This is a genomic window from Paraglaciecola sp. G1-13, from assembly GCF_055809255.1.
This window is the reverse complement of record NZ_CM147903.1, coordinates 1325018-1440360: the sequence shown is the minus strand read 5'-3', so window position 1 is coordinate 1440360 and position 115343 is coordinate 1325018. Positions and strand designations below refer to the sequence as shown.

Here is a 115343-nt window from a genome sequence, read left to right as displayed (position 1 = left end):
CGTGTGCCGACGGCTGACGTTTCTGTGGTAGATTTAACCGTCAACCTAGCTAAACCAGCAACTTATGCGCAAATTTGCGAAGTAATGAAAGCGGCATCTGAAGGTGATCTGAAAGGCATTATGGGTTACACAGAAGACGCTGTTGTGTCTCAAGATTTCATTGGTGATACACGTACGTCAATCTTTGATGCCACCGCAGGTATCGCACTAACCGACACCTTCGTCAAACTAGTATCTTGGTACGACAACGAAATCGGTTACTCGAATAAAGTATTGGACTTGGTTGCTCATATCAGCAAATAAGCTAACTTATCTTTATTGTGAAAAGGCAGTCATCTACACTAGGTGACTGCCTTTTTTTGATCTCAAGGACTCTTCCATGCACCTTTGTAACACCGCCTCTTTGCTTCCCCAAAACGACATCGAAATGCTTATTATTGATAACGAGCATGCTCATGCGACCATTTCATTGTTTGGTGCGCATATTCTCAGTTTCACTCCCAAGCACGATAAAGTGCAACGCCTGTGGTTGAGCAAGAATGCATTGCTCGATGGCAAGCATCCTATACGTGGTGGGATCCCTATTTGTTGGCCTTGGTTTGGCGCTCATGCCACAAACGCAGAGTTAGGCTCTCATGGTTACGTGCGCAATCAGAACTGGCACATCGTTGACTGCCAGGACACTGAACAATGCACCAAGATCAGCCTTAGACCAACTACAACGACTGGCCTAGGCTTTGACGGCCAAGCACGATTAACAATGATCGTTACCGTGGGCGCTGAACTTCGTATTCAGTTGGTCACCGAAAATACCGGCAATAGCGCATTGACTTATACCGGCGCATTGCACACTTATTTTCATGTAGATGATATTAATGACTGTGAATTGACTGGGCTAACAGGTGAATATTTAGACAAACTACAAGACTTTAAACGTTTTGATACCCCTACCCCTTATCGATTTCAGCAGGAAACTGACAGAGTGCATTTAGCCACGCCTAAAACATTATCGATAAGCTCAGGAGCGCACCAGACTGGCATCGCGTCAACCGGTCACGACAGCATAGTAGTGTGGAACCCATGGGCTGAAAAGTCAGCGAGTATGCAAGACATGGAAGATGATGGCTTTCAAAAAATGCTGTGCGTTGAAACTGCTGTGACCCAAGGCCAACAAGTACTACCAGGCCAATCTCACACGTTAGAACAAGTTATTCGCTAACCTCGATATACAGCTTTTTTTGATAATGTTTTACACCAAGCAATAAAAAAGGGAGCCGACGGCTCCCTTCTTAAATCTACACAGCGCAGTAGCTACCTTAGCGATACCTACAACGCCAAATTGCTAAACGATTACTCGTTGCCTTCAGCAGGTGCTGCTGGCTTTTCTAGCAATTCTTTAATACTCAAACGAACACGGTTTTGACGGTCAATTTCCATCACTTTAACGTTGATGATTTGACCTTCGCTAAGATGATCAGCCACTTTATTCACACGCTCATGAGCGATTTGTGAAATGTGTACTAGACCTTCCTTACCCGGCAAGATTTCAACGAACGCACCGAAATCAACGATACGCGTCACTTTACCTTCGTAGGTTTTGCCTGCTTCAACATCAGCCGTTACTTGCTCAATTTTGCTGATAGCGATATCAGCTTTAGCACGCTCGGTAGCGAAGATTTTGATTGTGCCATCATCTTCGATTTCGATGTTAGTGTCAGATGCTTCAGTAATAGAACGGATCATTGCGCCGCCTTTACCGATAACGTCACGGATTTTATCTTGGTCGATTTTCAATGTGTAAATACGCGGAGCGAATTCAGACATTTCATCACGGTGACCAGAAATCGCTTGGTCCATCACACCTAGAATATGCAAACGCGCTTCTTTTGCTTGTTTCAAAGCAACTTGCATGATTTCTTGAGTGATACCTTCGATTTTGATATCCATTTGAAGCGCAGTGATGCCTTCAGTGGTACCGGCTACTTTAAAGTCCATGTCACCAAGGTGATCTTCGTCACCCAAGATGTCTGAAAGAACAACGAAGTTTTCATCGTTTTTCACAAGGCCCATAGCAATACCAGCTACTGATGCCTTAATTGGAACACCCGCATCCATCAATGCCAAAGACGTACCACAAACTGATGCCATTGAAGACGAACCGTTTGATTCAGTGATTTCAGACACCACACGTACTACGTATGGGAATTCTTTTTCAGACGGCATAACCGCTTGAATACCACGTTTTGCTAGACGACCGTGGCCGATTTCGCGACGCTTAGGTGAACCAACAAAACCTGTCTCACCTACACAGTAAGGAGGGAAGTTGTAATGCAACATGAAGCGGCTATCCACTTTACCGTTTAGGCCGTCAATCATCTGTGCGTCACGCTCAGTCCCTAGGGTCGCGGCAACGATGGCTTGTGTTTCACCACGAGTGAACAAAGCTGAACCGTGAGTACGTGGCAAAATGCCTGTTGCTACGTCAAGTGCACGGATCATTGCAGGGTCGCGACCATCGATACGTGGTTGACCAGCAAGAATACGTGAACGTACTACGTCACTTTCAAGCTCATGTAAAAGCTCAGATACTTCTTTAGCGTCTTGCTCTGCATCCGCTTCAACAATCGCCGCAACGGTTTTGTCCGTTAGGGCAACGATAGCGTCTTTACGCGCCATCTTGTCAGAGATTTGATACGCCTCTGTCATTTCAGCTTCAGCGAGTGCTTTAATTTTGTCTTTAAGTGTGACGTTAGCAGGCTCAGCAACCCAATCCCACTTAGGCGTGTTAACTTCAGCAGCAAATTCAGTCACAGCATTAACAACAGTTTGCATTTGCTCGTGGCCGAACATAACGGCACCTAGCATCACGTCTTCAGACAATACTTCAGCTTCTGACTCAACCATCAATACTGCGCCTTTAGTACCGGCAACCACTAAGTCTAGTTGGCTAGTTTCAAGCTCAGAAGTACGTGTATTAAGTACATATTGGCCATCAGTGTAACCAACACGCGCAGCACCAACAGGACCATTAAAAGGCATACCTGAGATAGCAAGTGCGGCAGACGTACCGATTAGCGAGATGATGTCAGTTGGAATTTCAGGGTTAGCTGAAACAACCGTCACTATGATTTGTACTTCGTTCATGAACCCGTCAGGGAATAATGGACGAATTGGACGGTCAATCAAACGAGACGTTAGTGTTTCGTATTCAGAAGGGCGACCTTCACGCTTAAAGAAGCCACCTGGGATTTTACCCGCAGCGTACGTTCTTTCTTGGTAGTTAACCGTCAACGGGAAGAAGTCTTGGCCTGGCTTGGTGTCTTTTTTACCAACAACAGAAACCAACACTGATGTGTCGTCCATGCTTGCCATAACAGCAGCGGTTGCTTGACGAGCGATTACGCCCGTTTCTAGCGTGACAGTATGCTGACCATACTGAAATGATTTAGTAATAGGAGTCATTATTTTCCTTTAAATTTTAACTAATGCTTTCTTTATCGCTTTTAAATGCGGCGCATAGTATAGCGGTAAGGTCGTATTAAAAACAGCAACTGGGCGGAAATAACCCTGAAAAATAGGCATTTAATGTAACGCGATATGCGTTCTGGTCATTAAGTGACATTCTGATGAAAGTTTTATATACACTTTCGAAGCAATAACGTTAAGCCAAGTAGTTACCGCGATATCTTTAAAGCAAAAATAATGCAAACAATAACCAAACGTTTACTTGCCACGGAACCAGAGCCAGAATCGGCCCCCCAATTAAAAACACCATAGATCAACGGATAACCTATGGTGCATAATTCTAAAAGCACTGAAACGCTATGAAGGAATTAATCGCCTTGATAGGCCAAGCTAATAGGGTAAAACCATCTGGCATTCACAAAGTAATTCAGCCAAGTGGTAAATCTAATACCTCGAGCGCTTCGCTCATCGTAAAACGGATGCGGCACCTCGTCGGTGGCAAAATCATCTGTCATAATGGTGTGAATCGAGCCTTGACCAATATAGTACTGGTAGTTGCGGGTCGTATCCGCTAACTGGTCGAAAGAAGCTGTCATCCGTGCATTCCACTCGGCAAAGTACAGGTAATCGCTTGGTTGCAATGCCCAAGAGAAAGGATTGGTATTGCCCTGATCGATTTGATCCATGACTTTGTTGAATAGCACTTGTACCCCATCAAATTCAGTCGTGTACTGAGCGAACCGATTACGCGGATAGCGATATGATAAGCGTTGAAATAAATCCACGTTTAAATCTGCCGCGGTATAGGTGCCCAGACCACTTCTAAAAATGCTAGGTAAGGTATTTTCGAAATTCCAAGGACTGCCCGAATGAAAAACATCGTTAACAAACCCTTCAGAAACGATAGATGCCGAGGCGTCAGCCAACAACGCTATTTTAACCCGCGGGAAAGCAGCCTGAAGATATGGGAAGTTTAGAGTCGCGCCATAGCCCCCAGCGCTAGAGCCCGTAACCAACATCTTGTTTATCGCTTTTCTGTACCTCTTTTTTTCCTTGAAACGGTTTTTCATCCATTCTTGAACGGCTAGAAAATTATCATAGCCTCTGTGTTTGACAGTGATAGGTGCGCCAGGAAAGCCGGTGATAGTTCCGTCAACATCGGTATAAGCCACTTCACTTGAACCGGCATGTAAATCCCCAGTACAGTAAGGAATAAAAACTTTACTCCAGTCTTTAAAAGGGTTTCGTCTATTGTCATCGTCGAATACCCCACCCGCATCGACAGGAGAGTTTTCTTGCAGTACTGATGGATTATAGGTTGGGCGATTATCTGGTACATTGTCCAGTGCCAATGATGCTACGCAGGTCGCATCATTCCAACAAGACCCGCCGCCATTAAAAAAGACCAACACGTTTTTGCTCTTGCCCTCTTTAAAATAAAATCGGAAAGAATTGTCCAGTGGAGTACCGTCAAGTGGATTTGGTACTGTATCGAATGCACAAGAAGGAGTAATCGTTTTTGGCTGCCCATTCTCATCGACAATGTCCATTTCGGATGCCACCGGTATGGTTTGCCACTCGCTTTGTTCTTGTTGATGATGTTTCGCCATCACAGGTAACGTACTGATTAATAATGCAACGCCCATTAAATACTTGCTTTTCATATGTTTCACTCCGTGAGATAAAAAAACTTCGAACTAAAAAATCACCTATACAACTCGCAAGTATTCAAACCTATCTGCCGTGCGAGTACGCTCCTGTTGAATGCGCCTAATGGCAACACACCAACGGATAACTAAGTTCGCAAAGAGAGATGATTTTATTTACCACATACTAGGTAAAAAAATTATAAACAGGTTTATCAGTGGGATATATAGGAAATTGACACTAATTGGATACATTCACATTTTTCGGCTGTAAAAAAACCTTACTACAGCAAGCACAAACAGGGCTGCTGAGCATTAGTAGCATCCTATAGAAAAGAACACTCTAGCGGTTTAAAACGGTATAGGCGCTTCTATTTCCATGTTTTTTCCGCTGTAAGGGTGGGTAAATTTGATATGAGAGGCATGTAACAAAAGTCTGGAGGCCATTTGCACACTGTGGCTATTGCCGTATAAATCACACCCTAAAATGGGATGGCCCATCGCTAAGCTGTGCAGCCGCAATTGATGAGTGCGCCCCGTTTCAGGGGTGAACTCAACGCGAGTGCGCAGCGGGTTGTCAACATACTCAATGACACGATAATGACTTATAGCTTCTTTACCCGTGTCATAGCAGATTTTTTGTCGCGGGAAATTAGGCGGATCTTTCGCGATAGGCACTGATACCCTCCCCTCGGTTTGCTCAACTTTTCCTAGTAGAACAGCCGTGTAACGCTTCTTCACGGTTCGTGCCTGAAACTGCTTAGTTAACTGAGCATTGCTATTTTTATCAAGGGCCAGCAGCAGCACACCTGACGTACCAAAGTCCAGACGATGTGCCATCAAAGCAGTAGGAAATTCCTGCACAATTCGGTAATGCACTGAATCTTTATTCAACGGGTTTTTACCCGACAAACTCAGTAACCCACTAGGTTTATTTACCGCTAACAGGTATTCATCTTGATACAAAACCGTGACCGCCTCATCACATGGCGGCGCGATAAAAGTATCTATGATGGCTGTCATGATAATTTTTCATCATTTTGCCGAGGCGCCTTACTCAGCAAGTTATCTGTGTCTTCGGGGTGATCGTTATCAGGCAGTACAATGTCATCCTCCTGCAATAAACGCGCATCAAGTTTCTTGTTCGATTGCACTCCTAAGGCTTTAAATTGCTCTGCTTGGCGGATTAAGTTGCCTTTACCCGTCGTTAGCTTATTCATTGCGGCGTCATAGTTACGCTGTGTAGATTCCATCGATTTGCCGACTTTTTCCATGTCACTGACGAACCCATGAAACTTGTCATACAATTTGCCTGCGTTAGCCGCAATTTTCTGGGCGTTTTGATTTTGATATTCGTACTGCCAAATGTTGTTGATAGTGCGCAGCGCCACCAGCAAATTCGTTGGACTGACCAACATAATATTATTATCAAAGGCAAGTTTGACCAGCTCAGGAGCATGTTCAGCAGCGAGTAAAAATGCGGGCTCGACAGGAATAAACATCAACACATAATCCAGTGTTCTTAAGCCTTTTAAGTCTTGATAGTCCTTATTACCTAACTCTTTGATATGATTACGCAAAGATGCGACATGTTGATTTAAATACACCTGCCGTGATTCTTCATGTTCTTCGTTAAAATAGCGCTCATAGGCGGCAAGAGACACTTTTGAATCAATCACTACGTCTTTGTCGTTGGGCAAGTGCACCACGACATCAGGCTGATAACTTTTACCACTGTCATTTTTAAGGGCAACTTGGGTATCAAATTCGTGCCCCTCTCGCAGGCCGGATTCTTTTAATACCCGCTCTAATACGACTTCCCCCCAATTCCCTTGCTGCTTATTATCACCCTTAAGGGCTTTTGTGAGCGCAGCGGCATCTTGGGTAATTTGCTGATTCAGCTCTTTTAAGCCCATGATTTCCGTTTTAAGTGAGGCTCTTTCTTGGCCCTCTTTCACGTACTGGTCACTGACTTGCTTTTTAAACCCTTCAATTTGGTCTTTCAGCGGACTCAGCAAGGCATCGAGACCGGCTTTGCTTGACTGCTGGAATGCGTTATTTTTCTGCTCGAAAATTTTATTCGCTAAGTTCTCAAACTGCTGTTGCAAACGTTGTTCTGATGACTCAAGCAAAGCAAGCTTCTCATCGCTGGCAAGCTTCTCTTGTTCAAAACGCGCTGTTTTTTCGGCCAGTTCTTCACGTAAATCTGCCGCGTGTTGCTGAATTTGCTGATAATGCCCTTGCCAACGTTTGCTGTCTTGTTCAAGCACGGGGATACGCTCTACTTGCTGGCTCAGTTGCCCTAACGCATTTTGTTGATTTAACTGCAACTGACGCAAATTTTTATTCTCGCTGTTTGATTCTTGCAGCGCTTCTTTTAAGTCCAGGACTTGTTGCTGAACATAGGTTTGCGACTGTTGATAACGTTGCTCTAGCTGGGATGTTAGCTCAGCTTGCTGGCGACCAGAGAATACCGCGTTTAACCACCAGCCGATAAGGATCCCCAAAACGGCTACTAAGCCAAGTAAGATTAATAGATTGGGATCATCGAAGGAAAAGTGCTGGAAAAAATTCATAGGGTAAGAGAGATCCTAAAACTGAAGATAAATAGTTGGTAATCAAAGTATCGTGATACATGTACCTTGATAAAAAAACCATGATAAGTGTACCTTGATAAAAGTACCGTGATATAGAAATATCGAAGTTTGATGTCGGAAGGTGTAGCACAAAAAAGGCGCCATTAACCCGGCGCCTATTCTAAATCAGCATGCTAAATCAAGCTTCAGCTTTGGCGTTTGCTTCTTGAATCTTCACCTTCCAAATGGCAGGTCCAGTTTCATGGGCATTGGCCCCCGTGCTGTCTACTGCAACAGTAACCGGCATGTCTTTCACTTCGAATTCATAGATGGCTTCCATCCCTAAATCCTCGAATGCCACCACACGTGACTTCTTAATCGCTTTAGACACCAAGTAAGCGGCACCGCCCACGGCCATCAAATAGACCGCTTTGTGCTTGGCAATACTGCTAACCGTAGCTGGGCCACGTTCGGCTTTACCAATCATGCCAATAAGGCCAGTTTGTTCAAGCATCAAATCAGTGAATTTGTCCATACGGGTAGCCGTTGTTGGGCCTGCAGGTCCCACAACTTCGTCACCTACCGCATCAACTGGGCCCACGTAATAAATGAAGCGGTCGGTCAAATCCACACCATCTGGCAAGCCTTCTCCATTATCGAGCATGGTTTGAATACGTTTGTGAGCGGCATCGCGTCCGGTTAACATCTTGCCAGAAAGCAATACCGTTTCGCCTACTTTCCATTCTTGAATATCTTCTTTTTTGACGTCATCTAAATTAACGCGGCGGGTGTCTTTACTCACTTCCCACGTCACTTCAGGCCAATCGTTTAAATCAGGCGGTGTAAATTCTGCTGCACCAGTACCATCAAGATGGAAATGCGCATGGCGGGTTGCTGCACAGTTAGGGATCATCGTCACTGGCAATGAAGCGGCATGGGTTGGCAATGATTTGATTTTAATATCAACCACGGTGGTTAAACCGCCCAAACCTTGTGCACCTATCCCTAAATCATTCACTTTTTTGAAGATTTCAAGACGCAATTTTTCTTCGGTCGTTTGTGCGCCTCTGTCCATTAGCTCCTGGATATCAACCGGATCCATCAAGCTTTCTTTGGCAAGAACGGCTGATTTTTCAGCGGTACCACCTATGCCTATACCCAGCATGCCCGGTGGACACCACCCTGCCCCCATAGTCGGTAAGGTTTTCACCACCCAATCTGCAATGCTGTCATTGGGGTTTAACATCACCATTTTAGATTTATTTTCTGAACCGCCACCTTTGGCCGCGATCATCACTTCAATACCTTCGCCTGGTACGGTATCGATATGCACAACCGCTGGCGTATTGTCTTTGGTATTTTTACGCGCACCCGCTGGATCTGAAACAATAGAAGCACGCAACGGATTTTCTTTATTGTTATAAGCGCGACGCGTTCCCTCATCAACCATTTGCTGCACCGTCAGGTCAGTTTTATCCCACTGCACACCCATACCTATTTTAACGAAACAGGTCACTATGCCCGTATCTTGACATAACGGACGCTTACCTTCGGCTGACATACGTGAATTGATCAGTATTTGTGCCATAGCGTCTTTTGCGGCCTGACTTTCTTCCTTGTTGTAGGCTTTTTCAACGGCCTTGATATAATCTAACGGATGATAATAGGAAATAAACTGCAAAGAATCTTCAATGCTATCGATAAAGTCCTGTTGACGGATAACAGCCATAGTTGCCTCTTGTTTGATGTGTCACAAAGTTTCGACAAAGTCATGTCAAAGAGCTCGACAATTGTCGTTCGTAGGTCGCGCATATGATAACCTGTGATGATAGATTGCTCCATGATAAATCGCCTTATAGAACTCGCAATGACTGTTTTTGGCCAATATCATCACACTTAATACGCTCGACTAGATGGAAATCCAGCTTTGCCAACCCTGAACATCACTGAATTAAACGCACCTAAAAATCACAGTATGAGCCGTTTATTCCAGCACTTCGCAGACCAAGAATGGGCTATATTGTTAGACTCTGCCGACAGTGCCCACATTGATGGTCGGTATGATGTTATGGTTGCAAACCCACTCGCCACGCTCGTCACCAACGGTGAAAGCACACACATTTGCTTCACGGGCGCGCCCCAGAACAATCGTGTCAGTCAAGAAGACCCCATGATGTTAGTGCAAGCTGTGCTCGAAGAGTGCTTGGGCACGGAGTCGGCTCCACTCAGCACCTCTGCACTGCCTTTTAAAGCCGGCGCAATGGGCTACTTTGGTTATGATTTGGGACGACGATTCGAAGACTTACCCCAACAGGCAGAAAATCCATATTCTGCCCCTGATATGGCAGTAGGGATTTATCACTGGGCGGTTGTTAAAGACAACCAGACTGAGCAATTTTACCTGTGCCACTTTCCCACTAACCACAATGACAAAGCGCCTGATGCAGCGCATATAAATGCTCTGTTGAACCATGTTGACGCAGCATGCCCCACTGATGATACTCAGAAATTCATCTTAAGTGGACAATGGCAGTCCAATATGAACAAAAGTCAGTACGTGCATAAAATCGCGCAGGTTAACGCTTACCTAAGAAGTGGCGATTGTTATCAAGTTAACCTTGCTCAACGATTTGACGCCCCCTATTCAGGTGACGAGTATCAGGCGTATTTGCGACTACGGGACGCCAACAAAGCGCCGTTTTCAGCCTTTATTCGTATTCCTAACGCAGTGATCATTAGTATTTCCCCTGAACGTTTTTTGTCGGTCGACAACCATGGCAAAGTGCAAACGAAACCCATTAAAGGCACTCGGCCACGCTCGCCGGATCAAGCGATAGATGAGCAAAATATTCAGGCGCTTCGAGGTTCAAGTAAAGACCGAGCAGAGAACTTAATGATTGTGGATTTACTGCGCAATGACTTAAGCAAGTCTTGCCAACCGCACTCAGTGGACGTGCCTGCGCTATTTGAAATAGAGAGCTTTGCTGCAGTGCATCATTTAGTCAGCACGGTGACTGGTCAACTCGCTGATCAACAGACCGCCCTGTCTTTATTACGTGGCGCGTTTCCCGGTGGCTCTATCACTGGAGCACCTAAAATTCGCGCCATGGAAATCATTGAAGAGTTAGAGCCCCAAAGACGTAATATTTATTGTGGCAGCATTGGATACCTAGGTATTGATGGGGATATGGACACCAGCATATGCATTCGTACAATATTGCTCGAAAATTCACATATTTACTGCTGGGCAGGCGGCGGAATTGTGCTAGATTCTACCGCACTAGACGAATATCAAGAAAGTTTAGACAAAGTGTGTAAAATACTGCCCGTATTATTGCAAGGGAACGCCTAAGCACATGAATAAAAATGAATTTCTCTCTCGTTTTCATCATGCCCGTACTATCCACCCTGAATTGGACTATCCATTGCTTACTGCCGGTAAGCCTGCCGCAGTGTTAATGCCCATGCTTGAAAGACAGGGCCAACTTAGCATGTTGTTCACATTACGCTCTAGGCACTTAAAGCACCACGCTGGTCAAGTAAGCTTCCCCGGCGGCAAGCAAGAACCAAGTGACAACAACCTTTTAAGTACGGCTTTAAGAGAGACCCATGAAGAAATCGGTATTCACCCGCAATGTATAGAAGTGGTGGGCAGCCTGCCGCGTTATCGTACCGTGAGCCGCTATGAAGTCATCCCTTATGTGGGTTTTGTGCGCATGCCATTAGAAATGACACTGGATACCAACGAAGTGGAATCAGTGTTTGAAGTCCCCCTGTCGTTCTTACTTGACAAAAATAATCACTTTATCCATTGGGTGAAGCGTAAAAACGCCGCCCAGCATCCCATTTATTTTATAAAATGGCACGAACAAGTCATATGGGGAGCAACCGCCGCGTTCGTTCGTGTGTTATCAAACCATGTAGCCCAAGACTTTTCAGTCGAGCAGTAAGCTTCAAGTAATATAAGTGGATCAATAAAGCTGAATTAATAGAAGTGCTGCAACAAAAGAGCAGCAATAGGTCTACTTCATATGCACGTTCGCAACTATTCACGGGTCGCAACTATTCACAGGTCGCAACAATATCTTTACATTGCCCAAAGGCAATATATCCCTAGGCTGAGTTGTTCATGCCCACACAAACCTGCACAATTAGTGTCTTTATAATTCAATAGGTTTTGCGTTTTTATGATCAGTGTTTTTGATATGTTCAGTGTTGGTATCGGCCCATCTAGCTCTCACACTGTGGGACCCATGCGAGCGGCAAAAGAGTTTAGCCAGCAATTAAAAACACAAAACTTGTTTGATAAAACGGACGAAGTGCGCGCTGAGCTATTCGGCAGCTTAGGACAAACGGGCAAAGGACATGGTACGGGTAAAGCAGTGATCTTAGGCTTGTTGGGCCACGCACCTGAAACCATCGATGCTACCGCTGTTGATGAGATGCTAGCGGAAGTTGAAAAAAGCAGAAGGTTAACGCTGGATCAATTACATCCAGTGAGCTTTGCTGCCAAAGACGCCATCGTCTTCCATCGACGTAAAACACTCCCCCATCACGCCAATGGCATGACCATTCACGCCTTACATAAAGGCGAAATCATTTCATCGCAATCTTATTATTCCATCGGTGGCGGTTTTATTATTCGTGCCGAGGACTTTTTAGCGCAAAAAACCGCCGCCCTCACGTTGGTAGAAAAACCCGTCCCTTTTGCTTTTTCTAGCGCAGAAGAGTTAGTGCGCTTGTGTAAGGAAAACGGTTTTTCTATTAGCTCGTTAATGTACCGAAACGAGCAAGTATTTCAGCCCAAAAGCGATATTACTGCCAAGCTTTGGCACATATGGCAGGTTATGCACGCATGTATTCAAACCGGTATTAAAACCGAAGGCATTTTACCCGGCGGATTAAAAGTGACCCGCAGAGCTCCAGGGCTACATCGCCGCCTACAAAGTGAAAAAAACGCCGACCCCATGGTCGCTATGGATTGGGTGAATTTGTTTGCTTTGGCGGTCAATGAAGAAAATGCCGCTGGCGGGCGCGTAGTGACCGCCCCTACTAACGGCGCAGCCGGTATTTTGCCTGCGGTACTGTGTTATTTTGATAAATTCGTACGCCCAGTAGATGAAGATATTGTGAGTCGTTATTTACTCACCGCTGCTGCTATCGGCATTTTATATAAGAAAAATGCCTCAATCTCTGGGGCTGAAGTGGGCTGCCAAGGCGAAGTTGGCGTTGCTTGCTCAATGGCTGCAGGGGCATTAACTGAAATTATCGGTGGCTCAGTGGATGCGGTCGAAAACGCAGCAGAAATAGGCATGGAACATAATCTTGGCTTAACTTGTGACCCTGTAGGTGGCTTAGTGCAAGTTCCTTGTATAGAGCGTAATGCGATGGGTGCGATAAAAGCGATTAATGCATCACGCCTTGCTCTGCGTGGTAGCGGCCAGCATAAAGTCTCCCTCGACAAAGTCATTAAAACCATGTGGGACACGGGTAATGACATGAAATCAAAGTATAAGGAAACCGCCCGGGGCGGGTTAGCCGTTAACATCATCGAATGTTGATACGCTATTGAGTATTAAGGTATTTTGCTAGGCGAAGCCTGGCTACAGACACAAAAAAGAGGCAATACATTGCCTCTTTTTTTCGTTTTGAGGTGAACAAGACCCTGTTCATACCTCATTCGCGCAGTACTACACATTTACTTAACGAACTGCACCTTTACTTAACGGGTAAGGTTAAGCCTTTAAACATGCGTTCCACTTCATCGTTATTTTTTTGCATCATGGCTTTTTCAACCACACTTTTAGTTAAATGCGGTGCAAAACGCTCAATGAAGTCATACATGTAACTGCGTAAAAACGATCCTTTACGGAATCCAATTTTTGTCGTGCTGTATTCAAACAGATGGCTGGCATCTATTTTTACCAAATCGCTGTCCAGCTTTTCATCCACCGCCATTGAAGCAATAACACCAATGCCGACACCTAAGCGCACATACGTTTTAATGACATCAGCATCGGTTGCTGTAAATACGATTTTCGGCTCTAGTCCTGCGCGACTGAAGGCTTGATCTAACTCTGAACGACCCGTGAAGCCAAATACGTAGGTCACCAATGAATATTGAGCAATGTCTTCAATAGTAATAGAGGTAGTTTGTGCCAGCGGATGGTCGCGATTCACTATGATGCTGCGGTTCCAGTGGTAACAAGGCAGCATCACCAAATCGTTGTACAAGTGCAAAGCTTCGGTCGCAATGGCAAAATCGGCTTCACCTTTTGCGGCCAAATCACTGATTTGCGAAGGCGTTCCCTGGTGCATATGTAGCGATACCCGAGGGTATTTGTTCATAAACCCTTTAATAACATCAGGCAAAGCGTAGCGTGCTTGTGTATGCGTGGTCGCAATATTCAGCTTACCTTGATCTGGTAAAGTGTGCTCTCTGGAAACCGCTTTGATACTTTCAACTTTGGCCAATATTTCTCGTGAAATGTTAATTACGTCTTGGCCGGCATCAGTTACATGGGTTAAATGCTTTCCGCTACGGCCAAAAATTTGCACCCCTAGCTCGTCCTCTAACATACGTACTTGCTTGCTGATCCCCGGTTGAGAGGTATACAAGCTTTCGGCCGTTGCCGACACATTTAAATTATTGTTGAGCACCTCAACGATGTAACGAAGCTGTTGTAGTTTCATGGCAATGCCTTGATAGTTATATTCAGAGTTCTATATATATTAATTTCTTATATACCTAGCGGGCCATTAATTCCATAAGATTTTAACAAAAATGAAAATTTTTTTGCTTAAGGCCTGTCACTAACGCATTGTAAATTAAAGGATACTCTATTTTTATGCTAGTGTATTCTAGTCATTTATCAGCTCACGGTGAAGTATGAACAACGACAACGGACAAATTGATTTTGCCACAGTATTGGCCTCAGCGGTGCACGACATGAAAAATTCTTTGTCTTTGCTGATCCAATCCATTGAAAACCTTGGGCTGACACTTAAAGGCCAAGATAATGAGGTTGGTGAGCACTTTGCTTCTGCCCATTACGAAGCTTCTCGTTTAAATACTGGGTTAGTGCAATTATTATCGTTATACCGAGCAGGCATGGATAATATGCCGCTGAATATTGACGAGCACTACGTTGAAGATGTTGTCGATGAAATCCTTGCTACTAATGAAAGTTATATAAATCACAAAAAAATCAACCTAAACGTTGAGCAAGAGCCCGACTTAGTGGGATACTTCGACGCTGATTTAATTTGCTTGTTGCTCAATGACATGCTGATCAATTCTATGCGTTACAGTAACCAGCATATATTGCTCAAAGTGTTCAGCGACGATAACCACCTTATATTTGAAGTACAGGACGACGGCCCAGGTTACCCTCAAAGCATGTTAGAAGCCAACACAGTGACCATGCAAAATTATGACATAAGCCAAGGCCGCACAGGGCTTGGCTTATTTTTTGCTAGATTAATTGCAGAGGCGCATAAAGCGCAAGACTGTAGCGGCTCAATTTCGCTCGCCAATGGCGGCAAATTGGGCGGTAGCGTATTTACCTTAAAAATTCCCGTTTAGCATAATTGTTGTATGCATAACCAGGTTAGTGGCGAAAAATAGAGTAATAAATGATTTTCCCTATAATAATTGTTCTCATCGTATCTCTCATTGTCATGGCGATTATTGTCAATGCCGTGCAGCAGCACCGAAACAAAGTGGAGGCTGAGAAACGCGTAGAGGTAGCAAAACAAAAAAATGTCATTGATGAAACAGAAGAGATTTTACTCGCCACTGAGCACATCACCGTTAGTCAGCAACTGAAGTTTATTTTTCAGCAACGTATCGTCAATGCCCTTAAAATTATCGCTCAAGTAAACCCTGGCGTAATGGACATCAGCAGTCGTATTGAAAATGCCAGTAATAAGCTTAAAGAGCTGTCAGCAAATCAAGAGCCTGTTTCGACGGATAGCTTCAACCTGCCCAATAGCGATAAACAAGTGGTCGTTTACATCAAATGCGTTAAAAAAATGCGCGGGTTGCTGCGCTCTGAGTACACCAAAGGCCGCGTAGACAGCAGTGCCTTTATGGTAGAAGACAAATATTTGGAACGCTTACAGCTAAGAGCGAACGTAGAAACGCTGATGCGCCGCGGCGAATCATCTATGCAAGCCCAGCAACTCGGCTCTGCTCGTCAGTGTATTGAGAAGGCGATTACGGCGTTAGACAGCCAATCTCAGCCAGACGATTACATTATTCAGCGTAAGCAAGAGCTCGAACGACAACTTAAGCAGATTCAAGACAGTTTACGCAGTGCAAACACTGAAGATGTGCGTAAACGAAAAGAGTCTGAACGCAACGAGCTTGACGAGCTATTTTCCGAAAAGAAAAAGTGGTAATCGTTTTTATATTGTCCCGCTAACCCTATTGATACCTAAGCGACGTTCACTCTGCTAATGGTTGCTTTATCACCCAGTCCCACAAGGCTTGCGCCGAAACGGACATATTGCCCTGCACCTTTTTAACCATGCCCACTCGCTTACTCAATCTGTCTCCTTCGATCGGTAAGCACCTCAATCCAAGTCGCTGCATTTGCTGCTGGCATAGCCCCGGCACAATAGACACCCCCAAACCATGCTCTACAAATTGCCCCAGTGTCGCTAATTGCGATGCCTCAGCCACCATATTTACCTTGAGCTCTAGCGCTTCGTAGTGGTTGTCGACCCATCTGCGAATGGCCGACCCTCTATTCATGGCAATAAAGGGAGACTGCGCTAACGCATTCCACGTGACGCTGCTTTGCTGACTCAACGGGTGTAACTTTGGCAGCACGGCAATAAACTCGTCGGTGAACATGGGATGAAACAGTAGGCCGTCTAATTGTTCGGTTTCAAAGGTAAAACCCAGCGCCACTCGTTCCTCAGAAACGGCATTGATGACTTGCTCCATTACAATATCCGCCACGGCGACCTTGACGTTAGGAAACTGAGATTGAAACGCTCCTAAAATCGCCGGTAAATGCCTTACAGCAAACGAGGGCATCGCGGCGATAGACAACTTTCCTCTTCCCATTGAAAACACTTGCTGCAAGTCGCCAAATGCATCTTGCCAGTCATTCATCAAGCGTATTGCTACAGGTAAGAAGTCTTGGCCTTCAGGACTGAGTTGCACCTTACGTGTGGTGCGTGAAAACAGCACCCCACCCACTTGCTCTTCCATTTTTTTGATGGCACTGGACAGCGCAGGCTGCGAAAGAAACATCTTTTGCGCAGCTTCAGCAAACGTTGCCGATTGCGCCACTTGTATAAACGCTTGTAGTTGGCGATACGAAACATTCATGAGGGAGTTACTCGAAGCTTATTAATAAATTTTATTTATTAATAAGCATATTAATTCAACTTTACTATCAAAAGATAGTCTTTATATTGATGTTAAATAAACGTAAACAAGGAATTAACATGGCAGGTTTTGATAAAGTTGTAGCCAGCTACGCAGAAGCGATGGCAGGTTTAGAGGACAATATGACCGTCATTGCTGGCGGGTTTGGCTTATGCGGGATCCCTGAAGGCCTAATTGGTCAAATGAAAAAAATGGGTACCAAAGGTCTTACCATAGTGTCGAATAACTGTGGCGTTGATGGCTTTGGCCTAGGCCTTTTGTTAGAAGACAAACAAGTCAAAAAGATGATTTCGTCTTACGTGGGAGAAAACGCCTTATTTGAACGCCAGTTGCTAGACGGCGAGCTTGAAGTCGAGCTCACTCCCCAAGGCACGCTGGCAGAGAAAATGCGCGCTGGCGGTGCCGGCATTCCTGCTTTTTATACGGCAACCGGATACGGTACGCCTGTAGGTGAAGGTAAAGAAGTCAAAGAATTCAACGGCCGTCCTTACATCATGGAAGAGTCTATCGTCGGTGACTTCGCCATTGTTAAAGCCTGGAAAGCAGATCGTTATGGCAACTGCATTTATCGCCACACCGCACAAAATTTCAACCCTATGGCAGCCACCGCGGGCAAAATTACCGTATTAGAAGTGGAAGAATTAGTTGAGCCTGGCGAACTTGAGCCTAGCCAAATTCAAACTCCAGGCATATATATTGATCGCGTTATCGTCGGGAAATTTGCGAAACGCATTGAGCGCAAAGTTTTAGCAAAAACCAATAACGAACTAGGGCAATAGGAGAGCATCATGGCACTATCAAGAGACCAAATCGCCATGCGTGTGGCACAAGAATTTCACGACGGTGATTACATTAATTTAGGGATCGGTATTCCTACCCTTGCCGCTAACTTCGTACCAGATGGTATGCAAGTTATGTTGCAATCAGAAAACGGCTTGCTTGGCATGGGGCCTTACCCCACAGAAGAAGACGTTGATGCGGACATGATCAATGCAGGTAAAGAAACGGTTACCGCTGGCGTAGGCGCATCGATTTTTAGTTCAGCTGAAAGCTTTGCTATGATCCGCGGCGGCCACGTTGATGTCACCGTATTGGGCGCATTTGAAGTTGACGTAAGCGGTAGCATTGCCTCATGGATGATCCCAGGTAAACTGATTAAGGGCATGGGCGGTGCTATGGACTTAGTGGCCGGTGCAAAGAATATTATTGTGACCATGACCCATGCAGATAAACATGGTAATTCGAAACTCCTTGAAGCATGCACCTTGCCCTTAACTGGCGTGAACTGCATAAACCGTATCATCACCGATTTAGCGGTGATTGAAGTGAAAGACGGTGCATTTCATTTACTAGAGCGCGCACCGGGCGTTAGCGTTGAAGAAATTAAAAGTAAAACCGCTGGTCAGTTGATTGCCGGTGATAACGTGCCGGAAATGCGCGTGTAATAACGCGTAAAGTGCGTAAAATAGAAAATAAAGCTCCATAAAATGTGCGGCAATTGTATAATGCGCCCAATCCCTTTTTAGAGTATTTATTTTTTGCAATTTAGCGATCTACCATTAGACCACCGCTTAAGTAAGGCCTTAGAAATAAAAGGCTTTACCGAAGCAACTGAAATTCAAGCGCAAGCCATTCCTTATGCCCTTATGGGTAAAGATTTGATTGCTTCGTCAAAAACAGGCTCAGGTAAGACCTTGGCTTTCCTGTTACCGGCTGTGCAAAGAGTGTTGACCAAACAACCTCTTAGCCGTAAAGATCCTCGTGTACTTATTCTTGCACCGACGCGGGAACTAGCGAAACAGGTCTTTTTTCAGCTTAAATGGTTGATTGCTAAGCATCAGTTAAAAGCGGCGCTCATTCTTGGCGGTGAGAACTTTAACGATCAGGTGAAAGCCCTACGCCATTACCCGCAATTTGTAGTGGGTACTGCCGGCCGTATTGCCGATCACTTAGCGGGTAAGTCTCTGTATCTGAATGGGCTTGAAATGCTCATAATGGATGAAGCCGATCGTATGCTTGATTTAGGCTTTTCTGAGCAATTAAAACAAATCAATGCGGCTGCGGATCACCGTAAACGTCAGTCAATGATGTTCTCTGCCACATTAGACAACGCTGCACTACATTATCTCACGCAATCGATGCTCAAAGCGCCCCACCGTATTAGCATTGGTATTTCTAGCGCTGAGCATAAAGATATACAACAACGCTTTTTCCTAGCCGACAATGTGATCCATAAAGAACGCTTACTGGCGCATATGATCAACGAAAAAGATCATCGTCAAGTGATTGTATTTACTGCAACCCGCGCCGACACCGAACGCTTGTCGAGTCTATTAAAAGAACAAGGTTTGTATAGCATCGCCTTGAGTGGGGATTTAAGCCAAGGCCAGCGCAATAACATCATGAGTGAATTTGGTCGCGGCCAACAACACGTATTGGTGACCACAGACATTGCCTCTCGTGGGTTAGATTTACTTAATGTTTCTTTAGTTGTGAACTTCGATTTACCCAAACTCGCAGATGAATATGTGCATCGAGTAGGCCGTACTGGACGCGCTGGTAACAAAGGTGAAGCGGTATCATTTGTTGGGCCAAAAGATTGGGCGAGTTATCTTTCTATCAAAAGCTTCTTACAACAAGAGGTCAGCTTTAGTGAAATTGAAGGGCTAGAGGCGAAATTCAAAGGATTACGCCCGCCTAAGAAAGCCAAAACGCCTGTTAAAAAAGCGTCAGGTAAGGCTGCGCATAATAGTAAAGCGGGCTCTGGGGCGAATAATCAAGGGCCTGACCGGGTTAAACCCATGCAAGGCACGGAAGTTGGCGACCGTCCAATGAAGCGTAAACCGCGGCAAGTTATTCAAGACGACGATAACGAAGAATAAAGCCGTGATAACGCGGCTCTGGTCGATAGCTCACCGTCCAGAACCGCATTTTTGAGCTGATTATATTTTCGCTTGTGCTCTGACAGCTATTATCGCTTTAGTCCCTCTATTTCCACGCTTCAAAGAAGTCTGCAACATCGCGATTTGGTTTAGATGAGGCATCCGTCATCGGTGTTCCTAAGTATAAAAAGCCGACAATTTCATCTTTTTCAGCGCACCCAAGCGCCTGTTTAACATTTTCATCTTGCGCATAACTGCCTGTACGCCAGATTCCATTGAACCCCTGCGCGACTGCAGCCATTTGCATGGCGTGCACAGCACACGAGGCAGAAGCAACCTGCTCAACCCAAGGCACTTTGGGATGTTCCACATATTTTGCAATCGCTACGATCACCATAGGTGCACGCTTAGGTAATTGAGGTGCTCGCTCTATCTCTTTCTCAGTCATATCAGCATCAATTGCTGCTTGTTCAAAAATATCACCCAGCTTTGCTAGGCCCGATTTTTCACACACAATAAACCGCCATGGCGCTAAACACGCATGATCAGGGGCGCGAAGTGCGGCTTGCATAATATTGGTTAATGCTTCACCTGACGGTGCAGGGGCTTGTAATCTAGGATGAGAGCTACGATTAAGCAGCAGGTTTAAGGCGTCCATAGAATAAAAATACCTCAAGGAAAATAGAATGTAGGCAATCAGTATGGCGATTATCACAACTCGGAGCAATAAAAAAAGGCGCCCAATGCGCCTTGATTTTTATAGTAATTGTGCCCTATTGAGGCATAAATTTTTTACGTAGAAAGTAATCCACACTGGTGAATTTACCACCACCTGTGAAGAACAACGACAACAACATAAAGAAATATGTCATGGCAAACTCAATGCCGTTGTTCAAGATCACAAACTTACCACTTGATGTCAGCCAGTTGTAATTCCCATGCTCTTGCAACAAGCTTTTAGCTGCGGCTAACTTATCAGGTGCGCTCATCACATTTTCATTCAGCATGATCGTACCATCTGATAACCAACTAGAGGCATCAGCTATCGCTGGCCAGCCGTTTGGCCAATGCACAGAAAATGCAGCAACAAGCATAGTAAACATTAAGGGAATAGACGCCCAGCGGGTGGCAAGTCCTACTAAAATGAAGATACCGCCGAGCAATTCAGCTGCTATCGCTAATGAGGCCAACAACGCAGGGGCGGGTAATCCTAGGCCGTAATCTGGACTGGCGAACCAATCAACGGTATTGTCAAAACTACCCAGTTTTGTCCAACCAGCTTGGATCATGATTGGCGCTAAATACAAACGAAGTAGCAAGGGTGCAATGCCCTCAAAGACGGAGGTTTTTTCTAGTGTGCGCTGTGCACCTGTGACTAAATTCAAGACGCTCATAAAGGTTCCAATAAATAATTTGCTACCCATTAGATAGCAGATATTCAAAAAAACTTTCAATCAATGCCAACAATAATTAGTCTTACTTAAGTCGTATCCTTCAAACTGCAGCGTTAATAGCTATGCAGCTCCCACCTTAATGAGTAAGACAATGAGTGCAACTTATTTATTCGATTGGGGAGACACCCTTATGGTAGATTTCCCTGACGCGCTAGGAAAAATGCATCTTTGGCCCACGGTCAAATGCATTGACGGTGCAACTTCAGCCTTAAGTCAATTAGCGAAAAATAGTGCCATTTATATCGCGACTAATGCAGCCGACTCTGATGAACATGAAATCAAGAAAGCATTTGAGCGGGTCGAATTAGCACAGTACATTTCAGGCTATTTTTGTTTCGCCAACACTGGCTTAAACAAAAGCACACCTGCGTTTTATTTAGAAATAATAAAAAATCTAGGTGTCGCCCCCAAAGATGTAACGATGGTGGGAGATACCTTTGACAAAGATATTCGCCCTGCACTGGCAGCCGGTCTTCGTGCTATTTGGTACAATCCATCAAACATCGATGCAACGACAGCGGCAACAGTCGCAAATATCCCTATAAAAGAAAGGCCGTCTTTTTGCGAAGTACACCACTTGGATGAATTGCATGCTTAGGCACGTTCGTTCAGATAACAGTGATTGTCAGCATTATCGCGTAGGTACGCCGCTGTGGAATTTAAAATCAGTATCAGGTTGCACAATGAGATCCGCTTCCACTTCCCCAAAAAATGCAATTCGCTGTGATATATCCTTGCCTGCAATGTCAGTCGCTAATGTCAGATAATCTTGATAATGGCGCGCTTCAGAGCGCAGTAGCGAGATATAAAAATCGCCTAAGGGCTTGTCTAAAAATGGCGCTATTTTGGCAAAACGTTCACAAGAGCGCGCTTCAATGTAAGCACCGCAAATCAGCTTGTCGATGAGGGCATCAGGCTCGTGGGTTTTAACATGGCGTAAAAGCCCTTTTGCGTAACGACTCGATTCAATTTTGTCATACTCAATATCGTAGCGATTCATCATCTCGAGAACTTGATAAAAATGGTGCAACTCTTCGCGAATGAGCATCACCATTTTATCCACTAAATCTTGGCCGTAGCGACTACCTGTTTTAACCAGCATAGATTTATCTAACTTTAACTTTTCAAGCTCTTGCCAATCGCCAATTTGACGATAAGCAAAATCCTCATAAGGCTTTAACCAGGCCAATAAAGCTTTTGCACTGTCGGCATCTACCGCATAACGACGAATTAAAAACATCGCGCTTTGCGCTGCCTTTAACTCACAGATCAGGTGATCCGTCAGCAATACCGCTAGGTTTTCTTTTTTAACGGCTGCGGTGACCCACTCGTCTGGGGTGTCGCATTTCAAAAACGCTTTGATGGGGGCTAATAGGTTTTCCAAGCAGCAAACAACCTTACATAATTTTTGTGAATAAATACCGCAGCATATACAACTGACACGCTCGGGAAATTGGCGCGCAGTACTATACCATAAGCGGTGTGATGATGAGCCGCGCAGCTTACAATTTATCGATGATCCACTCTATCTGTAAGCTGAGGCTATTGATTACTGTTCACTTCTTTTACTTACTGACGCTAATAGAACGCCTGAATAACAGAATGCTCGCAACAAAAAATGCAGATCCCAAACCGAGAATTTTTAGCATTTCAGGTAATACGATCACCATGTTCGCTCCTCTAAATACCACCGCTTGAGCGAATGCCATGTAATGGCGTGAAGGCAGTAACCACGTCACTGGCTGAATCACCTCAGGTTGACTTTCAATGGGCGTTAGCCCGCCGGACAACATCATGATGGGTATGATGACCATCAGCAGTAATAAGGCGAACTGTGCCATGGTACGTGCAATTGTCCCTAGAAAAATCCCTATCGCCGCAGCTGCCAGCAAGTACAACGCCGTGCCACCAAAGAGTAAGAATCGAGAGCCTGCAATGGGCACGTCCAAAATCCATTCCACTACAAAAAAAGTAGACAGGATAAACGACACCAAGATGATAAGACCGTTTGCCCAGACTTTTGACATCACGATTTGAAAAGAGGTCAGTGGCATCACCAGTAAATGTTCAATAGTGCCGTGTTCTCTTTCGCGCAGCAACGCTGCCCCAGTTAAGATAATAGTCAGCATAGATATCTGATTAAGCAGTGCATTAATTGCCCCAAACCACATTCCCGTGCCGTTAGGATTAAACGCTCTGCGTTGCACCAATTCAACAGGATATTCGGTGTCTTCATCAGAGCGAGTGATATAGTGATTTACCTCATCGGTCACAATATTTTGAATATAGGTATTGCCTAAACTGGCTTGAGTGACTGCCGTGGCATCAATATTGATTTGCACACTGGGTCGTTCGCCTTTTCTTACATCGCGTTCAAAATTGGGCGGAATACTAACGACAAACATATAGGTATCGCTGTCCATCGCATCGTCAATTTCGGATGGTGAAATAAGGATTGGCACTTTAAAATAAGGTGGGTACAACGCATTCGCTATGGCGCGAGACAACGCAGAGTGGTCTTCATCGACAATTGCCACAGAGGCATTGTTCACAGATTCGCTTGTGGCTGTTGATTGTGCGTAAATCGCCAAACTAAATGAGTAAATAATGAGTAGAAGCATGACGAAATCACTCAATACACTGCGCAATTCCTTTAGCCCTAACCAGTAAATATTTATCCATGCTCTCATCAACTAGGCCTCCTGCTTTTTAAGAAACAACGCAGTCACCACCACAAAAACGGGTCCAAAAATAGCGAGAACATATATATCATTCATCAACTGCCACACACTTAGTCCCTTAGTAAATGCAGCAACGCTAAGGTGCATGTAATAGGTGGCTGGCCATAACGTACCAATAATATACCCTCCCCCCTCCAGAGTAGAAGTAGGTTGGATCATGCCGGAAAACATTACGGTAGGCATTAGGGTTAAAATGGCCGTAGCAAACACCGCAGCCACTTGCGTGTTGGTGATTGAGGAAACCAATAAACCAAAGCCCGTTGCTGCAAAGACATAAAAGAAGGCGCCGAGCATCAACCCCGTCACACTTCCAGTTAGTGGCACTTTGAGCAGGTAGACCACCAGCAGGGTTAAGGTCACAAAATTAATCATACCGATAACGATATAAGGCAGCTGTTTACCCAATAAAAACTCAAAACGCGTGGTCGGCGTAACAAAGAAATTGGTTATTGTGCCAATCTCCTTTTCCCGCGCCATACTGACAGCCATCAATATGGCAGGAAACAATAACAACAACATGGCAGGGGTTTTAGGCCCCATAGAAAAAATCGTTTCAAAGGTCGGGTTATAACGGTACCTAGGTTGAAGGTCTACATTCGCGTAATCGTCTATGTCATAACCTTGCTCAGCAAAGAGCTGGGTTAAATACGCAACATGCACACCCGACACATAACCTTCAATGGTACCCGCCCGCGTGGTATTCGCGCCGTCAATCCAAGCAGAAACAGAGGGTGTTTCACCTCTAATCAGGGTGCGACCAAAACCAGCAGGAATTTCCAGCGCCAGGGTAATTTCATTCGACTGCATACGTCTTTGCAGATCATCTTCACTTTGAATACTCGGCTTTTTAATAAAATACCTCGAGCCCTCAAAATGGCTCAGGTACTCGCGACTTTGGGGGGTACGGTCATTGTCATAGGCCGCGTAGGTCAAATCCTCTACATCAAGAGATATACCATAGGAAACCACGAGCAACAGCAATGCACTACCGATAAAAGCAAATGTTAAGCGCACTGGGTCGCGCATCACTTCCATGATTTCACGGTAGCTAAAAGCGAGCATACGTTTAAGACTGAAAACACTATCTGTTTCGGTATTTTTCGTATTTGCGGCCTCATCTGATGCCCCCTCTAGCGGCTCCAGTAGCGACGCCGAGGGTTTAGAAGGAATGTTGGTCAAGGGCACGTTCGGTTCTTCGTTCTCAGGTGCTTCTTTTTCCCCAATGGCTTCCTCTAAATAGCCAATGAAGGCTTCTTCTAATGTAGACGCGTGTTTGGCGGCAACAAGGTGCTTAGGCTCGTCATACACTAATACCTTTCCAGCATGCATAAGCGATATGCGATCGCACCTTAGGGCCTCATTCATAAAATGAGTTGATATAAAAATAGTGACTTTATCTCTGCGTGATAATTCCACTAATAAACGCCAAAATACATCCCGAGCAACAGGATCTACCCCCGAGGTCGGCTCGTCTAGAATGAGCATTTCAGGCTCATGAATAACGGCAACAGCAAGTGAAAGACGTTGACGGATCCCAAGGGGCAATGATTGGGCTTTGGTATGCAACTGCGATTGTAAATCAAACCGTGTTACCAGTGTACGAATCCTCTGTGCTGTTTTCTCTTTGGATATATGGAACAAACGAGCATGTAATAATAAGTTTTCATACACTGTCAGCTCGGTGTACAAAGAAAACGCTTGGGACATAAACCCCACCCTCATGCGGGTCAGCATATCACTCGCGTCAACTTCTTTACCAAACAGAAACGCTTTCCCAGAGGATATTGGCAATAAACCCGTAAGCATTTTCATGGTCGTGGTTTTTCCACATCCATTGGAGCCTAAAAAACCGAAAATCTCTCCTGCTTTTATTTCAAAGCTAACATCATCCACGGCCACAAAGTCGTCAAACTTGCGGGTGATACCTTTGGCGATAATCGCGGGTTTTTCGGTTGATACTTCAAGTGGAGGAATAACGAGCTTTTGTGTATTTCCTCGTTTTTCTGGTGGGAGTAACGCCACAAAGGCACTTTCGAGATCATCAGTGCCGGTAGAGGTTTTTAGAGCTTGTGGTTTACCAGAAGCAAGAACTTTGCCCGCATCCATAGCAACAAGCCAATCGAATTCTTCCGCTTCATCCATATACGCGGTGGACACCACAACACTCATTTGATGCCTTTGTGAGCGAATTTGCGCAATAAGTTGCCAAAACTGACGTCGAGATAAGGGGTCGACCCCAGTCGTTGGTTCATCGAGGATCAGCAGGTCTGGATCGTGAATAAGAGAGCAGCACAACCCCAGTTTCTGCTTCATACCACCGGATAATTTCCCTGCTGGACGGTGCAAAAATGATTCAAGTCCGGTGGCTTTAGTGAGCTGCGTGATGCGTAAAGCGCGCTCTTGCGATGTTTGACCAAATAACTTAGCAAAAAAATCCAAGTTTTCTTCTACGCTCAAATCAGCGTATAGGTTTTTTCCAAGACCTTGGGGCAAATACGCGATTTTAGGGCCGGCTTTTTTACGGTGGACTGATGAGCGCATGTCTCCATTTAATACCTGCAATTGGCCGTCTTGTAATTTTCGGGCCCCAGAAATAAGCCCTAATAATGTCGACTTTCCGACGCCGTCGGGCCCGAGAAGGCCCACCATCATGCCGGCAGGAATATCCAACGTGATGTCATTTAGCGCTTGTACATCGCCATACCTATGATTGATTCCCTGCAAGCTTGCAAGCAATGGCGCAGAATCTGACGTTGCCATTAGCGAGCGCTATTATCGTTAGATACGGTTTCTTTAGGTAATTTCTGTAAAAACACTGGCCAGTCAGCCAAAGGCTCATTGTCCAGCGTATTAAGTCGAATGTAAGCCACTCCCCTTACCCCTGTTTTTACCTTTTCGATATGCTTCAGCACAAGCGCTTGTGGGATGCGAACTTTGATCCGAAACATCAGCTTTTCACGTTCAGTCGCCGTTTCCACTTGCTTAGGGGTGAATTGAGACTCTGGCGATACATAGCTCACGGTTGCAGGAATGGCGATATCAAGCACATCCAATTTGACACGCGCCTCGGCCCCCATTTCCACACGATGAGCTTGCGCTGTCGGTAAAAATATCTCCATATATACATCGGAAAGGTTAATCAAAGTTATCACAGTACCAACGCTGCCAAGGACTTCACCAGGCTCAGCTAACCGATAAAGTACCCGGCCAATGGTAGGGGAAACAAGCGTGGCATCATCAATTTGTGTTTGTATTTCTTCCACTACCGCTTTGGCTGCATCCACGCTGCGCAATTGCGATACTTTTAACGCTTCAGCGGCTTCAACGTTGGCAATAGCCACTGCCACGTTACTTTCGCGGGTATCTAGGGTTTCTTTACTGATATTATTTTGCTTAATAAGCTGCTTTGCTCTGGCTAGCTCTTGTTCAGCTAGTCGCTTTTCTGCCTTGGCTTGAGCAATTCCAGCATTGGCTGATGCCACTTGGCTTTGTGCAGCGGCCACGTCGGCCTCATAGCGCAGAAGCTGAGCGTGTAACTGCTTGGTATCGATTTTTGCAATCGTTTGCCCCTGTTGTACTAAGTCGCCTTCCTGAGCATAAATTGCCTCTACTCGCCCGGCAATCTTAGTAGATACATCAACTTGAACGGCTTCAACACGTCCATTCCCTGAAGCAAACCCAACGATTGCATCAGAAGAATTAAAGTAATGCCAAGCGAAATAGCCAGCAGCAATAACGGCCAATAGTAAAATAAGTGAGAGTAACTTTTTCAAGGTGCTATCCAATGTTGATGTTTAAAACATTTCGCAAATCGTACGCTACATATTACGCCAATGAGGTCGCAAGAAAATGACACGAATCAACTTGAAGACAGATTTTTAGAGGCAACTATAAACGCAATGAAAAAGCGCAGGATACAAAACAGATCGTCAGGCTCGTTGAGAAACCACGCCAAGACATATCAAATCTAATAAAACGGCTAATACTAAGGTAGAAAACGAAAACTGTTGACGAATTAACCAACCTACAACAGAATGAACGTTAATTAGTTGTAAATTAATTGTTAATAACAAAAGAGCGAGTAACTATATGATTTTGAATCACCTGTGGGGGTTGTATGCCCATCCTAAAGAAGAATGGCACAGCATTGATGACCGTCACGAAACCTATTTTTACAGCTTAAGTCACATCGCCCTAATATCTCTTATTCCCGCTTTAATGACCTACTACTCTACCGCGTATTTGGGTTGGAGCATTGGTGTTGGCGACACAATCAAACTCACTAAAGAAAGCGCTGCTATTATGAGCGCCGGTACCTACTTGGGCTTAGTGGTCGGCGTTCTAGCCTTATCTGTGCTAATTCACGAGCTGGCGAAAGCGTTCGACTCGACACCCACTTATACCCAGTCACTTGAACTCGCAGCTTACACGGCAACCCCGTTGTTTATGGTAGGTTTTGCGGCATTTTATCCTGTTTTATGGTTTGTCATGATGATCGGTTTAGTGGGCCTCACCTACTCGGTGTATTTACTTTACACCGGCACGCCTATTCTTATGCACATCCCTGAAGAGAAAGGCTTTATTTATGCGAGCTCTGTGGTGACCTGTGGTCTGGTACTATTAACTATTTTGATGGCTGCGTCCGTTATCTTGTGGAGCATGGGCATGGGGCCAGTCTTTACTGGTTAAATTTTTTCTGGTTAGACGTTTATTGGATAAGACTTTATAGAATCAGTATTGACCGCATAAGCGACTGTCCGCCAAAAGATATGCAAACAGCAGATACAAAAAAGCGCTGAATAACAGCGCTTTTTTTATGTTTTAAGAACACAATTTTCGTTTAGTCTTCCTGCATATTGTGCATTTCAAGGTTGCTTAGCTCAGTTTGAATGCCAGCGTTTTTAGCCCCCTCATTACGCAATGTATCAATACGCTCCAAGTAATGTTGATCCACATCACCTGTAATATAGTTTCCATCAAAGACCGACGTTTCAAAGCGATTAATAACTGGATTAAGTTCAGTCACCGCTTCAACTAAATCGCTGATGTCTTGGAATATCAAACCATCGGCTCGGATCAAATCGCTAATTTCCTCAATCTCACGACCATATGCAATCAATTCGTTCACCGAAGGCATGTCAATACCGTACACATTAGGGAAACGAATTTCAGGCGCCGCCGACGCAAAATACACTTTCTTCGCGCCAGACTCACGCGCCATATCGATGATCTGCTCTGAGGTAGTGCCACGCACAATCGAATCATCCACCAGCAATACATTTTTACCGGCAAACTCAGAGGGGATGGCATTCAATTTACGACGTACCGATTTACGACGCATGGTTTGCCCAGGCATGATAAAGGTGCGACCAATGTAACGGTTTTTCACAAAACCTTGGCGGTATGGCAGGTTCAACTCAAGTGAAATCTGTAGGGCGACATCAGTTGATGTTTCTGGGATAGGAATGACAACGTCTATATCCAAATCCGCCCACTCTCGAGCGATTTTCTGACCTAGCTTACGACCCATATTAACGCGTGACGCATAAACCGAAATACCATCGATAAAAGAATCTGGGCGGGCAAAATAAACGAATTCGAAAATACAAGGAGCATTAATTGCCCCATGCGCACATTGTTGGGTGTGCAATTCGCCGCTTTCGGTCACATAAATAGCTTCACCTGGCGCCACATCACGGATAAACGTAAAACCCACGGCATCCAATGCAACACTTTCAGAGGCCACCATGTATTCGTCGCCAAATTCAGTTTTGCGTTTGCCCAGAGCCAGAGGACGAATGCCAAATGGGTCTCTAAAAGCCAGCATGCCGTTACCTATGATTGCAGCAACAACAGCGTATGCACCACGCACTTTTTTGTGCACTGTGGTCACCGCTTTGAATACTTCTTCTGGGGTTAGGCTTAACCCTTCACAGTTGTGGAGTTCATGCGCAATAATATTGAGCAATAATTCGGAGTCAGACGTGGTGTTAATATGGCGTTTAGCAATGCGAAATACGTCATCTTTTAGCTCATGTGCATTGGTTAAATTACCATTGTGGGCAAAGGCAATACCAAAAGGTGAGTTAACGTAGAAAGGTTGCGCCTCTGCAGAGCTAGAACTGCCGGCTGTAGGATAACGTACATGACCAATACCAAACTGACCTGTGAGTCGCTTCATATGACGCGTGTGGAAAACATCGCGCACTAACCCATTGTCTTTACGCAGATGAAACACACCCTCGTCTATGGTGACAATCCCTGCTGCATCTTGCCCCCGATGTTGCAATACAGTCAGCCCGTCATACAAGGACTGGTTTACTGGACTTTTACCTACGATTCCGACAATACCACACATGTGAGTTACCTTTTTAAACGGTTTTGTTAAATGGGTTTGATGAAGCTTGAGTTACCTTGCAAATATTGAAAGAACCACTCTATCACTAAGCTGAATTCTGGAATAAGTAATGATGTTTTCCATCCATCGGCATCAGCTAATGGGGTAAACGTATCGAGAAAAAAGAGCAAAGCGCTGACGATCAAAACGCCACGTAGCACACCAAATACTGCACCAAGTGCACGATCAGTGCCTGACAAGCCTGTGTAGTGTACTAGCTGCGAAATCAAGTAATTGAGTAATCCGCCAAGGATCAAAGTCGCCACAAACAAAATAGCAATCGCCACGCCGTTGCGAATAGTTTGATCATCAATGCTAGTTAGGTAGGTCGCCAAGTCCGCATAAAAACGACTGGCAATAAAGAAGGCGCAAAACCAGACAGCGAGTGAGATTGCTTCTTTAACAAACCCACGTACTAAACTGATAACGGTGGAGAGCAGAATGACGCCGATGATGGCGTAGTCTATCCAGTTCATAAAAATTGATAAATCCGCTGGTGATGCATAACGTGGATCAAAAACCTAATCTTCACGCCATAACACTAAATTCGCGCGCATATTAGCAAAACTCATGACTAAAATCTTGCTAATTTTAGTATTAATAGCAATCCATATTACTGGACAGTGAATGGGGTAATTCGCCCTTTTAATTTTGTTAACTCGGTCAGTTCGCCAAGGGATTTTTCTAAACGAGCCTTTTGCAAATCAGGCCCCACAAACACTTTAGTTAACTTGCCACTACTGGTTTGAACCGGTCGGGTAAAAGCGCGATAGCCAGCTTTTTCTAACTTCTCAAGTAATTCCTGCACATTTTTTTTGTGTCTAAACGTCCCCAACTGAACAACCCAGCCGGCTCCTTCAAGTAAAGCCTTTTCGTAAGCGTGCGTGCTCGATGCTGTGACAGGCTTTGTCTGTGGCTCTGAATTTTGCACGGGTGCTGTATTGGCTAATTGAGCAGCCACATCAGCGTCTTCCTGACCTTTGATATCGCTTTCTTGTACTGCTGCATTGCCAGACGTGTTGTCGTCGATAGCATTGTCTTCAACTATTTCAATGTCTCTTGAGGTGAGACTGGCAAGATCCTCAGTAGAAAAACTGCCTGGACGTTGCACGGTTTTCACCGCTGGACGTTCTGGCAATTCAACAAACAGTTCTTTTTCGCTTTGGGTTTTACCGCCCAATAAATCCGGCAAAAAAATAACAGCGATAGCCACAATAATCACCGTACCAATTAATCGATTTTTTAGCGCAGAGGTCACTCGTTATTTCCTTTATTTGATAGCTTAAGAATGTCTGATACGGTAAAAAAAGAACCGAATACAACAATCAAGTCTCGCTCTTGCGCCAAAGCCTTCGCTTTTTCAAACGCCTGGCAAACCGTGGAAAATTCTAGCACTTTTTGTTGCTCGTCTAACACTGATTTAATATCCGCAGCGGCAGCACCTCTTGGTACATCTAAGCCGCCCAACATCCAGTGCGCATTTAAGTTTGAAAAATCCGCTAGACTCGAGCGAATATCTTTGTCTTTCAACATACCCGCAACTAAGTAAAGCCTGTCGTAATCAAGCTTACGTATTTGCGAAAGTAAATAACCCGTGGCTTGAGGATTATGGGCGACATCCACCATAATGGCAGGAGAATATCCGATATACTGACATCGACCAGGTAGTCTGGTGTCAGTGATCACATTAGCCAAATCCCCTTCACTTAAGTCCAGCTTTAGTAGTTGGATCACCTGCAAGCCAGTAGACACGTTTTGTGCAGGAATATGCGGGATGGGTAATTGCGCGTAACTAAGCTGATGATTGCTCCACACCATATAATCATCTGCTAGTTGATAATCAAAATCCACATGCTGCCAAGATGCCAGTGCGCTGTGCTGAGAAACAGCATCAAGCAAAGCTTGGTATTTCACAGGCTCACCCACCACTACGGGAATATTGTCACGCATGATGCCGGCTTTTTCTGCAGCCACTAGTTCTTTGGTATCACCTAGGAAATCTTGATGGTCCAAATCGATACTGGTGATCACTGCAATGTCAGGCGACACCACGTTCACTGCATCCAAACGCCCGCCTAAGCCCACTTCAAGTAACGCGATATCCACATTGGCATCGTGTACAAGTTTAAGACCTGCTAGGGTACCAAACTCAAAATACGTAAGAGGAATATCCCCCCTAGCGCGCTCGACGGCTTGAAACGCTCGGCAGTGGGCTTGCTCACTCCCATCGATACCGTTAATGCGCACTCGTTCAGTGTACTGAATCAGATGAGGTGAGCTATAAACTCCAACTCTTTTGCCTGCTGCCAAGCAGGCTTGTTCAAGAAATGCGCAGGTGGTGCCTTTACCGTTAGTACCGGCAACAGTGACCACGGTTTGCTTTGAAAAAGAGATATTGAGTTGCTCAAAGACCTTGTTCACTCGCTCAAGGCCCATTTCGATATTCTTAGGATGTAATGCGCTGAGGTGGTCAAGCCACTCATTTAAAGACCAGGCCTCAAAACTAGAGGCCTGTATAGAAGATAAATTTGTCATTTATGTGCTGAAATTTTATGCCTGTTGATGATGCAACTTAGATAACATACTGTGCAAACGATCGCGCATTTCGCGTCTATCAATAATCACGTCAATCGCACCTTTCTCTAATAGGAACTCACTACGCTGAAAGCCTTCAGGTAAGGTCTCACGTACGGTTTGCTCTATCACTCTAGGTCCAGCGAAACCAATTAACGCTTTAGGCTCTGCTACGTTAACATCACCCAACATGGCTAAACTGGCTGATACACCACCCATAGTAGGATCCGTCATAACCGATATGTAAGGCAGGCCTTTCTCGCTCATTTTCGCCAATGCAGCACTGGTTTTTGCCATTTGCATTAGTGAAAGCAACGCTTCCTGCATACGCGCACCACCACTGGTAGAGAAACAGATAAGTGGCATGTTGTGTTCTAAACAGGCCTCAACCGCTTTCACGAAACGCGCCCCAACTACTGACGCCATAGACCCACCCATAAAGGCAAACTCAAACGCAGCAACCACTACCGGCATACCTTTTAATTTACCTTGCATGACCACTAAAGCATCTTTTTCATTTGTGGCTTTTTGCGCAGCAACTAAACGATCTTTGTATTTTTTGGAATCTTTGAATTTCAGTAAATCTTTCGGTTCAAGTTCGCTACCTAACTCGGTACGTTCACCTTGATCTAAAAATTGATTCAACCGAGCACGCGCGGAGACACGCATATGGTGATTACACTTAGGGCATACGCCTAACTGTTTTTCTAGCTCAGTCTTGTATAGAACCGCATCACACTGTCCACACTTAGTCCATATACCTTCAGGTACATTACTTTTAGTGGGTGATTTTGTACGCGGTAATATCTTTTCAATCCAACTCATTAATTTAAACCTTCTTTGGCAATCATATCGTTGTTTTTATTGAGGATATGCAACGACAGATGCAACGATTAATTTTCTAGGCACATTCAAACCGTATTAAAACACAGTTATTCAAAGTTACGAAAATAAAACTGGTCTTAGAAGTCATCCGCAAGGAACAAAGGCCCCATTTTCAGTTTTGGCAGTGCAAACGTTTCTGGATACGTAACGTGCACTAAATACAAACCGTTTGGTAGCGCGGTAATACCGGCTTGCGTTCTGTCTTTGACCTCTAATAATTCGTCTACCCACTCCACTGGCTTTTCTTTATGTCCAATAGCCACCAAAGTCCCCGTAATGTTACGCACCATATGATGTAAAAAAGCATTGGCTTGTACATCAATCACAATATAGTCGCCCATACGCTTAACGCGAATATGGGACATGGTGCGGGTCGCTGTTTTCGCTTGACAGTTCACTGCTCTGAACGAGCTAAAGTCATGTTTACCCACTAATTTTTGTGCGGCTTCGTGCATCAACTCATGATCAAGATCACCGTAGATATGCGTCACGCCATTAGCCAAAATACCGCTGCGCAACGTGTTGTTATAGATGATATAGCGATAGCGCCTGGCAGTAGCAGAAAAACGTGCGTGAAAATCCTCAGGCACGGCTTTTACCCAACGCACAGATATTGTATCTGGCAAGTAGGTGTTGATACCCAGTGTCCATGCTCTATCAGGGCGCTGGCTAGTCGTCTCGAAATGGACCACCTGCCCTGTCGCATGCACACCCGCATCAGTGCGACCTGCACACACAACGCGGATAGGTTCGTTAGCAATACGCGTCAAGGCTTCCTCTAAGTGCTGCTGTACACTTATGACTTCATTTTGCCTTTGCCAGCCATGAAAGCGGGCACCATCGTATTCAACTCCTAACGCTATTCGCATTTAACTACTTACCTCTTTAAAAAATTGCTGTGTATTCTAAAACAGAAAACAGTAATGTGTTGCACTAACTTTGCGCAATCCCCTCTCTTTTTTATAAAAATACAACCACGTTCCCTAAAAACAAAAAAGCGCGAATAACAATATTCGCGCTTACGGGGCAATCCATTACTTACTTATTTATTTAATTAGCCATTAGTCATGCTTAAAGTCAGTAGAGTGCAAATCATGTTTCTTCATCAACTTGTGTAAATCAGTGCGATTACGACCGGCAATTTCAGCGGCCCGAGTAACATTCCCGTCGGTCATTTTAAGCAGTTTTAGCAGATAACTCTGTTCAAAAGCATCTCGCGCTTCGGTGAGCGTTGGCCATTTTTGCTCAGACGTCGACAGTGCTTGTTCCACAAGGTGCACTGCAATCACTGATGTTTGTGTTAATGCAACGCACTGCTCAACCACATTGACTAACTGGCGCACATTGCCTGGCCACAATTCAGTGGTCAACAGTTGCATGGCGTCATCAGAAAAACGGCTGACGCGCACTTCATGGCGCTCGGCGCTTTTCTTAAGTAGGTAACGAGCCAGCAAGGGAATATCTTCTGAGCGTTCACGCAGCGTTGGCAGCGTTAAGTTCACAACGTTTAAGCGATAATACAGATCCTCACGGAAATTCCCTTCACTCATTTCTGTTGCAAGATTTTTGTGAGTTGCCGAAATAATGCGAACATCAACGGGTATTTGTTTGCTGCTACCCACAGGACGAATAACTTGCTCTTGCAATGCGCGAAGTAATTTAACTTGCAACGGCGTTGGCATGTCACCAATTTCATCTAAAAACAACGTCCCACCATCTGCTTCACGAAACAAGCCTTGATGTTCATTCACTGCGCCAGTAAAGGCCCCTTTGGCGTGTCCGAAAAGTTCAGACTCAAGTAGGTTTTCAGGCAAAGCACCACAGTTGATCGCCACAAACGGTTTATTCGCCCTTTTACTGGCTTTGTGAATGGCATTGGCCAATAACTCTTTACCCGTTCCACTTGCCCCGCTGACCAACACACTGACGTCACGTTGCGCCACTCGGTGGGCTTGGTCCAACAACTGCTCCATTTGCATGGAACGCGTGATAATTTGCTCACGCCAAGCACCTGTTTGCGAGCCTTGGCTTTGACTCACCGCTTTGGCTAATAAGTCACGCAACTCGGTATGATCAATCGGCTTGGTAAGGAAACCGAAAACTCCTCTTTGGGTCGCCTCAACCGCATCTTGGATTGTGCCGTGGGCTGTCATCAAAATAACCGGCAGGTCTTTGCCCAAGGACATAATTTCTTCAAATAAACTTAAGCCATCTAATCCTGGCATTCTAAGGTCGCTTAATACCGCATCAAAATTTTGGGTATTCATCAAGCGCAGCGCTTCTTTGCCGCCTTCTGCACTTTGCACACTATAGCCTTCACCTTCTAAGCGAATAGCCATTAACCGTAGTAAACTTTCGTCATCATCTACGAGTAATATTTGTGGCTTTAACGACGCTTCAACTTTACTCACTTAGGATCTCCTTTAGCGTTATCCATAATTGACGCTTCGATTTTTAATAGCTGCTCAATTTGATTTCGCTGTTGTTCAATTTGCAGTCTTTGTTGATCAACCAACTCCTGCTGCTCTTCAATTCGAGTGGACTGGCCACCGTTAATCTTACTTAATGTCACCACCGCTGATTCTGACTCAAGCAACACCTGACTCGGGTGGTAAATCATGACACTGAGCATGTCTTGCATGCCCCCATCAAATTCTTTTATCAGGCTCAGCGCCCATGACTGTGATCGCAACTTGTCTTGGTAAGGAGTATCTTTGCCCTGACAAAGTAATATTTTACGTAGTTGGTCTTGGGGGCTATCGGACAACAGAGCAATCTCTGCTTTACGTTGAGCCCATGTCATCTCATCGCCATCGAGCCAATAATTAAGCCAATAATGAATGTCGCAGTTTTTTTCTACGGACGCATCTGGCGTTTGGTATAGACAATAGTTTCTCTCGTGTAGTACTTCTTGGCGTTCAACATTCACATTATTTTCAGGTACCAATTTACACCCAGCCAAACTCAAAACGAGCAAGCTTATCCCTGCTTTAATTATTATCGCTTTCATTACTTTTTCTCAGTTAAGGGGATTGAAACGCGAAAGCACACATCCGCATAATCCACGTCGACAATTTCAACTTTCCCTCGCATCATACGCGCACAATCGGCAACGATCGACAACCCTAGCCCAGAACCAATAATACGGTCATTGCGTTTTCCCTCACCGCGATTAAATGGCTCGAATAAAATAGCCCTTTGTTCAGGTGATATTTTTTGCCCGCGATTTGAAACGTCTAACACCTGAACATGTTTTTCTTGGTATAGCTTAATATTAATTGGGCGGCCCTTGCTGCCATGGGCAATGGCATTTGACAGCAAATTGTCAAGAATACGCCTAAATAAGTTGGCGTCGGCGTACACTTGCGGCAACTCAATTTTCGTTTCCAACTCATGGTTGTTCTGTTGCAGTGCTAGGCGGTTGTCTGTAATAAAACCTTCCATCAAAGTGGATGTTTTTAACCACTGAAAATCAGGCTTTGCCTGCTGCAGTAGTAAGTTGTAATCAAGCAACTGCATGATTAAGGTGTTAAGGCGGTCTGTACTGCTATTAAGCAAAGACATCACTTCCATTTGCCGATCGTTGAGCTCTCCAACCACTTGCTCAGTTAACAGTGAGCAGCCTTCTTTAATGCTCGCCAGTGGCGTTTTCAACTCATGAGACGCATGACGCAGCAACGCGTGGCGTAAGTGCTCTAGCTGGGTTAGCCTATCTGAAAGGCGATGTAGTTTGCGTTCAACTAGGATCAGTTCCTTAGGCCCCGAGTTAGAAATTTCAGGTAATTCGTCTTCTTGCAGCGAAATGGCCTGAATAACATGCTCCAATTTTCGTACAGGGCGCAGAATCAGCTGACTGCCAAAAATGATCAGTATCAAACTAATACTCACCAGCAAAGCCGTCAACCATGCTTGCGTTTGCTGAACTGAACTTACGTACGCTTGACGTTGTTTGATTCGGTCGTCGAGTAAAGAGTCCACACTCGCTCCCAACTCAGTCAACGCTCGGCGAAATTCAGCTAATTGCGCATCAAGTAGCAATTCATCGCTCAACCTGTCGTAACTTCGAAACCACGTAAGGCGGTCGCTCAGCACGTTACATTCCCGGGAATTATCAAGTTTCACACATAGGCTACCGAGGGACTCAGTAAAGCGCTGAACGTATTTATCTGATAGTTCTTTCAACTCAGGTTTGTCTAACACGTGGTATTGGCGGATGAGTCGCTCAATATCCACTGAGAAACTTTCCAAGTTATTAACCCGCCGAACCATAGCCACTGAAAATTCAGCTTCGTTGGTGGCGATTTCTCCCATTCTGCCTAACGTAATCTGGCTATGCCATAACAGCACCACCAAAGGGACGAGCACAAGCGCAAAACTAACTAACGTAAGCTGGCGTAACGATCCAAGTTGCATTGGCAATCCTAACAATCTATTCCTTCCTAATTCGCCAGCATAATAACAAAAGGTGATGACACAAGGCAGTAAATATCATGGGGGTAACTGCCAATCCACTGTCAACCGGTATGGTTAGTTTATCCCACCACCGTGGGAACGCCTGACATGCACACTCGTGAGCTCATGACGGCTGATAAGGCCATCACCGTTGATATCTATTCGACTAAAAGACTCTAGAATAATTGGATCTGCCACCGCTTCTTTGATGGATATCTCTCCATCGGCGTTTTTATCCAAACGTTGTAAAATGTCATCACCTGACTGATGTGGAATAGCCAAAGCAAAGCTACTCGAAAGAAGAAGAGAAAAGGAAATAGAACGGGAAAACGTAAGGGCGAGTTTCATAACTTTAATATCCGCAGCACCAAGGCAGTCATTGGGTTCGTTGAAAATACAAGTGGCATCCGTGCCCAGCAATTAGCGCAGCTCGTGAGCGTAGCTAAGAATAACAATAGCCATTAGTTGCAAACGCCATCGCAGCCAATAACAGTATCTGTATTGACTATTACTATTCTCACCGTGCCCACTATCCTTGCAAAAATACCCGAGGAACCAGTCGGGAAAAGCACGATTACGCCTTTGGTATAACAATAATTGAGCCACAAATTAATAATCCATATTAATCAATTGGTTAACTGGATTTTTGAAATTATTCTTAGAAGATAAAATGCAATAATGTCGCAAATTTAAGACAGGAACCATGAAAGTTTTCACAGCCCAAATACGATGCTGTAAATTCGAACAGCGCGGATGGTCTATAAGCGCTTAAAGGTGTCTACTATCAGCAACACCCAGCGCTATAAGTTTATAGTTCGCCTGAAGCGGTAAGTTTACTTTTAATAAATTGGCTATGGGGTATATATAGCAAATCAGCTACTCGTCTAATCATGTGCTCTTCTTCAGGGTCAAGCATGTCATCCGAATAGGCTATTTTCCATAAGCCATCGATGATGCCACGTTTCTGCTGCACAGAACTGGTCGCGTTGATCACCCGCGTAAACTGAGAGAAATCAGTTGCCTGTGATGCCTTTTCTTTAGTCAATGCAAGCAGCTCGTTCAACTGACTGTCATCAAGGGAAAAATGAGAACGTAATATGTGCTCGTAAGCGTGTTGCTCCTGAGCACTAAAATCACCGTCAGCCCGCATCAGCTCATATAGTAAAACGGCTGTCGCAACTTCTTGTGAGCTCCCCTGACCTGACGCCTCATTTTGACGAGTCTTCTCTTCAAACCAATTTACTAATTTTGTAATCATAAACACTTCTCATAAGCTAAGCCTTGCCTGTATATCTATTGATTATCAGGCAGAAAACAAGGGGACATACATCAAGTCGCGATAAACAGTAGGCTTTAGGCGTTGAACACCACCAGATGTTTCAGATCTAAGCGAATACCAATATGCTCACCTAGCGCGTGGTCGTGATGACTCGGCGCTAAACACAACACTTTAGCGCTTGGGTCATCATTCAACGCAAGCTCATAAAGTATATGCGCGCCTTTGAATGCGCGTGACAACACCATGGCTACATTAGGACTGCTGTCGTCATGAATTATATCATCAGGCCTAACGAGCACATCTAAAGTATGCGAATCAGAAAATAAGCGCGTTTGTTCATCCGTTAAAGCGAAAACACCTAGCATTGTTGAGACACGGCTGCCGTCAACCACCTTTGCACGCAGTAAGGTGCCTTGCCCAATAAATGCTGCAACAAACTTGTCCACTGGACGATGATAGAGTTGATAGGCTGTCGCCCACTGCAGTAATCGCCCACCCTGCATGACCCCTATGGTATCAGCCATGGCGAACGCTTCATGCTGGTCGTGGGTGACCAACAATGCACTAGTGTCTTCATGCTTAAGGATGCGCCTGATATCTTGCGCTAAGTCTTCGCGCAGTTCAGCGTCGAGGCTGGAAAATGGCTCATCAAGCAGCAATAAATCAGGCTCAACTGCCAGTGCTCGTGCCAAAGCGACTCGCTGCTGCTGGCCGCCAGACAAAGAGTGAGTGTATCGCTCGCTGATATCCGGCAGCCCTACTAGGGCAAGTAACTCATTCACCCGTCGGGCTTTTTCTTGAGGTGTACAGTTGTGCAAGCCAAAGCCAATGTTCTGAGCCACATTCAGATGAGGGAAAAGTGCAAAATCTTGGAACACTACCGCCACTTTTCGTTTATCTGGGGCGATATGAGTGCGCACGCTGGCGACTTCAGCACCTCTTAACTGAATGTTCCCTTGGGTGACAGGCTCAAAGCCTGCGATAGCGCGCAAAATCGATGTTTTCCCACAGCCTGAGGGGCCCAATAAACAGCCGATTTCCCCGGCGGATAACGAAAAAGACACGCCGTTGACCACCGTTTTAGTGTCATAGGCGACATTGATACTATGTAAACTAAGCATGTGAACTCGACTTGTGTTTGGTTGACTCCAGCGCCCGTGTTAACAATATGACGGGAAGTAGCCCAACCATAACAATAGTGATAGCAGGCACCGCTGCATCTTGAAGTCTCTCTTCTGAGGCTAATTCAAATGTGCGAACGGCAAGTGTATTAAAATTAAAGGGCCGCAATATAAGCGTCGCTGGCAATTCTTTTAGTACATCAACAAATACTAACAATAAAGCACTTAGCACACTGGCCCGTAGTAAAGGAACATGCACCTTTTTGAGTACCGAAAAAGAAGACAAGCCCATAGAGCGTGCTGCATCATCCATACTGGGTTTTATTCGCTGCAAGCCCGCTTCAACATTATGCATAGCGACAGCCAAAAAGCGCACAGAATAGGCGAGCAATAGCGCAACCAATGTGCCAGAAAAGATTAACCCTACACTGGTATCAAACCAGGCCTCCGTCAGTGCGTTTATCGCGTCATCTGCTGCGCTTAACATCAGCATAGCGCCGATAGCAATAACGGTGCCTGGTATGGCATACCCTAAACTTGCCAGCTGGACTTGGCTATTGAGTAGCCAGTGACTGCGTAGACGCTTAGCATAAGAAAATAGCAATGCTAAGCTCACAGCGATAAGCGCGGCGCTCACCGCCAAATAAAAACTGTTCCATATTAAAACCACAAACTGAGCGTCAATCTGCGAGGTAGCTCGCTCTGCCGCCCAAATGATGAGCTGAGCACACGGGACAATAAACCCCAATGAAACAGGAATTAAACACGCCACCACAGCCCAAAAACTCTTGATGGGAGACAAATTGATACGTTTCACACTTTGTTGTTTTTGCCCCTGATGAAAATAGCGTAACCGGCGTCTAGAGTGCTTTTCTATCAGAAGTAGCACTAACACAAAACTTGTCAGCACAGCTGCCAATTGCGCAGCGCCTATCGCATTCCCCAAGCCATTAAAGGTGCGAAAGATTCCCGTAGTAAATGTGCTTATGCCAAAGTACTGGACGGTACCGTAATCAGCAAACGCTTCCATCATAGCAAGCGCCGTTCCGGTTAAAATGGCAGGTCGCGCTAAAGGAAAAGCGACTTTACAAAAATAAGCAAAGCCGCTTACGCCCATACTGCGGCTTGCTTCATAAAAACTGGCCGATTGTTCACTAAAAGCGGTGCGCCCAAGCATGTAAACATAGGGGTATAACACCAGTGATAACATCAATATAGCACCGCCCACTGAGCGCACATCAGGGAACCAGTAATCGTGATAGGTCCAATTGAAAAACGCACGCAGCTGCGTTTGTAACGGCCCAGCTACATCTAGCATACCTGTGTAGGTATACGCCAAAATGTAAGCAGGCATTGCCATGGGCAAAAGGATCAACCACTGTAATGCCCCCCGCCCAGAAAACTCATATCTCGCGACCAACCACGCTAAGCTGGTCCCCACAAGTAATGTCAGGGCGCCAACACTGAAAGCAATTATAAGCGAGTGATAAACGTAGTCACTGAGTACAGTGTCGATTAGGTGTTGCCATAAGGCTTTTTGCGGGATGAATATGCTGCTAAAAATTAAAAGAACCGGCACTGCCAAAAGTAAACTAAAGGCAGTAACGGTCCATAACCAAGGCTCGCGCCAAAGACGGGTTTTCAAATCAAGGGATCTAATGCGAAGAAAGCTAGTGGATTATTTCCAGCCTGCTTTATCCATCAGCACAACCGCCTGGCGATTTAACTCCCCTACCTGTGACAAATCGATATCTTCAGCTTTGAAATCGCCAAAGGTCGTTAACACCACACTTTGCTCTACATCGCTGCGAAGAGGATATTCATGATTAGTCTTTGCGTACCACTCTTGGGATTCTTCTTGAAGCATAAAACTCACGAGTTTTTGCGCAGACGCTGGATTTGGCGCGTATTTGGTGATTGCTGCACCAGAAATGTTAACATGAGCACCACGGTCTTGTTGATTTGGCCAAATCACCTTTACTTTACTGGCGGTGTCACGTGTCGCCTCGTCACCATCACTGGCCATGCCGGCCAGATAATAGGTATTGGCAATGGCTACATCACATTGGCCTGCTACCACTGCTTTAATTTGATCTCGATCCCCCCCTTTTGGTGTGCGTGCAAAATTCTTCACAAAAGCGTTTAACCAAGACTGAGTTTGCTCTTCACCAAGCTGTGCAATCATAGCCGCAACCAATGACTGATTATAAATATTACTTGAAGAGCGTACGCAAATTCTGCCTCGCCACTGCTCATCGGCTAAGTCTTCAATACGAGTTAACTGAGCAATATCAACACGCTCTGGAGCCACCATCATCGGGCGAGCCCTTAGGGTAAAGCCTATCCAATTGTTGTCTGGGTCAATGTAATTTGGTGAGATTAAATCTTTGAACTCATCAGTTTGAATGGCTTGGGTTAAACCTTGTTCTTTCGCTCGGTGAAGTCTGCCTACATCTGTCGTAATCAGAATATCAGCAGGGCTGTATTTACCCTCACTTTTTAAGCGCGTAATAAGGGCATCCGCTTTACCCGTCACTAAATTTACTGAGATACCAGAGCTGGCACTGAATTTATCCAAGAGCGGTTTGATTAACGCCTCTTTTCGGGCTGAGTACACATTGAGTTCTTGCGCTTCGGCCAACGCACTCATCGAAATACAACTAACTAAACCAACCAATTTAAGAAATCGTTTCAAACTCATACCCTGCATAAATAATATTTTAAGAATGGCCACCAGCCTAACCTAATTGAGAATAATTATCAATTAGCCGAAAGCTATTTCCCTTCGAACATAAGATAATGACTTTCGCCCATTGCTAATGCTTCATACGTACGCTGGGCCACGCGGTTTTCGCGCTCCACATACAAGCGATAACCGCAAACGTTACCAGCCTTCTCGCCAAAAGATTTCACTTGATTATACAGAGCACTATACAAACCTTTTCGGCGATACTGAGGCACAATGTACACACTTTGTATCCACCAAAACTCACTATTTCGCCAATCACTCCATTCGGTTGTTACCATTAAACTGCCAACTACCTGCCCTTCTATTTCTGCGACCAGATAAAACCCTTTGCTAGCATCATTTATTAAGTTGCTGACCCCTAAAGTTAGAATATCGCTATCAAGCTGTTTATCTTCGGTTTCTTTGGCCATTAATTGATTGAAATTGACGAGTGACTGAATATCACTGACCTGTGCTTTCCTGATGATGGTTTGTAGCTGTGTTTGCATTTTCTGCCTCATACGTTAATTGTCACTTCAACTGCATTGCCAGATTCAAAATATCGTACTGAATCCGACAACTCATTGACTAGCTGGATGCCTCGCCCAAAGCAATTCTCTACATCCACTTGCTTAGAATACTGCTGGTAATCAAAACCAGAACCGGAGTCGCGTACCACGATAATCAAGCGTCTCTGTGCAGGCTCGTACGTTAACGTAATCGTAATCTGCGCCTGGTTCAATTGCGCCAACCTCTGCATACGCAAGTCAAAATATGCTTCAAAACCTTCGGGGGAGTGCTTTAGATTTGAATCTAACTGCAATACTCCGTGGTCCAGTGCGTTATTGTATAATTCACTTACCAGGGTAAATAAGCGAGCATGTAAACCATACATACCTATTTGGCTACAAACCATATTGATTACACTTTTCACTGGATCAGTTTCAATTATCGTTTCAGCATCAAGAGTAAGGTTTAATTTAAAGGGTACATGTGTAACCTGCTGACGCCGTGCGAGCGCAGACAGAGACTGACAGGTATAAGATACGCAGGTGAGATCGTCTAGGGGGTCTGTATCTTGGCTAAAATGTGTAATGTGTTCAAATAATTCAAAAACTGACATATCCGCTTTTTGGGCAATCCAGTCCGTAATAGGCGCTTCACCTAGCATATTTTTCTCGTCGTCCGTGATCTCAATTACACCATCTGAAAACGCCAGTAAACGTTCACCCACTGAGCTTTGATGCCGCTGAACATCCTTACCCATTTCGTGGGGTTCTAATATGCCCAGAGCCATGTGCTGAGACCCAAAGCGCTTAATGACTTGCCCATTCAAATCAAAAAGTAGAAGATCCGGCATCCCACTGTTCCATATCTCTAAGCGCGTACCAGTGCTGCTAACATGCACAATCGCTGCGGCAAAAAACATATCTCCAGGTAATAGTTTGAGTAAGGTTTCGTTTAAGGTTTGAGCCATTTCAAACACTGACAATCCTTTACTCGCCATAGTATGAAAGGCTTGAGAGACGGGCAACGCACCGATCGCCGCGGCCAAGCCATGACCAGTAAAATCCCCGATCAAGTAATACAGCCCGCCATTAGGGCTCGCGCTAAACAACAATAAATCGCCATTAAAATCTGTCGCTGGCATGAGCGTAAAATCTATATACGGCAACAATTTTTTGTCGTTAGTCACTGCATTCGAAAAGATGTGCTCAACAATTTTGTGCTCTCGCTCCACCGCACTGCGGTAAAAAACCAGTTGTTGATTTTGCTCGTAGGACTTTTTGCTTAATTCGCGTGTGCGTGCATGGGCACTGATTTTGGCCGCTAAAATGGTTTTATTAAATGGCTTGGCGACGAAGTCATCACCGCCTACCTCTAAGCAGCGCACTAAGCTTTCTTCATCATCCAGTGCCGTGATGAAGATAATGGGTAAATAGATATCACCGGCTTGCTCTTTGAGTATCGGTGCGACTTCATACCCATTCATGTCGTCCATCATGACATCGAGTAAGACCAATTCTGGATTGATCCGCTTAGCCAATGACACTGCCTCGTGGCCACTTTCAGCCTCGTAACAATTTACATAACCCTTTTGTTCGAGCATATGCAAAAGTAAAAATCGATTAAGGGAGTCATCATCGACGATAAGTATACGCATAAATACGATCCGGTCGGTTAATCGTGTTAGTGGCTAAGTGATCTCGAATTTTTTATCGAAGCGTGCAATTTGTAAAATTTTAAGCACTTGAGGACGGGTATTAATAATCTTGAAGCTCGTCACCTTACCAGATAGCAACTTTTGCATATTAAGCAACATGCCCAGCGCTGAGCTATCCATGTAAGCGGTTTTATGCAAATCGATGATCACCGCTTCAACATCTTCAATATCGGTGGAAAAGGCCACACGAAAGTCTTGCACTTTTCCAAAATCAAACACTTCATCAGCTACGACTGTTAATTGTTTTTTATCAGCTGAAAATCTGCGCTCCAAACTCATACTCACTCCCTAACACTGCACTTCATTACCGGTATATTAAATAGCAGTTTGCTCATTTTGCCTATAAAGATCAGCGCTTTTTTAATAGAATCATGTTTTTAACCTTATCATTCAAGTCAAAGCGATAGTGAAAATGAGCCAAGATAACCTTGTATACAGTACAGATGGGGGCAGAGTTGAGACTAAAAAAATCCAGCCTGCTCGCCCTCAAACTGATGGAATTATTAGGATCCGCCGAGAAACCAAAGGCCGCAAAGGTAAAGGCGTTACCACCCTATCCGGCATGGATATGGACGCAACGCAGATTAAAGCCTTGTGCTCAGAGCTAAAAAAAATGTGCGGAACCGGTGGTGCAGTAAAAGATGCCATTATTGAAATCCAAGGGGATAATAGAGATAAAATTAAGCTTGCGCTGGAAAAGCGCGGCTACACTGTAAAGCTCGCCGGCGGATAATTCGTCACACTAGCGCTATAAAAAGGTTTACCATGCAAAAAATTTTGTTAGCTGACTTAAGCATTATTTTAGTCGAGCCATCCGATACTCAAAGAAAAATCATCAGTACGCTGTTACATAAAGAAAATGTCGAAAATGTTAACGCCGTTGGCACGGTGGCAGAGGCAATAGAAGCCATTCAAAAGCAAGGCGCAGATCTTGTTGTCAGCTCTATGTACTTAGAAGATGGCACTGGCCTAGATATTTTAAAAGCCATAAAAAACTCCCCTGAACTGTGTGCCACTCCCTTTATGCTGGTGTCATCAGAAAACAGACCTGAAAAGCTAGAAGAGTTTAAACAAGCCGGTGTTGCCGCAATGTTACCCAAGCCGTTCAGCACAGAAAATTTATCCCGAGCATTGAAAGCATCTCTTGACCTGATTAACACAGAAGAATTAGATCTCGAGTTATTCGATGTACGTCGAGTGCGGGTTCTGTTGGTGGATGACAGCAAATTAGCCCGCAATCATATTAAACGTGTACTACAAGGGCTGGGGATTGAGCAGATAATTGAAGCCGAAAATGGTGCAACGGCGTTGAGTAAACTTAAAGAACACACCTTTGATTTAGTAGTCACTGATTACAATATGCCTGAAATGGATGGTAGAGAATTATCAGAGTTCATCCGTTTTAACAGTGAAACCTCTCATATCCCTATTATTATGGTTACTTCTGAATCTGTTAATAGCTTGCATATGGCCAACATTCACCAGACAGGGGTGAATGCTCTATGTGATAAGCCCTTCGAAGTCGAACAAGTGAAGATGCTACTTATTTCCCTTTTGGAAGAGTAATTTCGTATTCAAAACTTAGATTTTTAACCTGTTTATAGGGATTTAAGAGCCTAAAGGCTATTTTGGCATAAGGTAATGATTGACATAAGCCGCACGAGTTAATAGATTCGATAGCTTAACTGATAATAGTTCCAGTGCGCCAAGCCTGTGTTAAATCATTTATATACAAAGAACTTATGCCTTACCAAAAAGGCTTTTTAACCCGTTTATGGAAGTGAGTAAAATGTCAGTCGTGGAGCTAGATACACTAAGAGAACAAATTACCTCAATTGATCAGCAGTTACTTAAGCTGCTCGCAGAGCGCCAGCAATGCACCAATCAAGTAGCTGAAACGAAAATTACCCATCATATTCCAGTAAGGGATCATAAGCGCGAAGAACAGCTGCTTGTCAGTTTGATTAAGCGCGGTCAAGGCCACGGTCTCGATGCTCATTATGTGACTCAGTTGTTTCATGTGATCATTGAAGATTCAGTGCTTAATCAGCAAGCGCTGTTGGCTGAAAGAGCGAATCCGGGTAGTAGTCTGCCTCTTAATCGCGTGGCGTTTTTAGGGGACAAAGGCTCTTATAGCTATCTTGCGACACAAAAATATTTTTCGCGTCGCCCGGGTGAACTTTTAGAGATCGGCTGCCAAAGCTTTGGCGAAATCATCAAAAAAGTAGAAACCAACGAGGCTGACTACGCCGTATTGCCGATTGAGAATACCTCCTCTGGTAGTATCAATGAAGTGTACGACCAATTACAGCATACGCATCTGTCAATCATTGGCGAATTAACACACCCGATCAAACACGCATTGTTAGTTTCTAAAAATACCGACGTTCACCGCATTAAAACCTTATATGCGCATCCGCAGGTATTTGCCCAGTGCAGTCACTTTTTAGCTGAGCTCGGTAATGTGGAAGTCATAACCTGTGACGCCACATCAACAGCTATGATGACGGTGAATGAATTACAAAGTGAGTCAGTGGCCGCTATAGGCAGTGAAGCAGGTGGTGCTTTGTATGGTTTGCATGCGATCAAGTCTAACCTTGCTAATCAAAAAGAGAATCACAGCCGTTTCTTCGTGGTTGCGCGTCAACCGGTTAATGTGCCGTTGCAAGTTCCGGCAAAAACAACCCTAGTCATGTCTACAATACAAAAGTCTGGTGCACTGGTAGAAGCTTTAATGGTGCTTAAAAGCAATAACATCAATATGACGAAACTCGAATCAAGGCCTATTACCGGTAATCCATGGGAAGAGATGTTTTACATTGATGTTGAAGGTAATATTCAAGATGGGCCTATGCAAGTCGCCCTCGAGGAGCTCAAAAATACCACTCGTTATTTCAAAATATTGGGCTGCTATCCGAATGATGAAATAAACCCGACCAAAATTGCGGCAGTAAATGCCCTTAAAGAAGAATAGTTAAAGCGACTGTTCACCTAGAGGGTGAGTCGATTTGACATAAAGAAGGCGCTAATTAGCGCCTTCTTTTCATTTTGTTGCGATAAACGCGATAGCTCAGCGCCAGCGCAAAGCATAGTGATGACGGCACTAACAACGCGTTAAAGCCGAAGTAGGTAAATAAACTGGTGCCCATTACTCCACCACTAATAAAGCCGCTGATTAGTAATAAAAACAATATCATTTTGCGTTTATCAAAGGTTTTCTGTCGTAACCGTTCGCCTAGCATGATCCCCAAATCGGTGAAAATCCCTGTCATGTGAGTGGTCCGGATAATGGCTCCGCTGTAGGTGGTTGCTAGCGCATTTTGCAAACCACATGCAGCTGACGCAGTATAGTGACCAGCAGCGTAATTATCTCTAAGTAACCAAATAGATAGCAATAAAAGGCATCCTTCGGTGAAAAGTAAAAAGTCATAGTGGCGAGATAACTTGAGAGTACGATTACGTAAGAAAAAGCCAGAGAAAGCCGCCCCCAGCATAAAGCTGAGCAGAATAGCGAAAAGGTGAAGCGATTCTTGCCACGACACATGGCTTAAACTTGCGCCAATCAGCGTTGCGGTGCCTGATAAATGAGATATAGCTTGATGGGTAAAGCCTAACAATCCTACGGCATTGACACTACCAGCTATCATAGCCAATATAAATGCGCCGTACTCCACCCACCTTGGTAAACGTGAAATCATGATGTTAAAACACTATTAATGGATGAGTCTTACTCGCTTATTGTACGATCGTCGTTCGCTTTAAGAAGTAACTTTTTGCTGTCTACCAACGATTGCTTTGAATAATCGCCAAACCAAGCGCCAATCTTAAAGAATAATTTAATAAACGAGCCTTTATCACCTTTTTTGAGCATATCTAACGCATGATCAAAGGTATCTCTGAAACTAGTGAGTACAGCAACACTGTCCTTATTGTTAAAAATGATATCCGTATATAAAGCAGGATCTTGGGCGAATAAGCGCCCAACCATAGCCAGTTCCAATCGATAGATTGGCGAACTGAGCGAGATAAGTTGATCCAGCGAAGGGTTTTCAGTCAGTAGGTGCGCACCAAACACGTAACTAGAGAAGTGACGCATAACTTGAATAAACACCATTGAATCATCGTGCTCTTGAGCATCAGTTTCCTGTAATGCTGCCCCCCACACACGCATCTGCTGCAATAACCATTGGTATTTGTCTTCTTCACGGCCATGGCACACAACCACGACCTGTTTGACCATACTGGACACATCAGGACCAAACATAGGATGCAAGCCAACCACTGGGCCTCTATGGGCTTTGAGCATGGCAGCCAAAGGCAGCGCTTTGGTGCTAGTAATATCAGCAAGAATGCAATTCGTTGGCAGGTTATCTAGCTTGGCGATAATGTGTTCTGTTAACTTAATGGGTACGGCCACAAGTACCAAACTTGCCGAGGCGAACATATCATCGGCCCTAGGCCAATCTTTTTGTTCAAGAACATCGACCTTGTAACCGCTTCGGGTAAACATATCTACAAAAATACGCCCCAACGCGCCGCCGCCGCCAATAACAACAATATTGTTAACGTTTGGAGCGCAACACATATAGCGCTTATTTTGCGTGTGATAAGACTCACGCATAATTCGGCGCAATAGGTCTTCGACTAATGCAGGAGGAACACCTAATGCTTTGGCCTGTTCACAGCGCTGTTCGATCAACTCGGCTTCACGAGCAGGGACATAAATAGGCAAGCCAACCTTACTTTTATACACACCAACCTGTTCAGTCAGCGCAGCGCGCTTTGCTAACAGCGCCACTAGCTCAGAATCTAGGGTATCAATTTGGTCGCGTAATATTTCTAGTTCGGTTGGCATTCAAGTTCCTTTTAATTTGGGCTGTTAAGTTTATTTAACCGCAAAGGCAATACAGTAATAAGTTTATCACGCATGTGATTAATTAACTCATCTGTTGATTCCCAATTGATACAACCATCGGTGATAGACACACCATACTCTAGCTCACTAGGGGTCTTACCCTTATTGCTTTGATTGCCCGCATTCAAATGGCTTTCTAACATAATGCCAATCACCGATTGGTTACCACCGAGTATTTGATTCACCACATTTTGTGCTACCAATGGCTGGCGGCGGTAGTCTTTACTAGAGTTTGCATGGCTGCAATCCACGACTAAACCAGCACTTAATTTTGCAGCGCGCATTTCTTCTTCACAATCTGCCACGCAAACAGAATCATAATTTGGTTGCTTACCACCACGAAGAATAATGTGGCCATCTGGGTTACCTTGCGTTTGGATCACACTCACCTGCCCTTCGCCATTTATCCCCATGAAACTGTGACCTGAGGCCGCTGACTGCAGTGCATTAATAGCAATACCTAGGCTACCATCAGTGCCGTTTTTAAAGCCCACAGGCATTGATAGGCCGCTCGCCATTTCACGGTGAGTTTGTGACTCAGAAGTACGCGCGCCAATTGCCGACCAGCTGAATAGTTCAGCTAGATACTGAGGGCTAATCGGGTCAAGCGCTTCTGTAGCAACTGGAATTTCAAGCTCAGCCAACCAAATGAGTAACTCCCGCGCTTTACGTAAACCTGTTTCAATATCAAACGTATCATCAATATGTGGATCGTTGATCAGCCCTTTCCAACCGACCGTCGTACGTGGTTTCTCAAAATACACTCGCATCACTATGTATAGCGTGTCTTTGCATGATTCATGTAACTCTTTGAGTTTAAGTGCGTACTCTTTTGCCGCTTCAATGTCATGAATTGAGCACGGTCCACTGATAACCAAAAAACGATGATCTCGACGATGAATAATGTCAGAAATAATTTGACGTGAAGATTGGATCACGGATAAAGCGTGGTCCGTAACAGGAAGCTCACTCTTTAAGGTTTCAGGGGTAACAAGTACCTGTTCAGAGGTAACGTTAATATTATTAATGTTGTCGCGTAACATAATCTTAGACTCACAAAGTAAAGGGTAAAACACGAACTGCATGGCAGTCGAACTGGAAATAACATGTTTAAAGCAAGCGGCCGATTAAATGTAAACATATAACTACAACTGCAAATTAACTTTTTATGTAATTTGATTGACTTTTTAACATTTGATAATTTTTTTCGCAAGATTTAATTGTCTTAATCGTTATTTCACTTGATTTACGCTCAAAAAAAATGCAAAAACTCCCTCTAATAACCAGTGCTTATGACTGCACATCAGTGTTTACACTTTCTGCAGCAGGTATAGAGTAACAAATTTGCGGTTGGGTAGCCGATCGCGATAGTCTTTCGTATTACTCACGTCAACGAGAGTAAGAACAATCACAATAAACAACATCGAACGATAATACAGTCGTCAAATTTTTAGCTCAGGGATCCCTATGAAAAAAGCATTACTCAGCCCAGTTGCATTGGCTGTTATGCTTGCTGCGTGTCAGCCCGACACCGCAAGCCAAACAAATCAGAACGCGGCGCAACAAAAAGCCAGCCAGCAAGACACTTCTCCATTAAATGGTGACATCACAAAAAACAACCCCTTATTGGCCGAGTCAAATGCCCCATTTGGTGTGCCTGAATTTTCAAAAATAAAAATTGAACATTACGAGCCAGCATTTGATTTTGCAATTGCCCAAAATCAACAAGAAATTGGCGACATTGCTCTTTCGAGTGAAGCCCCGACGTTTGAAAATACCATCGAAGCGATGGAAAAATCAGGTCAAGCTCTCAATCATGTGGCGACTGTTTTCTACGCACTAAACGGCACTGATACCAGCACAGAGATGCAGAGCATTGCTAAAAAGATGTCTCCTCGCTTATCTGCACTAAATGACGATATATATCTCAATGCTAAATTGTTCGCTCGCGTAAAATCAGTATATGAACAAAGAGATAACCTAGACTTGCGCGTGGATCAGAAAACCTTACTTGATGATAGCTATCAATCTTTTGTACGTGGCGGCGCTAATTTAAGCGAAGCAGATAAAGCGACACTGCGTGATTTAAACGGTCAACTGTCTAAATTATCTGTTCAATTTGGCGAGAATCTACTCGCTGAAACCAACGCCTTTGAATTGGTTATTGATGCCAAAGATGACTTGGCAGGATTACCCGATGACATTATTGCCGCAGCGGCAGTAACGGCCACTGAGCGGGGCCACGATGGGAAATGGGTATTTACTACTCACCGCCCTAGTAAAAATCCGTTTTTGACTTACGCCGAAAATCGCGATTTGCGCAAAGCCTTATACGAGGGTTACATTCAACGTGGAGACAACGATAATGCTAACGATAATAAAAAGTTAGCCTCAAAAATAGCCTCTTTACGTTACCAAAAAGCCCAATTACTTGACTATAAAACTTATGCGGATTTTGTGCTTGAAAAAGCCATGGCGAAAACCCCGGAAAACGTTTATGGCTTATTGGACCAAGTATGGCCAGCGGCATTAGCACAAGCGAAAAACGAAGTAGCAGATATGCAAGATATGATCAAAGCAGAAGGCGACGACTTTACGCTCGCAGCTTACGATTGGTGGTATTACGCTGAAAAAATTCGCAAAGCCCGTTACGATCTGGATGCCGCGCAAACTAAGCCGTATTTCTCTCTTGATGCAACCCGCGAAGGCGTTTTTTATACCGCTGGAAAGCTTTGGGGAGTAACCTTTAAAGAGCGCCAAGATATTCCCAAATATCACCCAGATGTGCGTACCTTCGAAGTGTTCGACAAAGACGGCTCTAGCATTGGCGTTTATATGACGGATTACTACGTACGCGAAAGCAAACGTGGTGGCGCGTGGATGAACTCCTACCGTAAACAGCAAAAAATGTTTGGCGAGAACGTTAAGCCAATTATTTACAATGTGCTTAACTACCCTCGCCCTGTAGGCGATGCGCCGGTTCTGCTTACGTTTGATCAAGCATCGACCTTATTTCACGAATTTGGTCACGCTATACAAGGTTTGTTATCTGATGGTTACTATCAATCGCAAACGGGCACTTCATTACCACGTGATTACGTAGAGTATCCGTCGCAAGTGATGGAAAACTGGATGATGGAGCCTGACGTTTTGGCGCAGTTTGCCAAGCACTATAAAACCGGTGAAGTGATCCCACAGACTCTGATTGATAAAATTCAAGCTGCGGGTAAATTCAATCAAGGTTTTGCTACCACAGAGTACATGGCGGCAGCATTACTGGATATGAAATGGCACACCCTTGAAACGGCCACTGAACAGGATGCAGATGCGTTTGAAAAGGCTGCTATGGATGAGATTGGCTTGATCCCGCAAATTACTCCTAGATATCGTACAGGCTATTTCTCGCATATATTTTCTGGTGGGTATGCGTCAGGCTATTATGGTTACATTTGGTCAAACATTTATGATGCTGATACATGGCAAGTGTTTAGCCAAAACGGCATTTTCGATCAAGACACTGCAAGCGCCTATCGTGCACATGTTCTTGAAACTGGCGGCACGGAAGACCCGATGATCATGTATCGTCGTTTCAGAGGTCAAGATCCAAAAGTATGGCCGTTGCTTGAGCGTCGTGGTTTGCTTTCTGATGAGCAGTTAAAAACAATGAAAGCGCAGTAAGTCACTATACGACTAAATAAGTATGTAAAGCCCTGTCTAGCAGGGCTTTTTTTGTGTCTGTTGTAAGCCTATCTAATTCCCTGATTTTCAAGTATGTAAGCATATGCTCCCTGTAGCATCTGTGCGCTATGCACGTCACCGCCTTTATCAGGATGGTGCTGATGAATAAGCTTTAGATATTGGCGCTTCACTGCTGTTAATGGCGCATTAATAGGAAGCGCTAACACGGCATAACTTTTCTCAAGCTGTCGTGTATTACCGTTCTTTTTTTGCGCGCAGCGATGCTCTTCTTGCAGATAAGTTAGCCAAAAGCTATCCAGCAACGTTTCCACCTCAGCTTGGGAGGTCTCTGTGAGGTTATCCCAATCCAAGTAATACTCCGCCAAAGGATCGGCTATCGAAAGACTATTATTGTTACCCTGCGCATTGAGCGGTAGCGGTCGGATATTGAGCGGTAGCGGTCGAATATTGAGAGTATAAATATCGATATCACCAATACCCTGCTCTCGCCATGTTTGCCGTAACTGATATAACCCATTGAAGAGCACAAAGTGAGTGCGAAATAGAGCTAAGGGCTCACTCAATGTTAACGATGAAAATAGCGCAGCGTTATCTGAACTTGGTTGCACTGACAAGTGCTCACTAGAAGTGCTATTTGAACGCTCATAAGCGTTTTCGGCGTTCAACTTCTCAAATTTAGCAGCCGAGGCCGCTTCAGACTCACCTGACGAAGTCTGCAAGCATTTCAGCAAGTTGTATTCACTTATTCCTTCGGGATGGGCAAGCAATAATGCTTCGACAGCACTAAGTAAAGACTGAGTAGCCATTTGCCATTTGTCTTTCACTGAAACATGGCTCACGCTAAGCTCGCTACTTAGCACGTTCGTCATCTAATGACGTGTTATCAATTTGGCGAATTGCCACAGCTGGCACCCCTGCCACAACCGTATTTGCACCAACATCTTTATTCACCACTGCCCCTGCAGCAATGACGGCATTGTCACCTATCGTCACCCCATCTAAAATTTTCGCGCCCATGCCTATCCATACACTGTTTCCAATAGTAATAGGTCGTGCCGTTTCTAAGCCTTTGTTACGTCTTTTCGCATCCAATGGATGTGACGCAGTTGAAATAAGCACACCAGGGGCAAGCATCACATCATCGCCAAAAGTAACAGCGGCGGCGTCTAAAATAACCGCATTATGATTAGCATAAAAGTTTCTGCCCATCCGAATGTTGTAACCGTAATCGCAGTAAAAAGTGGGCTCTATCCAAGAATTAGGTGAGTCCGCAAATATACTTTGCAGAGTCTTCATGGCGGATTTTCGTTCAGCCTCAGATGCTAAATTAAACTGCTGACATGCAGCTTTCGCTTTGGCCCTGTCTTGCTGCAGCATTTTATTGCTTGGAAAATATAGCTCGCCTGTGAGCATTTTCTCTTTTTCAGTTAGCTTTTCCATTGTTACTCCTGCATTAATGGTTCTGGTTGCGTTATTGCGCCATAAGATAAGTATCACTGTATAGATAACGCTGTTTTTTAGGATTTTCAGACCTAATATTCGATTGAAGCAAGGTTGAAATACAGTACCCCTTGTACCGTCGTGCGTTGCTCTCGAGCCTTATTTTTCAGTCTCTAAACTTCCACGCCACAAACCGACTTATTTTTTGGCCTTGTCCCATGTCAACTTTCATAAACTGCTTAGCCCCGAAGTAACGAGCACTGGTTTCAATGGCTTTAAGATGCACACTTTTTGACACTAAGCAGGTAAACCAACCAACCTGAGATTGATACTCGACACTTTCTTTTAGCATTCGCTGTATAAAAGCCAACTCACCACCGTCACACCAGAGTTCGTTACTTTGACCAGCAAAGTTAAGTTTATTTGCCGTTGTCGGTTGTGCGTTACTTGTGTTGTTGCTTTTTTGCTTATTACGCCCAAGTCCCTTTACTTTACGCAGACTCCCCGTGGCAGCCTCTTCAGCAGATTTATGGAACGGCGGATTGCACAGACTAAACGTAAAATGGTCGTCGGGCTGAATGATGCCGGCAAAAATATATGCTTTGTCGTGCTGTTTACGCACAGCGAGCAAGGGTTTCAATTTGGGATTATTATTAGCTAATGTCGTCGCTGATTTCAGTGCAACGTCGTCAATATCACTGCCCACAAAGTCCCAACCATAGGTTTGGCTGCCGATAATCGGGTAAATAGCATTAGCGCCTACGCCAATATCTAACCCTATTACTCGATTACCTGTTGGCACAACGCCCTTATTGTCTTTGGCTAACAGGTCAGCAAGACTATGAATGTAGTCTGCTCGGCCTGGCACAGGCGGGCACAAATACCCTTCGGGTATATCCCACATATTCAACCCGTAATAATGAATAAGCAGAGCGGCGTTGAGCGCTTTAACAGACGCAGCTTTCGAGAAATCAATGCTCTGCTGACCACTCTTCGCCTTGATCACATGTGCCTCAAGCGTAGGGTAACTTTGACACAACGCTGACATTGGGTAACCGTTTCGGTGTACATTACGCGGATGCATCGTAGCGCTAGTGTGTGGTGCGTTTTTATTATTCACAGCCAACTTTTTTGCCTTTACTGTTGTGGTTATTGTCATGTTTATCAAGCAACCGATTACTCGCCATTATGTGGTTATAAATTCGGCCTATCGCCTAATAAAAATCTCGCCCCTGCGCCTTTTGTCGCAATGTTATCTTCTTTATTGTACAGACGACATTTGTCTAAAGACAGGCAGCCACAACCGATACACCCTGCTAATGACGATTTAAGTTGGGTAAGTTCAGCAATACGCTGCTCAATACGCTGATTAAAGATCTCACTTAGGGCGGTCCAATCGTCTTTTGTCGGTGTTCGGTTATCAGGCAATGCTTTTAGTAGTTGGCGTATTTCATCCAAGCTGTATCCCATATTTTGTGCAATGAGAATAAAGGACACCCGGCGTATGACTGAACGAGGAAAGACGCGGCTGCCGCCTGGAGTGCGAACAGATGGAATAAGTGCTTGGTTGGCATAGTAGCGGATTAAAGAGACCGCGTTACCAGTGCGCTTTGCGATAAAGCCGATACTGACCAGTGGTTCCTTTGGCATAAAATTAAACTCAACTTTCCCTTGATCTAAAGTTAGCTTTAGATATTAAGCTGTCCCCATACAATAATCCAGTCACAAAAAGGAATACTTATGCGCCCAGCTCTGTTTGAACACGTTAATTTAACCGTCACCGACCCTGACAAAACGGCAGAAATACTCTGTCAGTTATTTAACTGGCATATTCGCTGGTCAGGCCCTGCTAAAGATGATGGTTATACGGTGCATGTGGGGTCAGAAACGGCTTACTTGGCTTTGTACAAGCCAAAGCACTCCATAAACGGCGATATCAATCATCGCAACATAGGTAAAGTGAATCATATTGGGATCTTGGTCAATGAGCTAGATGCCGTAGAAAAGTGCGTCATAGCACTAGGGTTCAAAACGTTTAACCACGGGGATTATGAGCCGGGAAGACGTTTCTACTTTATGCTCAGTGAAAGAATTGAAGCTGAAGTAGTGAGTTACTCGGATTAAATAACAGGCAGTAAAAAGCCCGCAAAATGCGGGCTTTTTTATAAGTTAACGGTAACGCAAAATTAATATTAGTTAAGCTTTTCTTTGATACGTGCAGAACGACCTGAACGGTCACGCAAGTAATAAAGCTTAGCACGACGAACATCGCCACGACGTTTCACAGCAATTGAACTAATTGCAGGGCTGTGGGTTTGGAACGTACGCTCAACACCTTCGCCGCTAGAAATCTTACGAACTGTAAAAGCAGAGTGTAGGCCACGGTTACGTTTAGCGATTACAACGCCTTCGTATGCCTGAAGACGCTCTTTCTCGCCTTCTTTAACGCGTACTTGAACAACAACTGTATCACCAGGGCCAAATGCAGGAACATCAGATTTTAACTGTGCTTCTTCAATGCGCTTGATGATATCTTGATTGACTTTACTCATCATATCCTCTCATCCCAGAATAACTGCCATTTTGCTGCAACAACTCTTGCTGATATTCATCTAACAAACGTTGTTGCTCCTCAGTCAGAGCTAGGTCGTTTAATAATTCAGGGCGTCGTTGCCAGGTTCTACCTAGCGACTGTTTATCACGCCACTGTTTGATTTTTTGATGATCCCCACTCAACAATACAGAAGGAACTGATTGGCCATTCAAGTTTTCTGGTCGGGTATAGTGCGGACAATCTAGCAAACCGTCGCTAAACGAATCTTGCTCGGCAGATTGTGCATGCCCTAATACACCAGGTACCAGTCTTGCGACCGCATCCATTAAGATCATCGCAGGTAGTTCACCACCGCTGAGAATATAGTCACCAACAGACCATTCTTCGTCTATTTCAGCTTCTATTACTCTCTCGTCGATACCTTCGTAGCGACCGGCGACTAGAATCACACTTTCATTTTCAGAAAGCTGCTTCACACCACGCTGTGTTAATGTTTTCCCCTGAGGTGAGAGATAAATCACCTTAGTTTTTTTCTCGGCAGCCTGTTTGGCTGCACGAATTGCGTCTAATAAAGGCTGAACCATCATCAGCATTCCTGGACCACCACCGTATGGTCGGTCGTCAACAGTACGATGTTTGTCGTGAGTAAAATCTCTTGGATTAAAGAAATCTACTTTCAACTTACCGCTTTTTACAGCTCGTCCTGTTACGCCCTGTTCGGTAAAAGTCTGAAACATTTCAGGAAACAGACTCACTACCCCAAACCAACGCTGTGTATCTGAACTCATTAAAAGCTCGGATCCCAATCAACCTGTATGGTCTTCGCCTCACGGTCCACTTTCTTAACGACTTGGTCAATTAAGTAAGGGACCATGCGTTCTTTTTGACCGAAAGCATCTTTCAAATTGGCTTTGATTAACATAACGTCATTCGCACCCGTTTCGAATAATTCTTTCACGACACCTAAGTTGTAGCCCTGTTCGGTTACGACTTGCATGCCGACCAACTCTCTCCAATAAAATTCATCACCATCTAACTGAGGTAGCTGTTGAGCTTTAATTGAAATGTCGAGATTTTTGATACTTTCAGCATCGTCTCTTGTTTCAACCCCAACCAGTTTGGCAACCAATCCTTTATTGTGGGTTCGCCATTGGTCAACGACGATTTCTTTAGTATTCCCTTCTTGGCCCACAAGCCAAGGGGTATAGCTAAAAATACCGTCTAATTCATCGGTATATGAAGTGATTTTGACCCAACCTTTAACACCATAAGGTGCGCCGATTTTGCCCATCACTAATGTGTCAGACGCGTGACTCATTTATACCTCAATCTTTCTTTGCAATTGCAATTAAGCAGCTGCTTTTTGTGCATCTTTAACCAAGCGAGCAACACGGTCAGAAAGGCCTGCGCCATTTCCTACCCAATGCTCTACGCGGTCTAGATCAAGACGCAAACGCTCTTCTTGACCTTGTGCTGTAGGATTAAAGAAACCGATGTTTTCAATAAAACGACCATCGCGTGAACGACGGCTGTCAGCAACCACTACTTGATAAAATGGACGCTTTTTCGCGCCACCACGCTGTAAACGAATAGTAACCATAAATGCCTCAAACTCGTTGTAGCGTTAACGTTAACTTATGTACCTTTTTAGCTACCTAACGATTTACTGCTAGATAAAAGGACGCCGTATTGTACGGATTTTAGGCTTGATTGCAAGTCTAGTTAGTAAAGAATAGGCAATTGATTTAATTCAGTTATCTGCCTTGCGTAGTCCCCATGGCTTATTTGTATAGAACCCCGTGAATGACGCAGAGGATTAGGGCTTGTATATAAAGTACATGCGTTAATACACATTAGAGACGGCTCGTCTTTGCCGGGCATTTTGTATCAGACTGTGAGCGACTTAAACAAAGTGGATACTTGGGCAGCGAGTAACGTTACAACAGTAACATTCAACTCAGTATTAATTGGCGCATAGGCCCAGCCCAGGAAGTCAGCAATGTAACATTCAGATTTGTCCAGTTAGCTCACGGGACTATTTCACCACTGAAAGGCTCACACTTAGACCCGAATTCGTATAGCAGGAGATAAACAGGCTTAATTAAAGCGAAATACGTTTTTCGTTTTCATCGAACAAGAGTGTGTCTGCCAGCGTAAAAGTAAGATAAATCACTTGGCCTACATCCACGGCTTCACTCGATAAAACGACCACCACATGACTTCCTTGTTCTGGCTCGCCATTTGCTTCTGATTCAATGTTATTTACCAAAGGGGTCGAGTCACTCGAGTTTGATGACACAATAACCTGCGACGAGCTAATCGAAGGTGACAGATAGAGATACTGAACATCGCCTAAGTACTCTATTTTAGCGACGTACATTTGAATCCCTTGAGGGATGGGTAGAAGCGAAACCCTAAATGCCCTTGGTCTTATCCCCATTAATAACGTTTGCTTGTGCAGCACTTCAGGCACATCACAAAAAATACGATGCTCAATCTTTCCTGTTAGTTGTAATCCTTGCTTGTCAGCCTTTACTACAAATAAATTGATTTTAGGCTCACCAAAAAAGCGAGCTACGTAAACGTTATTAGGTGAACGGTAGATATTCTCAGGGGTGTCAAACTGTTCAACACCGTTATGACTTAAAAGCAATATACGTTGAGCTAATGCCATAGCTTCATGTTGATCGTGAGTGACAAAGAGAGTGGTGGTGGCTAATTCCAAATGCAGCCGTTTCAACTGCTGACGCATTTCTGTTCGTAGCTCAGGATCGAGGTTGGAAAATGGTTCATCGAATAGAAATAATTGCGGCTTTGACAGCATAGCCCTACCAATAGCCACGCGTTGCCTTTGCCCTCCTGATAGTTGTTTAGGGTATCTCTCGAGTAGGTCACTAATGGCTAAACGCTTAGCTACGAGGGCAACCTCATGGGTAACTTGTGATTGGGCGACTTTTTTGACTTTCAAGGCATAACCTAAGTTGTCCGCCACGTTTAGGTGAGGAAACAAAGCGTAATTTTGAAAGACCATGCCGACATTGCGTTGCTGGGGCGGCAAATGCTCAACAGACTCACCATCAAAAAAGATACTTCCTTGTGTAGGGTGCTCTAAACCGGCAATCAGCCTAAGTAAAGTCGACTTCCCTACTCCGGAGGGACCCACAATAGCGACAAATTCCCCCACTGCAAATTCTGCGGATATTGGCGGGAAACGAAAACTGCTCCTCGTGCTACGTAGCACCGTAGAAATATTTTGTAGGCTAATTTGACTCATGAATAAAAATATCCAATTTGCGTGCAGATTGACGAAGATAATTAACGAAAATATGTGCCATAAAAAAAGGCTGTAACTTACGTTACAGCCTTTTCCAAAATATGGTGCGGATGGGGAGACTCGAACTCCCACGGCCTAAGCCACAGCCCCCTCAAGGCTGCGTGTCTACCAATTCCACCACATCCGCGTGGTAATTCTTTTAACTTTGAGGCACATCACTCGCAGGTGCGTCTGATGTAGTAACGGGTACATCAGATTCTACAGGTGCTGTAGTAGATTGAGCAGGTTCATCTAAAACAGGAACTTCAATATTTTGCCAGTCATCCACTGCTTTTTCTTTATCCGCAGTTTGATTACCTAGAATTAAGCTGATCACGAAAAAGAACGTAGCCAATATCGCAGTAGTACGCGTCAGAAAGTTACCTGACCCCGTTGAACCAAACACAGTGTTTGAACCGCCGCTACCAAACGATGCGCCCATGTCTGCACCTTTGCCTTGTTGAATAAGAACAAAGCCGATCAACATAATCGCTACTATCAAATAAACTACAATCAAAACTTCGTAAAACATCTGTCGCCTCTATCGCTTTGCCGCTAAGCAAATGCTTAAAAAATCTTCTGGATTTAAACTGGCTCCGCCAATCAAACCGCCATCAACATCGGGTTGTGAAAACAATTCAACAGCATTACTGCCTTTGACGCTTCCACCGTATAAAATCACGCATTGGTTAGCAATTTCGCTATCTTGCTTTGCCAAATGTTGACGTATAAATGCATGCACTTCTTGTGCTTGTTCGGGACTCGCAGTTTTGCCAGTTCCAATCGCCCAAATAGGCTCGTAGGCAATAACAATATCGTTAAACGCTGCAATACCCACTTTATTTATTACCGCGTCAATTTGTGCCGCGATAAAATCGAATAATTGTCCGCTTTCACGCACATCTTCTGGTTCGCCAACACAAAATAAAGGGATGAGCTTATGGGTTAAAGCCAGCTCAACTTTGTCGGCAACCAATTCATTTGACTCGTTGTTATCAGCACGTCGCTCTGAATGCCCCAATATGACGTATTGGCACTTCATTTCTTTCAACATACTTACGGCGGTTTCGCCAGTATGCGCACCAGATTCATATTGACTGATATTTTGGCCACCTAAGGCAAAATTACTGTCGTTGAATCCACCTAAATAAGGAAATGGTGGGCACACCACAACATCTACATGAGATACATCAGCCTTGGAAAATGCGTCTTCAACTTGCTTAATTAACGCAAGATTGCCATTCATTTTCCAATTACCTGCGACTATAGGTCGACGGTTATTCATTTGCATCCTAACTCCTGTAGTGCCAGTGAAAAGCGCGCGAGATATTAACCAACCTGCTACCAATATACAAGTAGCAGAATTGAATTTTAACGACTTTCTTCAGTAAATAACTGGCCGCTATTTGATATTGCTGTTTTATTGTCCAGTTGCCTTGCGCACGGCGTCTGCAATATGTTCCGCCCACTTGCGCGAATCGGTTGCATCGTTCGCTTCAACCATAACGCGAATGAGAGGTTCAGTACCACTTTTACGCAATAGTACTCTTCCTCTTTCCCCCAATGCAGATTCAGCCTCTAACACACTATTTTTAACATCTTGCGCATCCAAAGGTGTGTCGCCTTCGTTGAAACGGACATTGATTAAGGTTTGTGGGAATTTGGTCATCCCACGGCTTAACTCGTTGAGCGTCATATTAGCGTTTAGCATCGCCGCCAATACTTGCAAGCCTGCGACAATACCATCTCCAGTTGAAGCTGCATCGAGATTCAATACATGGCCCGAACCTTCGCCGCCAATTGACCAACCTTTTTGACGTAGCAATTCAAGTACGTATCGATCACCTACTTTACTGCGCTCAAATGGCACCCCTAACGTACTCAAAGCTACCTCTAACCCTAAGTTACTCATGACAGTGCCAACCACACCGCCTTTGAGCTTGCCTGACTTGAGGGCATCCCGAGCGATGATATAAACAATCTGATCACCATCAATAACATTACCGTGATGGTCCACCAACATAATACGGTCACCGTCACCGTCTAGGGCGAATCCAAGATCCGCTTTGTGCTTAATCACGCTATCGACAATCGCTTTCATCGAGGTTGCCCCCACTTTGCGATTAATATTTAGGCCATCAGGTTCGGTACCAATTTCGATCACCTCAGCACCTAACTCACTTAATACATTAGGCGCTATGTGGTAGGTTGCTCCATGAGCGCAATCCACAACGATCTTCAATCCTTTCAAAGATAGATTTGATGGGAAGTTGCCTTTACAAAACTCGATATAACGGCCAGCAGCATCGGCAATACGTACGGCTTTACCTAGTTTGTCTGATGCGACACATTGCATTGGTTTGTCCATTTCAGCTTCTATCGCAAGCTCTATGTCATCGTCTAATTTGCTGCCGTCAGCTGAGAAAAATTTGATGCCGTTATCATAATATGGGTTATGTGAAGCGCTGATCACAATACCTGCCTCTGAACGAAAAGTTTTCGTTAAATAAGCGATAGCAGGGGTCGGCATAGGCCCAAGTAAGCCGATGTTGATACCTGCTGCAGAAAGGCCTGACTCCAAAGCCGACTCAAGCATGTATCCAGAAATACGCGTGTCCTTCCCTATAATGACTTTATTCGTACCGCTGCCTGCAAGTACTTTTCCTGCAGCCCAGCCTAGTTTCATTACAAACTCTGGGTTAATCAAATTCTCGCCAACTTTGCCGCGAATACCGTCAGTCCCGAAATACTTTCTGTCACTCATTATTATTTTTCCTTTTGTAACATAGATACAATTTTAATCGCATCAACCGTTTCATTCACATCGTGCACACGAATAATTTGCGCACCTTTAAGCGCAGCAACAGTCGCCAGCGCCACACTGCCTGCTAGTCGTTCTTCTACTGGACGATCAAGAAGCTGGCCTATCATAGATTTTCTAGACATACCTACCAATAAGGGGTAACCCAATTTGTGTAAAGTTTCCAACTGCGCAAGTAACTCATAATTATGGTTCAAACTTTTACCGAACCCAAAACCTGGATCGAATAAAATACGTTCTTTACTCATACCCGCCTCAATACAGACCTTGGCTCGGGCCAATAAAAAATTTTGCACGTCAATGAATACATTATCGTAATGAGGCGCATCCTGCATACTACGAGGCTGACCACGCATATGCATTAGGCAAACCGGTACGTTGGCGGTTGTAGCAACTTCCAAAGCGCTAGGCTCTTGCAATGCTCTTACGTCATTGATGAGCCCCGCACCTGAATCCACAGCGGCTTTCATTACCGCGGCCTTACTGGTATCGATTGAAATGATTGTATCAAAACGCGCCTGAAGGGCTTCAATAACTGGCACTACCCTGTCGAGCTCTTCTTGCTCTGCAACGTCGGCGGCCCCAGGGCGAGTGGATTCACCACCTACGTCAATAAAATCAGCCCCTGACGCAATCATTTCGGCTGCATGTTCAATAGCCTTATTTATTAACGCATATTGACCACCGTCTGAAAAAGAATCAGGCGTGACGTTTAAGATCCCCATCACTTTAGAGGAATCAAGCTTTAATGTTTTATGACGAAAATTCATGAATGCGATTGGTATACCTAAGCTGGACTTAAAAAAAACGCTTTGTTGATCACTCAACAAAGCGTTGTATTAATGACCCACCTAATTAGTGAGTAGCATCACCTGGTTTACCAACCGTAGGATCAGATTTGTTTGTCTCTGCTTTTTCGTCAGCGTCGCCTTTTGGCTCTTCACTGACTGATGCACCACCTGTTGGAGGGGTGTTGTCATTTTTTGAATCTTCGATCCAATCAGCAGGAGGACGAACATCTGTACGGGCCATCAGATCATCAATTTGTTTCGCATCTATGGTCTCATATTTCATCAAACAATCTTTCATGGCATGTAAAATATCAATGTTATCAGTCAATATTTTCTCTGCACGTGAATAATTTCGGTCGATTAAAGACTTCACTTCAGCATCGATAGCACGCGCTGTATCATCTGACATATGCTTAGATTTGGCCATGCTGCGACCAAGGAACACTTCACCTTCTTCTTCTGCGTAAAGCATAGGTCCCATTTTGGTAGACAAGCCCCATTGAGTCACCATCTTGCGGGCAATGTCGGTAGCGCGTTCAATATCGTTTGATGCTCCAGTGGTTACGCGATCTTCACCTAGGGTTAGCGCTTCTGCGATCCGGCCACCAAACAAACTTGAGATCATGCTCTCAAGATGTTGTTTACTATGGCTGTATCTGTCTTGCTCAGGCAAATACATGGTCACGCCCAACGCTCGTCCACGTGGGATAATCGATACTTTGTACACGGGATCATGCTCTGGTACTAAGCGACCAACAATTGCATGCCCTGCTTCATGATAAGCAGTATTCGTTTTCTCTTCCTCTGACATGACCATGTTTTTGCGCTCTGAGCCCATCATGATCTTGTCTTTAGCTTTATCAAACTCTTCCATTGAAACGGTGCGCTTACCACTTCTGGCAGCAAATAATGCAGCTTCGTTCACAAGGTTGGCTAAATCAGCCCCAGAGAAACCGGGTGTACCACGGGCGATGTAAGACGGTTCGACGTTGTCTCCTAAAGGTACTTTGCGCATGTGGACTTTTAGGATCTGCTCGCGACCTCGGATATCCGGTAAACCGACATGTACTTGACGGTCAAAACGACCTGGGCGCAACAATGCAGGGTCAAGTACGTCAGGACGGTTAGTCGCCGCTATAACGATAATACCTTCATTCCCGCCGAAGCCATCCATTTCGACCAACATCTGGTTCAATGTTTGTTCACGTTCATCATGACCACCGCCCATGCCGGCACCACGTTGGCGACCAACAGCATCAATTTCATCAATGAATATGATACAAGGTGCGGCTTTTTTCGCCTGTTCGAACATATCACGTACACGAGATGCACCGACACCCACAAACATTTCAACGAAATCAGAACCTGAAATTGAGAAGAATGGTACTTTCGCTTCACCAGCTATGGCTTTAGCAAGAAGGGTTTTACCCGTCCCAGGAGGCCCCACTAGCAGTACGCCTGTAGGAATACGTCCGCCCAGCTTTTGGAATTTACTTGGATCACGCAAGAAGTCGACAAGTTCAACCACATCTTCTTTCGCTTCGTCACACCCTGCCACATCTGCAAAAGTCGTTTTGATTTGGTCTTCGCCCATCAAACGCGCTTTACTTTTACCGAATGACATAGCGCCACGGCCGCCACCTCCGCCTTGCATTTGACGCATGAAGAATATCCACACACCAATAAGCAACAACATAGGAAACCATGAGATGAAGATAGAGGTAAGTAAAGAAGGCTCTTCAGGCGGCTCGCCAAGAATTTTTACATCTTGTTTTACCAGATCTGAAATAAGCTGATCATCAAAATAAGGGATATAAGTAGAGAAACTTTCCCCAGAACGTTTTGTTCCTTTGATTTCACGTGATTCACTGTCTATGCGTACTTCACGGATTTGTCCTTGATTTGCCTCTTTAAGAAACGTTGTATAATCCGTTTGTACCTTTGATGACTCTCCCGGAGAAAAACTCTGGAAGACTGACATCAAAACGACAGCTATGACCAACCATAAGATTAAATTTTTTGCCATGTCGCTCAAGTTGTTGACCTCTGTTATTTCAATTCTGTTGCGTATCTCACGCCTGAGACTACTATAATTTAAAGCCCGTCGCTACCAGATAAACCTCTCTGGAACGCGCACGAGATGAATCTGGTTTACGTGTTTTGACTACTTTGAAAGCATTTTTGACTTCATTAAAAAATTGGTCAAAACCTTCCCCCATAAATACTTTTACGGTGTAACTGCCGTTTTTCTTTAAAACCTGACGGCACATATCCAGTGACAGTTCGACTAGATACATGGATTTCGCCTGATCTGCGGTGTCATTGCCCGTCATGTTAGGCGCCATGTCGGACATCACTATATCTACGTTTTTTCCACCGATTTTGTTCAATAACGCATCCAGTACAGCTTCTTCACGGAAGTCCCCCATCAAGAAATCAACACCAGGCAATGGGTCCATCGACAAAATATCGCACGCAATAACATGGCCGTTATCGCCAACTTGCTTGACCGCATATTGCGACCAGCCACCAGGAGCAGCACCTAAGTCAACTACCGTCATGCCGGGTTTAATCAGACCGTCTTTCGCTTGAATTTCTTCAAGTTTAAATACCGCTCGAGAGCGCAAACCTTGTTTTTTTGCTTGAATGACATATTTATCGTCAAAGTGCTCTTTTAACCAGCGTTTACTGCTTTCAGATTGCTTATTTTTACCCATTGGCTTCGTTTGTCATTAGGAATACTTGGAAGATGGCGCTAGAATACTGGTTTTCAACTGTTCACATTCAATATAATTGTAAGAAATATTACTCAATGACTCTATCAAACAAGCAAAAACAACACCTTAAAGGCCTCGCTCATTCACTTAAGCCAGTGGTTCAACTTGGCGCAAATGGATTAACTGAAGGCGTATTGGCTGAAATTGAAGGCGCACTTAGCCATCATGAACTCATTAAAGTTAAAGTCCCTACTGACGACAGAGAAGAGAAAGGCTTAATCATGGACGCCATTATCCGTGAAACGAAAGCTGAAAAGCTACAAACCATTGGACATACTTTGGTCTTATTCCGTCAAAGTGACGAGAAGAAAATCGAGTTGCCCCGTAAATAGTACACCAACAGTAGTATCCCATCATGAAGTCCCCGTATCCTAGCAATTAATCACTTGCAAAATACGGGGCTGCTGCTTCGGTTGATAAATTACCTTATGCAAAGAATCTATCAATCGAAGCGTCTATTCATGGTGATGACCACCAACGCCATGAGCATGCCCATGCTGAATTTCTTCAGGTGTCGCTTGGCGCACATCAACTACCTCTAAAGCAAAGTTTAGTGTTTTTCCCGCCATCGGATGATTCAAATCCACGGTCACCATAAATTTACCGACCTTAAGTACCGTCACTTCACGTTGACCTTGCTCGGTGTTCACTACCGCGGTCATACCCGCTTTCCACTTTTTCGTCCCTTTATCGTCTTGCAGATGCTTCATTGGAATACGTTGCTGCGCATCATCACGAATTTCACCATAGGTTTTCGCAGGTTCAAGCTCCACTGAAAAACTATCGCCGACACTTTTTCCTTCTAGAGCGTCTTCAACACCCGGCATCATATTGTCGTGCCCATGAAGGTAAGCTACGGGCTCTGCATCACGGTTATTTTCAAGCTCAGTACCATCTAATTCGGTAATGGTATATTTAAACTGTACAACTGTGTCTTTTTCGATTTGCATCTTCTATCTCTGATTAACGATAATTTTGGCGGCAGTCTATCAAAACAGTGTAAAAGTGACATCTAAATAGCGCATTAATCCTGCCTATTCATCATCTGCGCCATTCACCACATTAGCGATGTTAAGCAAACTACTCACTGCCATATAATTAATCGTGCCCTTAGGGTAACGCCCTTTAGTATTCATCACTCCCACTTCCTTGTTCATTAATAACTCAAGTGCTTGATCGACTGTTTCCACGACGCAGATATGAAATTTTCCCAGCTTCACCGCCGCAACAACCTCTTTATCTAACATAAGGGAAATCTGATTCGACTTAGGAATAATCGCCCCTTGGTTTCCAGTTAATCCCCGGTGTTGGCAAAGTTTGAAAAAGCCTTCAATTTTTTCATTTACACCACCTACCGATTGAACTTGGCCATACTGATTGATTGAGCCTGTAATGGCGAGATCTTGGCGGGTAGGAATGTTGGTCAGGGCTGAGATCAGCGCAACCAATTCTGCCAGCGAGGCGCTATCGCCATCTATATGACCGTACGATTGTTCAATGGCGATATTGGCTGATAAGGTCAGCGGAAATAGCTGGGCATATTTATGGCCTAAATAGCCGGTCAACAACATAACGCCTTTGGAATGGATAGGCTGGCCGAGTTCAACTTCTCGTTCGATATCAACTACACCGTTCGCCCCAGCATACACGGTAGACGTAATCCGCGCTGGGGTACCGAATAAGCTATCCCCTACTTCAAGCACAGTAAGACCATTAACCTTGCCGACATCCACGCCCTCGGTAGCAATTAGAATTTGCCCCTGTTTAATGTCGTCAAGCACCGCTTCGCTTACGCGACCAGTACGGCGCGTTTTTGCACTCAACGCCGCTTCAATATGCGTAACATCTAAATCTAATGCATGACCTTGGCGACAGAAATAAAGACTTTCGTTAAGCAATTCGATGACATCTGAGAAGCGCGCTGACAACCTTTGTTGGTGCTCTGCCATACGTAAACTGTATTCTACAAGGCGATACATCGCCTTAGGTGAAATACTGCTCAATCCCAATTGCGAAACTTGATGTCTTACTCTACCGACAAAGTCATAAAGTGTTTTTTTGTCTAACTGGATTTCGTGATCAAAATCGACCAGTACACGAAACATTTCATAAAATTCATCATCAAAATCTTGCAAGTTGTAATACAACTCCCGCGAACCAAGTAACACCACTTTAACGTTAATGGGGATTTGTTGCGGATTAAGTGTGATTGAGTTGACCATGCCCACATCTGGCTGTGGCAAGTCCATTTTCAAATACCCAGATTTGAGGACTAGCTTTAATGTTTCCCAGGCATAAGGTTGTAAAATCAGCTTATCGACATCTAGCAATAAATAACCGCCATTAGCACGGTGCAATGCTCCTGGGCGGATCATGCGATAGTTAGTAAAAACTGAGCCCGAGACATTGGTATATTCAACACGACCGAACAAGTTCTGATGCGTAGGATTGGCTTCATAAATAACCGGTGCGCCACTATTTAACGCATGGCTGACCAGAATATTAGGCAAATACTGTTCTTCAAGTACGGAACGACGGTCGTATTCATCGTGTTTATCGTCTTTTTTATCATCTGCCAAAATCTCCACTATCGTTTCGACCAAGTGGGGTTTTAATTGCCGTAGAAACTTTAAAATGCCTAAATCAGACGCATACAGATGCTCTAATTCTTTAAGCAAGGGTTTAATGCCCTGCTCTGCTGTGTCCTTTTTAAGATGCCTAAGCTGCTCTGAAGATGCCCGTTTCCACTTAGGCAGCTCAATCAACGCCTCGCCTAAGCGATTTTCCAATTCATCAATTAACTGATAGTAACGCTGACGTTCCTCATCACTTAGCTTGGCAAAATCTGCATCGGTGATGGGCTTCCCATCAACAATAGGTGAAAAACTGATATTGCCATTTTCTTCATACAATGCCACGTTTTGGGCTTGTGCTAGCTGCTCAACAGAATCAATGGCGTGATCATAACGCTGGTCAAACTCTCGGGTTATCGCTACTTTCTTGCGCTGGTAGCCTGGATTATCAAACGCAGCGGGAAATGTATCGAGCAATTCATCCACCAACTTGCCCATTTCCTTTACGAGGCGCTTACTTTCCCCAGGAGGGAGACGCAATGCAAAGGGTTCACGCTCGTCTTCAAAATTATTGATGTAGCACCAGTCATCCGGCGTGAGCACCTTTTGCACATACTTAGCGATATATTCATGCACTAGGGTAAACCGGCCCGTCGCTTGCTCCCCCATCACATACAAGTTGTACCCTTTGGCGTCTAGGCCTAAACCGAAGTCCAATGCTTCGCGCGCTCTCGCCTGCCCAATAAAGGTAGCTTGCAGCGCTTTGTCATCTTTAAGTGCGTGGTTAATCAATCGGCGACTTGGCTTGGCGGTAATTTCTTTTAAACTCAAAGCGTATTTAAGATGCATGGTTAACTGGCGTTGTCCTTATGCGAGCAAGTAAAATACACTTACTCATACTGAAACTCTCACTTTAGCGTACTAAAGTATGTGATAAACCTATTAAGTAGCGCTTCTCTGCATTGCTTAATAAGCTGATATTTGATTCAAATATCATAACAAAAAAGTGGGAATAGCATGCCTCACTTTACGCACATAAAAAAATTTATCTTCACAGGAATTTTCGCCGTTTTTTTCTCCAACGCGTTTTGCCCACGTCACGCATCTTAAAAAAACATGATCTTAGCGCCAAAATTCCGTTGTTTTTACCATCCAAAGGAGCAAATCTGGGACGCGTTAATGAATAAGATTGATAATTACTAGCATAAAAGCCACACATAAAGAGAAGGTGAAGCAACGTTGCCCCTGTAACCCATCGCGAGCGGTTGCTTTTGTGAAAGCGCCAGAGATAACTCAACCCAGCATGTGTATATCCGTTTTATTTGGAGCAACAGTTTGCTGCGCAAGACTTGCAGCTTAAGGCCTTTGCAAGGAATAGAAGTTCACGAAGCGCTGAATTGGCAGCTATTATTGATAAGGTACAAAGCAGCTAATTTACCTCTCTCGCGAGTTTTATTGAACAGCTAAAACCAGATTAACATTACGGATTTGGCGTTAAGTTGTTATTTTTTACGATAATTAGTGCTAAATCCCAGTTCAGCTATTGTGACCCAGCAAACCGTTAGGGTATTCTTACCGGCTATCTTAATAAATACATCTTATCTTCGCGGAAACTCTTTTTAATGGCCGAAAAAATTTACGAACCTCAGAAAATCGAACAAGAGGTACAAGCGCTTTGGGAAACCAATCAAACTTTTAAAGCAACTGAACAAGAAGATAAAGAGAAATTCTACTGCTTGTCCATGTTCCCTTATCCAAGTGGGCGCTTGCACATGGGTCATGTGCGTAATTACACCATAGGTGATGTCGTTAGCCGTTTTCAACGTATGAATGGCAAGAACGTTTTACAACCAATGGGTTGGGATGCATTCGGCTTACCGGCTGAAAACGCCGCATTAAACAACAATACCGCTCCAGCTAAGTGGACATATCAAAACATCGATTACATGAAAAACCAGTTAAAATCGCTTGGTTTTGGTTATGACTGGGATCGTGAAGTTGCTACCTGTAAAAAAGACTATTACCGCTGGGAACAATGGTTCTTCACTCGCCTGTATGAGAAAGGGTTGGTCTACAAGAAGAACTCTACCGTTAACTGGGATCCGGTTGATCACACAGTATTGGCCAACGAGCAAGTTATTGATGGTCGAGGTTGGCGCTCTGGTGCGTTGGTGGAGCAAAAAGAGATCCCTCAGTGGTTCATCAAAATCACCGATTACGCAGAAGAGTTATTGACAGACTTGGAGCAGTTAGAGGACTGGCCTGAGCAAGTACGTGCCATGCAGAAGAACTGGATTGGCCGTTCAGAAGGTGTAGATATCACCTTTAATCTTAGTGAGAACGCAGCTGACATTAGTAGTTTCGACGTGTATACCACGCGACCTGACACACTTTACGGTGTAACTTACGTCGCCGTTGCTGCACAGCATCCTCTTGCCTTGCATGCCGCACAAACTCGACCAGAACTAGCCGAGTTTATTGAATCTTGTAAAAATACCAAAGTGGCCGAAGCTGAGCTTGCCACTATGGAGAAAAAAGGCTGTGACACTGGCTTGTTCGCTATTCACCCGTTAACCGGTGAAAAAGTGGCAGTGTGGGTCGCTAACTTCGTGCTAATGGGCTATGGCTCGGGTGCAGTTATGTCTGTACCTGGTCATGACCAGCGTGATTGGGAGTTTGCCCAGAAATACGGCCTACCTATTAAGCAAGTGGTTGAGCCCAGTGCAGATGAGCCACAAGAATGTGACTTAACCACAGCGGCATACACTGAAAAAGGCGTGCTTGTGAACTCAGCTGAATTTAATGGCTTAGCGTTTCAAGAAGCGTTTGATGCCATTGCAGCTAAACTCGAAGCACTTGGTTCGGGTAGTAAAAAAGTCAATTACCGTTTGCGTGACTGGGGGGTGTCTCGTCAACGTTATTGGGGTTCACCTATCCCGATGCTGAATCTTGAAAACGGAGAGTCTGTTCCTGTTCCAAGCGATCAGCTGCCCGTTGAATTACCTGAAGACGTGCAAATGAACGGTGTTATCTCGCCAATAAAAGCCGATCCTGACTGGGCAAAAACGGAATATAACGGTCAACCTGCGCTACGTGAAACCGATACATTCGATACCTTCATGGAATCTTCTTGGTATTACGCTCGCTACTGCAGTGCCCAAAATCAAGATGCCATGCTCGATCCAACTCAAGCCAACTACTGGTTACCGGTAGATCAATATGTGGGCGGTATTGAGCACGCTATTTTGCATCTATTGTATTCACGCTTCTTCCACAAGCTGCTTCGTGACGAAGGACTCGTGAACTCTGACGAGCCTTATAAGCGTTTATTGTGCCAAGGTATGGTACTCGCTGATTCCTTCTTCAGAGAAGATGAGAGCGGTAAGAAAGAGTGGTTCTCTCCAGCAGATGTTGACACTGTGAAAGACGAAAAAGGCCGTATTACGCAAGCGACTTTAAAAGCGGATGGTAAGCCGGTTGAGCACGGTGGCATGACCAAGATGTCTAAGTCGAAAAACAACGGTATCGACCCCCAGCATGTTATTGATTTATACGGCGCAGATACAATCCGTGTGTTCACTATGTTTGCCGCGCCACCTGAGCAAACATTGGAGTGGGTAGACTCCGGCGTTGAAGGGGCTAATCGCTTTATCAAGCGCGTGTGGAAGCTGACTCAAGACCATATCGACGCCCTTGATGGCGACACTGCACCGGCTATTGACAAGACAGCTCTAACGGGCGATCAAAAAACCTTGCGCCGCGCCGTTCATCGCACCATTGCAAAAGTCACAGATGATGTCGGTCGTCGCCAAACCTTTAATACTGCTGTTGCGGCAATCATGGAATTGCTCAATAGCTTGCAAAGAGCGCCCCAGAGTACAGATCAAGACAAAGCGGTGCTGCGCGAAGCCATTGAATCAGTGGTGTTATTACTTAACCCTATTGCCCCCCATATGTGTCACATTTTATGGCACGACCTAGGCCACAAAAATGATATTGAGACTGCGCCTTGGCCGATGGTGGATGAATCAGCGTTAGTAGAAGATGAAAAACTGATCATCGTGCAAGTCAACGGTAAAGTACGCTCTAAAATTACTGTGGCAGCAGATGCCAGCCAAGAAGAAGTACAGGCCCTTGGTTTAGCTCAAGAAAATGTGCAGCAGTTTGTAGACGGCAAGACCATACGCAAGGTGATTTATATTGCTGGTAAATTGCTCAACATTGTCGCCAACTAACGAGTGAAAAACGCAATGCGAAACCTCATCATCTGCTTATTCTGTAGCCTTATTATCAGTGGTTGCGGTTTTTCATTGCGTGGCAATTATGAGCTACCCGCAAGTGTTTCTCAGTTAAGGGTAGGCTCAAGCGAAGCACACTCGGCGCTAGAGCGCGCCCTTCGCAATGAACTAAAGCCTTACAGTGTTGAGGTGATTGACTCTAGTGTGAAAGGCACCTCTAACACTTCTAGCATATACCTATTAAGTGATGTTCTTGATAGACGTTTATTATCGCTTTTCAGCACAGGTCAAGTCGCTGAGTATGAATTGATTTACACCGTTCGCTATGAGCTACAGTTTGCCAATAGTGATGCTCAATTGCTCGAGTTTGATATTAAGCGAGAGTACCAAGATGATCCCGATGCCGTATTGGCAAAATCTCGTGAGCTTGAACTGGTGTTATCTGAAATGCGCAAACAAGCGGCAATCCGTATCATCCATCAAATATCAATTGCCCAGCGCACCATAGCAAACACTGCACCCATTAGACCTTAATGCAAGTTTACCCCAATCGATTTCACGCAACGTTGAAAAAGGGCCTGCAGCCCTTTTATCTCATTTTTGGTGATGAACCCCAGCAAAAGCTGACGGCGATTAACCAAATACGCGAACTGGCTACTGAGCAAGGATTTGACGAAAGACAAACCCTCGTTGCCGATGCGCAGTTCGATTGGGCAACATTACTCGAAGCAACGCAAACGCTCTCGTTATTTTCTTCTCGTCAGTATATTGAGCTCGAATTGCCCACAGGGAAACCTGGCACCCAAGGTAGTAAAATACTGACCGAGCTGAGTGCACAAAATAACCCTGATATTCTATTGGTTATTCACGGAGCCAAAATTGGCAAGGACGTGCAAAACAGTAAGTGGTTTAAAGCCATTGATAAACACGGTACGTATGTACCTTGTTACCCACTAGAAGGTAACGCTCTGCAGCAGTGGTTAATGGAGCAAATGCGAACCCAAGGTTTGCACGTCACGCCAGATGTAACCCGACTTTTAGCGGAGTATTGTGAAGGTAATCTGCTAGCCGCCAGTCAAGAAATTGAAAAGCTCTGTTTACTCTACCCTAATGGCAACCCAACCATAGAAGAGGTGGAGCAAGCAGTGGTTGATCAATCTAGGTACAACGTCTTTCAATTGATAGACGTGTTGCTTGCAGGGGACAGCCAAAAGTCAGTGAAAATGCTATATCGCCTTGAAAGTGAAGGTGTAGAGCCAAATATTATTATGTGGGCGCTAACCCGCGAATGGCAGACACTACGTGCACTGCAAGCCAGCAAACAGGCAGGACAAGCCATAAACTGGAATCAACATCGCATTTGGAAGAACCGTCAAGGTATGTATCTATCTGCCTTACAGCGATTATCTCCTATTCATATGCAACAACTTCAGCACAAACTCAACATCATGGACAGCGCATTGAAGCAATCCCAAGTGGAACGCCCATATGTTGAACTTTGTCACCTGTGTTTGCTATTTATTCCTATGTCTTTAGAGAACTTTGCTTTAAATTGAATAACTTACGACCAGCATTAGGCATATTTGGGGGGACATTTGATCCTGTTCACTACGGCCACACTGAATCCGTTATCGTGGCAGCACAGCAAGCTGGTGTGCAATCTGTGGCGATGCTACCGTGTCATATTCCTGTGCACAAAAATCATGCCCCCAGTGCCAGTCATCACCGCTTAGCCATGCTGAAATTAGCCATTGAGCAGTACCCGAAGTTATATATTGATGAGCGGGAAATACACAGCGATACGCCTTCATACACCATTCACACGCTGCGAGCATTGCGCAAAGAGTATCCAAAGCATCCTCTATGCTTTTTTATCGGTATGGACTCCCTGCATTCGTTGCTGAGTTGGAATGAATGGCAAGCATTATTCGATTATTGCCATTTTGTTGTGTGTTGTCGTCCAGGTACTAAAACGCCCTTAAGTGAAGAATTGAAAGCTCTACTAGCAGAGCGACAGGTCGCCACTAATAATGCCCTGCACAATGCATTACATGGTAAAATATTTCTTGCCGACACACCGGAACTGGACATATCGTCTAGTGAGATACGCCGGCGTATAATTAACAACTTACCAACAGACGACATGCTCGCTCCGAAGGTACGCCGATACATACAAACACATAAGTTATATCAGCCGAGCACCACTTTCTGATAAACTTATACTTCGCCCGTTCAATATAAGGAATCCCTTTGGATCACCAACAGTTAAAAGCCTTTGTGGTAGAAAAAATTGAAGACCTAAAAGGTCGAGATATCATAGATTTAGACGTATCAGAAAAATCAAGCGTGACAGAAACCATGCTGATATGTTCAGGAAACTCAAAACGACATGTGGTCTCTATTGCCGAAAATGTAGTGGTTGAAGCCAAACAAGCGGGTAATCCGCCTCTGAGCATCGAAGGCCGTGAAGTTGGCGATTGGGTATTAGTCGATTTAGGTGATGTAGTGCTACACGTAATGCAAGACGACGCCAGAGATTTTTATCAGTTAGAGAAACTTTGGGGCTAATTCCCCGTCGAAGCACTAGCTGTAACATTGCAAAGTAGATAACACCATGCGAATTCAACTAATAGCCGTTGGCAGTAAAATGCCAAGTTGGGTTGAACAAGGTTACCAACAATACGGTAAACGTTTTCCTTCTGATATGCCCCTTAGCCTAACAGAGATACCCGCTGGTAAGCGCGGTAAAAATGCGGACATAAAACGTATTTTGCACAAGGAAGGCGAATTGACCATGGCAGCAATTCCTAAAGGCAATCGCATTGTGACTCTTGAAGTGACGGGTAAGCCTTGGGATACGCCAATGCTTGCGAGTAATATGCAAAAGTGGCAAATGGATGGGCGGGATGTCAGCCTGCTCATTGGCGGCCCTGAGGGCTTAGCACCGGAGTGTATTGCTGCATCTGAACAAAAATGGTCTCTATCTCCGCTCACTTTGCCCCACCCTCTAGTCAGGATCATTGTCGCTGAAAGCTTGTATCGAGCTTGGTCGGTGAATACCAACCATCCGTATCATCGAGAATAGTCATGGCTCGTCATCGTGTAACGATTAAAGACCACACCGCTGAAGCAAACCTTTTTGCTCGGCGTACGGTCATCGCTATGTTGGTCATTTTCATGATGATTGCCATGGTATTGAGCAACCTATACTACCTGCAAATCACCCGCTTTGAAGATTATCAAACGCGCTCTAATGGCAATCGCATAAAAATATTGCCAGTCGCGCCGAACCGCGGGTTAATTTACGACAGAAATGGCACTCTGTTGGCTGAAAACCGTCCCGTTTTCAACTTGGAAGTCATTCCTGAAAAGGTAGATAATTTAGAGAGAACGCTTGGCCTGTTGAGCGTATTGCTCGATGTGGACGAAGACGAAATCACCGACTTTTATCGAGAAATAAAACGCAATCGACGCTTCAAACCCGTGTCTTTGCGTAAACGTTTGACTCCAGAAGAAGTCGCCCTTTTTTCTGCCAATCAACACAAGTTCCCAGGAGTGAGTGTAGAAGCTCGCTTAACACGACACTATCCATACGGAAAAACATTAACCCATGTACTGGGTTACGTATCAAAAATTAATAAAAAGGATCTACAAAAGCTTAGCGAAGCAGGCCTTGAAGCAAATTATGCCGCAACCCATGACATAGGAAAGCTTGGGGTTGAAAAGTACCACGAAGATATTCTGCATGGTCAGGTAGGTTATCAAGAGGTAGAGGTCAACAACCAAGGGCGCGTGATCCGCACGCTCAACTTTAGCCCTCCCGTTCCAGGGCAAGATATCGTCCTAAATATCGATTTGAAACTGCAACAAGAAGCAGAGCGCATTTTAGATGGTGACAAGGGTACCATCGTAATGCTTGATTCAGATGACGGCGGTGTGTTGGCCATGTTCAGTAGCCCAAGCTACGACCCCAACTTATTCGTTCACGGTATTAGCAGTAAAAATTACAGCGCGTTATTAAATTCAAATGGGCGCCCACTGATTAACCGCGCCACGCAAGGTCAGTATCCTCCAGCTTCAACCATAAAGCCTCATTTAGCCTTAGTTGGCCTAGAAGAGAACACAGTGACCCCAAAAACGCGCATCTTCGATAACGGCAAATATCGCCTAAAAAATGTAGAACACGTGTGGCGAGACTGGAAACGCTGGGGACATGGGTGGGTTGATTTAACCTCAGCCATAGAACAATCCTGTGACATCTACTTTTACGATCTGGCTTATCGGTTAGGTATCGATAAAATCAGCGATAACATGTTTGAATTTGGTTTCGGCGATTACACCGGCATAGATTTACACGAAGAGTCAGATGCAAACATGCCCAGCCGTGGCTGGAAGCGTGCTCGATTCAATCAACCCTGGTACATCGGCGATACCATTCCCGTGGGCATTGGCCAAAGTTATTGGACCGTCACTCCTATCCAATTGACACAATCTATCACCACCTTAGTCAATCACGGACATCGTTATATTCCGCAGATATTGCGCGGAAAATACGTTAACAGTGAAGTGGTTCTTGAGGGCAGCAAAGAGCGCCGCCCGATGGACATTAAAAATGATAAAAACTGGGACACTGTACTAGATGCCATGTACGGCGTAGTTAACCGCAAAACCGGTACAGCTCGTCGTGCGTTTGTTGATACACCCTATGTGTCGGCGGGTAAAACCGGTACAGCACAATTGGTGGCCATCGCCCAAGATGCAAAATATGATGCCGAGAGCTTGGCTGAAAACTTGCGCGACAATGCCATGTACGTGGGTTTTGCGCCTTATGAAAAACCGGAAATTGCCGTTACCGTGGTGCTTGAAAATGCCGGTGGCGGTAGCTCACAAGCCGCTCCTTTGGCCAGAATGATGATGGATAAATACTTTGAAGAGCGAGAGTTTGCGCCTAAACCGGACGTAAAAGAACGGGAAGTATCGCAAGATGTCGCCCATCAAACCACTTCACACACTCATTAGGCACTGACGATTGTTATGAATATGATGCTACGCACCAAGCTTGACCCCAATAAGCGTTCTTTGCTCAATCGCATACATTGTGACGGGCCGCTACTCATCGGGTTGCTGGTACTGATGGCCGTTGGCTTAGTAACGATATATTCTGCTGGGGGCCAAGACTGGCAACTCATTGACCGTCAACTTATTCGACTCGGGTTGGCGCTTGGGGTCATGTTGGCCGTGGCGCAAATTCCACCGTTAGCCTACCAAAAGTTATCTATTTATTTTTATATACTCGGGATCGCCATGTTAGTTGCGGTGATCGTATTCGGCCATGTAGGAAAAGGCGCTCAGCGCTGGTTGGACTTAGGGGTAGTGCGTTTTCAACCTTCAGAAATCATGAAGCTTGCTGTTCCCATGATGGTGGCTTGGTACATCAGTCAATTTAACCTTCCCCCGAAATTAAGACACATATTATTTGGCTTTATTTTGGTAGGCGTTCCCACGTTGTTGATTGCGCAACAACCTGATTTAGGCACCTCTTTATTAATTGCCAGCTCAGGGATATTCGCACTCTTCCTTGCTGGTATGAGTTGGCGCTTCATCGGAGGTATTGCCTTAGCGGTATCCATATTCAGCCCTATCATGTGGAACTTCCTCATGAAGGACTATCAAAAACAACGAGTATTAACCTTCCTCAATCCAGAAAGCGACCCATTGGGGTCTGGCTACCATATTATTCAATCACAAATTGCCATAGGCTCAGGCGGCGCCGAGGGTAAGGGTTGGTTGCAAGGCACTCAGTCTCAATTAGAATTTTTACCCGAGCGACATACAGATTTTATTTTTGCAGTATTTAGTGAAGAATTTGGTTTTTGGGGCGTGGTCGGCTTATTGGCTATTTATACTTTCATCGTTATCCGCGGCATGATTATCGCAAACCGCGCTCAAGATGCCTTTAGTAAGCTACTCGCAGGCAGTATTACGCTAACATTCTTTGTTTATGTATTTGTTAATATGGGTATGGTATCGGGCATACTGCCCGTAGTCGGTGTGCCCTTGCCGCTCGTAAGCTATGGAGGGACATCCATGGTCACCTTACTCGCAGGGTTTGGCATTTTAATGGCCATCGCCACCCAGAAACGGTTATTGTCCCGTTAACACTTATATATAGATTTGCTAATGTACTTAGCACGTCAGTGGGTAAATTAATGTTGTCACTTTGTGGAGCTAATGTGTCGTTCTCAACCTTATGTAATCGTCTTTTTCGCCGCGTACCCCACGTATTGCTTGCTCTTTATCTAATAGTATTGGCACCAATAAGTAGTGCACAATCTCTGCCTGAGGCAGAAACTGCCTTCTTGGACGCCATAGTAACAAAGCACAATTTAAATCGCGAAACGGTGCTGCAGTTACTTAACCAAGCTGAAAAAGACCAAGCAGTGATCGATGCGATAAAACGGCCTTGGGAAGCAAAGCCTTGGCATCAGTATTACCCCATATTTTTGACTGAGAAAAGACTACAGAAAGGCCTCGAATTCTACCAAGCTCACCGGGAAACATTAGCCCGCGCAGAGAAAGAATATGGTGTACCAGCAGAGATGATCGTCGCTATTTTAGGTATCGAGTCCTTTTATGGTACCTACAAAGGTAGCTACGCAGCGCTCAATGCCCTCTACACCCTGGGCTTTCACTATCCGCCCCGTTCCTCATTTTTTAAAAAGGAATTGGCTCAGTTAATATTGTTAGCGAATGAAGAGGAGTTTGATGCCAAGCAGTTACAAAGCTCTTACGCAGGCGCGATGGGCTGGGGGCAATTCATTCCATCTAGTTATCGCCATTATGCAGTTGATTTTGACAATGACGGCGTACGCGATTTACTGAATAACCCAGTGGACGCTATTGGCAGTATCGCCAATTATTTTAAACGTAACGGCTGGCAACGAGGTGATTCGATTGCTTTTCCAGTAAACGTAACGCCTGGAAACGCAAAGCCTTGGTTAAGAAAATCCCTTAAGTATCGTGAGACCTTTGCCCAGTTGCACCAAGCAGATATTAGCATTGATGTCGAAACAGCTAAGCGCGTCGGGATCGAAAAAGCCCAAGATAAGTGGGATGGTATCGCGGCTGATAGTGACGCTAAATTACTTAATTTTGCCCAAGCTAGCGGGCACGACTATTGGCTTGGGTTGAAAAATTTTTACGTGATCACTCGCTATAACCACAGCAAATTGTATGCAATGGTCGCGTTTCAATTTAGCCGACAATTAGCCAGCGGCATCAACTCGTTAGACAAAGACGCACAACTGAGTTCACAAGATGATGCTTAAGTACGCGTTTTTAATCATGCTGGTCACATTCATAGCGGCGTGCGCCAATTCGCCGAGTTCAAATAACAGCCGCTACAGCCAGCATAAAGATTCCGCTCCCAGCGCGATTAGAGATGGAATAAAGTTTGATGATGCCGAACCTATGTATGAACCCTACGCCCTTGCGAATTTGCGCAGCTATTCAGTTTTAGGCAAGCAGTATACCCCTCTTAAAACCGGTAAAGGATACTCAGCTACTGGCGGCGCTTCTTGGTATGGCCAGAAATTTCATGGGCATCTCACGTCCAACGGTGAAACCTACGACATGTACGCCATGAGTGCTGCTCATAAAACATTGCCACTGCCTTCGTACGTAAAAGTAACTAACCTAAAAAATGGCCGCGAAGCCATAGTCCGGGTAAACGACCGTGGCCCGTTTCATGACAAAAGAATAATCGATTTATCTTATGCAGCTGCAATGAAACTCGGTATGTTAAGTACAGGCACTACCCAAGTTAAACTAGAGGTCATTCATATTGACGAAGCAGGTATGCAGACAGTGGGTAACGGTTTATCTGAGCCACCTACTCCGTTAAAAGATGATGCTATGCGTAACGACAATGTACAAATCGCCCAAGTGCCCCGCGTACCGGCTTTAGGTACAACATCGGCTACATCACCAAACTCACCCAGTGTCGCATCTGCGCCGCCAATAGCGACTCCTACAGAAATACCCACCCAAGAAAAGGTATTCATTCAAATAGCAGCCCTGAGTAACGATCAGCGAATTACCAAAATTGGTAACGCCCTGGCAAATTTGTATCAAGTGCCTTTTGTTGCACCACTTGAAGAAGGATTATATCGCTTAAGACTTGGGCCATTTACGTCCGAGCACGAAGCATTGGGGATCTTAAATCAGCTGCGTAAAAGCGGATATAGCGACGCTTACAAGTTTTATCCTTCGAATGAGCCCTAGGTTAAACTTTCCGTCCAAAAGATTGTCTTATGAGCGCTTTTTAACGATTTTGTTTTGTGTAACAATTTTTGTTGTCAGCGCAGCAAAGTCATTGAAAAACTGATATATTAGCCATCGTTTTAGGCGCGACACGTCAAACACCACTTTCTTAACAAATATCACATTACGGTAGGTCCATGCGAAACACCAAGACACTCATATTAGCCATCTTTAGCTGCTTCTCCCTTTCCTTTTTATCTCATGCGGCGAGTGCAGCGGTCATCATACCTGACGCGCCTTCCGTATCGGCTAAAGGCTTTATTTTAGTCGATTTTCAAACCGGCAAGGTGATTGCTGAGCAAAATTCTGATATTCAGATACCGCCAGCAAGCTTGACTAAAATGATGACAAGCTACGTGATCGGCAAAGAGATCGCCAATGGCAATATTAAAGACACTGACATGGTCACGATTTCAGAAAATGCTTGGGCCAAGAACTTTCCTGATTCATCTAAGATGTTTATCGAAGTGGGTACACAAATTTCGGTGGGCGACTTAAATCGCGGCATCATTGTACAGTCGGGAAATGATGCATGCGTGGCGATGGCAGAGCACATTGCCGGTAGCGAAGATGCGTTTGCCAGCATGATGAATTTGCACGCTGAAAAGTTAGGCATGACGTCAACGCACTTTGTAAACAGCCATGGCTTACAAGATGCCGACCATTACACGACCCCTCGGGATATGGCGACCTTAGCCCGCGCATTGATCACAGATGTGCCAAATGAGTATAAGGTTTATAGCGAAAAAGAGTTTACCTACAACAACATCAAGCAATATAACCGTAACGGTTTATTGTGGGATAAAAGCCTGAATGTGGATGGCATAAAAACGGGCCACACCTCAGATGCAGGTTATAGCTTGGTGTCCTCAGCGACCCAAGGCGACATGCGTTTAATCGCGGTGGTCATGGGCGCTGATAGCGAGCGTGCACGTAAAGTTGAAAACAAAAAGCTGCTTAAGTATGGGTTTAGATTCTATGAAACTATTACCCCGTATCAGGCAGGCGAAAGCTTTGTATCACACCGCATATTTATGGGCGACAAAGAGACTGTAGATCTTGGTATTTCACAAGACACCCCCATTACTATTCCTCGCGGTCAGAGCAAAAATTTAGAAGCCAACTTCGAGCTAGATAAGAAGTTAGAAGCACCTTTGGCTAAAGGTGAAGTAGTTGGAAAGTTATTCTTGCAATTAGACGGTGAAGACGTAGCCGAATATCCTTTGGTTACATTACAAGAAGTAAAAGAAGGCGGTATGATTGACCGCCTTGTAGACTTCGTTAAACTGCAACTTGGCTTTGATAGCTAAGACAAATTGAGCAGAATATTATGCAAACCCAATTTGATAAATTACTCGACTTCCCTTGCCACCAAACCTTCAAGGTCATGGGTGTAGCGGATGAACGGTTACCGGATCATGTCATCAACTGCTTGCAAAACCATGCACCTGGTGACTATTCCCCCAGTGTAAAACCGAGCTCAAAAGGCACTTACCATTCGTTGTCTATCAGCGTGCGTGTAACGAGCAAAGAGCACATGGAAACCATCTATACTGAGCTTTCTAAGCTTGAATTGGTTCGTGTAGTTCTCTAAAAGCAAGCTATATATAGCGCACCTGTCTGTGCGCTATTCTTCTATAGGACACCACTAAGGTTTGAACGACACAACCCCTGTCATTATTCGCCAGCTCGGCCGCCAAGCGTATTTTCCGATTTGGCAAGCGATGCAAGATTTTACCGATTCGCGGGACAGCAGCAGCCAAGACGAAATATGGCTAGTTGAACACGACCCTGTATTTACACAAGGCCAAGCCGGTAGAGAAGAGCACCTTCTTGCCCCAGGGGATATCCCAGTCGTAAAAGTCGACCGCGGTGGTCAAGTCACCTATCACGGCCCTGGCCAACAAATGATGTATGTGCTGTTAAACTTAAAGCGACACGGCTTAGGTGTACGCACCTTGGTTAGCGCATTAGAGAGCTGCATTGTTGATACATTAAAAGAGTACAAGGTAGACGCTTACCCCAAGGCAGATGCCCCTGGTGTGTATGTTGATAGCAAAAAGGTCTGCTCAATTGGTTTACGTATTCGTCGAGGATGTTCCTTTCATGGCCTTGCCCTGAACGTTAATATGGACTTAGCACCCTTTCAACGAATTAATCCTTGTGGTTATGCCGGCCTAGAAATGGTAGATTGCACCCAATTAGGCGGGCCAGATTCACTCGCGGTTGCTGGCCCAGCTATCGCCGAAAAATTATGTTCATTGCTTGGTATTGCAAGCGTCGAAAACAAAGAAGGTTTTGATGAGTAACGCACGTCCACAAGCCGGAGAAAAACTCCGGGATGATGAAAAAGTTAAACATATTCCGATCACTATCATGCCCACTGAAAAGGCAGAGATGTTGCGCAAACCAGAGTGGATTAAAATTCGCTTACCGCGCACCACGGATCGTATCGATCATATTAAAAAGACATTGCGTAAAAACAATTTGCACTCGGTGTGCGAAGAAGCAAGTTGCCCCAACCTTGCTGAATGTTTTAACCATGGTACTGCGACCTTTATGATTTTGGGCGATATATGCACCCGTCGCTGCCCGTTTTGTGATGTTGCTCATGGTAAGCCACTGCCTCCAAGTGCAGAAGAGCCTATCAAATTAGCCAAGACCATCGCTGAAATGCAACTTAAGTATGTGGTTATCACCTCTGTGGATCGCGATGATTTACGTGACGGTGGCGCCCAACACTTTGTTGATTGCATAAACGCTATTCGCGAGCACAGTCCAACGACTAAAATTGAAGTACTTGTACCCGATTTTCGCGGTCGTATGGACAAAGCATTAGAGATCCTTAAAAACGGCGTGCCAGATGTGTTTAACCATAATTTGGAAACCATCCCTCGCCTATACCGTGAATGTCGCCCTGGGGCAAACTATCAGTGGTCACTTGATTTGCTTAAGAAATTCAAAGAGCAACATCCTGATATCCCCACCAAATCAGGCTTAATGATGGGCATGGGCGAAAACAAAGAAGAAATCGCAGAAGTACTTAAAGACTTACGCGCACACAATGTTGAGATGCTTACCCTTGGTCAGTACCTACAACCGAGTAAGCACCACTTCCCATTAAAGCGTTATGTGCATCCTACGGAGTTTGACGAGCTTGGCGTGATCGCGAAAGAGATCGGCTTTACTCACGCAGCATGTGGCCCTATGGTGCGTTCAAGCTACCATGCTGATAAGCAGGCAGCCGGTGTAGAAGTTAAGTAATTATCACGCTACAGTTTGCATATAAAAACAAAACTCGCCAATCGGCGAGTTTTTTGTTTCTATAACGTAACTTGTTGCGCCAATAGATAAATTTAACAATGCTTAATACCAATTCCATTAAATAATTGCCCTCTCAGAATTCATCCTGCGGGTTTTGGACAAGGTGTCGGTGTGCAGTAATGGCTGTTCCCTTTCAAATACCGAGAACGCAGTACAGAACCCGCAGGGGGATTCTGAGAGGGCGAATTTTAAAGGGACTTTCTCAGCGTTGCTCGAACTCGAAAGAGAACCACTATTACTTCATTCAAGCGCCTTGATTAAGTCCCTTTAAATTTTCGCTGAGTGGCTAATTATTTAATGGAGTTGGTATAAATACACCTTCACCGCCATCACACTTAGTATTTTCACTCTATTCGTTTCACTATTTGCGACGTCCTCACAAACGAATAGCCCTGTAGCCAGCGTAGCCAAGACAGAAAATTCAACTCGCGTCGTACCTCAATGGCGAACACCTGAATCAACAAATCTGGTTTATATGCAGCTGGACTCAGGGCTCGTTATTATGGAGCTGGCACCGTTCATGTCCCCTATCAATGTTGCGCAGTTTAAGGGGCTCATCAAAGACGGCTTTTACGATGGTTTAGACTTCTATCGCGTGATTGACGGCTTTGTAGCTCAAGGGGGAGATGTTACAGAAAGTAGGCCTCATGAACACACTAAACAGCTGCCAGCGGAACTAACTCGTAGTTATAATGGCTTAGGCAACGCTGACGATGACCCGTTCGTGTTGGTGCAAACTGGCGAGTTTATGGCTCCGCAAACAGGTTTCTTAAACGGTTTTGCTGCAGGTCGCGACCCATCAATTCACCAAGAGTGGTTATTGCACTGCCCTGGTGTGGTTGCATTTGGCCGTAACAATGGACTTAACACCGCGAGTTCCGAGTTTTATATCGCCATCGGACAAGCTCCAAGGCATCTTGATAGGAACATGAGCGTGCTGGGAAAAGTGATTTACGGTATGCACCATGTACAACGTATTAAACGCGCCTCAGTGAATGTCCCCAGCGGGGTAATTGAAGACCCAACAAAGCGCACCAAAATAGTCTGGGCTAGGCTTGCCAATGATATTCCGGCGCAGCAGCGTGTTGACGTTCAGGTGCAAGATGAACACTCTGACGCCGTTACCACTCGCATAGCGCTCGGACGCACATTGGAGAATGAATTTTTTCATTACAAAGGTAATGGCAATGTAGATGTGTGTTATTACAACTTGAAAACTCGAATAGTAGAATAATACACATTGCTATAGTATTTATGGCAGCACCAAATGCAGTAGCGACATCACACTAGTGACGCCTATTTTAAAATCTATCTACCTATCGGATGATGAAAAATGAACCTAGATAAAGCGCAAAAACGTATCGAGAAACGGGTTAAACGTGGCTTTCACGGGTACCCTATGATCAGTATTCAGTATTTTGGTGAAACGAGTGCGCTAGCAAGTAAAGTGGAAGTGAGCTTTATAGAGCAAGAAGACGCCGCGCCAATGACGGAAAGTTTCAGTAGCGACAACGATATTCGCAAAGATGAAACCGTACAAACCACCATAATCAAAATAATTGATCGAGTCGATGCCAAAACAGTAACCTTGGACGAAACAGTCCAACCTCTATCATAACCTGACAGGCGCGATATTTAAGTTACTCCCCAGATACTCAACGCAATAAACGTATACAGCAAGGGTAAAAACGATAACATGCAGTGCAACGCAACGTCTAAAACGAAATCAACAGCTATTCTCAGGATTAAAAAAACGCTGGTAACACTTAGCCTAGTAAGCAGCGCAATGTTTACCACTGAGCTAATGGCAGCAAATCCTCCCGTACCCCAGCTGAGCAAAGAGCAAGTCATATCTCAGCTCAAGTTATCACATCATTTTGAAGGGGGATATTTTCGTCAAACATTCAAAGCCAATCACAGAGATAAAGTCACGACCCCTCGAGGTGACAGAACCACTATGACGGCTATTTTCTACATGTTGACCGACGACAACAACATTGATCATTTTCACACCAAGCACTCTGATGGCATTGAGTTTTATCATATGGGTGCGCCAATCACGTATCACATGATTTACCCTGATGGGCGATACGAGAAAGTGGTCGTTGGGCCTGATATCCAAAACGGTCAGCAATTACAACTCGCCGTTCCTGGTGGAACCTATAAAGCGGCTGAATTGCCTGTTGGCACATACGGTTTAGTCAGTGAAGCGGTAGCCCCCGGCTGGGAACAAGAAGATATGATAGAAATAAACCGTGAAGCACTACTCGAAAAATTCCCCCAACATAAAGCGATAATCGACCGCTTGGCGAATAAGAATAAGCACTAGCGACAATAGAAGGCGACTTTACACTGAGTCGCCTTTAATAACAGAAAACGTCAATTGACAGTCGATGTGTTTTAGCAATTTGTTCACCATCGGCGGCGCGGCTACTTGCTGGTCATTATGGTTTAACACCGCAGCAATATGAATATCGCACTCGGCTATGTTTATCTGCTGACGAACAAAAAATATGTTTAATTCATCAAATCGTTGCTCTGCAAGTTCCACGCTCCCAACATATTTACCTGCAACGTCTGCGGCGACATAATGAGCCCCCTCAACTTCTCTTACCAAGGTAAACGCTTGCATCTTGTCCAGGTTCAAAAAGCGAAATGTCACCGTTGCACTGGGTACGTTTTTATTCAAAGGGAAGCTCTTATCATGTCATGGTTGGGTATAAATATATGGCCTAGGCATGACTGCCTAAACATAAAACCGAATCTGTCAGTGTTGCTTTAAACGCAGCTGCCAATTGCCATTGTTCTGCGCTTCACATGCTTGCTCAGTATCATAACGCACATGATGACGAGCATCTTTCAACTTAATCCCCACCTTGAGCAATTGCGCTTGGATTTGGCGGCGCAAATACACATCCTGTTCATGCATTTGCACTTGCTCTAACGAGGCCTGAGTATCGAACACGCAAATTACCGCTAAACTACCAGGGAAGCGGTCATAGCTAGCTGTATGGGTGATCCATTCAAAGCCCGGCACCTCGCGTTTGGCTTGCTCACAAACAATGGTCAACGCTTTTATCACATTGTTATCGAGCTTCTTAACCGTTTTTTGCATGTTCGTTATTCGCCTTTACCGACAGTTAGTTTCTTAGCAACTATACATAGTCACAAAGGTAAGCAGTATTCACTGACACTTGCGCTTTGAATTTCACGTTAGCATCTACTGTGAACACTTGGCCGGCGGTAAGGGTTTTCCACTCACTTTCGCCTGGTAATAAAACGGTCATTGCACCGCTGACTACGCTCATGGTTTCATGCTGTGAGGTGGCAAACTCATACTCACCAGGCGCCATAACCCCTAACGTAGAGTTACCCACTGCTGTGTCAAATGCGATAGATTTTACGTTACCTTCAAAATATTCATTTACGTTAAACATCGTTCCACTCCAGTTAGATTATTTTTGCGGGCGTTAATGTAGCAGCTTTACTGGTCACCTGCACAGCCGATACTATCTTTTTCTTCAAAGATAGCCTTCCTTGATTTACTCTTAGGCCTACTCTTATTCAGTGACTTCAATCAGCTATGATCATTCAATCTCATCAAGCCGTTATTTCTACGCCAAGTGGCAATATGCAAACGTCAATTTACCGACCTGTCAGTGCTGGCGCTTATCCTAGCATTATCTTTTATTCTGAGATATTTCAAGAAACGGCACCAATAACTCGCAGCGCCAAACTGCTAGCAGGACACGGATTTGTTGTGTTAGTACCCGAGGTGTTTCATGAGCTAAATCCAGCCGGGACCGTACTTGCCTATGATGATATAGGTAAAGACAAAGGCAATGCGGATAAATTCGCCAAGCCTTTGGAGCAACACGACAGCGACACCCAAAGCATGCTCAACTTCATCGATTCACAGACCTACTGCAATGCAAAGGTGGGCTCTATGGGCGTGTGTATTGGTGGCCATCTTGCCTTTAGGGCTGCTTTGAACCCAAGAGTAGACGGCGCCTTTTGTTTATACCCAACAGACATTCACTCCAACACCTTACCCTGTGCTCATGGCAATGACTCCTTGAGCCAATGCCCCAAAATTAAAGCTGAGCTGTGTATGATTTTTGGCAAACAAGACCCACACGTATCCCGAGAAGGCAGAGAACTGATCAACGCCACTATGCAAGATCACAACCTCAACTTCACTTGGCATGAGCTCAATGCCCAGCATGCATTTATGCGCGATGAAGGTGACAGATACGATCCTGCTCTAGCTCTTGAGTGTTACCAAATGGCGATACAGATGTTCAACCGCTGCCTGAGTTGATCTTCAATGCTATCCGCTGCAAAGCTAATTTCAGGGGGCCTCGCCCCCAACTCCACGCGGTTTATCCGCAGTCCTCGACGCCGCTCTTTGTGCTTTAATTTGCTCTTATTGGCTGTTTTGTTCGATACCCAAGCAATGACTTCCCCCTTGCTTGAAGACACCCAGAGCGCGCGAGTAGAGCGTGTTGAAAGCAGAATAAGACAAATAAATGCAGGGCAGTTCGATCAGTTTGAGATCCACGGATTTAAGCGTTTCAATGCCGCTGATAAAGAAAAATTAAAGCAATGGGTGAAAACAGGCGTCAATGCCACCCGAGATACCTTAGGGGTGTATCCATCACGCTTAATATTTCATCTGGTGCCTAAAAAATCTAATCAACCTGTACCTTGGGCTTACACGCGACGGGATAAACCTCAGCGTATTTATTTACACGTGGACAGCCGTTTTCAGCAAGATAAATTCATTCGCGATTGGACAATTTATCACGAAATAAGCCATTTAGCGCTTCCCTATCTGGGCGGAAACTATGCTTGGCTTGCCGAGGGATTCGCTAGTTTTATGCAGTATCAAATCATGGCAAACGCAGGGATACTTGAGGGTTCGTTGGAGCAAAATTACCAAAATAAAATAGCCCCTCATTTGAAATGGTTCAACAGCGACTTAACGCCGGCCTCTATTGCTAGGCGTTTAATGAGCCAAAAACAATACCCTGCCGCTTATTGGGGCAGTGCTTATTTTTTCATACTTGCAGATAAAGCATTGGCTGAACAGCACCATACTCGGCTCAGCAAATTGATTAGCCAGTATCAATTCTGCTGCAACGAGCAATACGCTAGTGCTGGGCAAGTAATGAATGATCTAGATGGATTACTCGGGGCACCTGTTTTCACTGAGCTGCTTGCCTCATTTGAAAACTTGCCAGCTCGTCAGCTCTATCCCCAAGCGTTTGCAAGCAATGTCACGCCAACAGAGGGCGTTAAGGCCTTACCCTAAACACTTCGCATTAAGCGGTTTATGCTAAGCGGTTTGTACTAAGCGCTTAGTACAGAGGGTTTTTAACCAGTTATTGGGTTACAATTCGCTTAAATTAAGTCCTACGAGTTTTAAAGTGAAAAAACAAATCTATGTTGCTTATACGGGCGGCACTATCGGCATGCGCCCCTCATCAAAAGGTTATGTGCCCGCAGCTGGGTTCTTATCTGAAACTATCGCTAAGATGCCTGAATTTCATCGTCAAGAAATGCCTGATTTCACCATCAATGAATATCATAGCTTGATCGATTCTGCGGATATGAGCCCAAAAGATTGGCAACAAATAGCGGATGACATAAAGCAAAATTATCAAGATTATGACGGTTTTATCATTCTACACGGCACTGATACCATGGCATACACCGCGTCCGTGCTGTCGTTTATGCTGGAAAACCTAGGTAAACCGGTTATTGTCACTGGCTCGCAAATACCGTTAGCGCAATTACGATCTGATGGCCAAGAGAACTTACTAAACGCCCTTTATTTGGCGGCTAACTACCCTATTCCTGAAGTGAGCCTGTACTTCAACAATAAGCTGTTTCGCGGTAATCGGAGTCGAAAATTAGACGCTGACGGTTTCGATGCATTTGGCTCACCCAATTTTCCGATGCTGCTTAAAGCTGGTATTAACATTGAGGTAAAAGCAGGGAAAGTCACACCGATTGATCAGCAACCTCTGGTCGTGAGCAGCGTTACACCTCAACCGGTGGGCGTGGTTAGCTTATATCCAGGGATCAGCGCAGAAGTGATACGCAACATTCTGCAACAGCCAGTGAAAGCCCTTATTCTGCTTAGTTACGGTGTAGGTAACGCGCCGCAAAACCCAGCGTTGTTGAATGAACTCAAGCAAGCCAATGACAACGGCATTTTAATCGTTAACTGTACCCAATGCCTGCGCGGAAAAGTCAATATGTCCGGTTATGCCAATGGTAATGTTCTACAGGATGTGGGGGTACTTTCAGGAGGAGACATGACACCAGAAGCTGCACTCGCGAAACTGCATTACCTTCTGAGTAAAACTTTAAGTGTGTCAGAAATGAAACAAAGACTCACCAGTAACCTTAAGGGTGAGCTGACTGTCTAACAGCCATGCATAGGTCGACTCTATTGAGGCCTGACCTATACCAAAAGACTGAATTTCAAGCATAAAAAAAGGCAAACTAAAAGTTTGCCTTTTTTTGGAATTCGTATTTAATCAAGCAAGCTTGAATTAAAGTACTACGATATTCTCTGCTTGAGGACCTTTTTGGCCTTGAGTTACAGTGAACTCAACTTTTTGGCCTTCAGCTAGTGTTTTGAAGCCAGTACCAGTAATTGCACGGAAGTGAGCAAATACGTCAGGACCATTTTCTTGCTGAATGAAACCAAAACCTTTAGATTCGTTGAACCATTTAACTGTACCAGTAGTAGTAGACATAGTCTTTCCTATAATTTTCAAGAGTAATAAAAAAACCTTTTTCAAGGCGAGGTTTGCTGAAGCGTGTTGCTATTACTTATGATATACAAGACGAGGTACTACAATGGAACATCGAAACAGTGTGCATAAATATCAAACGTACTTTCAAGCGCGATTAGAATAACACCCCTCACAGTAACGTCAACCATTATTATCAATTTCACTGGTCTTACGAGCTCTTCTTTATCGATATGAAATCAAATACATACGCTCCCACGTACATGTAAAAAGCATGTTAATAACAAGGCTTGAAACAGCGCAGATTACTGCGCCTAGAAAGTCACTATTTCGGCATATACCGGCTAGGAATACAGGCGACCATAGCAGCGCCTAATAACGCGAATACGGTAGCGATTGTAAAAGCGATTTCCGCCCCCTGCCCCTGTTCCCATATCAATCCAGCACCGAAGTTGCCTGCCGCTCCCCCTACACCAAATCCGATGCTGGTGTATAAAGCTTGTCCTTGGCTACGAAACTGATGGCCAAAATAATGGTGAATAAAGTTAATTGAAGCGGCGTGAATCAACCCAAAACTAAATGCGTGTAGCATCTGACTGACGACCAATGCAGGCCAATGCTGTGCAGCAACAGCCAACAGATACCAGCGTAATGCAGTAAGAAGCATACTGACTAACAATGTCCACTTAACACCAAAGCGACTAATCAGCTTCCCAGCGAGTAAAAATATGATTACTTCTGCCGCAACACCCAAGGCGATCAAGGCTCCCGTTTCTTGGCCAGTGTAAGCTAAATCTCTCGCGTACAATGCAAAGAAACCGTAATAAGGGCCAAAGCTTACTTGGATCAATGTCGAGGACACAATAAAGCCAATAAACACTTTTGTGCGCACTTTTTTCCAAATTGATTCACCGCCAGTCAGTGTGCGGCCGCTGGCGCTAGCTTCTTTTAAGCCGAGTGTGACCAAAAACAATCCTAGCAGCACAGCACCACTTAGATAGATAGGCGCCTCACTCGAGAACACATCAATAAGTTTACCCGCCAACACTGTCAGTACAATAAAGCCTATGCTTCCCCATAAGCGCACATGACTATATTTTGTCGCGTCACCACGCACGCTGCCAAGGGTAATCACTTCAGTTTGCGGCGCAATCGCGGTAAAAAACAGCATCATCAAACCAAACGCGACGGTGAGTCCCCAAAAGCTGTTTAACCAAAAGATGGAACAAAATGTAGCAAAAGTAAGAAACGCCCCGAACTGCAGAATGCTCAGAGACTTGCCTGACTTGTCAGCAAAAGCAGCAAACAAATTCGGCCCAATAATGCGCATCAGGGTAATAAGCGCAAATAACTCACCTATCTCTTGTGAGCTAAATCCTCGACCGTCAAGGAACACGCCCAGATAAGGGACCAGTACCCCGAGTTGACCAAAATACAAAAAGAAAGTTAAAGACAGCATCACCAGATTGCCTCTGGAAAATGCTGCCTGAGTCGCTACCACGTAAACGCTTATTTACTTTGGGCAGGAATAACGGGCGTGATAGATTGCACATCCGCGTTTTGGCCGCGGTGACGCAAATAATGGTCCATCAACACTAGGGCCATCATGGCTTCTGCTATAGGGACCGCACGGATGCCCACGCACGGATCGTGACGACCTTTGGTGACGACCTCTGCTGTTTCGCCATTGATGTCAATGCTTTCTCCCGGCACGCTGATACTTGAAGTAGGTTTGAGCGCCATATGCACCACTAAATCCTGGCCGCTTGAAATACCGCCTAAAACGCCCCCAGAACGGTTTGATTTAAACCCATCAGCGGACATTAAATCTCGATGCTCACTGCCCTTTTGTTCGACGGTGTCAAACCCATCCCCCACTTCAACGCCTTTTACCGCATTGATGCCCATCATGGCATGGGCTAAATCAGCATCTAGCCGGTCAAATATAGGCTCACCGAGTCCAACAGGCATATTGGTCGCAACAACAGAAACCTTAGCACCAATCGAATCACCTTGTTTTTTAAGGTCACGCATATAGTCATCTAACGCTTCTAACTTGCTCTCATCAGGGCAAAAGAACGCATTCGTGTTAGTCACACTGTGATCAACCTTGTCGATTTTAATCGGACCGAGCTGTGACAAATATCCCCGCACCTCAATGCCTAAATGGGTCTTAAGGAATTTTTTTGCTACCCCACCTGCGGCCACTCGAATTGCAGTTTCACGTGCAGAAGAACGACCTCCTCCGCGGTAATCGCGTAGCCCGTACTTTTGCTGATAGGTGTAATCAGCATGGCCAGGTCTAAAGGTATCTTTAATTTTTGAATAATCATTACTGCGCTGATCGGTATTCTTAATCAGCAAACCAATACTGGTACCCGTGGTTTTGCCTTCAAACACACCAGAGAGAATTTGCACTTCGTCTTCTTCACGTCGTGCTGTGGTGTAGCGTGAGGTACCTGGTTTACGACGATCTAAATCTACTTGCAAGTCCGCTTCACTGATTTCTAAACCAGGAGGACAACCATCGATAACACCGCCAATAGCAATGCCATGACTCTCGCCAAAGGTACTTAAAGTAAAAAGCTTGCCAAAGGTATTGCCAGCCATAGTGTTATATTCCTCGTATTCGGTAGTTTCTAATGCTTAATAATAATTGCTTAAGAGATGCTTGCGTCACTTATCGGGCAAAATATGCCTCTAAATCGCTTTTACTGATTGCAAACACACCATGACCACCTCGATTAAACTCCACCCATTGCAACGCTAAATCAGGGTATATATGCTCCATATGGAACTGGCTATTACCCACTTCCACAAACAACCAACCATCGTCAGTTAGATGCGCTGGTGCTTGGCGCAACATCTTATGCACTAAGTCCAATCCATCATCGCCTGCCGCTAATGCAAGCTCTGGCTCATGATGAAATTCTTCGGGCAAGTCAGCCATATCTTCTGCGTCCACATAGGGCGGATTGCTGATAATTAAGTCGTATTTTTGCCCTTCTAGCGCAGCCATTAAATCGGATTGAATAGGGTATACTCTATCGCTCAATTGATGCTCGTGAATATTCATTTCAGCCACTTCAAGCGCCTCAGGACTGATATCAACCGCGTCAACCGTTGCGCTTTCAAACGCGTACGCCAACGCGATAGCGATGCAGCCACCGCCGGTACATAGATCAAGAATATGCGTAGGGGGTGTTGACACCCAGTTCGCAAATTTATCATCAATCAGCTCAGCAATAGGCGAACGCGGTATTAATACGCGCTCATCAACATAAAATGGTAAGCCGCAGAACCACGCTTGGTGCATTAAATACGGTAACGGTATCCGCTCTTCTGCGCGGCGCTGAACCAGTGCGGCGATATCACGTTTTTCAATCTGGGTTAGGCGAGCTTGAAACAACTGTTCACCTGTTTGCTCCAGCATATCTTGAGGCAAATTTAAGGTATGTAGTACTAAACACACCGCTTCGTCCCAGGGGTTATCAGTACCATGGCCATAAAACAAACCGGCTTGATTAAATTGACTGACCGACCAACGCACCATATCCAGCATTGTATGCAAATCATTCACGGCTTGTTCTGTATCCACGCGGTTATTCATTTTCACCCTAAAATTTGTTTTGCTTAATCAACGGCTCTTCGTAGTTTCACTACCCAGATTTTGCTAAACTAAGCGGAATAAATGCCTTACATCAAGCCCGCTATTCAACGCTATGAAAAAAACGCCCCCCCTCGAACCATCTGACACGGCACTATTTCGAAGTGAGTTTACTGATGTAAAGCCAATAAAGCAGGACAAAATACCGCCTCAACGCCTTTCCAGCAAGCATAAATCCGCGGATTTAGCTAAAAAGCTTGATCGCCTCAATGACGTTAAGCAGCGAAATGCAACTTTTCAATTCTCGGACGGATTTGAAGGACACTTTGATAGCCACCAGCCACTCAAATACGTTCAGCCCGGGGCCGACTCTTTCGAAGTGAAACGTTTACGTCGCGGTGAGTACCCACCTGACCTCATTTTGGATCTACATGGGTTGAACAAAGAACAGGCGAAATTGGAAATTGCCGCGCTCATTTACGCAGCGCAAAAACAGCATTACCACTGTGTCTGTATCGTCCATGGTATCGGCAGTTATGTGCTGAAAAAGAATGTACCAAACTGGTTAATTCAGCACCCCAGCGTAAAAGGCTTTCACCAGGCCCCATTGGAATGGGGTGGTCAAGGCGCCGTATTAGTACTGATAGACCTCCCCCAAGTGCACAGCAAGTATTAGTGCATAAACGGCTGTTGTAATAACAATTTTTCAAACTCAGGCTTAGGAAGTGCTTTACTAAAATAATACCCTTGAATGTAGTCGCAGTTGAGTTGCTTCAATAGCGCAACCTGCCCTTCTAGTTCAACCCCTTCAGCAACCACATCAATACCTAGTTCATGACACATAGCAATCAATCCACCAATCATGCTCTGAATTTCCTTGCAGCCTTCAATGCCGTCCACCAGCACTTTATCAAGCTTCAGCACATCAATAGGTAGTTTTGCCAGATAAGCGAAAGACGAGTACCCGGTGCCAAAATCATCCATAGCGATGCTTACACCAAGCTCTTTAAGCTCCCATAAGATCGCCAACGTTTGCTCAAAATCTTGGATCAGGCAAGACTCAGTAATTTCCAGCTCAATGAGTGACGGCGGCAATGCGTACTTATCCAACAAGTGTTCGAATTGCTCCACTACGCTGTGATTAGCTAGCTGTCTTGAGGAAATATTTATCGCGACACGCTTCAAGTCAGGAGTGAAATGGTGAAGCTCAGCAATTTTCTTTACGCTTTGATCTATCAGCCATTCGCCGATTTGCTCAATTTGTCCATCTAGTTCGCTCAAATTGATAAACTCATTGGGCGGGATCCATCCCAATTCATTGTGTTGCCAACGGATAAGGATCTCCGCGCTATCAATTTGCTGATCGGGTAAGTGCACTTTCGGCTGAAAATGCAAGAAGAACTGGTTATCACGTAGCGCACCATTAATGGAGTTTTTAATCTTAAGCTGGCGTTGCTGCAAGTCACGCAAGGCTGAATCAAAACGGCACAACCTTTCTCTGTCTGAATTATCGACTGAAAACGCGCAACGCAAGTTTTCCATCAAACTGCTTGGGTCTTCGCCATCAGTGGGAGCCAATGCATACCCCATCACACAGTTTATTTTCACGCAGCCTTTGCGCTGTGTATTGGGCTCGTTTAATTTGTGGTTAATGGCTGATAAGCGACGACGGATCACCTCTTCACTTTCAAAATCAGGAATGATGATGAAAATTTTGCCGCTGTCAAAGGCAAACGTTTTACTGCCTTGTGGCAGTTCGCTACTGACTAATCCTCTAATTTCAGTTAACAGTCCAGTGAAAATACCCGGCCCAGCATGCTGTTCTAAGTAGTCGTAGTCCTTAATTTTAAGCGAAACGAGGCAAAACTCTTGTTGCATCTCAAACTGGTCGCGCACCGCTTGCTCAAATGCGTAATACTCAGGATTGTGCTCGCCTTCTAATACGCGCCGATTCATTATTCTGGCGTGATATTCAACAAACGCGCCGTCGACTTCTTCTATTAACTGTTGATTATTCCAAGGCTTACGCAAAAATTTATGCGCCGCACCGCTGTTTAATAAACCGATAGCTGAATCAAAATCTGCAAAACCACTCAGTACCATGGATATCACATCAGGGTGATGTTGCTTAATTTGCTCGAGAAACTCAGCACCTGACATCTGTGGCATACGAAAATCCGACAGCACCACTTGAATGTTGTGCTCTTGCATTATGGCAAGCCCTTCTTGAGCACTATTGGCCATAAAGACTTCAAATGGTGTTTTCACTAAACAGCGTTTTAATGACGATAAAATATTCGGTTCATCGTCCACAACTAAAAGCTTACCTGTCGCCGGAGTGGCATGTAATTGCTGGCTGTTCATTTGCGTTAGCCCCTAAGCATTATTATGTTAATTAAGACAGTGTTAAGTAACAGAGCACTGATTTTTAGTATGTTGATGTTCAAAACTGATACTGCCCTTCAATTCGCACTCGAACACCTTGTTCGTCTTTCCCTTTAATAGTTCTAATGTCGCTGACGCGGGCACCTAACCACCAGTTATGGTTCATTTTCCGGCGCAATCTAATATCAACCCCCTGCAAATTCGAGGTAGCAAACCTAGCGGTGCCGTTTTGCGCAAATTCATTAATCACACCAAAACGTTCGACCCGCACGTACCTTATATGCCAAGCATAATTGCCCACTTGCTTTAAAGTACCTTGGCTAAACTGCACAGCAAGGCTGGTTTTCTGATCATTAAATTGGTCGAACTGTGAGAAGCTTTCCAACGAATGCCCTATATCTACGCCCAATTTATATCCTTGATAGCCAACACTCGTGGACAGGCGTATCGAACGGTTATCTAGCTCAGTGTCTTTTTTCGCATACCTTGCGCCCTGCTGACCGTGGTAATCCACCAGCCAAGGTGAAACCCTCAGCTTTATCCCCTTAAAATCATAGTTCATATTCAACTGTATGATGTGCATCAGACCTATTACATCGCTGTTTCCATCCAGAGGTTTCAGTGATGCGAGTTGCAGTTGATGCTGTTCATTGAACTGATAATTCAGGTGAACGCCAATAGGGTGCAAATTTCTATCCCAAAATATGTCAGTGACTTGCTTCGATTGCCACGGAATTTTGCCGATATAAAGCTGAGCTTGGCTGGATTTTCCTGAATTAAATTTTCCAGTCATAAATAGGCGTTCTACATACACATCGTTATCTGGCTGAGGCTGTGTATTAAATCTAGCGACAGTAATGGCTGGTACATTTTGCTTATTTTTCAACCCCGTACTTAAACGTCCCTGTGCAGACCAATTATTATTGATGTCAGCCTTGAGCCCTAAACGGGCAATCAAGCGAAGACGCTCCCGGTCTGGCAAATTATTGTGCTGGCTTTCATGTTCGTATCTCAGAATCATATTGCCAAATACATCAAGATCACTCGCAATCGCTGCACTGGGTACTGCACTGAGCGCTATGAGTACTCGCAACATAAACTTCTCCATCGAAAACTCCTTGCCATCACAGATAACATTAAATTCGTGAGACTAATAATTACACAATGTCACTATTGTCACATATTACACTTTAGTCCTATTTGTCATTTTAGTCATAAATGGTATAAACTAATCATACGTAATGACAGCCAAGAGAAATCAATGAAAACATTAACCTCCGGTGAAATAGCGAAGTACTGTGACGTTAATTTGCGCACGGTTATCCGCTGGATTGATAGTGGCAGACTCAAAGGCTACAAGTTGCCTGGTGGTGGTAATAACCGTGTGAAAGAAGAAGATTTTCTCGCATTTTTGCAAGATAACGAGCTACCTATCCCTACTGAGTTTCAAACAAAAGAGACACGTGTGTTGATAGTTGACGATGAATTGCAAGTGGCAAAAGCCATAAGCCGAGTAACCACTCGCGCCGGCTTCAAAAGTGTTATAGCGACAGACCCTTTTATGGCAGGTGCGTTGTTGACCAGTTTCAAACCGCAGTTAATGACACTCGATTTAAGCATGCCTGGGGTTAACGGTTATGACATCGTTAAATTTGCCCGCCATGATTACGACGATAAATCGTTGAAAATACTAATTATTTCAGCCCTAGGAGAAGACCAACGACAACAGGCAGTCGATTTGGGCGCTGATATGTCACTGTCTAAACCATTTTCAAACAAAGAATTACTAAACACGATTGAAAGCCTGCTGGTTAAATAATTTTTGGCTACACACGTGTTGGTCTCTTTTTGATTGTTTTTTTGTTCACTTTCGAACGATGATAGGAGTACAAGATGAAAAAACGTTTTCTAGGCTGTATTTTTTTATTCTGCGCTTTAACCACATTGCCAGCTTTGGCCGCTGAAAAGCAGTCACAGCAAGCATTAACCTTTGCTGTTGTGCCTCAACAATCAGCGAAAAAACTAGCCAAGTTGTGGACCCCACTATTAAAGGAAATAAGTGCAACTAGTGGGGTTGAACTTGTATTTACTACGGCACCCAATATCCCCATATTTGAACAACGTTTAGAGCGTGGTGAATACGACTTTGCTTATATGAACCCGTACCATTTTACTGTGTTCAACCAAACGGCAGGCTACCAAGCGCTAGCAAAGCAAAGAAATAAATCTATTCAGGGGATCATCGTGGTCAAACAAGACTCCCCCATCACAACCCTGCAGCAATTAGAAAACCTGACCTTGGCATTTCCTGCTCCTGCGGCATTTGCTGCCACGCTTTTGCCTAAAGCTGACTTACAAGCTCAAAATATACTGATTGAAAGCCGCTACGTATCCTCTCACGACTCTGTTTACCTTGCTGTCGCAAGAGGTTTGCTGCCTGCAGGAGGCGGCATTATGCGTACGTTCAATAATGCACCAGAGCAAGTCAGAGATAGCCTGCGAGTCCTTTGGAAAACCAAAGCGCACACGCCTCACGCCATTGCTAGCCACATGAGTGTCCCGTTGGAGGTTCGTGAACGAGTACTACAAAGTTTACTTAGCCTAGACAAAACAAAACAAGGAAAGGGTCTGCTAAAAACCATTAACTTTAGCGCTTTTGAAAGCGCAGAAGATAATGACTGGGATGACATTCGGGCCTTGGGCATTAAAACGCTTTAATACGCGTCATGCTTAGAATATTTTAACGGGAGTCTCACATGTCTTTGCGTCGAAAAACAATAATAGGTATTGCCAGCATAGAAGCCGTGCTGTTGCTTTCGTTAATCATTACCGCCGTGACGTTTTTAAGTCAATCTGTGAACAAAGACTTGATTAAACATGCCTCTACCACTGCGACTTTGTTCTCAACCACCACCAAAGATGCTGTCCTTTCGTACGATCTTGCGTCACTGGATGATTTTGTCTCTGAAGCGCTTAAAAACCCCGGTATAGAATACGCTCGAGTCATTAGTAGCACTGAGGGCATTTTATCGCAAAAAGGCTCTGCTTCAGCATTGGCCCGTGCATTTAACGCCGATATGCATATGTCCGACGTCACCGATGGCATCTTTGACACCTACGCCGATATCATTGAAGGGGATACTGTTTATGGTCGCGTGGAAATAGGCATGAGCACAGAGCAGGCCGTCACTTCTATCGCCAAAATAAAACAATGGACCACCTCCATTGCAGTTGTAGAGTTAATTCTCGTGGCTTTATTTTCATATGCTTTGGGTCATTATTTAACCCGCCAACTTGGTTTGCTAAGGGCTGGGGCGAAAAAGATATCCTATAGCGTACTCTCGGGTGATTTTAATGACACCCGCATTGCGATAAAAACTAAGGATGAACTCGGAGAAGTTGCCCACGCCTTTAACCAAATGGTCGAAACCTTAGAAGCGGAATGCGTTCGGGTTAAAAAATATCAAGAAGAACTAGAGCATCTAAATCAAACTTTGGAAAAGCGTGTAGTGGCAAGAACGCAACTACTTGAAGATAAAAACGCACAATTAAGCCTTATCAACTTTGAATTAAAGAGCACACAGGAACAACTTGTACAGGCTGAAAAAATGGCCTCTCTTGGGCAATTAGCCGCTGGGGTTGCCCACGAAATAAATAATCCAATAGGCTTTGTTAGCAGTAACCTAACATCTCTTTCAGAGTATGCAGATGTGTACGTTAAGCTGGGGCAACATATCACCGATTGGCAATCGAGCGAAACACCAGAAGACCGCAAAAAGTTCGAAAACAGCCTAATTGAATTTATTCAAAGTGAAAATCTTGCGTTTATGCAAGAAGACATTCAAGCGTTAATCAATGAATCGAATGAAGGCCTAATACGGGTTAAAGACATCGTATCAGGACTGAAACAATTTTCCCGAGCTGACAGTAAAGAGAGTCAATACTTTGATATCAATGACTGTGTTAAAACCACGTTGAGTATGGTCAGCAACGAACTTAAATACCACTGTGACATCGTCACGCACCTGCAAGATGTCCCTCAAGTTAACATCAATGTAGGCAAAATTTGTCAGGTACTAACCAATTTATTCATCAATGCAGGTCAAGCAATTGGTTCGCAAAATACTTCCCGACAAAGTATTGCCCCACAAGGTATTGCCCCACAAGGCGTCATCACTATTGAAACCTATTCTCATCATGAATTGGTATATGTGGTGGTCAGTGATACTGGTCATGGTATTCCAGCTGAGAATCTAAAGCGCCTATTTGACCCTTTCTTTACCACTAAGCCAGAAGGGCAAGGCACGGGACTTGGTTTGGCTATTTCTTTTGGTATTGCCCAAGAACATGGCGGCGATCTGAGCGTGTTCAGCGAAGAACACAAAGGCAGTCGCTTTACCTTAAGCTTGCCCGTAGCCACTTTACCCACAGAAACCGTCTAATAATGAGCCTTACAACTCATAAAATAGGAGTCAGTATATGAACACGTTATCAGAAAACGAAACGACCACGTTTACGGTTTTATGTGTCGATGATGAAGTCAATATTCTCAAAGCCATCAAACGAGTTCTTCACAGGCAAGATTTTAAACTGATCACAGCTGAAAGTGGTGCACAAGCATTAGAGATTCTAAAGCAAGAATCCGTTCAGGTCATCGTTTCAGACATGAGAATGCCAAATATGTCAGGCGCTGAGTTTTTGCAGAAAAGTACTGAAATTATCCCCGACTGCTATCGCATCCTGTTGACTGGTTATTCTGATATGTCATCAACCATTGATGCCGTAAACAAGGGAGACATCGACCGTTACTTACAAAAGCCATGGGATAACCACGAGCTCATCACTACGGTTAACGATGGTCTGGCGAAAATTAAACTTAAGCTTGAGAATAAGCGTCTGAGTAACTTAGTTAATAAGCAAAATACCTTGTTGAAGGATTTGAATCACAACTTAGATGAAAAAGTAAAACTGCGCAGCAAACAAATAGTACTCGCGATGCGCAAGCTAGAGCGCAATACCCTTGCCACCCAGCGAGTACTGTATAATTTCATTAGTATTAATCCCCACCTTGATGGCGGGTTTGCGCAAAGTGTGAGCCATCTAGCAGGTAAAATTGCCGACCAAATGTCTCTGCCTGAAAAAGAACACAATCAAGTTACTTTTGCATCGCTGCTTTGTGAAATCGGCCTATTAGGGTTAGACACCGCCCTGTATGCTAAACCTTTCAGTGAGCTTAACTACAATCAGCAAGATATTTTTATGCATCAAACTAAATATGCTGAACAAATTTTAAGCCCTGCAACTCATCTTCGGGACGAACTGGATATTATTACGTGTCAGTTTGAATACGTAGACGGCACAGGCCCTAACAAGCTTTTCCTTGAGCAAATACCATTAGGTGCACAAATTCTAGCGGTCGCGAGGGATTTCTGGCGCTATAAATTAGGGCGAATAGGCAAAACCCCTCTATCCAATAGTGAAGCGATTAATGAGCTGAAGAAATACCGAGGATTACGATACGCGGCCAAAGTCCTAGACATTTTGGTCAAAAATCCAGATCTTATCAGTGGCCAGTTTATTGCCGCGGCAATACAAGTCGTTGATCTGCGTGATGGTATGCGTTTAAAAGAAGATATTCTGACGGAAAATCACATATTGGTGCTGCCTAAAGGCCATGTGTTTTCTGATGCTTCCATTCGCCAACTAGCCAACTATGAAAAACAAAAAAGCCAGTCTTTTGCCATCCATGTGCATCCAGCAGAAACCGCGCCAGACACTACTGAGGTAGAGGAAAACTAAGAGAGAATTGAGTTCCTTTACCTACGGTAGATTGCACTTGTGTATGCACGTTATGTGACTCGAGAATAGCGTATGACACCGACAACCCTAAACCTGTCCCTACGCCTACAGGCTTAGTGGTGAAAAACGGTGTAAATAGCTGGTCGAGTGTTTTTTTGTCCATGCCACAGCCATTATCGATCACCTCTATCAATAATACCCTGGGGGTCAGTATTGATTTAATCGTTAGCTTGCCGCCCTTTGACATGGCGTAAGCGGCATTCACAAATAAGTTCACAAAAACTTGTTGCAGTTGCCCAATGTTTCCAAGTACCTCTGGTAAATCCTCCGGCAACAAATTATCCACTACATGTTCATATTTAAGGGCATTCCAAGCGATTTTCAGCGCCCCTTCAATGCAGGCTTTAATGTCTATTTTGTCTAGTTTGCCATCACCGCTGTGAGAAAAGGTTTTCAAGTTCTCAACGATCTCTTTTACCCTGTCTAACCCTTCTAAATTCGATGCCAGTAAATCTTTGGCATCCTGTTGTATGTAGACTAAATCAATGTTTTCACATAATGACTTGTATTGCGCTGCATCCAACTGCCCCGAGATACCAATTTGCTTTGAAATTAACCCATGTAATTGCTGATAATCTTGTAGGTATTCTTCGAGCATCTCTAGATTTGAGCGAATAAAGCCCACTGGGTTATTAATTTCATGGGCAACGCCAGCAGCAAGCTGCCCTAAAGAGGCCATTTTTTCTGATTGAATGAGTTGCTGTTTAGCCTGCTCTAAGCGGTTCACCGTGTCTTGCAGTTCCACCGTGCGCTTTCGAATACTTACGTCAGTAATGCGCCGCGTAATGCCGCTCAACAGGTGTTCTCTGGCTGTGCTGAGCACAGAGAGCGCCTCTTCGTCTAAATATTCCGCTCGGCTAAAAAACGCTAACCATGCAATTTTATTTCCGAGTAATTCAAAGTTAACAAACACTATCCATTTGAATCCGGCTAATGCTTGGCTAGATTGTTCATCGATAGCTGAGACCAACCACATACTCAGGCATTCTTGCTGTTGGATGGGTAAGAACTGTGTTGCTTGCTGTAAGAATGCTTTGTCAGAGACCCACTCATTTGGCGCCCGCCAAATATTGTCGACTTTAGATTCTAACGCTTGGCCATTTTGCGTCACGATAAACATGCCACATTCCACCGAAAAAAATTGCCCCGTTAACTCCACCGTATTCGTTATCAGCTCTTGTAAGGATATATCCGAGGAGACGTCACCTGAGGTTTGGCGTAAAAACTCTAGCTCAGCTTGTTTTTTCTTAGCCATCGCCAAGGAAGTTTGCAACGACTGATTGGTTTCATACAGCGCGCGAGAGTGCACCTCTAAGTGCTGTTCAGACATCACTCGGGCTTTCTTTTCTCGCTCGACTTTACGCTCTAAAACGGCGATCCTTGCCTCTAATTCCTCGTTCGATTTAGCCAACTTTGGTAACCTTTATCACACATCGTGCGTCGCCATCGTGCTCACATTCTGGTTGTTCAATTGCCACTTTTTGACCTGTATGATCGGCCAGCCCCTCTATGATCCCTTCACAGAAGTAACACATCTTGCGCGGAGAGAGATAATGAAAACTCAAAGAGTTCTCTGTTTCCTCTATAAACTCGAATTCTGGTAATATCGCTTCTGGATTCAGCTTTTTCACTTCCACATGGATAACATCTTGTACCCCATAAAGAAAGCTGAATACGTCGGTAAATTTATGCGCCTCAGGGGGAGCGGCTTCTAACAACTGTTTGAACATCCATTGGCCAAACGCCATTTGAGCCTGTTGACCCGTTAGGCCTTTCTTTCCCATGATTAAACCCACTAGGGTAAACAGTTCTGCGTCATCGTAAGTCGCAACTGAAGTGTATATGCCGTCACTGGGTAACTCTGCATCTTGCAACAATTCGTCCCAAAACTCATCGCCCCATAATTCATCAACAAACTGATTCAACTTTACAAAAATAATGCCTTTCATAAGCTATTCTCCGCTGCGTTACACTCTCGACAACTAGCCAACATTGACTAACAAGTAATGTTCAATTCCAAGATAGTCGATTTTTACCGCTAACCTCAACGTAAATTAGTCTACCTTTGCGTGTAATTCTGTCTTAAATATGCAACATTCAAGCCCCTACATGTATCGCAATCAAACCTTAACCTATTGATATATTTAAATATATAGGAATTGGAACAAGAACTGCTAACTTGAGATTAAATGAATGTTGTGCCTAACAATTTACTTGGGACCAACATTATTAATATAAGGACAATTAAATGTTTGATTCTCAGCGGTTCGATAATTCACATGATCACCATGCCTATGCTTATGGCAGTAAACCACAGCTTGCAGTAGACAATACCCGTGGTTTTAATCGCATCGTCGCCTTCAGTGACGGCAGCGCGCAAGGCTACCAATTACCAAAGTGCCGCAATAGCAAGCGCATTAGTGTGTTTGGTCTTGGCCATAACGGCGCACTGTCGGCTATTTGCATGGCAGCCATTGGGCACAAAGTAATAGGTGTCGATTTAGACCAGCGCCGCATCAACGCGCTCAATCAAGGTCGAACGTTCTCAGACGAAGATGGTTTGCCCGAGTTACTGGCCCAAATCGGTACATTCTGTAATTTGGTTGCAACCGACGATGGTTTTAATGCGGTCAAACGCTCTGATTATTCACTGATCTACGTAAATGACGATGCAGACAGCACGACTTCCGTCAGTATTGATAAACTCAAAATCATTTGCGAGCAGATTGGCCTGAGCCTGAGATACAAAGAGCATTATCATAATATCGTCTTCTGCCAACAATTAGCATCGGAAATAGTTAAGGATGTGCTTATTCCCATCTTAGAAAAACAAAGTGGCAAAAAAGTGTCTGAAGCATTTGGTGTCACGTCAGTGCAAAGTGGTAACCAGACCACTCGCAGCATCAAAGAGTTTTATCAACCCGCGCAATTAGTCATCCAGTTTATCGACAAGCAGAGCTGTCAAATGACCGAGCAACTATTTAACGGTTTCAAAGCGAGTATCAGGCGCATAAGCTGGTAAGCACTTATTTTCCATTACCCAGTTAAAAATCGGAAAAAGGCGCAAACAAATCGGAGAAAAACCGACGTTATTTGCGCCTTTTTAAATGATAAAACTAAGATTAATCGCTGCGTATGTGCGCGAGCGTTTAATACCCATGCTTACGCGTAGGTATCAACCTGATTAACTGATGACGTGCTCGACTGGCTGCCGGTTAACGACGTCAGCATATCTTTAAATAGTGCACCAAGTTCATCTTCAGACATACTGCTGGCGTTATCACGTAAACTATCTAACTGTGACTTTAAAGATGACTGTTGATCCTTACTCAAGCTGGACAACATATCAGTAACAGCACTTTGCTCTTCACTCGATAGGGTCGACACCGCAGACTCCATGCCTGGTGGTATTCCTCCCTCAGGCGGCGGTGGAGGTGGGCCCTTTGGGCGACCAACGTCTGACGAAGCCAATGGATTCATGGATTGGTTAGCAGCATTTATTTGCATTTCAGTTATCCTTTTTTAGGGTGATAATTTAACGTCGACGCTAGGGCGCGTTGATCTTTGCTGTACGCAATTTGGTCTACATGGAAACGTTTTAATCGCGAAACAGTCCTGCCGGCCTAGTCTCTTTTGCCCATCTCAGGTACAGCAACCAAGGTGTCATCAATCATCTGACAAGTCGCACTCATTGAGTCTCCTCGTCTAGTTTCTACGTTGACAGAATCCCCCTCTGATTGACCTTCACAGGCTTCAAATGCTTCAGGAGGCGGTCGGCGCTCACCGCCTTGCCCGCGACCTTCTTGTGCACATGCTGTAAGACTGCTAAGTGTGAAAACACTAGCGACGATAAACATTTTTGATATTGGCATATTTTTTTACTCCAGATTTAGTCTACAACAAATACTATCAAGCAAATGTGCAGAAACAGTGGAGATTGCATGGAGAAGTCGGTTAAATTGCTGCCCCTGACTGGTTAAGCGAACTTTTGTACAGGTATACTTGAGCGATGAATATATTCCGTAAAGTTTTCTTATCTTTTTTAGGCTTGACTGCCTTCACTCTTCTGATCACCTTAGGACTTGCTCGTTGGAGCTTTGACCAAGGGTTTCTTGATTTTGTAGCAGGCCTAGAGCAGCAACGGCTGGGAGAACTTAGCGTAGCCCTTAGCGCAGCTTACTCTCGTGATAAAACATGGAGCACCGTGATTGAATCCGGCTTGGAGTACTATGCGAGCACTCCTCCGATCCATTTTAGAGGTCGCCCACCCGCGTTGAATCAACCCCGCCCTCTAAGGCAACAAGGCAAAGGTCTGGGCTCTCCAGGCAATCGGACTGCTCCTCCTCCCCCTAGGCGTAACGGGCAAGATGCGGCGCCGCCAACGGCTTTATTTGACCCCCAAGGTAAATGGTTAGTAGGGGCAAAACCTCATTCAGATGCAAACGATATGGTCAGTTTCAGCATTTATTTACAAGATGAGAAAATCGGTGAATTACGTAGCTGGTTAGACTCGGTGCCCCAGAGCGAGCTCGCCTCATCATTTTCAATGCAGCAAAGGTATGCGAGCATTGCTATTGGTCTGTTATGCCTGCTTTTAGCAGGGATCGCATCCTGGCTACTGGCCAGAAAGCTCACTTCGCCAGTCAACGACGTCATTCACGGTGTTGAGCGTTTAAGTCGAGGTCACTATGACCTATCGCTAAACCCGGTAAGATCTGATGAATTGGGTATTCTCATGCGAAACCTAAATGGCTTAAGTCATATATTAAATGAAAACCGTAGTGCAAAGAATCGATGGTTTGCCGACATATCCCACGAACTACGCACCCCCTTAACTATTTTACTCGGCGAGTTGGATGCCTTGGAAGCGGGTATTCGACCATTTGGGCCTGAGCAAATTGAATCCTTACAGCAAGAAGCGTTGCTATTACACCGTTTGGTGGACGATCTCTACCAACTCTCTATGTCTGATGTGGGCGGCTTGAAGTACCACTTTAACCAAATCGACATCAGCAAAATTTGTCATAACGTGTGCAGTGCTCTAACAAGCAAAGCTCAGCAAAAAGGCTTACAGGTAACGACTCAAATCCAAGATAAGGTCATCTGCCTAGCGGATCTTCAACGAATTGAGCAATTATTTATCAACCTGTTAAACAACGCAATTTTGTACACTCAACAAGGCGGAAAAATACAAGTGTCATTGTCCCATCATGCCCACTCGGCAGTCTTCGAAATCAATGATACGTTACCCGGTGTACCTGCTGAGGATTGTGAAAAATTATTCGACCCTTTATACCGCCAAAGCGCCTCACGAAATCGCTCTGCTGCAGGTGCCGGATTAGGCCTAACCATATGCAAGAATATCGTTATTGCCCACAAAGGCAGCATTGTTGCCTCACCATCAACCCTAGGGGGGTTATGTGTGCGCGTGGAGCTTACGTTAACTAAGGATAAAATATGAGCAATCAACAACAGATACTGATTGTGGAAGATGAGCCCAAAATCGCTCAAATACTGGTCGACTTTCTGACCATAGAAGGCTTTGCTACACAAGTCATTCATAATGGTGATGAAGCGGAAGATGCCATCAGGACCAAAACGCCTGACTGTGTCATCCTCGATTTAATGCTACCGGGTAAAGATGGTTTGAGTATATGTAAGGATGTGCGCAAATTTTCGCAGGTGCCGATTATTATGCTTACCGCAAGGGTAGATGAAATTGACCGCTTAATGGGTTTGGGTTTCGGTGCTGACGATTACGTTTGCAAACCTTTTTCGCCGCGAGAAGTGGTCGCACGAGTACAAGCCATTTTGCGCAGAGCCACATTTGCAGCTCCTTCATCAGATGAAACCTGTATTTTAACGTTCAAACATATCAGCTTGAATACTGAGCGCTTTGAGTGTGAGATTAATGAACAAGTGACCGAACTTACTCCTGTCGAGTTTCGCCTGCTCAAAACACTGATGAGTCGACCAGGAACGGTTTTTTCTAGAGAGAGCTTGATGCAGAGCTGTTATGAAGACGCCAGAATTGTGAGCAATCGTACTATCGACAGCCACATGAAAAATCTGCGCAATAAAGTCGCACTTACAAATGATCCTCAACCTATTTTGCAGTCTGTTTATGGCGTGGGTTATAAACTGATGTAACAGGTATATTGCCGAGCACGCGTAAAAGCCTATTGGCACGCAACATCTTATTTTGCACACCAAATCCTTAATAACTGCACCGTTTCTGCGTTTTGTTTTTTTACAGTGATAGCTGGTTAACAAAAAAAGATACGCTATGAATACGATACGAAATTACTCCCACTTCATTTTGCTACTGACCTTAACATTCACACTTTTCGCGTGCGGCGGCAGCGACACACAAACGGACACAACGAGCGATAGCGCAACCGCTAACTCCGGCTCGGATACTGGTACTGACACTGACACTGACAACGATAGCGAAACACAAACAGAGACAACCGTTGACGCTAGTGACCTGTTCTTCTTTGACGACGCGGTCGTCGAGTCCATCACAACACAAAGCTGTACTTTATCTGGCGGTACACAAACCACCTGTTATCGCATTACCCTCGCGGGCGAGCCAGCGAATGACGAAATAGGCCCTTTTTGCCCACCAACAATCACCTCTGACGCATCACAAGGGGGAATTTGGTTTGATGGCTCTGGCGAGGTGTACGACATAGACGGTGAATTTATCAGTAACTTAGATCAGCTTTACGGTGATGGCTGGCAGTTATATGACCTGAGCACCGGGGAGGTAAACATCACTGATACTCAAGAGGCATGCGAAGCCGCTGCGCGACCAAATGTCGACCCGGAATATCAAAATTACTGCGTGCAATGCGATTTGGATTATTACGGCGGTGGTGTGAGTGAAACCGTTTTACTGCCTGTTACGCCAGTGCCGTTATCTAACCCCAGTTACGTCAATGCCAACATGGGGGTATCGTTGAACGGCGTGATATTAGCGGCACAAGCCCCCGTGGATGCCATATTGAGCAATTACACCATCGCTGCGTTTGACGATTGTGGTGGGCATATCAATCCATTTGACGGCTATCATTATCATGCTGCCACAGGGTGCTCTACAGGTATTGACCAAGAAGATGGTCACGCCAATCAGATAGGTTACGCACTGGACGGTTACAGTATTTACGCCATGTTAGACGCCAGTGGATTCGAAGAAACCGACTTAGATGAGTGCCGCGGTCATACCGATAACACGCGAGGTTATCACTATCACGTAGCCAGCCCAGGTGAGAATATGTTTATCGGTTGTTTTCATGGTGAACAAGGTGAATGGTTGGGCAGCGAATGATTAATTCAGTAGCAAACATAAAGGTAAAAGCAAAAGCTCTGTATCTGAAACCATTAGTCTCAAGGCCGTTAATCCCTGTTTTATCCATTTTGCTATGTGCTATTTCGACATCAGCCCTAGCGCATGAGGGCCACGTAGATAAAGACGCTCAGTTCGCTTGCAGCGAAAAAGCCTTGCGCGAATCATGTGAATACATGAAGCAAATAGACGAAAAATCCGCCAAGCTATACAGTGGATATTGCCAAAAGATATCGCACACTAAGATGTGTGTGCGTAATCAGCCCATTAAAACCATCGTACTCGAACCGCTGGAAAACTAGCTAAGCGGTCAGTTGCGGCGAGTCTGAATTATGACTCGCCTTTTCGCGCCTTCAGGTTTTGTATTTCAGCAGCCAAACCTCTTCATTCGCCTTTAGTTTACCTTTTAGGCCCCCGACTACATCTTCGCTTGCCAGCTGCGAAATATCATAGTGCTGGCCATAATGGCCAGTAATTTCATCGCCATTTACACAATAAGGTGGGCCGGGTAACAAATGTTGTTCATAATCGAAGCTAATCAATAATTGCGGAGCTGCACCGGTCAATTCGCGCATGTGTAAGGTATACTTTTCACGCATATCAAAAGGCAGTGCCACTAAGGCTGCACGATCATAAATCGCATCAACCCGACCAACCAACGCTGGGTTTAGTTGAAAAATATCCCCTACATACACGTCAATCATCAACCCACCGACCATTGCTTGGTAATGAATTAGGTCAATTTCTTCAAAATGCATGACCTTGGGCTCTATTTCTATATCTTTGAACAGTTGAATAACAGCGGGCTCATGCAACTCGGCGGCAACCACATGATGACCATTCGCCACCAGCCAAGCAATATCTCTGGTTTTACCGCAAAGAGGCACCAATAGCCGGCTTAATTTAGGTAATCCTAGTTCAGCAAAGTGCGCTTTTAACAAAGGGCTCCCTTTAAATTGATGAAAAGCCGTCTCCCCTTTTTGCCACTTCTCATGCCAATAACTCGCTTGCATATTTACTCCATCACTTCGCTTAAATAGTATTGCGACTTCTTATCCGTACTTGATAATGACTTTATAAAATCTATATAAAACCTATATAGACCCTTCATAAATACCAACAAACACCATCATGCCACTTAAAGTCCACTTTAGGTCAAGGTTTTTTGACTCAATCAAAGCGCTTACCGAGACATCTCAAACCTGAACACAACTAGGCTAGTTAGCCAGTTTCATTTAAAGCATCCCTTTAAGTTTTGCTAGCCCGTAGGCATTCACAGTAGAGGCATCTTTAATATCACCAGATAAAATCATTGTCTCGAACTCAGTGAGCGGTACCTTTTTGGTAATTAATCCCTCTTCCTCAGGATCCAAATTGATTTGGGTAAAGGTAAGTTCAGTGGCAAGGTAAATATGGTACATCTGATTGCAAAACCCGTAGGCTAGGTATTGCTCTCCCAAATAATGCATTTTATTCGCAACCAACCCGGTTTCCTCTTTTAACTCTCCAGCAGCTAATAATGCGTGATCAGCATCAGGGTTTTCCTCCCACGCGCCTTGGGGTAATTCCCAACAGCGTTTTTTAATGGGATAGCGATATTGTTCAACCAAATGAATAAAACCGTCTTGCACAGCTAAAATCACCACAAAGTCGGGTTTCTCAACCACACTATAAATCCCTTCGCTACCACTGCTGCGGCGAATTTTATCTTCTTTTAAGCACATCCATTTGTTTTCATAAACAACCGTGCTGGTTAATGTCTGTATTTCATCGCTCATTTTTTCATCCTAGTAGATTAGTCGTTAGGTCGCGCTACACTGAGTCGACCTATCCTAGCGTAAAAGCATGAGTATTTTCTCATTGCATACAAAAGTAATTCCGAGATTTATTGAGGGGTTTTAATTTCGCTGCGTATACGTAGTAACATGAGGTTATTTAATGGGTAAGGCGTGAAAGTCATCCAACTACATCGGGCAAAAAAACAGCTCATTGCCAAAGATGAAAACAGCCTGTTAGTAAAACAACTGTACGATGAATATGGCAGTGCATTACGCCGTTTTATTCGCGTGCGCTCACGATTAAACGACAGCGACTGTGAAGATGTGATGCAAGAGGTATATGAGCGCCTGTTGAAGCTCGACGATTTACCTCAAAAGCTGTCAGGTAGAATGGATACAGTACGTAATTATCTATTTCAAATTGCCACCCATATATTAATCGACCGTGACCGACGTGCTAAAGTGCGCTGCAAAGACGCCCATGTAAGCGAACAAGATACGGCTATATTTACATCCTTATTTTCCCCCGAGCGAGCACTGCAAAACAGAAAGCAGTTACGGGAAATAGAGACTGCATTAGCAGAGATTAAAACCAGCCACAAACAGGCATTTATGTTAAACAGAGTAGAAGGCATGAGTTACCGGGAAATCAGTGACGCATTAGGTGTATCAGTCAGCACAGTAGAAAAGTATATTTCAGCGGCCTTGGTTGCCATCAGAGCGAAGGTGTCTTCCCTATGAGCAGCAATATGAATCGAGAAGTAATACAACAGCAAGCGGCGACTTACGTTGCGCGTCTATATTCAGGTGAGCTTAGCGCGGAAGAAGAAATGCAAATTTACGTCTGGTGCGACAGGTCTCCTGAGCACCAGCAGGAGTTTGACTCCATGCTTGCTATTTGGGACACCAGCAATCAACTGTTTCAAACTGCACAACCAAATAAGAATAAGAAAAAGAATAAGAAAAACGCTTACTGGTTAACGAGCGTTGCTGCAAGCTTAGTAT

The 115343-nt window shown here is 44.6% G+C and carries 115 protein-coding genes and 1 tRNA gene (2 of these 116 running past the window's edge); 50 read left to right on the top strand and 66 right to left on the bottom strand.

Annotated elements, in window-relative coordinates; translation table 11 throughout:
- Both gap and AC0L6N_RS06140 read left to right on the top strand, forming a co-directional pair.
- Positions 1-303 carry the 3' portion of a type I glyceraldehyde-3-phosphate dehydrogenase gene (gene gap / locus AC0L6N_RS06145; protein ID WP_473479876.1) on the top strand. The gene continues 693 nt to the left of window position 1, outside the view, so 303 of the gene's 996 nt are visible here — the last part of the coding sequence; its start codon lies off the left edge, out of view; the stop codon is at positions 301-303.
- A 76-nt stretch (positions 304-379) separates the two neighbouring features.
- Positions 380-1219, top strand: a complete 840-nt coding sequence (locus tag AC0L6N_RS06140; RefSeq protein ID WP_473479873.1) for a D-hexose-6-phosphate mutarotase — start codon at positions 380-382, stop codon at positions 1217-1219.
- 131 nt (positions 1220-1350) lie between these two features.
- Here AC0L6N_RS06140 and pnp read toward each other — a convergent pair whose 3' ends face one another.
- The 5 genes from pnp to AC0L6N_RS06115 all read right to left on the bottom strand — a co-directional run bounded on the left by pnp (position 1351) and on the right by AC0L6N_RS06115 (position 9416).
- Positions 1351-3462 (bottom strand): polyribonucleotide nucleotidyltransferase, encoded by a 2112-nt coding sequence (gene pnp / locus AC0L6N_RS06135; protein ID WP_006994106.1) that lies wholly within the window; start codon positions 3460-3462, stop codon positions 1351-1353.
- Positions 3463-3833: 371 nt separating this feature from the next.
- Complete coding sequence (locus tag AC0L6N_RS06130) at positions 3834-5129, bottom strand: pectin acetylesterase-family hydrolase (protein WP_473479872.1); 1296 nt, start codon at positions 5127-5129, stop codon at positions 3834-3836.
- A 333-nt stretch (positions 5130-5462) separates the two neighbouring features.
- Positions 5463-6134, bottom strand: coding sequence for an RluA family pseudouridine synthase (locus AC0L6N_RS06125; RefSeq protein ID WP_473479869.1), 672 nt, complete (start codon positions 6132-6134; stop codon positions 5463-5465).
- On the bottom strand, positions 6131-7687 hold the full coding sequence (gene rmuC / locus AC0L6N_RS06120) for a DNA recombination protein RmuC (protein WP_473479866.1): 1557 nt from the start codon (positions 7685-7687) through the stop codon (positions 6131-6133). The genes AC0L6N_RS06125 and rmuC overlap by 4 nt, the downstream gene beginning before the upstream one ends.
- Positions 7688-7886: 199 nt before the next feature.
- Entirely contained in the window at positions 7887-9416 is a 1530-nt protein-coding gene (locus AC0L6N_RS06115; protein ID WP_006994101.1) for a fumarate hydratase, read from the bottom strand.
- Between the two features lie 246 nt (positions 9417-9662).
- Between AC0L6N_RS06115 and pabB the strand changes: the two genes are divergently transcribed.
- The 3 genes from pabB to AC0L6N_RS06100 all read left to right on the top strand — a co-directional run bounded on the left by pabB (position 9663) and on the right by AC0L6N_RS06100 (position 13248).
- Positions 9663-11039 carry an aminodeoxychorismate synthase component I gene (pabB, locus tag AC0L6N_RS06110; RefSeq protein WP_473481268.1) on the top strand — a complete coding sequence of 459 codons (1377 nt, stop codon included), beginning with the start codon at positions 9663-9665 and terminating at the stop codon, positions 11037-11039.
- Between the two features lie 4 nt (positions 11040-11043).
- The gene (locus AC0L6N_RS06105) at positions 11044-11637 is read left to right on the top strand and encodes a CoA pyrophosphatase (RefSeq protein WP_011574456.1); all 594 of its coding nucleotides are present in this window, start codon (positions 11044-11046) and stop codon (positions 11635-11637) included.
- Positions 11638-11874: 237 nt separating this feature from the next.
- Positions 11875-13248, top strand: coding sequence for an L-serine ammonia-lyase (locus AC0L6N_RS06100; protein ID WP_473479862.1), 1374 nt, complete (start codon positions 11875-11877; stop codon positions 13246-13248).
- A gap of 157 nt (positions 13249-13405) precedes the next feature.
- Here AC0L6N_RS06100 and cysB read toward each other — a convergent pair whose 3' ends face one another.
- Complete coding sequence (gene cysB / locus AC0L6N_RS06095) at positions 13406-14380, bottom strand: HTH-type transcriptional regulator CysB (RefSeq protein WP_006994097.1); 975 nt, start codon at positions 14378-14380, stop codon at positions 13406-13408.
- Between the two features lie 196 nt (positions 14381-14576).
- On the opposite strand from cysB, the gene AC0L6N_RS06090 reads away from it, so the two are divergent.
- Both AC0L6N_RS06090 and AC0L6N_RS06085 read left to right on the top strand, forming a co-directional pair.
- Positions 14577-15272: a sensor histidine kinase gene (locus AC0L6N_RS06090; protein ID WP_473479860.1), complete on the top strand. Its 696-nt coding sequence runs from the start codon at positions 14577-14579 to the stop codon at positions 15270-15272.
- A gap of 95 nt (positions 15273-15367) precedes the next feature.
- Positions 15368-16090 carry a hypothetical protein gene (locus tag AC0L6N_RS06085; protein WP_473481266.1) on the top strand — a complete coding sequence of 241 codons (723 nt, stop codon included), beginning with the start codon at positions 15368-15370 and terminating at the stop codon, positions 16088-16090.
- A 46-nt stretch (positions 16091-16136) separates the two neighbouring features.
- Here AC0L6N_RS06085 and AC0L6N_RS06080 read toward each other — a convergent pair whose 3' ends face one another.
- Positions 16137-17030: a LysR substrate-binding domain-containing protein gene (locus AC0L6N_RS06080; protein WP_473479857.1), complete on the bottom strand. Its 894-nt coding sequence runs from the start codon at positions 17028-17030 to the stop codon at positions 16137-16139.
- 119 nt (positions 17031-17149) lie between these two features.
- Between AC0L6N_RS06080 and AC0L6N_RS06075 the strand changes: the two genes are divergently transcribed.
- From AC0L6N_RS06075 to AC0L6N_RS06065, 3 genes are all read left to right on the top strand, one after another.
- A complete protein-coding gene (locus AC0L6N_RS06075; protein ID WP_473479854.1) occupies positions 17150-17869 on the top strand; it encodes a CoA transferase subunit A in 720 nt (239 codons plus the stop codon).
- A 9-nt stretch (positions 17870-17878) separates the two neighbouring features.
- Positions 17879-18535 carry a 3-oxoacid CoA-transferase subunit B gene (locus tag AC0L6N_RS06070; RefSeq protein WP_011574450.1) on the top strand — a complete coding sequence of 219 codons (657 nt, stop codon included), beginning with the start codon at positions 17879-17881 and terminating at the stop codon, positions 18533-18535.
- Positions 18536-18628: 93 nt separating this feature from the next.
- Positions 18629-19972 carry a DEAD/DEAH box helicase gene (locus AC0L6N_RS06065; RefSeq protein ID WP_473479851.1) on the top strand — a complete coding sequence of 448 codons (1344 nt, stop codon included), beginning with the start codon at positions 18629-18631 and terminating at the stop codon, positions 19970-19972.
- Between the two features lie 106 nt (positions 19973-20078).
- Here the strand turns inward: AC0L6N_RS06065 and AC0L6N_RS06060 are convergent, their stop codons facing one another.
- Together AC0L6N_RS06060 and AC0L6N_RS06055 are read right to left on the bottom strand one after the other, a co-directional pair.
- Positions 20079-20630: an NAD(P)H nitroreductase gene (locus tag AC0L6N_RS06060; RefSeq protein WP_473479848.1), complete on the bottom strand. Its 552-nt coding sequence runs from the start codon at positions 20628-20630 to the stop codon at positions 20079-20081.
- A 115-nt stretch (positions 20631-20745) separates the two neighbouring features.
- Positions 20746-21366 carry an HvfX family Cu-binding RiPP maturation protein gene (locus tag AC0L6N_RS06055; RefSeq protein ID WP_473479845.1) on the bottom strand — a complete coding sequence of 207 codons (621 nt, stop codon included), beginning with the start codon at positions 21364-21366 and terminating at the stop codon, positions 20746-20748.
- Between the two features lie 151 nt (positions 21367-21517).
- On the opposite strand from AC0L6N_RS06055, the gene AC0L6N_RS06050 reads away from it, so the two are divergent.
- Positions 21518-22024: an HAD family hydrolase gene (locus tag AC0L6N_RS06050; RefSeq protein WP_473479842.1), complete on the top strand. Its 507-nt coding sequence runs from the start codon at positions 21518-21520 to the stop codon at positions 22022-22024.
- A gap of 33 nt (positions 22025-22057) precedes the next feature.
- Here AC0L6N_RS06050 and miaE read toward each other — a convergent pair whose 3' ends face one another.
- The 4 genes from miaE to AC0L6N_RS06030 form a co-directional block, all read right to left on the bottom strand.
- Positions 22058-22810, bottom strand: coding sequence for a tRNA isopentenyl-2-thiomethyl-A-37 hydroxylase MiaE (gene miaE / locus AC0L6N_RS06045; RefSeq protein ID WP_011574445.1), 753 nt, complete (start codon positions 22808-22810; stop codon positions 22058-22060).
- Between the two features lie 181 nt (positions 22811-22991).
- A complete protein-coding gene (locus AC0L6N_RS06040; RefSeq protein ID WP_473479839.1) occupies positions 22992-24116 on the bottom strand; it encodes an ABC transporter permease in 1125 nt (374 codons plus the stop codon).
- Positions 24117-24119: 3 nt separating this feature from the next.
- Positions 24120-26927, bottom strand: coding sequence for a ribosome-associated ATPase/putative transporter RbbA (rbbA, locus tag AC0L6N_RS06035; RefSeq protein ID WP_473479836.1), 2808 nt, complete (start codon positions 26925-26927; stop codon positions 24120-24122).
- Entirely contained in the window at positions 26927-27940 is a 1014-nt protein-coding gene (locus tag AC0L6N_RS06030; RefSeq protein WP_473479833.1) for an HlyD family secretion protein, read from the bottom strand. The genes rbbA and AC0L6N_RS06030 overlap by 1 nt, the downstream gene beginning before the upstream one ends.
- A 316-nt stretch (positions 27941-28256) precedes the next feature.
- On the opposite strand from AC0L6N_RS06030, the gene AC0L6N_RS06025 reads away from it, so the two are divergent.
- Positions 28257-28856, top strand: a complete 600-nt coding sequence (locus AC0L6N_RS06025; RefSeq protein ID WP_011574441.1) for a Yip1 family protein — start codon at positions 28257-28259, stop codon at positions 28854-28856.
- A gap of 151 nt (positions 28857-29007) precedes the next feature.
- Here AC0L6N_RS06025 and purF read toward each other — a convergent pair whose 3' ends face one another.
- From purF to AC0L6N_RS05940, 17 genes are all read right to left on the bottom strand, one after another.
- Entirely contained in the window at positions 29008-30525 is a 1518-nt protein-coding gene (purF, locus tag AC0L6N_RS06020) for an amidophosphoribosyltransferase (protein WP_473479830.1), read from the bottom strand.
- A 26-nt stretch (positions 30526-30551) separates the two neighbouring features.
- Positions 30552-31040, bottom strand: coding sequence for a CvpA family protein (locus AC0L6N_RS06015; RefSeq protein WP_011574439.1), 489 nt, complete (start codon positions 31038-31040; stop codon positions 30552-30554).
- 137 nt (positions 31041-31177) lie between these two features.
- On the bottom strand, positions 31178-31822 hold the full coding sequence (locus tag AC0L6N_RS06010; protein ID WP_473479828.1) for an SPOR domain-containing protein: 645 nt from the start codon (positions 31820-31822) through the stop codon (positions 31178-31180).
- Positions 31819-33099 (bottom strand): bifunctional tetrahydrofolate synthase/dihydrofolate synthase, encoded by a 1281-nt coding sequence (folC, locus tag AC0L6N_RS06005; protein WP_473479826.1) that lies wholly within the window; start codon positions 33097-33099, stop codon positions 31819-31821. Before folC ends, AC0L6N_RS06010 begins: the two co-directional genes overlap by 4 nt.
- A gap of 15 nt (positions 33100-33114) precedes the next feature.
- Positions 33115-33963, bottom strand: coding sequence for an acetyl-CoA carboxylase, carboxyltransferase subunit beta (gene accD, locus AC0L6N_RS06000; RefSeq protein ID WP_473479824.1), 849 nt, complete (start codon positions 33961-33963; stop codon positions 33115-33117).
- Positions 33964-34100: 137 nt separating this feature from the next.
- Positions 34101-34892: a tRNA pseudouridine(38-40) synthase TruA gene (truA, locus tag AC0L6N_RS05995; RefSeq protein WP_473479822.1), complete on the bottom strand. Its 792-nt coding sequence runs from the start codon at positions 34890-34892 to the stop codon at positions 34101-34103.
- Positions 34893-35084: 192 nt separating this feature from the next.
- Positions 35085-36434 carry a sigma 54-interacting transcriptional regulator gene (locus AC0L6N_RS05990; protein WP_006994077.1) on the bottom strand — a complete coding sequence of 450 codons (1350 nt, stop codon included), beginning with the start codon at positions 36432-36434 and terminating at the stop codon, positions 35085-35087.
- Entirely contained in the window at positions 36431-37033 is a 603-nt protein-coding gene (locus AC0L6N_RS05985) for a hypothetical protein (protein WP_011574433.1), read from the bottom strand. The genes AC0L6N_RS05990 and AC0L6N_RS05985 overlap by 4 nt, the downstream gene beginning before the upstream one ends.
- Positions 37033-38436, bottom strand: a complete 1404-nt coding sequence (locus AC0L6N_RS05980) for a sensor histidine kinase (RefSeq protein ID WP_473479818.1) — start codon at positions 38434-38436, stop codon at positions 37033-37035. Before AC0L6N_RS05980 ends, AC0L6N_RS05985 begins: the two co-directional genes overlap by 1 nt.
- A gap of 114 nt (positions 38437-38550) precedes the next feature.
- Positions 38551-38823, bottom strand: a complete 273-nt coding sequence (locus tag AC0L6N_RS05975) for a hypothetical protein (RefSeq protein ID WP_473479816.1) — start codon at positions 38821-38823, stop codon at positions 38551-38553.
- Between the two features lie 460 nt (positions 38824-39283).
- Entirely contained in the window at positions 39284-39733 is a 450-nt protein-coding gene (locus AC0L6N_RS05970) for a tellurite resistance TerB family protein (protein ID WP_473479813.1), read from the bottom strand.
- Between the two features lie 95 nt (positions 39734-39828).
- Positions 39829-40875 (bottom strand): ABC transporter ATP-binding protein, encoded by a 1047-nt coding sequence (locus tag AC0L6N_RS05965; protein WP_473479811.1) that lies wholly within the window; start codon positions 40873-40875, stop codon positions 39829-39831.
- Positions 40868-42520 carry an ABC transporter permease gene (locus AC0L6N_RS05960; RefSeq protein WP_473479808.1) on the bottom strand — a complete coding sequence of 551 codons (1653 nt, stop codon included), beginning with the start codon at positions 42518-42520 and terminating at the stop codon, positions 40868-40870. The genes AC0L6N_RS05965 and AC0L6N_RS05960 overlap by 8 nt, the downstream gene beginning before the upstream one ends.
- 33 nt (positions 42521-42553) lie before the next feature.
- A complete protein-coding gene (locus AC0L6N_RS05955; protein ID WP_473479805.1) occupies positions 42554-43570 on the bottom strand; it encodes an extracellular solute-binding protein in 1017 nt (338 codons plus the stop codon).
- Positions 43571-43650: 80 nt separating this feature from the next.
- A complete protein-coding gene (locus AC0L6N_RS05950; protein ID WP_473479803.1) occupies positions 43651-44112 on the bottom strand; it encodes a GNAT family N-acetyltransferase in 462 nt (153 codons plus the stop codon).
- Positions 44113-44120: 8 nt separating this feature from the next.
- A complete protein-coding gene (locus AC0L6N_RS05945; RefSeq protein WP_473479800.1) occupies positions 44121-45767 on the bottom strand; it encodes a SpoIIE family protein phosphatase in 1647 nt (548 codons plus the stop codon).
- Positions 45768-45800: 33 nt separating this feature from the next.
- Complete coding sequence (locus tag AC0L6N_RS05940; protein WP_006994065.1) at positions 45801-46106, bottom strand: STAS domain-containing protein; 306 nt, start codon at positions 46104-46106, stop codon at positions 45801-45803.
- A 133-nt stretch (positions 46107-46239) separates the two neighbouring features.
- Here AC0L6N_RS05940 and yciH point away from each other — a divergent pair, with 133 nt between their 5' ends.
- The 3 genes from yciH to pheA all read left to right on the top strand — a co-directional run bounded on the left by yciH (position 46240) and on the right by pheA (position 48801).
- Positions 46240-46560, top strand: a complete 321-nt coding sequence (yciH, locus tag AC0L6N_RS05935) for a stress response translation initiation inhibitor YciH (protein ID WP_011574424.1) — start codon at positions 46240-46242, stop codon at positions 46558-46560.
- Positions 46561-46592: 32 nt separating this feature from the next.
- The gene (locus tag AC0L6N_RS05930; protein ID WP_011574423.1) at positions 46593-47393 is read left to right on the top strand and encodes a response regulator; all 801 of its coding nucleotides are present in this window, start codon (positions 46593-46595) and stop codon (positions 47391-47393) included.
- A gap of 208 nt (positions 47394-47601) precedes the next feature.
- Positions 47602-48801, top strand: coding sequence for a prephenate dehydratase (gene pheA / locus AC0L6N_RS05925; RefSeq protein WP_011574422.1), 1200 nt, complete (start codon positions 47602-47604; stop codon positions 48799-48801).
- A 55-nt stretch (positions 48802-48856) separates the two neighbouring features.
- Here the strand turns inward: pheA and AC0L6N_RS05920 are convergent, their stop codons facing one another.
- From AC0L6N_RS05920 to AC0L6N_RS05910, 3 genes are read right to left on the bottom strand one after another with little or no spacing between them, the layout of a single operon-like run.
- Entirely contained in the window at positions 48857-49525 is a 669-nt protein-coding gene (locus AC0L6N_RS05920) for a YoaK family protein (protein ID WP_473479796.1), read from the bottom strand.
- A 29-nt stretch (positions 49526-49554) separates the two neighbouring features.
- Positions 49555-50682 (bottom strand): bifunctional chorismate mutase/prephenate dehydrogenase, encoded by a 1128-nt coding sequence (gene tyrA / locus AC0L6N_RS05915; protein WP_473479795.1) that lies wholly within the window; start codon positions 50680-50682, stop codon positions 49555-49557.
- Positions 50683-50693: 11 nt separating this feature from the next.
- Positions 50694-51785, bottom strand: a complete 1092-nt coding sequence (locus AC0L6N_RS05910) for a 3-deoxy-7-phosphoheptulonate synthase (protein WP_006994631.1) — start codon at positions 51783-51785, stop codon at positions 50694-50696.
- A 424-nt stretch (positions 51786-52209) separates the two neighbouring features.
- Between AC0L6N_RS05910 and AC0L6N_RS05905 the strand changes: the two genes are divergently transcribed.
- Complete coding sequence (locus tag AC0L6N_RS05905; protein WP_473479793.1) at positions 52210-54420, top strand: M3 family metallopeptidase; 2211 nt, start codon at positions 52210-52212, stop codon at positions 54418-54420.
- A gap of 68 nt (positions 54421-54488) precedes the next feature.
- Here AC0L6N_RS05905 and AC0L6N_RS05900 read toward each other — a convergent pair whose 3' ends face one another.
- The 4 genes from AC0L6N_RS05900 to soxR all read right to left on the bottom strand — a co-directional run bounded on the left by AC0L6N_RS05900 (position 54489) and on the right by soxR (position 57531).
- Positions 54489-55280 (bottom strand): DNA-J related domain-containing protein, encoded by a 792-nt coding sequence (locus AC0L6N_RS05900; RefSeq protein WP_473479791.1) that lies wholly within the window; start codon positions 55278-55280, stop codon positions 54489-54491.
- A gap of 10 nt (positions 55281-55290) precedes the next feature.
- Positions 55291-55881, bottom strand: coding sequence for a sugar O-acetyltransferase (locus AC0L6N_RS05895; RefSeq protein ID WP_473479787.1), 591 nt, complete (start codon positions 55879-55881; stop codon positions 55291-55293).
- 166 nt (positions 55882-56047) lie between these two features.
- Positions 56048-56965, bottom strand: coding sequence for a 23S rRNA (adenine(1618)-N(6))-methyltransferase RlmF (rlmF, locus tag AC0L6N_RS05890; protein WP_473481264.1), 918 nt, complete (start codon positions 56963-56965; stop codon positions 56048-56050).
- Between the two features lie 110 nt (positions 56966-57075).
- Positions 57076-57531 carry a redox-sensitive transcriptional activator SoxR gene (soxR, locus tag AC0L6N_RS05885; protein ID WP_011574415.1) on the bottom strand — a complete coding sequence of 152 codons (456 nt, stop codon included), beginning with the start codon at positions 57529-57531 and terminating at the stop codon, positions 57076-57078.
- Positions 57532-57621: 90 nt separating this feature from the next.
- On the opposite strand from soxR, the gene AC0L6N_RS05880 reads away from it, so the two are divergent.
- On the top strand, positions 57622-58005 hold the full coding sequence (locus tag AC0L6N_RS05880; RefSeq protein WP_473479784.1) for a VOC family protein: 384 nt from the start codon (positions 57622-57624) through the stop codon (positions 58003-58005).
- 68 nt (positions 58006-58073) lie between these two features.
- Here the strand turns inward: AC0L6N_RS05880 and rplS are convergent, their stop codons facing one another.
- From rplS to rlmE, 12 genes are all read right to left on the bottom strand, one after another.
- A complete protein-coding gene (rplS, locus tag AC0L6N_RS05875; RefSeq protein WP_006994624.1) occupies positions 58074-58433 on the bottom strand; it encodes a 50S ribosomal protein L19 in 360 nt (119 codons plus the stop codon).
- Positions 58426-59223, bottom strand: coding sequence for a tRNA (guanosine(37)-N1)-methyltransferase TrmD (gene trmD, locus AC0L6N_RS05870; protein ID WP_006994623.1), 798 nt, complete (start codon positions 59221-59223; stop codon positions 58426-58428). Before trmD ends, rplS begins: the two co-directional genes overlap by 8 nt.
- Entirely contained in the window at positions 59223-59753 is a 531-nt protein-coding gene (gene rimM / locus AC0L6N_RS05865) for a ribosome maturation factor RimM (RefSeq protein ID WP_006994622.1), read from the bottom strand. Before rimM ends, trmD begins: the two co-directional genes overlap by 1 nt.
- Positions 59754-59783: 30 nt before the next feature.
- A complete protein-coding gene (gene rpsP, locus AC0L6N_RS05860) occupies positions 59784-60035 on the bottom strand; it encodes a 30S ribosomal protein S16 (protein ID WP_006994621.1) in 252 nt (83 codons plus the stop codon).
- Between the two features lie 501 nt (positions 60036-60536).
- Positions 60537-61709, bottom strand: coding sequence for an ABC transporter ATP-binding protein (locus AC0L6N_RS05855; RefSeq protein ID WP_473479779.1), 1173 nt, complete (start codon positions 61707-61709; stop codon positions 60537-60539).
- A 102-nt stretch (positions 61710-61811) separates the two neighbouring features.
- Positions 61812-61896 (bottom strand) — tRNA-Leu (locus AC0L6N_RS05850).
- Positions 61897-61908: 12 nt separating this feature from the next.
- Positions 61909-62280, bottom strand: a complete 372-nt coding sequence (gene secG, locus AC0L6N_RS05845) for a preprotein translocase subunit SecG (RefSeq protein WP_011574411.1) — start codon at positions 62278-62280, stop codon at positions 61909-61911.
- 9 nt (positions 62281-62289) lie between these two features.
- Complete coding sequence (gene tpiA, locus AC0L6N_RS05840; protein ID WP_011574410.1) at positions 62290-63039, bottom strand: triose-phosphate isomerase; 750 nt, start codon at positions 63037-63039, stop codon at positions 62290-62292.
- A gap of 129 nt (positions 63040-63168) precedes the next feature.
- Positions 63169-64512: a phosphoglucosamine mutase gene (glmM, locus tag AC0L6N_RS05835; RefSeq protein ID WP_011574409.1), complete on the bottom strand. Its 1344-nt coding sequence runs from the start codon at positions 64510-64512 to the stop codon at positions 63169-63171.
- A 2-nt stretch (positions 64513-64514) separates the two neighbouring features.
- A complete protein-coding gene (gene folP / locus AC0L6N_RS05830; protein WP_473479775.1) occupies positions 64515-65339 on the bottom strand; it encodes a dihydropteroate synthase in 825 nt (274 codons plus the stop codon).
- Positions 65340-65424: 85 nt separating this feature from the next.
- Positions 65425-67395 (bottom strand): ATP-dependent zinc metalloprotease FtsH, encoded by a 1971-nt coding sequence (gene ftsH, locus AC0L6N_RS05825; RefSeq protein WP_473479773.1) that lies wholly within the window; start codon positions 67393-67395, stop codon positions 65425-65427.
- Between the two features lie 52 nt (positions 67396-67447).
- Complete coding sequence (gene rlmE, locus AC0L6N_RS05820; RefSeq protein WP_473479770.1) at positions 67448-68077, bottom strand: 23S rRNA (uridine(2552)-2'-O)-methyltransferase RlmE; 630 nt, start codon at positions 68075-68077, stop codon at positions 67448-67450.
- Between the two features lie 95 nt (positions 68078-68172).
- Here rlmE and yhbY point away from each other — a divergent pair, with 95 nt between their 5' ends.
- Positions 68173-68469 carry a ribosome assembly RNA-binding protein YhbY gene (gene yhbY / locus AC0L6N_RS05815; protein ID WP_006994613.1) on the top strand — a complete coding sequence of 99 codons (297 nt, stop codon included), beginning with the start codon at positions 68173-68175 and terminating at the stop codon, positions 68467-68469.
- Positions 68470-68592: 123 nt separating this feature from the next.
- Here yhbY and AC0L6N_RS05810 read toward each other — a convergent pair whose 3' ends face one another.
- Positions 68593-69087 carry an FKBP-type peptidyl-prolyl cis-trans isomerase gene (locus AC0L6N_RS05810; RefSeq protein ID WP_011574404.1) on the bottom strand — a complete coding sequence of 165 codons (495 nt, stop codon included), beginning with the start codon at positions 69085-69087 and terminating at the stop codon, positions 68593-68595.
- Between the two features lie 84 nt (positions 69088-69171).
- Entirely contained in the window at positions 69172-71559 is a 2388-nt protein-coding gene (locus AC0L6N_RS05805; RefSeq protein ID WP_473479767.1) for a Lon protease family protein, read from the bottom strand.
- Between the two features lie 773 nt (positions 71560-72332).
- Between AC0L6N_RS05805 and leuS the strand changes: the two genes are divergently transcribed.
- The 17 genes from leuS (at position 72333) to AC0L6N_RS05720 (ending at position 88923) form a co-directional block, all read left to right on the top strand.
- Positions 72333-74945 carry a leucine--tRNA ligase gene (gene leuS, locus AC0L6N_RS05800; RefSeq protein ID WP_473479764.1) on the top strand — a complete coding sequence of 871 codons (2613 nt, stop codon included), beginning with the start codon at positions 72333-72335 and terminating at the stop codon, positions 74943-74945.
- Between the two features lie 15 nt (positions 74946-74960).
- A complete protein-coding gene (locus AC0L6N_RS05795; protein ID WP_011574401.1) occupies positions 74961-75482 on the top strand; it encodes an LPS-assembly lipoprotein LptE in 522 nt (173 codons plus the stop codon).
- On the top strand, positions 75482-76504 hold the full coding sequence (gene holA / locus AC0L6N_RS05790) for a DNA polymerase III subunit delta (RefSeq protein WP_011574400.1): 1023 nt from the start codon (positions 75482-75484) through the stop codon (positions 76502-76504). Before AC0L6N_RS05795 ends, holA begins: the two co-directional genes overlap by 1 nt.
- Positions 76501-77160, top strand: coding sequence for a nicotinate-nucleotide adenylyltransferase (nadD, locus tag AC0L6N_RS05785; protein ID WP_473479760.1), 660 nt, complete (start codon positions 76501-76503; stop codon positions 77158-77160). The genes holA and nadD overlap by 4 nt, the downstream gene beginning before the upstream one ends.
- A 38-nt stretch (positions 77161-77198) precedes the next feature.
- Positions 77199-77516 carry a ribosome silencing factor gene (gene rsfS, locus AC0L6N_RS05780; protein WP_006994605.1) on the top strand — a complete coding sequence of 106 codons (318 nt, stop codon included), beginning with the start codon at positions 77199-77201 and terminating at the stop codon, positions 77514-77516.
- 46 nt (positions 77517-77562) lie between these two features.
- Positions 77563-78033 (top strand): 23S rRNA (pseudouridine(1915)-N(3))-methyltransferase RlmH, encoded by a 471-nt coding sequence (rlmH, locus tag AC0L6N_RS05775; RefSeq protein WP_473479756.1) that lies wholly within the window; start codon positions 77563-77565, stop codon positions 78031-78033.
- Between the two features lie 2 nt (positions 78034-78035).
- Positions 78036-79967 (top strand): penicillin-binding protein 2, encoded by a 1932-nt coding sequence (gene mrdA, locus AC0L6N_RS05770; protein WP_011574397.1) that lies wholly within the window; start codon positions 78036-78038, stop codon positions 79965-79967.
- 15 nt (positions 79968-79982) lie between these two features.
- Positions 79983-81107 (top strand): rod shape-determining protein RodA, encoded by a 1125-nt coding sequence (gene rodA / locus AC0L6N_RS05765; protein ID WP_011574396.1) that lies wholly within the window; start codon positions 79983-79985, stop codon positions 81105-81107.
- A 50-nt stretch (positions 81108-81157) separates the two neighbouring features.
- Positions 81158-82276: a lytic murein transglycosylase B gene (mltB, locus tag AC0L6N_RS05760; protein ID WP_473479753.1), complete on the top strand. Its 1119-nt coding sequence runs from the start codon at positions 81158-81160 to the stop codon at positions 82274-82276.
- A complete protein-coding gene (locus AC0L6N_RS05755) occupies positions 82266-83231 on the top strand; it encodes a septal ring lytic transglycosylase RlpA family protein (protein WP_473479750.1) in 966 nt (321 codons plus the stop codon). Before mltB ends, AC0L6N_RS05755 begins: the two co-directional genes overlap by 11 nt.
- 176 nt (positions 83232-83407) lie before the next feature.
- A complete protein-coding gene (locus AC0L6N_RS05750; RefSeq protein WP_473479748.1) occupies positions 83408-84580 on the top strand; it encodes a serine hydrolase in 1173 nt (390 codons plus the stop codon).
- A 17-nt stretch (positions 84581-84597) separates the two neighbouring features.
- Positions 84598-84864 (top strand): DUF493 family protein YbeD, encoded by a 267-nt coding sequence (ybeD, locus tag AC0L6N_RS05745; protein WP_198136279.1) that lies wholly within the window; start codon positions 84598-84600, stop codon positions 84862-84864.
- 61 nt (positions 84865-84925) lie between these two features.
- Positions 84926-85579, top strand: a complete 654-nt coding sequence (gene lipB, locus AC0L6N_RS05740; protein WP_473479745.1) for a lipoyl(octanoyl) transferase LipB — start codon at positions 84926-84928, stop codon at positions 85577-85579.
- A complete protein-coding gene (gene lipA / locus AC0L6N_RS05735) occupies positions 85572-86534 on the top strand; it encodes a lipoyl synthase (protein WP_006994594.1) in 963 nt (320 codons plus the stop codon). The genes lipB and lipA overlap by 8 nt, the downstream gene beginning before the upstream one ends.
- A gap of 388 nt (positions 86535-86922) precedes the next feature.
- Positions 86923-87828 (top strand): peptidylprolyl isomerase, encoded by a 906-nt coding sequence (locus AC0L6N_RS05730; RefSeq protein ID WP_473481262.1) that lies wholly within the window; start codon positions 86923-86925, stop codon positions 87826-87828.
- Between the two features lie 99 nt (positions 87829-87927).
- Positions 87928-88212, top strand: a complete 285-nt coding sequence (locus tag AC0L6N_RS05725; protein ID WP_473479742.1) for a hypothetical protein — start codon at positions 87928-87930, stop codon at positions 88210-88212.
- Between the two features lie 168 nt (positions 88213-88380).
- Positions 88381-88923, top strand: a complete 543-nt coding sequence (locus AC0L6N_RS05720) for a cupin domain-containing protein (RefSeq protein ID WP_473479739.1) — start codon at positions 88381-88383, stop codon at positions 88921-88923.
- A gap of 18 nt (positions 88924-88941) precedes the next feature.
- Here AC0L6N_RS05720 and AC0L6N_RS05715 read toward each other — a convergent pair whose 3' ends face one another.
- The 3 genes from AC0L6N_RS05715 to ppnP all read right to left on the bottom strand — a co-directional run bounded on the left by AC0L6N_RS05715 (position 88942) and on the right by ppnP (position 90031).
- Positions 88942-89283, bottom strand: coding sequence for a hypothetical protein (locus AC0L6N_RS05715; RefSeq protein ID WP_473479736.1), 342 nt, complete (start codon positions 89281-89283; stop codon positions 88942-88944).
- Positions 89284-89361: 78 nt separating this feature from the next.
- A complete protein-coding gene (locus AC0L6N_RS05710) occupies positions 89362-89709 on the bottom strand; it encodes a Fis family transcriptional regulator (RefSeq protein WP_473479733.1) in 348 nt (115 codons plus the stop codon).
- A gap of 40 nt (positions 89710-89749) precedes the next feature.
- Complete coding sequence (gene ppnP / locus AC0L6N_RS05705; protein ID WP_011574384.1) at positions 89750-90031, bottom strand: pyrimidine/purine nucleoside phosphorylase; 282 nt, start codon at positions 90029-90031, stop codon at positions 89750-89752.
- Positions 90032-90177: 146 nt separating this feature from the next.
- Between ppnP and AC0L6N_RS05700 the strand changes: the two genes are divergently transcribed.
- From AC0L6N_RS05700 to ansA, 3 genes are all read left to right on the top strand, one after another.
- Entirely contained in the window at positions 90178-90915 is a 738-nt protein-coding gene (locus AC0L6N_RS05700) for a dienelactone hydrolase family protein (protein WP_011574383.1), read from the top strand.
- Positions 90916-90921: 6 nt separating this feature from the next.
- A complete protein-coding gene (locus tag AC0L6N_RS05695; RefSeq protein ID WP_473479728.1) occupies positions 90922-91908 on the top strand; it encodes a hypothetical protein in 987 nt (328 codons plus the stop codon).
- 115 nt (positions 91909-92023) lie between these two features.
- On the top strand, positions 92024-93031 hold the full coding sequence (ansA, locus tag AC0L6N_RS05690; RefSeq protein WP_041713537.1) for an asparaginase: 1008 nt from the start codon (positions 92024-92026) through the stop codon (positions 93029-93031).
- A gap of 126 nt (positions 93032-93157) precedes the next feature.
- On the opposite strand, the gene cspE is transcribed toward ansA, so the two are convergent.
- The 4 genes from cspE to prmB form a co-directional block, all read right to left on the bottom strand.
- Positions 93158-93364 (bottom strand): transcription antiterminator/RNA stability regulator CspE, encoded by a 207-nt coding sequence (gene cspE / locus AC0L6N_RS05685; protein WP_006994582.1) that lies wholly within the window; start codon positions 93362-93364, stop codon positions 93158-93160.
- 322 nt (positions 93365-93686) lie between these two features.
- On the bottom strand, positions 93687-94820 hold the full coding sequence (locus tag AC0L6N_RS05680) for an MFS transporter (protein ID WP_473479724.1): 1134 nt from the start codon (positions 94818-94820) through the stop codon (positions 93687-93689).
- Between the two features lie 50 nt (positions 94821-94870).
- Complete coding sequence (gene aroC, locus AC0L6N_RS05675) at positions 94871-95971, bottom strand: chorismate synthase (protein ID WP_473479721.1); 1101 nt, start codon at positions 95969-95971, stop codon at positions 94871-94873.
- Positions 95972-96041: 70 nt separating this feature from the next.
- Entirely contained in the window at positions 96042-96971 is a 930-nt protein-coding gene (prmB, locus tag AC0L6N_RS05670) for a 50S ribosomal protein L3 N(5)-glutamine methyltransferase (protein ID WP_011574378.1), read from the bottom strand.
- A gap of 112 nt (positions 96972-97083) precedes the next feature.
- Here prmB and smrB point away from each other — a divergent pair, with 112 nt between their 5' ends.
- Complete coding sequence (smrB, locus tag AC0L6N_RS05665; RefSeq protein ID WP_473479718.1) at positions 97084-97644, top strand: endonuclease SmrB; 561 nt, start codon at positions 97084-97086, stop codon at positions 97642-97644.
- On the opposite strand, the gene AC0L6N_RS05660 is transcribed toward smrB, so the two are convergent.
- Complete coding sequence (locus AC0L6N_RS05660) at positions 97641-99332, bottom strand: EAL domain-containing response regulator (RefSeq protein ID WP_011574376.1); 1692 nt, start codon at positions 99330-99332, stop codon at positions 97641-97643. The genes smrB and AC0L6N_RS05660 overlap by 4 nt on opposite strands.
- 79 nt (positions 99333-99411) lie before the next feature.
- Complete coding sequence (locus tag AC0L6N_RS05655; protein ID WP_473479715.1) at positions 99412-100461, bottom strand: putative porin; 1050 nt, start codon at positions 100459-100461, stop codon at positions 99412-99414.
- A 153-nt stretch (positions 100462-100614) separates the two neighbouring features.
- On the opposite strand from AC0L6N_RS05655, the gene AC0L6N_RS05650 reads away from it, so the two are divergent.
- The 4 genes from AC0L6N_RS05650 to nosR all read left to right on the top strand — a co-directional run bounded on the left by AC0L6N_RS05650 (position 100615) and on the right by nosR (position 105152).
- Positions 100615-101172, top strand: coding sequence for a response regulator (locus AC0L6N_RS05650; RefSeq protein WP_473479713.1), 558 nt, complete (start codon positions 100615-100617; stop codon positions 101170-101172).
- Positions 101173-101246: 74 nt separating this feature from the next.
- Positions 101247-102071, top strand: coding sequence for a phosphate/phosphite/phosphonate ABC transporter substrate-binding protein (locus AC0L6N_RS05645; protein WP_473479711.1), 825 nt, complete (start codon positions 101247-101249; stop codon positions 102069-102071).
- Between the two features lie 38 nt (positions 102072-102109).
- A complete protein-coding gene (locus AC0L6N_RS05640; protein WP_473479709.1) occupies positions 102110-103795 on the top strand; it encodes an ATP-binding protein in 1686 nt (561 codons plus the stop codon).
- A 37-nt stretch (positions 103796-103832) separates the two neighbouring features.
- Complete coding sequence (gene nosR, locus AC0L6N_RS05635) at positions 103833-105152, top strand: response regulator c-di-GMP phosphodiesterase, NosR family (RefSeq protein ID WP_473479705.1); 1320 nt, start codon at positions 103833-103835, stop codon at positions 105150-105152.
- Here nosR and AC0L6N_RS05630 read toward each other — a convergent pair.
- The gene (locus AC0L6N_RS05630) at positions 105130-106623 is read right to left on the bottom strand and encodes a sensor histidine kinase (RefSeq protein WP_473479703.1); all 1494 of its coding nucleotides are present in this window, start codon (positions 106621-106623) and stop codon (positions 105130-105132) included. The two genes, nosR and AC0L6N_RS05630, sit on opposite strands and share 23 nt — an antisense overlap.
- Positions 106616-107161: a heme NO-binding domain-containing protein gene (locus AC0L6N_RS05625; RefSeq protein WP_011574370.1), complete on the bottom strand. Its 546-nt coding sequence runs from the start codon at positions 107159-107161 to the stop codon at positions 106616-106618. The genes AC0L6N_RS05630 and AC0L6N_RS05625 overlap by 8 nt, the downstream gene beginning before the upstream one ends.
- A 299-nt stretch (positions 107162-107460) precedes the next feature.
- Here AC0L6N_RS05625 and AC0L6N_RS05620 point away from each other — a divergent pair, with 299 nt between their 5' ends.
- On the top strand, positions 107461-108234 hold the full coding sequence (locus tag AC0L6N_RS05620) for a GDP-mannose dehydrogenase (RefSeq protein WP_473479700.1): 774 nt from the start codon (positions 107461-107463) through the stop codon (positions 108232-108234).
- Between the two features lie 140 nt (positions 108235-108374).
- Here the strand turns inward: AC0L6N_RS05620 and AC0L6N_RS05615 are convergent, their stop codons facing one another.
- A complete protein-coding gene (locus AC0L6N_RS05615; RefSeq protein WP_473479698.1) occupies positions 108375-108719 on the bottom strand; it encodes a hypothetical protein in 345 nt (114 codons plus the stop codon).
- Positions 108720-108835: 116 nt separating this feature from the next.
- Entirely contained in the window at positions 108836-109084 is a 249-nt protein-coding gene (locus tag AC0L6N_RS05610) for a hypothetical protein (RefSeq protein WP_473479695.1), read from the bottom strand.
- Between the two features lie 137 nt (positions 109085-109221).
- Between AC0L6N_RS05610 and AC0L6N_RS05605 the strand changes: the two genes are divergently transcribed.
- From AC0L6N_RS05605 to AC0L6N_RS05590, 4 genes are all read left to right on the top strand, one after another.
- A complete protein-coding gene (locus AC0L6N_RS05605; protein WP_473479692.1) occupies positions 109222-110673 on the top strand; it encodes an ATP-binding protein in 1452 nt (483 codons plus the stop codon).
- A complete protein-coding gene (locus AC0L6N_RS05600) occupies positions 110670-111362 on the top strand; it encodes a response regulator (RefSeq protein WP_473479690.1) in 693 nt (230 codons plus the stop codon). Before AC0L6N_RS05605 ends, AC0L6N_RS05600 begins: the two co-directional genes overlap by 4 nt.
- 136 nt (positions 111363-111498) lie before the next feature.
- The gene (locus AC0L6N_RS05595) at positions 111499-112542 is read left to right on the top strand and encodes a YHYH protein (RefSeq protein ID WP_473479688.1); all 1044 of its coding nucleotides are present in this window, start codon (positions 111499-111501) and stop codon (positions 112540-112542) included.
- Positions 112539-112862, top strand: coding sequence for a hypothetical protein (locus tag AC0L6N_RS05590; RefSeq protein WP_473479685.1), 324 nt, complete (start codon positions 112539-112541; stop codon positions 112860-112862). The genes AC0L6N_RS05595 and AC0L6N_RS05590 overlap by 4 nt, the downstream gene beginning before the upstream one ends.
- 51 nt (positions 112863-112913) lie before the next feature.
- On the opposite strand, the gene tmpT is transcribed toward AC0L6N_RS05590, so the two are convergent.
- Positions 112914-113573 carry a thiopurine S-methyltransferase gene (gene tmpT / locus AC0L6N_RS05585; protein WP_473479683.1) on the bottom strand — a complete coding sequence of 220 codons (660 nt, stop codon included), beginning with the start codon at positions 113571-113573 and terminating at the stop codon, positions 112914-112916.
- 222 nt (positions 113574-113795) lie between these two features.
- Positions 113796-114338, bottom strand: coding sequence for an NUDIX domain-containing protein (locus AC0L6N_RS05580; RefSeq protein WP_473479680.1), 543 nt, complete (start codon positions 114336-114338; stop codon positions 113796-113798).
- Positions 114339-114509: 171 nt separating this feature from the next.
- On the opposite strand from AC0L6N_RS05580, the gene AC0L6N_RS05575 reads away from it, so the two are divergent.
- Positions 114510-115079, top strand: coding sequence for an RNA polymerase sigma factor (locus AC0L6N_RS05575; RefSeq protein WP_473479677.1), 570 nt, complete (start codon positions 114510-114512; stop codon positions 115077-115079).
- A protein-coding gene (locus tag AC0L6N_RS05570; protein ID WP_473479675.1) for a FecR family protein crosses the window boundary here: on the top strand, positions 115076-115343 show its 5' end (the start). It continues 737 nt past the right edge of the window; only the first 268 of its 1005 coding nucleotides appear in the window; the start codon lies at positions 115076-115078; its stop codon lies beyond the right edge, outside the window. The genes AC0L6N_RS05575 and AC0L6N_RS05570 overlap by 4 nt, the downstream gene beginning before the upstream one ends.

Coding starts and splice junctions, on each gene's coding strand:
- AC0L6N_RS05580 (WP_473479680.1), bottom strand. CDS start 114,338: ATGAGCGATGAAATACAGACATTAACCAGCACGGTTGTTTATGAAAAC.
- tyrA (WP_473479795.1), bottom strand. CDS start 50,682: ATGCCAACCGAACTAGAAATATTACGCGACCAAATTGATACCCTAGAT.
- AC0L6N_RS05655 (WP_473479715.1), bottom strand. CDS start 100,461: ATGGAGAAGTTTATGTTGCGAGTACTCATAGCGCTCAGTGCAGTACCC.
- AC0L6N_RS05975 (WP_473479816.1), bottom strand. CDS start 38,823: ATGAAACTCGCCCTTACGTTTTCCCGTTCTATTTCCTTTTCTCTTCTT.
- secG (WP_011574411.1), bottom strand. CDS start 62,280: ATGTTTTACGAAGTTTTGATTGTAGTTTATTTGATAGTAGCGATTATG.
- AC0L6N_RS06130 (WP_473479872.1), bottom strand. CDS start 5,129: ATGAAAAGCAAGTATTTAATGGGCGTTGCATTATTAATCAGTACGTTA.
- cysB (WP_006994097.1), bottom strand. CDS start 14,380: ATGAAACTACAACAGCTTCGTTACATCGTTGAGGTGCTCAACAATAAT.
- AC0L6N_RS06070 (WP_011574450.1), top strand. CDS start 17,879: ATGGCACTATCAAGAGACCAAATCGCCATGCGTGTGGCACAAGAATTT.
- cspE (WP_006994582.1), bottom strand. CDS start 93,364: ATGTCTACTACTACTGGTACAGTTAAATGGTTCAACGAATCTAAAGGT.
- AC0L6N_RS06140 (WP_473479873.1), top strand. CDS start 380: ATGCACCTTTGTAACACCGCCTCTTTGCTTCCCCAAAACGACATCGAA.
- AC0L6N_RS05945 (WP_473479800.1), bottom strand. CDS start 45,767: ATGCGTATACTTATCGTCGATGATGACTCCCTTAATCGATTTTTACTT.
- AC0L6N_RS05620 (WP_473479700.1), top strand. CDS start 107,461: ATGTTTGATTCTCAGCGGTTCGATAATTCACATGATCACCATGCCTAT.
- AC0L6N_RS05610 (WP_473479695.1), bottom strand. CDS start 109,084: ATGCCAATATCAAAAATGTTTATCGTCGCTAGTGTTTTCACACTTAGC.
- AC0L6N_RS06125 (WP_473479869.1), bottom strand. CDS start 6,134: ATGACAGCCATCATAGATACTTTTATCGCGCCGCCATGTGATGAGGCG.
- rplS (WP_006994624.1), bottom strand. CDS start 58,433: ATGAGTAAAGTCAATCAAGATATCATCAAGCGCATTGAAGAAGCACAG.
- AC0L6N_RS05880 (WP_473479784.1), top strand. CDS start 57,622: ATGCGCCCAGCTCTGTTTGAACACGTTAATTTAACCGTCACCGACCCT.
- AC0L6N_RS05725 (WP_473479742.1), top strand. CDS start 87,928: ATGAACCTAGATAAAGCGCAAAAACGTATCGAGAAACGGGTTAAACGT.
- rmuC (WP_473479866.1), bottom strand. CDS start 7,687: ATGAATTTTTTCCAGCACTTTTCCTTCGATGATCCCAATCTATTAATC.
- folC (WP_473479826.1), bottom strand. CDS start 33,099: ATGACAAATTTATCTTCTATACAGGCCTCTAGTTTTGAGGCCTGGTCT.
- purF (WP_473479830.1), bottom strand. CDS start 30,525: ATGTGTGGTATTGTCGGAATCGTAGGTAAAAGTCCAGTAAACCAGTCC.
- AC0L6N_RS06015 (WP_011574439.1), bottom strand. CDS start 31,040: ATGAACTGGATAGACTACGCCATCATCGGCGTCATTCTGCTCTCCACC.
- AC0L6N_RS05980 (WP_473479818.1), bottom strand. CDS start 38,436: ATGCAACTTGGATCGTTACGCCAGCTTACGTTAGTTAGTTTTGCGCTT.
- AC0L6N_RS05950 (WP_473479803.1), bottom strand. CDS start 44,112: ATGCAAACACAGCTACAAACCATCATCAGGAAAGCACAGGTCAGTGAT.
- tpiA (WP_011574410.1), bottom strand. CDS start 63,039: ATGCAAATGAATAACCGTCGACCTATAGTCGCAGGTAATTGGAAAATG.
- trmD (WP_006994623.1), bottom strand. CDS start 59,223: ATGAGTTCAGATACACAGCGTTGGTTTGGGGTAGTGAGTCTGTTTCCT.
- AC0L6N_RS05755 (WP_473479750.1), top strand. CDS start 82,266: ATGATGCTTAAGTACGCGTTTTTAATCATGCTGGTCACATTCATAGCG.
- AC0L6N_RS05930 (WP_011574423.1), top strand. CDS start 46,593: ATGCAAAAAATTTTGTTAGCTGACTTAAGCATTATTTTAGTCGAGCCA.
- AC0L6N_RS05640 (WP_473479709.1), top strand. CDS start 102,110: ATGTCTTTGCGTCGAAAAACAATAATAGGTATTGCCAGCATAGAAGCC.
- yhbY (WP_006994613.1), top strand. CDS start 68,173: ATGACTCTATCAAACAAGCAAAAACAACACCTTAAAGGCCTCGCTCAT.
- nosR (WP_473479705.1), top strand. CDS start 103,833: ATGAACACGTTATCAGAAAACGAAACGACCACGTTTACGGTTTTATGT.
- AC0L6N_RS05590 (WP_473479685.1), top strand. CDS start 112,539: ATGATTAATTCAGTAGCAAACATAAAGGTAAAAGCAAAAGCTCTGTAT.
- holA (WP_011574400.1), top strand. CDS start 75,482: ATGCAAGTTTACCCCAATCGATTTCACGCAACGTTGAAAAAGGGCCTG.
- AC0L6N_RS05605 (WP_473479692.1), top strand. CDS start 109,222: ATGAATATATTCCGTAAAGTTTTCTTATCTTTTTTAGGCTTGACTGCC.
- AC0L6N_RS05680 (WP_473479724.1), bottom strand. CDS start 94,820: ATGCTGTCTTTAACTTTCTTTTTGTATTTTGGTCAACTCGGGGTACTG.
- aroC (WP_473479721.1), bottom strand. CDS start 95,971: ATGGCTGGCAATACCTTTGGCAAGCTTTTTACTTTAAGTACCTTTGGC.
- AC0L6N_RS06025 (WP_011574441.1), top strand. CDS start 28,257: ATGATTTTGAATCACCTGTGGGGGTTGTATGCCCATCCTAAAGAAGAA.
- glmM (WP_011574409.1), bottom strand. CDS start 64,512: ATGAGTGACAGAAAGTATTTCGGGACTGACGGTATTCGCGGCAAAGTT.
- AC0L6N_RS06100 (WP_473479862.1), top strand. CDS start 11,875: ATGATCAGTGTTTTTGATATGTTCAGTGTTGGTATCGGCCCATCTAGC.
- rodA (WP_011574396.1), top strand. CDS start 79,983: ATGAATATGATGCTACGCACCAAGCTTGACCCCAATAAGCGTTCTTTG.
- AC0L6N_RS05595 (WP_473479688.1), top strand. CDS start 111,499: ATGAATACGATACGAAATTACTCCCACTTCATTTTGCTACTGACCTTA.
- AC0L6N_RS05615 (WP_473479698.1), bottom strand. CDS start 108,719: ATGCAAATAAATGCTGCTAACCAATCCATGAATCCATTGGCTTCGTCA.
- AC0L6N_RS05855 (WP_473479779.1), bottom strand. CDS start 61,709: ATGAGTCAAATTAGCCTACAAAATATTTCTACGGTGCTACGTAGCACG.
- AC0L6N_RS05940 (WP_006994065.1), bottom strand. CDS start 46,106: ATGAGTTTGGAGCGCAGATTTTCAGCTGATAAAAAACAATTAACAGTC.
- pheA (WP_011574422.1), top strand. CDS start 47,602: ATGGAAGTGAGTAAAATGTCAGTCGTGGAGCTAGATACACTAAGAGAA.
- lipA (WP_006994594.1), top strand. CDS start 85,572: ATGAGTAACGCACGTCCACAAGCCGGAGAAAAACTCCGGGATGATGAA.
- mrdA (WP_011574397.1), top strand. CDS start 78,036: ATGGCTCGTCATCGTGTAACGATTAAAGACCACACCGCTGAAGCAAAC.
- rlmF (WP_473481264.1), bottom strand. CDS start 56,965: ATGCATCCGCGTAATGTACACCGAAACGGTTACCCAATGTCAGCGTTG.
- AC0L6N_RS06085 (WP_473481266.1), top strand. CDS start 15,368: ATGGCGATTATTGTCAATGCCGTGCAGCAGCACCGAAACAAAGTGGAG.
- AC0L6N_RS06080 (WP_473479857.1), bottom strand. CDS start 17,030: ATGAATGTTTCGTATCGCCAACTACAAGCGTTTATACAAGTGGCGCAA.
- AC0L6N_RS05920 (WP_473479796.1), bottom strand. CDS start 49,525: ATGATTTCACGTTTACCAAGGTGGGTGGAGTACGGCGCATTTATATTG.
- yciH (WP_011574424.1), top strand. CDS start 46,240: ATGAGCCAAGATAACCTTGTATACAGTACAGATGGGGGCAGAGTTGAG.
- AC0L6N_RS05895 (WP_473479787.1), bottom strand. CDS start 55,881: ATGGAAAAGCTAACTGAAAAAGAGAAAATGCTCACAGGCGAGCTATAT.
- smrB (WP_473479718.1), top strand. CDS start 97,084: ATGAAAAAAACGCCCCCCCTCGAACCATCTGACACGGCACTATTTCGA.
- rlmH (WP_473479756.1), top strand. CDS start 77,563: ATGCGAATTCAACTAATAGCCGTTGGCAGTAAAATGCCAAGTTGGGTT.
- AC0L6N_RS05970 (WP_473479813.1), bottom strand. CDS start 39,733: ATGATTACAAAATTAGTAAATTGGTTTGAAGAGAAGACTCGTCAAAAT.
- AC0L6N_RS05985 (WP_011574433.1), bottom strand. CDS start 37,033: ATGAAAGCGATAATAATTAAAGCAGGGATAAGCTTGCTCGTTTTGAGT.
- AC0L6N_RS05810 (WP_011574404.1), bottom strand. CDS start 69,087: ATGCAAATCGAAAAAGACACAGTTGTACAGTTTAAATATACCATTACC.
- AC0L6N_RS05650 (WP_473479713.1), top strand. CDS start 100,615: ATGAAAACATTAACCTCCGGTGAAATAGCGAAGTACTGTGACGTTAAT.
- AC0L6N_RS05795 (WP_011574401.1), top strand. CDS start 74,961: ATGCGAAACCTCATCATCTGCTTATTCTGTAGCCTTATTATCAGTGGT.
- leuS (WP_473479764.1), top strand. CDS start 72,333: ATGGCCGAAAAAATTTACGAACCTCAGAAAATCGAACAAGAGGTACAA.
- AC0L6N_RS05645 (WP_473479711.1), top strand. CDS start 101,247: ATGAAAAAACGTTTTCTAGGCTGTATTTTTTTATTCTGCGCTTTAACC.
- AC0L6N_RS05720 (WP_473479739.1), top strand. CDS start 88,381: ATGTTTACCACTGAGCTAATGGCAGCAAATCCTCCCGTACCCCAGCTG.
- AC0L6N_RS06090 (WP_473479860.1), top strand. CDS start 14,577: ATGAACAACGACAACGGACAAATTGATTTTGCCACAGTATTGGCCTCA.
- pabB (WP_473481268.1), top strand. CDS start 9,663: ATGAGCCGTTTATTCCAGCACTTCGCAGACCAAGAATGGGCTATATTG.
- AC0L6N_RS05695 (WP_473479728.1), top strand. CDS start 90,922: ATGCTATCCGCTGCAAAGCTAATTTCAGGGGGCCTCGCCCCCAACTCC.
- AC0L6N_RS06075 (WP_473479854.1), top strand. CDS start 17,150: ATGGCAGGTTTTGATAAAGTTGTAGCCAGCTACGCAGAAGCGATGGCA.
- AC0L6N_RS05805 (WP_473479767.1), bottom strand. CDS start 71,559: ATGCATCTTAAATACGCTTTGAGTTTAAAAGAAATTACCGCCAAGCCA.
- AC0L6N_RS05700 (WP_011574383.1), top strand. CDS start 90,178: ATGATCATTCAATCTCATCAAGCCGTTATTTCTACGCCAAGTGGCAAT.
- AC0L6N_RS05910 (WP_006994631.1), bottom strand. CDS start 51,785: ATGTTACGCGACAACATTAATAATATTAACGTTACCTCTGAACAGGTA.
- AC0L6N_RS06055 (WP_473479845.1), bottom strand. CDS start 21,366: ATGAGCGTCTTGAATTTAGTCACAGGTGCACAGCGCACACTAGAAAAA.
- AC0L6N_RS06040 (WP_473479839.1), bottom strand. CDS start 24,116: ATGAGAGCATGGATAAATATTTACTGGTTAGGGCTAAAGGAATTGCGC.
- AC0L6N_RS06060 (WP_473479848.1), bottom strand. CDS start 20,630: ATGGACGCCTTAAACCTGCTGCTTAATCGTAGCTCTCATCCTAGATTA.
- AC0L6N_RS05965 (WP_473479811.1), bottom strand. CDS start 40,875: ATGCTTAGTTTACATAGTATCAATGTCGCCTATGACACTAAAACGGTG.
- AC0L6N_RS05710 (WP_473479733.1), bottom strand. CDS start 89,709: ATGCAAAAAACGGTTAAGAAGCTCGATAACAATGTGATAAAAGCGTTG.
- rlmE (WP_473479770.1), bottom strand. CDS start 68,077: ATGGGTAAAAATAAGCAATCTGAAAGCAGTAAACGCTGGTTAAAAGAG.
- AC0L6N_RS06105 (WP_011574456.1), top strand. CDS start 11,044: ATGAATAAAAATGAATTTCTCTCTCGTTTTCATCATGCCCGTACTATC.
- AC0L6N_RS05905 (WP_473479793.1), top strand. CDS start 52,210: ATGAAAAAAGCATTACTCAGCCCAGTTGCATTGGCTGTTATGCTTGCT.
- mltB (WP_473479753.1), top strand. CDS start 81,158: ATGTTGTCACTTTGTGGAGCTAATGTGTCGTTCTCAACCTTATGTAAT.
- soxR (WP_011574415.1), bottom strand. CDS start 57,531: ATGCCAAAGGAACCACTGGTCAGTATCGGCTTTATCGCAAAGCGCACT.
- ppnP (WP_011574384.1), bottom strand. CDS start 90,031: ATGTTTAACGTAAATGAATATTTTGAAGGTAACGTAAAATCTATCGCA.
- AC0L6N_RS05660 (WP_011574376.1), bottom strand. CDS start 99,332: ATGAACAGCCAGCAATTACATGCCACTCCGGCGACAGGTAAGCTTTTA.
- AC0L6N_RS06050 (WP_473479842.1), top strand. CDS start 21,518: ATGAGTGCAACTTATTTATTCGATTGGGGAGACACCCTTATGGTAGAT.
- truA (WP_473479822.1), bottom strand. CDS start 34,892: ATGCGAATAGCGTTAGGAGTTGAATACGATGGTGCCCGCTTTCATGGC.
- accD (WP_473479824.1), bottom strand. CDS start 33,963: ATGAGTTGGATTGAAAAGATATTACCGCGTACAAAATCACCCACTAAA.
- pnp (WP_006994106.1), bottom strand. CDS start 3,462: ATGACTCCTATTACTAAATCATTTCAGTATGGTCAGCATACTGTCACG.
- prmB (WP_011574378.1), bottom strand. CDS start 96,971: ATGAATAACCGCGTGGATACAGAACAAGCCGTGAATGATTTGCATACA.
- folP (WP_473479775.1), bottom strand. CDS start 65,339: ATGAATTTTCGTCATAAAACATTAAAGCTTGATTCCTCTAAAGTGATG.
- tmpT (WP_473479683.1), bottom strand. CDS start 113,573: ATGCAAGCGAGTTATTGGCATGAGAAGTGGCAAAAAGGGGAGACGGCT.
- rpsP (WP_006994621.1), bottom strand. CDS start 60,035: ATGGTTACTATTCGTTTACAGCGTGGTGGCGCGAAAAAGCGTCCATTT.
- rbbA (WP_473479836.1), bottom strand. CDS start 26,927: ATGGCAACGTCAGATTCTGCGCCATTGCTTGCAAGCTTGCAGGGAATC.
- AC0L6N_RS05750 (WP_473479748.1), top strand. CDS start 83,408: ATGCGAAACACCAAGACACTCATATTAGCCATCTTTAGCTGCTTCTCC.
- AC0L6N_RS06115 (WP_006994101.1), bottom strand. CDS start 9,416: ATGGCTGTTATCCGTCAACAGGACTTTATCGATAGCATTGAAGATTCT.
- rimM (WP_006994622.1), bottom strand. CDS start 59,753: ATGAGTCACGCGTCTGACACATTAGTGATGGGCAAAATCGGCGCACCT.
- AC0L6N_RS05600 (WP_473479690.1), top strand. CDS start 110,670: ATGAGCAATCAACAACAGATACTGATTGTGGAAGATGAGCCCAAAATC.
- AC0L6N_RS05625 (WP_011574370.1), bottom strand. CDS start 107,161: ATGAAAGGCATTATTTTTGTAAAGTTGAATCAGTTTGTTGATGAATTA.